Raw genomic sequence first — 114,424 nt, 5'->3', positions numbered from 1 at the left:
CTGCAGCAGCTCGGTCGCGGGCTGCGCCGTACCCCCGAAAAGGAGGTCCTCACGGTGCTGGACTTCGTCGGGCAGCACCGGAAGGAGTATCGGTTCGCCAGCCGTTTCCAGGCATTGACGGGATTCTCCCGTGGCCGCCTCGGACAGCAGGTGGCCGGTGATTTCCCGCTGCTGCCCTCTGGCAGTCAGATCGTGCTGGATCGGGTCACCAAGGACCGGCTGCTCGCCGAACTCAAACTCCATCTCAGCGCCACGATCACCACGATCACCCAAGAGGTCCGCTCATATGCCGAGATGTCGCTCATCGGCTATCTCGAAGCAAGCGGGCGTGACATCAGCGACCTCTATCGCAACCGCCGCTACTGGACCCATCTCCTACGCCGCGCCAACCTCCTCGACCAGGCCGCCTCTCCCATGGAGGAAGCCCTTGGCCGCCGCGTCCGAGCCCTCCTCCACGTGGACGACCGCCGCCGAGCCGACACCTACGCCCGCCTCCTGCACCCCGACGGCCCGAGCTACGCCGACTGCTCCCCCGTCGACCAAGCGTTCGCCCGCATGCTCTTCTTCTCCTTCTGGCGCGACGGCGGCGACTTCACCACCTACGACGAGGCACTGGTACGGCTACGCGCGGAATCCGCCCTCTGCGAGGAGATCCGCGAGGTCCTCACCTTCGGCATCGAACGCCCGCGCCATGTCACCAAATCCCTGCCAGAATCGCTGGCCCAAGTACCGCTCGCCATCAACGCCAGTTACTCCGCCGACGAGATCCTGGCCGCCATCGGCTGGGCCACCCTGGGCGGCTCGGTCCCCGCCACGATGCGCGAAGGCGTCGCCTGGAGCCCCGCCAGCCAATGCGACGCGCTCCTGGTGACCCTGCACAAAAACGAGAAAGAATTCTCTCCCCAAACCATGTACCGCGACTACGCGCTCGCTCCTGCCCTATTCCACTGGGAATCCCAGAACCGCACCAGCGCGGACTCGACCACCGGCCGGCGTTACCAAACCCACAAACGCCATGGCAGCCACATCCTGCTGTTCACCCGCGAGCGCACAGAAAACGACAACGGCCACCCCGAACCATTCGTCTTCCACGGCACCGCCCACTACGTGGAACACCGCGGCAACCGCCCCATGGCCATCACCTGGCAACTCGACGAGGAAATGCCCGCTGACCTGTTCCGCCGCGCCGCTATCGCCGGGTGAACTTGTCCACGGCGCCCTCAGCTCAGATGGGCGATCGAGCCGATGAGAGCAGGACTGTCGATGGCCCCGGGCGTCAGCCGTACCCCTGTCACGCGCTCAGCGAGGGCGAACGCGGTGTGGATGGGGTTGCCCCAGTCGTCAGCATCATCGACGTCATCGGTAGGCATGCCGAGTTCGACCATGTGCGTCAGGAGCAGGTCCTCGTCGACTCCCCCGTGGGCGGGGTAGTCCGGCTCGAACGTGGCCGTCACCCGGCCGTCAGCGGCGTGGACGAACTGCTGGTCGTGGTTGACGTTGCGGAACACCGCCGCGGTCACGGTCCCCACCGATAACGGCCCAGTCACCGAGTCGAGAATGCCCTGAAAACCGTTGAACTCGATAAGGACGGTGCCTCCGTCAACCGCACTCGCGGCCATCACTCCCTCCTCATAGAAGCCGTCGTCATCGGGATCATCATCGGGGGTGACGCCGAGCCGGTCGAAGGCCTGCCGCGGAGTCAGGCCACGGACAAACGTGACACAGAACGCCTCAGCCAGACCCGAATCATGCTGGTCGAACCAGGCGTAGTCCTCGGCGATCGCGCTGCTCATCGACATCTCCTCAAGCGTGGGGGGCTAGCGAAACAGATCCTGCCAGGCGGCTCCGACAAAACCCGGAGGCCGAGTTCTGTCAGTGCTCCTTCGTAGGCTGCGAGCGTGATCTCCTACGTGACGGGCGACGCGACAGCTCCCTCCGGCGACGGCCCGAAAATCATCTGTCATGTGTGCAATGACATCGGTGGGTGGGGTCGCGGCTTCGTGTTGGCCCTCTCCGAGCGCTGGCCGCAACCGGAGGCCGCCTACCGGCTCTGGCATCAGGACCGGCAGCACAACGACTTCGGTCTGGGCAGGGTCCAACTGATCTCAGTCGGAGAAGATCTCTGGGTGGCCAACATGGTCGGCCAGCACGATATCCACGGCACCGACACCACTCCGCCCATCCGCTACGAGGCCGTGGACAGCTGCCTGGACCTGCTCACCACCCACGCCGTCGAACACAACGCGAGCGTGCACATGCCGCGCATCGGCTGCGGCCTAGCCGGCGGCACCTGGGACCGCATCGAACCGCTCGTCATTCAGCGCCTGGTACGACGTGGCATCGCGGTCACCGTCTACGACTTAGCCGAATAAATCATCATCCTGCGGTTCCAGGACATCTCGAGCCCGATACATGACCACGAACAACGTGCCCCAGACGGCAAGGCCCAGCACTTCACCATGGGCCTCCCGCCGACCTGATCACTGACCGGGAGGTGGTCCATCAGCGTAGAGCTGGTCCAGGCCGATCAGGACCGTGCCAGTCCGGGCGTCGGCGTGGAGTTCCTCGGTGAATCCGGCTCCGGAGTAGCACGCCAGGACGGTGTCCCGGGTGTCGAAACCCTTGACCGCCAGGAGATCGCGTGCCCGAGCCAGCCGCTGGAAAGGACCGTGTCCCATGACCTCACCCCACTTCGCCTCGCCCAACGACAGGACGCGACGCGGCTCGTTGGGATGCTGGGCCGCCATCACGACCACGTCGATCTCGATCTGGGTACGCGTGGCTGGGTCGTTGACCACGCCGGAGCCGACCTCGGCCGGGAGCTCCCCGAACAGTTCCACGTCCGCGTCGACGGCGAAGTCCCGGCACACGGCTTCGAAGTGCGGCCCGGCCACCTGCTTCAGGAAGGTGGGACGGGTGGCCTCCCAAACGGCCTCGGCCCGGTTCCGCTCCAACTCCGTCCAGCGGCGGCGCATGATCGCCTCGTAGAAGGTGATGAGCGGCTCGACGATCCGGTACCGGGACCGGCCGTTACGGAAGAGATCTGGTTCTTTGGCGATCAGTGCGCAGCTCTCCAGCACGTTGAGCGGGTGTGAGATCTCATCGGACCTGCGGCCGATATAGCTCGCGATCCCGCCGTTGGTCGTATTCCCGGTCGCGATGGCGGCTAGCACGGAGTGGTAGAGGGCGGGGTCGCGAATGTCAGACTCCTCCGCCAGCAGATAGCGGGCTTCCCGGAACAACGGGCTCTGCCGGTTGAGCACCGTCCGGACAACCCAGGCATCGAAGTCCGCGAGATCCGCCGGAGCGTCCCCGCTGACGAACTCCTCGCGGTAGGCGGGCGTGCCGCCGACGATCATGTGAACGAGCAGGGCAAGGCGCGGATCGGTGAGCCCCCAGAATTCGGCCGCGTCCCGGTAGGAGAACGGCTGAACAACGAGCTCCAACCCGGCCCGGCCACGCAGCGGCGCCTGCCCGGCCAGCAGACCACCCATCACCGACATCGCAGACCCACACAACAGCAGCCGCGCGGTGCTCTGCCGACCGCTGCCGCCCGGCCTTAGTTCCCGCTGGATGATCGACGGCAGGGAGGGCGACACCTTGGACAGAAAGGGGAACTCATCGATGACCACCGGAACGGGCCGGTCACGGAACTGCCGGAACAGATAAGGAAACGCGTCGTTCCAGTCCCGGAACGGAATCTCCAGCGGCTCACGGGTATACCGCGTCAGAGCCTCCGCGAAGATCCGCAGCGATTCCGCCTCAGTGGCTTCGGTCGCACCGAAGTAAAACCCGCCCGTCTCCCGCGCCAGCGCCTCCAACAGAAAGCTCTTGCCCTGCCGCCGCCGCCCGCTGACAACACCGAGGGTGGCCACAGATTGCCCATGCGAGACGAAGCCAACCAGCCCCTCCCACTCCCGGCTCCGATCGAAGACATGCGCGGGCTTCCGGATCACTATGCTTCCCCAACTATCAGGGAATCGTATCTCACTGAAGTACGCTTCCCGGAACTGTACTTCCACCCCAGCCCCAGAGGGGGTAGTTCAAGGACTGCGAACCCGCCGACGCTCAGGCCCGGCGGTCAACTCCCGTGCGCCCCGCGCCGACGGCGGGCTACCGGAATCACATCGCTTCTTGCCACTCGTAACGGACGGCGTTGTGCCGGGTGGAGATGTCCGGCAATGGCAGTGCGGCCATCGTGATGGCGAGGGCGGCCAGTACGCCCGCGCCCAGGCTTGCGGCGAAATCCAGGCCGGGTGGGGACCAGGAGTCGTTGGCGGACGAAGTGGGTGACTACGGTCGGGCCTGCGCCGTTGACGACTTCATCGGCCTGATCGACGTCGGGACAGCGCAGGCGCTCGTCCTCGGCGATGACCCAGCCCGCACAACCTTCCTTCCAGAACACGGTCTCCTGCTGCGCGAGATCGCTGACCTCGATGGCCAGCACGCCGAGCGCCTCCTTTTCCGGGCCGTAGATGCGGCGTTTGGGCGGCGAGCCCTTTTGGCTTTGCAGTAGCGGACCTGGCAGCGGCCGTGGTCGCCGAACTCGGTGCCGTGCGGGTTGCGGCCGAAGTCGGCGGCGTCTCCCGGTGCGGGAAAGCAGAGCACACCTGTGCCCGGGCACGGCTGTGGGAGGAGAACGCCTGGGGGATCAGGCCTGACCGGCCGCCATCAGCTGGGCGTACTCCCGTACGCCGATGGGCTGGACCGAGGGGTACCGAGAGTTCGACAGCTCGCCGAGCTTGCCCTTGCCGCTGAGCATGGCGCGCCAGTACATGAGCGGAATGTAGGAGTACATGTCCTCGTTCTCCTGCTGGCGCCGAGCGATCTCGTCGTCCAGGTCGGACAGCGAGCCCATCGTCTTGACCGTCAGCTTGCGGCCGAGGCCGGCCTCGGTCTCGGCCACCAGCTCATGGAAGGTCGGCTCCTCAGCCGCGACGAACAGGTGCTCCGGCACCGGACGCTCATCCAGGGCCGCCTCGGCGATGTAGGCGGCAGTGTCGGCGTAGGTGGTCATGCCCATCTTCTGGTCACCGTCGCCCCACAGGTAGGCCTCGTCCTTGTCCAGGTCGATGGCTCCGAGGAATCCGAACAGCACCTTCCGGTCGAGGAACGCACCGTTGAGCACATGGACGATCTCCACGTCACCGCGCTCATCCTCGGCGCGGCGTGCGAATTCGCGGCGGTGATCCGAGGGGATGTTGTCCCCCTGGTCGAGGCCGAAGAAGTTCATGCTGTAGTCGGAGGGGATGAAACGGCGCACACCGGCCTCGCGGGCGGCTCGCAGCCATTCCAGCTGCGCATCGACGATGGTCGACGGCGAACCCTGCACGGCGGAGACCACCGTGCCCACGCCCTCAAAAGCACCCTCGGCGTCATCGAGGACCTCAGCGGCGCGCGCCACGTCTTCCGCGAGCTTGCCGCGGCTCTTCGGCCGGACAAGGAGGCGCAGCTGCGCCCCGCGCTGGAGAAGTTCGCGGGCGATCAGCTCGCCGAGCGAACCCGTGGCTCCGATCAGAAGCACCGTCGGCGCGTTCGTAGTGTTCTGCGTCTGGGTGGTCATGTTGGTTCTCCTTCTGAGGCGCGGGGCACTTCGCCCTGTACCTCGTCCTGGTGCTGGATTGCTGACAGCGGCAGCGGGTTGCCGTTCTCGTCCGTCGGGGCAGGCCGCCGGGTCCACCGGCCCAGTGCTCGGCACCCGAAGCTGCGGCGAGGGGCAAAGTAGCTGTGAGTAACTTAGGAACCGCAGCGGTCGCCCTCACCCCTTGCCTTCAGAAAACCATCGTTTCTTAGAGACGCGGTGGGGACGACCGAAGGAGGGCCCAGATGCCTTCAAACTCCTTCAACAACCGTTCAACGTCCAGGGAGATGGTGTACGGGTGATCTAGCCCATGCTGTGGTGCGGGAGAGAACCATGTGATAAAAGACGGCCACTCCGTAATCCTTCGACTCGCTCATATCGACATGAATGGGATGAAGTGACCGTCAACGACATTGTGCTCACTACTGGGGAGTACTTGGAAGACACCCTCGCGGCGGCGAGCCCGGACCTGCTGCGGACGATGATCCGAGAGTTCACTCAGCGGATGATGGATGCCGAGGTCGAGCAGTTGTGCGGCACCGGCTACGGCGCGGTGTCGGATCAGCGGGTCAGTGCTCTTGGCCGGTGGCGCAGGAGAGCGACGACCCACGCGGTCCCGGCCACGCCATGCATCAGGGCGAGCGTGACCCCCGTGGCGACGTCGGCGGAGACGACGAAGGGCATCAGCGCGGAGACGAGTGCGAAGGCGAGTCCGACCCAAGCGGCCCAGCGGCGGACGCCCGGGAGCCGTCGCGCCACAAGCCAGACGACGGCGCCGGCCGCGAGCATCGGCACCGCTGTCGCGAGCGCCACGACTAGGGCGTTGAGCTCGTACGGCGCCTCGATCTTTAAGGATGCGCCGGCGGCGGAGCCGATCCAGAACACCAGGAGATCGACGACGACCGCCGCGGTGGCGGCGATGAGGAGCCGGCGGGGCTCCACCGCCCCCGGGACAGTGGGCTCGGTCGGAGCTACATGGGCTTTATTCATGCGATCGACTCCTCGCTGGATCGGGGCATCAGCCGGATGATCGGCAGTTCCCGGTCGGTCTTGTGCTGGTACTGAGCGAAACGGGGCGCAGCGGCGATGATCTGCTCCCATGCCTGTTCGCGCTCCACCCCATGGAGTTGCTCGGCGATCACCGCCACCGTGCGGCCCTCGACCTCGACCCGAACCTGGTCGGGATGGGCGGCGAGGTTGTAGTACCACGCCGGGTTGCCCGCCGCTCCGGCCGCCGACGCCACGATCAGCCAGCTTCCGTCCCTACCGGGGAAGTAGCCGACCGGCGTCGTTCGCTGCAGTCCGCTCTTGCGGCCGACGCTCGTCAGGACCAGGGCGTTGAAGCCCATGGGCGTGCGGCCGCCCGTGCGGCGGATCCTCCTGGTCATCACCTTGTTCAACCATCGAAACGCCCATCCGGCAGGCTGGCGGCTGCCGCGGGTCCCCGCAGGTGTGTCGAAGCTCATGTGACCTCTCCCTGGTGGTGGTGGATGCCTCGTCGGTCGGTGGCGTGGTTGCCGTTGCTGTCAGTCAGCGCGCGGGCGGTGCGCACCGCCCGCTGGTGCGGGTCATGTCCGGGCGGCGGCCAGCGCGGCCCGGGCCCGCAGCGAGCCGGGGGGCAGCTCGCCTGCGGCGCGGGCCTTGTCCAGTGCCGCAGACCACCAGGCCAGGTCGTCGAGCATGACCTGCAGGCTGATGTCCGTCGCGGGATCGACCGGCTCGCCCTCCTCGCCGAATGCCGTGTTCACGAAGGGCAGGACGACGGTGTTGCGCAGGGGAACGGCTTCGGCCTCGACGAACACCTGCGCCAGATGCTCGATGGCGCGGATCCCCGCCCCGATGCCGTTGCTGTAGCCGAGGACCGCGACGGGCTTGTTGCGGAAGCCGAACGACAGCCACACGCTGTCGATGGCATTCTTCAGGCCCCCGGGAATGCTGTGGTTGTACTCCGGGGTGACGACGATGAAGGCGTCGGACTGCTTCACCTTCTCGTTCCAGGCCCGCACGATCGGCTCGGAGTAGGTCGGATCGTCGAGGTCGCCGACCGTCCCTCTGTGCTCACCGAAGATCGGCAGCGGCCAGTCCCGCAGATCAGCGAGCTCAACCTCGAAGCCGTCGTGCGCACGGGCCCGCGAGGTGAGCCAGGGCACCACGAGATCCGCCGCCCGTGCGGGGCGTGTACTCCCGACGATCATCAGCAGTTTCGACATTGCTCCGTATTCCTTGACGAATGTGGCGGTTTGAGCGGCGACCGATGACGACCCTCTCCGCAGGCCTGTTCGGCGCTCCGCCTTCGGTAACCGCCCCCGGCTTCGGCGTGGTCACCGGCTTTGCGGGTGCCCACGTGCTGCGGTGCTCCTCGGCTATGCGCCGGGCCCGGCCGCGGCCTGATGGGCGGTGCGCCGCACATCGATTTCGTGGTCGTGGCTGAACGGCAGCCCTTCCAGGTTGAAGCTCCACGACACGTCCGGAGTGATCCGCATGTAGGCGGCCGGCCCGAACTGACCCTGGCGTTCGACCAGTTCGGCCTCGCCGTAGATGCGCAGGTAGCGCGGCGTCCACGGATCGGCGGACACCAGGTCATCGACGACGAGCGCGACCTTGGTGTTCCCGGCCTGCACATTACGGAACTTCCGGGTCTTGACCGGATCTCTGCCGCCCACGTACACGTACGTCCCGTCGAACTCGAACCCCACCGGCACCACGTCCGGCTGGCCATCGGCCGAGACGGTGGCGATGCGGGCCAGCCGCTGGGACCGCAGATAGGCGATCTCTTCTTCGCTGAACGACACCTCGGGCCTCCTCCTCACGCCATGAGCGACACACGGCCACAATCATTAATGAAGCATACTGTACGCGTCATTAACCATATTCACCGTGTACCATAGTGTCGTGACCAAAACGGGGCAAGCGATCGCGGCCACGGGGGCCGCGGCAGGCCAGGAGCCCACGACGGACGACACTCAGATGGACGTCGCCGCCGGGCTGGTCCAGCTCACCAGCCTCGTGCAGAGCATGTACGCGCGCGTCTCCGAACGCCACGATCTGACTCCCGTCCAGGCCAAGCTCCTGTGCATCCTGCTCGACGGCCCCAGGGGCATGGCCGAACTGGCCCGCTACTTCGGCGTGGAGAAGGCCGCACTCACCGGCCTCACCGACCGGGCCGAGCGGCGCGGCCTCGCCGAGCGCACACCCGTGCCAGGCGACCGGCGCGCGACGCAGGTGACGCTGACCGACGCCGGCCACCAGGCGGCGGTCGCCTTCCACGCCGAGGTCACCACGGAACTCAGCCGCCTCATCTCGCCGCTCACCCCCGACAGCCGCGAGCACTTCCGCAGCGCGATGGCCGAGATCATCACCGAGTGCAGGGCGGCGTCCCTCCGAGGCGAGTGCTGACACCAGGACTCACCCGCAGCCCAAAGGGGCTCGACAAGATCTTTCCCTCTTCTTCACCCATCACAAGCGCGGCCAACCGGAGGAATCATGCGCATCGTCATCTTCGGCGCCAGCGGCGGCACCGGCCGGCTTCTCGTCGAACAAGCCCTGCACCGCGGCCACAAAGTCACCGCCGTCGCCCGCAGCCTGGACCGACTCGAACCCCATGACCGGCTCACCCTCCAACCCGCCGACGTACGCGACGAACACGCCCTGCATGCCATCGCCGCCGACCACGACGCGGCCATCTCCGTCATCAGCCGCCCGGTGCGCGCCCACGGCGACCTCCACTCCCGCGGCACCCACGCCATCGTGAACGCCTTGCAGGCCCAAGGCGTCCCCCGCTTCATCTGCGTCTCCTCCGGCGGCGTCCACCCGAAGGACCCCGGCCTGCCGCTGTGGTACCGCCTGGCCATTCCGCTGTTCTTCAAAGACCTCTATCGCGACATGTACGCCATGGAACAGATCGTCCGCGCCAGCACCCTGGACTGGACGCTGGTACGCGCCTCCTACCTCGTCGACACACCCGCCCGCGGCCACTACCGGATCGAAGACGGCCACAACCCGCGCGGCGGCTCGCGCCTGGCCCGCGCCGACCTGGCCGCCTTCCTGCTCGACGAGCTGGACAACAACCGCTGGCTGAAGGCCACACCCACCCTCGCCTACTGACGTCCGAAGACGCAGGTGGCTCATCCGGTCGCCGGGGAGTGGGGGTCCAGGCCGGTAGCACCAGGCTGTCTGACTCGACCGGCCATGTCGCCCTGCCAGCGCAGGCACCTCTCCTGGAACCTCCGCTCGGTCCGAACGATGAGCCCCAAAGGAGCTATGGGTAACTAAGGCAGCTATGAGTGATGGTCTTTCCTGGGGTGTTGGCGGTGTCGCCTCTCTTCAGGAAATGGCCCTTCCGTGAAGTAGCCCGGTCGCATGCCGTCCTCCACCCCCAGCTCGGCGTCCGGGCCCGCCGGGCAGGATCCCGCCGAAATCACTTCACGAAAGGTGGTCGGGCTTCCCGGGCACCTAGATCCGGCCGACGACAGCCTCCCCGTATGGATGGCGGTGGTACTCGAGCGTGGAGCCGGACCACTCGTAGAAGCCGAGCTCCGGCATCACGATCGCGGCCTGGGTGCGGACGGGCCGCGAGCGTGCCGTCGGTCTTGACGAAGATGGTGCGCACCGGCAGGCTCGCCGCTTTTGCGTCGGGCTCGACGACCGTGGCGTACCCCAGCCCCCGGGCGACCGCGTTGTTGATCCCCCCGGCCCGTAGGGACGGCGGCAGCGGGCAGCAGGACACGTTGACGGCCTGGGACAGCCCAGCGCATGGCACTACGGAGGCACCGGCGCGAGCCACGCGGAGCATCGCCGCCTGCCCGGTCATCAGTGGGCCTTGACCGGATCCGGTGGCGCGCTTATGTTCGTCTGGCACGTCTCCGAAATATTACGGAAATACTCCGAAATATTTCGGATTCATTGGGTTCATCGGCTGATTGTCCGCCATGTTCCGGCGGCCCCGAGGAGGACCGATCCCGTGCACTACTCATTCCGCAGGAAACTGCATGCCCTCATCGCCGTCCTTGCCGCGGCCGGGCTGATCACCACCCTGACGGCCGCGCCGGCCTCGGCCGGGGGCCACCGCGACACGCTGGGCGACCTCGCCGCGGCCAGGCACAAGTACCTGGGCTCCGCCACCGACAACCCCCAGTTCGCCGACGCCGCCTATCTCAAGATCCTCGGCAAGGAGTTCAACTCCAACACGGCGGGCAACGCGCTGAAGTGGTACGCCACGGAACCGCAGCGCGGCGTGTTCGACTACACCCTCAGCGACCAGATCCTGAACTTCGCCCGCGCCCACCGCCAGTTCTTCCGCGGCCACACCCTGATCTGGCACAACCAGCTGCCCGAGTGGCTGACCAGCGGCACCTGGACCGCCGGCGAACTGCGCGCGATCCTGAAGAACCACATCACCCAGGTGGTACGCCACTACCGGGGCAAGATCCCCGCATGGGACGTCGTCAACGAGGCGTTCAACGAGGACGGGACCTACCGCGAGACCCTGTTCTACAACACGCTCGGCCCCGGCTACATCGCCGACGCGCTGCGGTGGGCGCACCAGGCCGACCCGCAAGCCAAGCTCTACCTCAACGACTACAACATCGAGGCCATCGGCCCCAAGAGTGACGCCTACTACAACCTGGTCAAATCGCTCAAGGCCCAGGGCGTTCCGGTCCACGGCGTAGGCGTCCAGGGGCACCTCGCCCTGCAGTTCGGCTACCCCACCAGCCTGCGCGACAACCTCCAGCGCTTCGCCGACCTCGGCCTCGACGTGGCGATCACCGAACTGGACATCCGCATGATCCTCCCGGCCGACGACGCCAAACTCGCCACCCAGGCCGAGTGGTACGGCAACGTGACCAAGGCCTGCCTGGCGGTCCGCCGCTGCGTCGGGATCACCATCTGGGACTACACCGACAAGTACTCGTGGATCCCCGCCTTCTTCCCCGGCGAGGGCGCCGCCCATCCGTACGACGAGAACCTCTTGCCCAAACCGGCCTACTACGCCATCCGAGCCGCGCTCCGCGGCCGGTGACGTAACCACCCGGGCCGCGGGTCCGCGGCCCGGGTGCTACGCGAGGTCAAGCGGCGGAATGCCCGGCGGGGTGAAGCCGAAGCACTGGCCGTAGAAGGAGAGCTCCGCTTCCAGGCAGCGGATGATGGTCTCCTGCTTGCGGAACCCGTGCGACTCGCCGGGAAACTCCAGGTAGGCGTACGGCATCCCGGCGCGCTTGAGCGCGTCGGCGAATCTGGTCGACTGGCTGGGCGGGACGACGGGGTCGTCCAAGCCCTGCAGGAGTAGCACGGGGCAACTCGTCAGGTGGGCGCGGGCGAGTGGTTCCCTGGTGCTCGGGTCGACGGGGCCGATCAGCTCGGAGACGTACCGCGACTCGAAGTCGTGGCTCTCCTCGCTGAAACCCTCCACCGTGGACAGGCCGTAGTAGGACGTCGCGGCGGAGAAGACCCGGGTGGCGGTGATGGCGGCCAGCACCGTCCACCCGCCCGCGCTGCCGCCCCGGACCGCGATCCTGGCGGGGTCGGCCAGCCCGGCGCGGGCCAGTTCTTCGGCGATGGCCACCACGTCCTCGACGTCGGCCACGCCCCACTGGCCACGCAGCCGCTCCCGGTGTGCCCGGCCGTAGCCGCTCGAGCCCGCGTAGTTGACGTCGGCCACGCCGATGCCCCGGCTGGTGAAGAACGCCTTGCCGAGGTCGAGGTCGGTGCCCACATGGCCGGTCGGGCCGCCGTGGACGAAGACGACATAGGGCGCAGGGCCCGCGCTGGTGTCGGAGGGCGGATAGACGTACGCCGACACCGACCGGCCCGAGCGGCCGCGGGCCACCAGCTCGCTGGGCCGCGGCAGGTGGATCGGGTCGGGCAGGTCGGCCACCGGCGTCGCGACCGGCGTCCATCCCCCGGCGACATCGACGGTGACCAGCGACCACGGGAGGTCGGGGGCCGCAGCCGTCCCAGCAATCAGGGAGCCGGAGACGGCGAGCGCCGGATGCCAGGTGGTGTAGGGCAGATCCAGGTCCTGGAGGGTGCCGTCCTCGGGATCCAGGACGGCGAGCCGCTGGTCGCCACGGCCGTGCAGGACCGCGAGCCGACCGTCTTCGAGGATCCCGTACGGCCTGCCGCCCAGCTCCCAGAGCGGCTGGGCGAACTCCTCGTCGATCGGGCAGAGCGGGCGGAGCGCGGAGCCGTCGACCGCGAGTTCGTAGAGGTTCCACCAGCCGGACCGGTCGGAGATCACGTACAGGCTGGAGTCGTCCTTCCAGACCGGGGCCAGCACCGACTCGCCGGGGCCGCCCAGGAGGGTCACGGTCGTGCCGTCCTGGACGAGCTGGAGACAGGTGCCGTCCCACGGCATCTGAGGGTGGTTCCACGACAGGACGACGAGCCGGCGGCCGTCCGGTGAGGCGGTGGGGCAGGCGTAGAAGTCCGCGCCCGCGACCAGCACCCTGACCTCGCCCCCGGCCAGGGGCACCGCCACCACGGCCCGGGTGACGCCCTCGGCGTGCTCCGATTCGCGGACACACCAGACTTCCGTGCCATCAGGGGAGAGCGTGAAATCGGCGTACCGCGCTCCGTCGTCGGGCGTGAGCACGGTCACCTGTCCATCCGCTGACGTCCGGTACATCCGCTGATCGTCCTCTTTGACGAACACGAAGCCGCCGTCGGGCAGTGCGAGATAGGAGCGCCCGCCGTACTCGTGCACGCGCGTCCTGGCGTCCACTCCGGCAAGCGGTTCGACCGCTTCGTGGAGGATGGCGGTCCTGCCCGATTCCTCCGGTCGGCGTTCCTGCCACCAGAGGCCATCCTGGAACTGCGGGAAGCCGTACTCCCGCCGGCCATGCGCGACCAGCTCGGCCGTCACCGGTGATGGCCAGCTTCCGTACGTCCGCGCAGTACTCATCACTGTCGATCATACGCCGGAGTCCAGGTGGGGCTTAATCTCGCAGCGTGGCGGCGACGTCGGGAACATAGCTTCGCTGGGTGCGTGGTGGGCGGCGGTAGCCCGTTGCCGGGGGGCGCTCGGGGATTTCGAGCGGAGTCTGCCGCACCTCGCCGTACGGGATGGTCGAGAGCAGGTGGGAGATCATGTTGATCCTGGCGGCCCGCTTGTCCTCGCTCTCCACCTCAAACCACGGCACCTCGGGAATGTCGGTGTGAACCAGCATCTGATCCTTGGCCCGCGAGTAGTCCTCCCACCGGGTGATCGACTCCAGATCCATCGCCGAGAGCTTCCAGCTCCGCATCGGATCCTCCAGCCGCGCCCTGAACCGCTTCTCCTGCTCGATGTCGCTGACCGAGAACCAGTACTTCCGCAGCAGCACGCCGTCCTCCACAAGCAGCCGCTCGAAGATCGGGCACTGATGCAGGAACCGGGTGTACTCCTCCTGCGTGCAGAACCCCATCACCTGCTCCACACCCGCCCGGTTGTACCAACTCCGGTCGAACAACACGATCTCCCCAGCCGCGGGCAGATGCTCGACATACCGCTGGAAATACCACTGCGTACGCTGCCGCTCAGTCGGCACCGGAAGCGCCACGATCCTGGCCACCCGAGGATTCAGATACTCCGCCACCCGCTTGATCGTGCTCCCCTTGCCGGCCGCGTCCCGCCCCTCGAAGATCACAACAAGCCGCTGCCCCTCGGCCCGCACCCACTCCTGAAGCTTGACCAACTCACCCTGAAGACGAAAGAGCTCCTTCTGGTACGGCTTGCCCTTCACCATGCACCACCCCTCGTTCCCAGGGATCATAGGCCGCGAAGGGGTGTTCATCCCCCATGTCGACATGAGTGGGCGGTGTCTGTGGAGGCCCGAGGGCGCCTACCTGTGCAGCGCTTCGAGAACCCGCTGACACATATCGGCGCAGTGGCGCGTAGCCGCCGCGCACATCTGGCAGTGGGCGTGGCGCGCGGCGTGCCGGGTGCACAGGGCGTTGCTGCGCTCGCAGGCCAGCAGGCACGCGTCGAACTGCGCGCTGATCAGGCTGTTGTCAGGACCGCTGCCACGGGTCAGGACGCGACGTGTCGTCCCCGCGACGTCCGCGCAGTCCAGGTCCCGGCTGATCGCCGGTGCCATGGTGAGCGCGTCCTGTTCACCGAGCATGCCCATCGCGCAGGCGGTCACCGCTTCCTCGCATTCCTGGAGGATGTCCACCGCGTTGGCGAGAACGTCGCTGCCCAGCCCGGCCTTGGCGGTCACCGTGTCGAACAGTTCACGAGTCCGAGGCATGTTTCCTCCTCGTCGAGACGCTGTTGCCCCTCCACGCTAGCCCCGATACCCCACCACAATGGAATAAAAGGGACATATTCGACACCCGATTGCCGTGACGTTACTCCCTGATGCCCGAGGCGAGACGCGTCATCCCATCAACCGACATATCCGGCACGTGCAACGGGCCGCGGCCCGGAGCAGCGTCCAGTGGCCTGGCATCTGGGTCGCAGTTCAGTTTCTCGTGGCGAGGATGCCGTCATCGTCGCTGAACAGCTCGGCTCCCGGGGTGAAGGTGACCCCGCCGAAGGTCACGGGGACATCGCGTTCGCCGGTTCCCTCCTTGGCGCTCTTGCGAGGGTTGGAGCCGAGGGCCTTGATGCCCAGGTCGAGCTCACCCAGGGCGGCGACGTCGCGGACGGCGCCGTTGATGATCACTCCGGACCAGCCGTTGCCGACGGCCAGGCCCGCGATGACGTCGCCCATCAGCGCGGTGTGCAGGGAGCCGCCGCCGTCCACGACCAGCACCCGTCCCGCACCGGGCTCGGACAGCGCGGCCTTGAGCAGGACGTTGTCCTGGTGGCAGCGGACGGTGGTGATGACGCCATGGAAGGCGCGGCGCCTGCCGTACTGGCGGAACTGCAGGTCGCAGGAGTCGAGCTGCTCGCCGCGCTCATCGTAAAGGTCCGCGGTCGCGATGCTCGTCATGGGTTCCTCCGGAAAGTCACGGGTCTATTGGAAGCCGACGTGCGGAGACGCCCGCCCAGCCGAGGCCGAGCGCCGTCACCCAGAGCACGCCGGCCGCTCCGAGTCCGGTCGCCACCAGTCCGGCGGCGCCCGGGATGAGCAGCTGTCCGGTGCGGTTGCCGACGAGCCGCAGGGACATGGCCCGCCCCCGTAGCCCCGGCGGGGCGGATTCCGCGAGCCAGGACATGGTGAGCGGCTGGCCGACGCCCAGACCGAAGCCTAGGACCAGGAGCAGGGCGGCCAGAATCCACAGGGGCCAGGACAGCGGGACGAGCACCATCGCCAGCGCCGCCGCGGTGGTGCTGGCAATCAGCAGCCTGCGCCGGCCGACGGCCCGGGAGAGCCGGCCGAGGAAGAAACGCGAGGCCATGGACGCGACGCCGCGCACGGCCAGCAGCAGGCCCACCGTGCCCGAGGCGAGACCGCGCTCGGCTCCCAGCGCGGGCAGGTAGACCAGCGTGATGTCCACGGCGGCCAGCACGACGCAGCTGGTCACGAGGGCGCGCGTGATGCCCGGCATCCGCAGGAGCGATCGCAGCCCCGCCTCGCCGTCCAGTGCCTGCGAGCTCGTACGGGAGCCGCCGGGAAGAAGCACCGACAGCGCGACGAGGGCGGCCGCCAGGAAACAGGCCAGCAGGAAGATTCCGCCGGTGTCCGGGATGGCCTGGCCGCCGCCGAAGGCGGAGATCAGGACCGGACCGGCGGCCTGGCCGATCGAGGCGGCGAAGGTGTAACGCCCGAAGGCGGCGTCGTAACCGCCGCGTTCGGTGGTGTTGGCCACCATGGCCTGCTGGGCGATGACGCAGCCCAGGTGTCCGGCGCCGAGCAGGACGCAGGCGAGGACCAGTCCCGCGATGCCGTGGCCGAACCAGAGAAAGGCGACGCCGGAAGCCGTGAGCAGGACCGCTCCGCTCACCGCCATGCGGCGCTCACCGTAGCGGTCAGCCGCCTGACCGGCGGGAATGGCCAGCAGAAGCGGGGCGACCGCGAAACTGGCGCCCAGCACGCCCAGCCAGGCCGCCGGGACGTCGAGCTCGATCGCGCGGTAGGACATGGTCGGGCGCAGCACGAAAGTGATCACCTGAGTCATCACGGCATGCGCCAGCAGGACGGTCGTGCCGCGCCGATGCCAAGATTCAGGCATCGCCCGTGCTTTCGCCGCGATGGTTGCGCAGGCGCCAGGCGGCCTTCGCGCCCAGGCTGGTGTCGATGTGCTCGCGCATGACGGCGGCGGCGCCCTCGGCGTCCCTGGCGACCACGCAGTCCAGCAGGGCATCGTGCTCGGCGGCCTTCCGGTCGCGCTCCTCCTGGCCGCGTTCCACCTCCAGGGCCAGCCGGCGATAGCGGTCGGCTTTGTCCCACAGGCTGTCGAGCGTGGTGATGAGCAGATCGTTGTGTGAGGCGTGGTAGAGCGCTCGGTGGAATCGCCGGTGGGCGACGAGTTCCTCGTAGGCGGGGTTGCCTGGAAGCGGCTTGAGCTCCGCCGCGGCCGCGCGGATGGCGGCGATGTCGGCCTTGGTTCTGCGCTCGGCGGCCAGCGCGACGGCCAGCGGATCGAGGGAGCGTCGCAGCTCCAGCAGATCGCGAGCCTCCTCGGCCGCCAGCGGAGCCACCCGGGCGTCGCGGTGGGCGTCGAGTTCCACCAGCCCTTCGGTCTTCAAGCGGCGCAGGGCTTCGCGCAACGGGGTGGTGCTGATGCCGATCTCGCGCGCGAGCCGCGCCTGCGCGATGACGGAGTCCGGCGGCAGCACTCCGGACAGGATCAGCTCTTTGACGCGCAGGTAGGCGAAGTCCGCCTTGGTGGAGTAGAGCTCAGCCGCTGGGTCGCTCATCGCCGTCCTGTTCTGCTCGCTCGCGGTTATAACCTACCTGACATCTTCGCGCATGCCAGCGCCTCGTGACGAGGTGGCCGAGTCCAAACCCCGGTGCGATAACGGATACTACGCCTCCCACAAGGGGAATCACGTTACATTCTGGAAACAAGGGATTGACGTCATAGGTTATAACGAAGCAGAGTGAGCGCCATCACAGGCGGAGGCGGCCAGCCTCGCTTGGTCAAGGAGGAGCACATGACCGCTTCAATCTCGCGGCGACGGAGCCATGGCCCAGCCCATAACGCCTTCGGCGTTCTCGGCGCCGTTGTTCTCGCCCTCGGCCTGGCCACGGCATGTGGCGGCGGCGTTTCCGGCGAGGCGCCGGCCAATCCCATCGCCACCGAGCAGGTGCCCTCGTACTACCCGAGCGCGTACGGCGACCTCATCGCCGCCGCCAAGAAGGAGGGCGGCACGCTCACCATCTACTCCAACACCGACCAGGAGAACTGGCAGCCGATCTTCCGCGACTTCCAGCAGAAGTACCCCTGGGTGACGAAGATCGCGGCCAACAACCTGGACAGCGACGAGGTGTTCCAGCGGGTCCTGAGCGAGCAGGCGACCGGCAACTCACCCGCCGATCTGCTGGTCTCCAACGCCGCGCAGGCCTGGGCCGACTTCGCCGCCCGGCCGGGGACGCTGCTGGAGTACGCCTCGCCGGAGAAGGACAAGCTTCCCGAGGTCGGGAGTCTGCTGCCGAACGTCTACGCCATGTCCATGGACCCGCTGTCGATCGCGTACAACACCTCGCTGCTGCCGGAGAAGCCGACCGGGCTGGCGAGCCTGGCGGCGATCCTCGCCAAGGATCCCGCCAAGTACCAGAGCAAGATCACCACACGGGACGTGGGTGGCGCCTTCGGCTTCACCGTCTCGCACGCGTTCACCGAAGCCCGGCCCGGCTCCTGGACCTCCCTGCAGTCGATCCTGCCGCTGGCCCGGCCGGAGACCTCGTCGGGCACCCAGCTGGAGAAGATCACCTCCGGCGAGTACGTGGCCGGCTTCTTCGTCAGCGCGGCACCGGCCTATCCGGCGGTCGAGAAGAGCGGCGGGCTGCTCCAGATCTCCTTCCTGGACGACGGAACCGTGGTGTTGCCGCGCGGCATCGGCATCGCGGCCAAGGCACCCCACGCCGCCACGGCCAAGCTCTTCGTGGACTTCGTCCTGTCGCAGGAGGGGCAGCGGGCGGTGGCCGAGGGCGGGCTGACCTCCTACCGCGACGGCGTCGCGACGGGCGACGGCCTGCACACCTACCAGGAGCTGGTGGCGTCCGTGGGCGAGGCCAACGTCATCGTCGCCGACTACACCAAGGTTCCCGACGACCAGGTGAAGACCTTCGTCGAGAAGTGGAACGGCCTGCTCGGCAGGTGAAAAGGAGCAAGATGACCACGCTGTCCGCGCCACCTCAGGTGATGGACCCACCCCCGCGCTACCGCAGGCCGCTGGGCCTGGGCCGCGAGACCTGGCTCCAGTACGGCGTGCTCGGGTTGCTCGCGCTGCTGGTGCTGGCGCCGATCGTCCCGACGCTGTACCAGTCATTCCTCGACCGCCCGCTGTACGAGGCCGGCGGCCTGCTGAGCGCCGACAACTACGTGCGGCTGTTCACCGAGGCGGGATTCGGTCGCGTCGTCCTCAACACGGCGCTGTTCGCCGGGCTCACGACCGTGATCTCCCTGCTGATCGCGGTGCCGATGGCCGTGGTGGTGGTCCGGACCAAGCTGCCCGGCGGCCGCGTGTTCGCGGCCGCCATGCAGTGGCCCTTCTTCATCTCCTCACTCATCCTCGGATTCGGCTGGATCACGATGTACGGCCCGGCCGGATTCGTCAGCGTCCAGGTCCGCGAGGTCCTCGGCGCCGTGCCGTGGAATCTCTACTCCATCCCCGGCATGGCGCTGACCGAGGCGGTGGCCCTGGCCCCCATCGCGTACACCTTCTGCGCGAACGCGCTGCGGCAGAGTGACGCCTCGCTGGAGGCGGCCGCCCAGGTCTGCGGCGCCGGTCCGCTGCGGAACCTGCGCTCGATCGTCCTGCCCATGCTGCGCCCGCCCATCGTCTACAGCTCGATCCTGGTGATCAGCATGTCCGTCGAGACGCTCAGCGTGCCGCTGCTGTTCGGACAGCCGGTCGGGATCGACGTGTTCTCCACCTTTCTCTACCGGAATGGCCTGCAGTCCATCAGCCCGGACTACGGGGTGCTCGCCGCGGCTTCGGCGATCATCCTGGTGGTCACGGTCAGCCTGGTCGCGCTGCAGGCCAAGCTGCTCAAGGACGCGCAACGGTTCGTCTCGGTGCGCGGCAAGGCCACCCGGCCCCGCCGCCTGGACCTGGGCTGGCTGAGGTGGGTGGCCGTCCTCGCCATCGCCTTCTACGTCGTGATGGGCGCGCTGATCCCCCTCGGCGGGCTGATCTTCCGGTCCTTCACCCTGGTCTTCACACCGTTGCAGTCGCCGCTGGAATCGCTCACCGGGAGCAACTACGAGCGGATCTTCACCTATCCGGTGTACGTGCAGTCCATCGTCAACAGCCTCCTGGTCGCCCTGATCGGGGCGGTCCTGGTGAGCGCGCTCTCGCTGCTCGCGGTGATGGTCTCCCGGCGCTCGACGTTCCGCTTCGCCCGCACGGTCGAGTACCTCGCGCTGGCCCCGCAGGCCATGCCCGGCATCATCGTCGGTATCGGCCTGTTCTGGGCCTTCGCCTTCGTCCCGTTCGGTCTCGGCGGCCTCATCCAGGGCACCCTGTGGGCGCTGATCATCGGCTTCGGGCTGCGCGCGCTGCCCAGCGGGTTCGGCTCCATCGCTCCCTCGGTCATGCAGATCGGCCGGGAACTCGACAACGCCGCCCGGGTCTCGGGGGCCGACTGGGTGCGCACGTTCAGCCGCATCCTCGCCGACCTGCTGCGGCCCGCGTTCGCGGGCGCGCTGATCCTCACCTTCGTGACGCTGCTCAAGGAGTACTCACCCGCGGTGTTCCTGGGCTCCGCCGACTCCAACATCATCGGCACCACGATGCTCGAGCTCTGGGTGCAGGGCAACACCGGCTCGGTGGCGGCGCTCGCCACCCTGCAGATCGCCATCACGGCGACCTTCGTCGGGCTCGCCGGACTACTTCTCAAGGGGCGCCACGATGCCTGAGGTCAAGGTCTCCAACCTGTCCAAGCAGTTCGGGAGCAACTCCGTGCTGCGCGATGTCACCTTCACCATCGCCGAGGGCGAGTTCTTCACCTTGCTGGGGCCAAGCGGGTGCGGCAAGTCCACGACGCTGGCGTGCATCGCGGGCCTGGAGCGGCCGACCGGCGGGAGCATCACGATCGGCGAGTCCACCTTCGCCGACGAGGGGAGGTTCGTGCCCCCCGAGGGCCGCAACCTGGGCATGGTGTTCCAGTCCTACGCGCTGTGGCCGCACATGACCGTCGCGCAGAACCTGGCCATGCCGCTGAAGATCCGCAAGATCGACAAGCGGCGGCAGGGCCCGCTCATCCACGACGCCCTGGACAAGGTGGGGCTGGCCGAGCTGAAGGAGCGTTACCCGCACCAGCTGTCCGGTGGCCAGCAGCAGCGCGTCGCGCTCGCCCGGGCGCTGGTCTACTCGCCGAGCGTGCTGCTCCTGGACGAGCCGCTGTCCAATCTCGACGCGCAACTGCGCGAGCAGGCCCGCGCCTGGCTGAAGCGGCTGCAGGAGGAGCTCGGCATCACGACCGTCTATGTCACCCACGACCAGGTGGAGGCGCTCGCGCTCAGCGACCGCATCGCGGTGATGTCCCGCGGCGAGATGGTGCAGATCGGCACGCCCAAGGAGATCTACGCGACTCCCGCGACCGCCGAGGTGGCGGCGTTCGTCGGACGCTCCAACTTCCTCGAGGGGCGGATGGCGAGCGACGCGGAGGTGCTGCTGGACTGCAACGGGCAAACCCTCCGCGTCCAGCCGGGCGGGGTCGCCGTCGGCCAGCGGGTCAGCGTCGCCATCCGGCCGGAACGGCTGGAGATCCTGCCCCCCGGCCGGACGGCTCCCGCGGACGTGAACGTGCTCGAGGCCGACGTGCTGACCAGCTCCTACATCGGCTCCCGCTACGAGTACGACCTGCGGCTCGGCGACCAGGCCGTGCAGGTCGAGAGCAGCCGCCCCGGCCTGAACGGGAGGGTCACCCTCGTGGTCGAGCCCGACGCCTGCCTCCTCTACCCGACCGTCGGCGTGCTGTCTCCGGACGCCGAGGCCCTCATCACCGTCACCGGCTGAAAGCAGAAGGACATACAAGTGACTACCTACCGCCTTGGAGTTCTCGAAGGTGACGGCATCGGCCCCGAGATCGTCCCGGCGTCCGTGCTCGTCGTCGACGCCGCCCTCGCGGCCGCCGGTGGCACGGCGATCGACTGGGTGGGGCTGCCGCTGGGCCGCTCGGCCATCGACGCCTACGGCGAGGCCGTACCCGAGTCGACGCTGACCGCTCTCGCCGGCCTGGACGGGTGGCTGCTCGGGCCGCACGACAGCGCCGCCTACCCCGAGCCGCACCGCTCCCGCCTCAACCCGAGCGGGACCATCCGCAAGCACTTCGACCTGTTCGCCAACATCCGCCCGGCCAAGTCCTTCGACGGAGCCGACGCCGTCGTCGCGGGCACCGACCTGGTCATCGTCAGGGAGAACACCCAGGGCTTCTACGCCGACCGCAGCACCTACAAGGGCAGCGGCGAGTTCATGCCCACCCCTGATGTGGCGATCGCGATGGGCATCATCACCCGGGCCGCCGTCGAGCGCATCGCGATCGAGGCGTTCGAGCTGGCCCGCCGCCGGCGCAAGCAGCTCACCGTCGTGCACAAGGCCAACGTCCTGAAGATGACCACCGGCCTGTTCCTCGACGTGTGCCGGGAGCTGGCGGCCGGCTATCCCGATGTCGCCGTGGACGACTTCCACATCGACGCGATGACCGTGCATCTGGTGCGCCGCGCCGACGACTTCGACGTGATCGTCACCGAGAACATGTTCGGCGACATCCTCTCCGACCTGGCGGGCGAGATCGCCGGCTCGCTCGGCATCGCCCCGTCCGTCAACTCCTCCCACGAGCGCGCCATGGCCCAGGCGGCGCACGGCTCGGCCCCCGACATCGCCGGCCAGGACGTGGCCAACCCCATCGCGATGATCCTCTCCAGCGCCATGCTGCTGGACTGGCTCGGCGCCAGGCACCATGACGCCACGCTGACCGAGGCCGCCGCGCTGATCGAGACGGGCGTCGCCGACACCGTACGAGCCGGCACCCGCACCCGGGACATGGGCGGCACGGCAGGCACCCGCGACTTCGCGCAGGCCGTCGCGGACACGGTCAAGGGGCTGCGATGAGTCCGACGGTGGCGGTCGTCAACGCGACGCCCGACTCGATCCAGCCGGCCACGGAAGGTCTCAGGGAGGGATTCCCCGAAGCCGCGCTGTGGCACCTGCTGGACGACCGGCTGGTGGGCGACGCGGACGCCGCGGGCGGGATGACGCCCGCCCTGTCCCGGCGGATGCTCTCGCTCATCGACCACGCGGTGCGCGGCGGCGCGGACGCGGTGCTGCTGAGCTGCTCGATGTACGGGCCGGTCGTCGACCTCGCGCGCCGCCTCTACGAGCTGCCCGTGGTCAGCTCCGACGAGCAGATGTTCGCGGAGGTCGTGAGGCGCGGTCCCGGCACGGTGGTCGTCCTGGGCTCGCTCGAGTCCGCCGCGGCCGACTCGGCGTTGCGGCTGCGCGGCGTGCTGGCGGAGCCGGGCACCGAAGTGACGGCGGTCGCCGCTCCCGGCGCCTCCGCCGCGGCCTCGGTCAACGACCACCGTTCCCTGCTCGACGCCCTGGCCAGGGCCGCCGAGCCCCATCTCGGGGTGGCCGATCTGTTCCTGCTGGGGCAGTACTCGATCAGTCCCGTGCACGGCATGCTCTCCGACCGGCTCGGCGTGCCGGTCCTCAGTCCTCCGCTCATGGCGGCGGGGGCGCTGCGCGCCGCGCTGCTGGCCGGGGCCGGAGCATGAGCAGTCCTGCCCTCGGGTGCGTCGCCGACGACTACACCGGCGGGACCGATGTCGCCGCCGCCCTGCGGCGGGCGGGGCTGCGCACGGTCCTGCTGTTCGGCGCGCCGCCGGCCGACATGGTCGTATCGGACTGCGACGCGATCGTCGTCTCGCTCAAGACCCGGACGGCGCCGGTGGACGAAGCCGTGGCCGTCTCCCTGGCCGCCCGCCGATGGCTGGTGGAACAGGGGGTCTCGCGGATCTACCTCAAGTACTGTTCCACGTTCGACTCCACCGACAAGGGCAACATCGGGCCCACCGTGGACGCGTTCCTGGAGGCGGGCGGCGCAGCGTTGACGGTCGTCTGCCCGGCCTCGCCCGAGCACGGCCGCACCGTCTACCAGGGGCACCTCTTCGTCGGCGACCGGCTGCTGTCTGAGTCACCGATGCGCCATCATCCGCTCACCCCGATGACGGACTCCGACCTGGTCAGGGTCCTGGGCCGGCAGACTCCGCAGCCGGTGGGACTGATCCCGCACGAGGTGATCTCGCGCGGGGGCGACGCCGTACGGGATGCCCTGGACGATCTGAAACACCGGGGTGTCCGCCATGTCGTCACGGACGCCGTCGGCGACCGGGACCTCGACGCCATCGCGCGCGCGACCGCCCACCTCCCCGTCGTGACAGGGGCGGCGGGGCTGGCCCGCGCCACCGGCGCACTGCTGGCGAGCGACGCGGTCGCCGAAGAGGGGGACACCCAGCTGCCGGAAGGACCCGCCATCGTGATCGCCGGAAGTTGCTCGGCGGCCACGCTGGAACAGGTCGCCCGCGCCCGCCGGAGCATGCCCTCCTACCGGCTCCGCCCGGAGTCCAAGGACATGATCGAGGGCGCGCTGCGGTGGCTGGAGGCGCACCTCGGCGACGGGCCGGTCATGGTCTACTCCTCGGCCCCGCCGGAGGAACGCCTGCCGGACTCCGCCGAGCTGCTGGAACAGGCGCTGGCCGCGGCCGCCCGGCACGCCGTCGAGCTCGGCGCGCGCCGCGTCGTGGTGGCCGGCGGCGAGACGTCCGGCGCCGTGGTCAGCGCGCTCGGGGTGGCCTCCGTGGTCATGGCCGCGGAGGAGGATCGCGGGGTGCCGTGGGTCCTCACCAGCGGTGTGCCGCGGCTGGCGCTGCTGCTCAAGTCGGGTAACTTCGGCCGTCCTGATCTGCTGGTCCGAGCCGTGGACGCGACGTGAGCGACATCCCCGCCCGGCTCGCCGAGCTGGGCGCCTCCCTGTTCGGCAGGCGGCTGACCCACGGCAGGACCGGCAACATCAGCGCGCGCGTCGACGGCGGGTTCCTCGTCACCCCGACCGGAGGGTCGCTGGGCGAGATCTCCGCCGGCCACCTGTCCCTGGTGGACCTGGCCGGCGGCCACCTCGCCGGGCCGCGCCCGTCGAAGGAGGCGTTCCTGCACGCCGCGCTCTACCGCGCCCGCCCCGACGCGGGCGCGGTCGTCCATCTGCACAGCACCTATTCGGTCGCGGTGTCCTGCCTCGACGGGCTGGATCCCGCCGACGCGCTCCCCCCGCTGACCGCCTACTACGTGATGCGCGTGGGCCGGTTGCCGCTGCTGCCCTATCACGCCCCGGGCGACAGCGCGCTCGGCCCGCTCGCCGAGCGGGCCGCCAGGACCGCGCACGCCCTGCTCCTCGCCAACCACGGTCCGATCGTCGCCGGGCCGGATCTGGCCGGCGCCGCCGACATCGCGGAGGAGCTGGAGGAGACCGCACGGCTCTGGCTGCTGCTGCACGACCGGCCCACCCGGCCCTTGACGGCCGACCAGGCGGCGGAGCTGCGCATCCGCCACCGTTCTGAAAGGAACACGACATGATCCCGGCTCCAGACCTCATCACCTTCGGGACCCGCGTCCTGACCTCGGTCGGAGTTCCCGAGCCCGACGCGAGGCTGGTGGCCGACAGCCTGGTGACCGCGGACATGTGGGGGCACCCCTCCCACGGCATGCTGCGCCTGGGCTGGTACGTCGACCGTATCCGCGGCAAGGTCATGCGAGCCGCGACCGAGGTGGTCACGGTGACCGACGGGGGCGCCGTCGCGGTCCTCGACGGGCAGGACGGCGTCGGCCAGGTCGTCACCGCGCACGCCGCCCGCGAAGCCGTACGGCGGGCGGGTGAGCACGGCGTCGGCGTCGTCGCGGTGCGAAACAGCAATCACTTCGGCACCGCCGCCTACTTCACCCGCATGATCGCGGCCCAGGGCTGTGTCGCCGTCCTGACGACCAACGGCAGCCCCGCCATGGCCCCCTGGGGCGGCCGGGCGAAAACGGTCGGGGCCAACCCTTGGTCCATCGCGGTCCCGGGCGGGCGGCGCGGCCCGGTCGTGCTCGACATCGCCAACACGACAGTGGCCCGGGGCAAGATCTACGCCGCGCTGGAGCGGGAGGAGCCCGTTCCCGAAGGCTGGGCCCTGGCCGCGGACGGCACCCCGACGACCGACCCGCGGCAGGCGATCGACGGGCTCATCCTGCCCATGGCCGGGCACAAGGGATACGGCATCTCCTTCATGATGGACGTGCTGTCCGGGGTGCTGACCGGCAGTTCCTACGCCGGCGGCGTGGCGGGGCCGTACGTTCCCGACCGGCGCAGCGGCTGCGGCCACCTGGTGCTCGCCCTGCGCGTCGACGCGGTGCACGATCCGCAGGAGTACGGCAGGCGGCTCGACGACCTGATCGACCGCACCAAGGAGGTGCCGCTGGCACCGGGTTTCGAGGAGATCTTCTATCCGGGGGAGATCGAGGAGCGCAAGGCGCACGACGCCGAGCGGGGCGGCGTTTCGCTGCCCGACAAGACCCTCCGGGATCTGAGCCTGCTGGGCGAAGAGTGCCACGTCCCCCTTCCCGAGGGGATGGCCGCATGTTCGTCGTGATCGTGCACCTGCAGGTCAGGCCGGACCACGTCGACGCCTTCCTCCCCGGGATCGAGGCGAACGCCCGCGCCAGCCGAGAGGAGCCCGGCTGCCTCCGCTTCGACGTGCTGCGCACCGACGAGGACCAGCACCGGTTCGTGCTCTACGAGATCTACCGGGACGAGGCCGCCTTCTACCAGGAGCACCGCGCCACTCCGCACTACGCGGCCTGGCGCGAGGTGGCCGCCGCGTGCGTGGAGACCCACCGCAACACCTTCTGCCGGCCGGTCTCCCTCGACCGGGAGGCGCGGTGACGGCCACGCTCCGGGCGGGATCCCGCGCCTACCGCATCCACCCCGTGGCCGGCCTGGCCTCCGCCCGCCTTCCGTACAGCCTGCGGATCGTACTGGAGAACCTGGTACGGCACGGCGCCCCCGCCGACCAGGTCGAGGCCGTGGCCGGATGGAAGCCGCGCGGGGCCAGGACCGGGGCCGTGGACCTGTACCCGGCCCGGGTGTTCCTGCACGACACCAACGGGGTGCCCGCGCTCGTCGACCTGGCCGCCATGCGGGACGCGCTGGCCGCGCTGGGCGGCGATCCCGCTCGCGTCAACCCGGCCGTCCCGGCCGAACTCGTCGTCGACCACTCCATCATCGCCGACGTCTTCGGGCGGCCGGACGCGCTGGCCCGCAACGCCGAGCTGGAGTACGAACGCAACGGCGAGCGCTACCGCTTCCTGCGCTGGGGGCAGGCGTCCCTGCGGAACTTCACCGTGGTGCCGCCGGGCAAGGGCATCATGCACCAGGTCAACGTGGAATACCTGGCCCGCGTGGTGATGGTCCAGGACGGAACGGCCTTTCCCGACATCTGCCTGGGCACCGACTCGCACACCACGATGGTCAACGGGCTCGGCGTGCTGGGCTGGGGCATCGGCGGCATCGAGGCCGAGTCGTCGATGCTGGGCCAGTCGGTGTCGATCCCGCTGCCCGATGTCGTGGGCGTGCGGCTGCACGGCGAGCTGCCGGTGACCGCCACCGCCACCGACCTGGTCCTGACCGTCACCGAGCTGCTGCGCGGCCACGGCGTGGTCGGCAAGATCGTGGAGTTTCACGGCCCCGGAGTCGTCACGCTGCCCGTGACCGACCGGGTGACCATCTCGAACATGAGCCCCGAGTTCGGCTCCACCGCCGCGCTGTTCCCCGTCGACGAGGAGACCATCCGCTACCTCCGCTTCACCGGCCGCGACGACGAGCACGTGGATCTGGTCGAGGCCTACGCCAGGGAGCAGGGCCTGTGGCACGACCCGGACGCTCCGCCCGAGTACACCGCCGACCTCGACCTCGACCTGTCCACCGTCGTGCCCTCCATCGCCGGGCCGCGCAGGCCCCAGGACCGGGTGCCGCTCGACGCCGCCAAGGCGGCCTTCCGCGCCTCGGCGCCCCCCGCCCTGCGGGTCCGGCTGGCGGGCACCGGCCACGAGATCGGGCACGGGGCCGTCGCCATCGCCGCGATCACCTCCTGCACCAACACCTCCAACCCCTCGGTCATGGTGGCCGCCGCCCTGCTGGCCAAGAAAGCCGTCGAGCGGGGCCTGCGCACCAAGCCGTGGGTGAAGACCACCCTCTCACCCGGATCGCGGGTGGTGATGGACTACTTCAACGAGGCGGGGCTGGTCCCCTTCCTGGAGGAGCTCGGGTTCCACCTGTCCGGATTCGGCTGTATGACCTGCATCGGCGCCTCCGGGCCGCTCATCGACGAGGTCTCGCGTGCGGTCAGCGAGTCCGGGCTCAGTGTCGCGGCGGTGCTGTCGGGAAACCGCAACTTCGAGGGACGGATCCAGCCGGAGGTCGGGATGAACTACCTGGCCTCCCCGCCGCTCGTCGTCGCGTACGCGATAGCCGGCACGATGGACGTCGACCTCACCACCGAGCCGCTCGGCACGGGCAGCGACGGCCGGCCCGTCTACCTCCGGGAGGTGTGGCCCGCTCCCGAGGAGGTCCAGCGGATCGTCGCGGGCGTCATCAAGCCGTCCATGTTCACCCGCGCCTACGCCGACGTCTTCGACGGCGACGACCGCTGGCAACAGCTGGACGCCCCGGGTTCCGGCACCTTCTCGTGGGATCCCGGGTCGACCTACGTTCGGCGTCCGCCCTACCTGGACGGAATGTCGCGCGAGCCCGACCGGCTCCACGACATCCTCGACGCGCGGGTGCTGGTCAAGCTGGGCGACTTCGTGACCACCGACCACATCTCGCCGGCCGGAGCGATCCTCCCCGACAGCCCCGCCGGCCGGTATCTGGCCGGACTCGGCGTGCCGCGCGGGCGGCTCAACACCTACGCCTCGCGCCGCGGCAACCACGACGTCATGATGCGTGGCACCTTCGCCAACCCGCGGCTGCGCAACGAGGTCGCCCCCGGCACGGAAGGCGGTCTGACCCGCGACTTCCTCGACGGCGGCAGGATCACCTCGGTGTACGACGCCGCCCGCGCCTACCGGGAGGCCGGGGTCGCGACCGTGGTGCTCGCCGGGGAAGGATACGGAGCCGGCTCCTCCCGCGACTGGGCGGCCAAGGGGCCGGCGCTGCTGGGCGTGAAGGCCGTCATCGCCAGGTCCTACGAGCGCATCCACCGGTCGAACCTGGTCGGCATGGGCGTGCTCCCGCTGGAGTTCCTGCCCGGCCAAGGCGCGGCCGAGCTCGGACTGACCGGGCGGGAGCGCATCACCATCCTGGGTCTCGGGTCGCTCGGGGAGGGCCCGCTACCGCCCACGCTGGCCGTCACCGCCGACGACGTGACGTTCGAGACCCGGCTCCGGCTGGACACCGCACGCGAGGTCGCCTATTACCGGCACGGTGGCGTCATGCCCTATGTCTTGAGGATGCTGCTCTCGTAGTGCGCCTAACCGGAGAAGCGGAAGCTGTCGGAGAGGACGGCGGGGACGGTGATGTCGCCGAGGACCGATACTCCGCCGTACCAGCCGCGGAGGGTCCTGCGGGAGTTGCCGACCGCGCTGACGCCTCGGAGGACGTCCAGATAGCTCTGGCTGAACCGCAGGTCGCGTACGGGACCGACGATCTCGCCGCCCTCGACGAGGAAGAGGCCGTCCCGGGTCACTCCGGTGACGATCCCGCGCTTGGGATCCACCGGGTTGGTGTAGTAGAAGCGGGTCACGAGCAGTCCCCGGTCCAGCCGGCCGAGCAGTTCCTCCCGGGAGAAGCCACCGGGTGCCATGAACATGTTCGTCGGGAGCGGGCCGACCGGGTTGGGCGCGGGCAGCGCGTGCCCGGTGGAGTGGATTCCGGCGCCGGCGGCGGTGCGGGTGTCGTGGACCAGGCCCGCGCAGCGGCCGCGGTCGATGAGGGTGACCCGCTGTTTTCCGACGCCCTCGTAGTCGAAGGCGGTGGGCAGGCCCGCCGGGTCGGTCCCGTCATCCCAGACGGTGACCAGGTCGCTGGCGATCCGGACGCCGGGCTCCGCGCAGGACTGGCCCTCCTGGGCGGCGCGCGCGTTGAAGCCGCACCGGCCGAGCTTGGCCAGCAGGTCCACCACGGCGTACTCCTCCAGGACCACGGGATACTCCCCGGGCGCGAGGGCGACGGCGTGATCACCGGCGCGGGCCTTGGCCGCCGCCTCCCGGCCGAGGGCCGCGCCGTCGACGTCGGCCACGTCCACCGCGCAGGTCTCGGCGTATCCGGTGCCGCCGTCCGGGGACATGTGCACGGTGACCAGCCAGGCGTCGCTCCTGGTCTGCGCCGCCCGGACACCCCTGCTGCTGAGCACGGCCGTGGTGACGGCGCCGGTGGCGAAGGAGCCGAACGCGCCGACACCGGCGGCGTCGGCCGCGGCGATGACCTCGCGCACCACGCCGGCGCGGAGTTCGGGCGTGGCCGCGCGGGTGGCGGCGGCGCTGGCACCCGTCACCTCCGGGATCGGCCCCGGTTCCGGCAGGCCGGGCCAGTCGTCGGTCTCGGCCGTGCCGCGCGCGCTCGCGGCGGCGCGTTCGACCAGGGACTCGAGCGCGGCGTCGTCCAGGCGGCCCGTCGCCGCCATGCCGTGCCGCCTGCCGTGCACGTAGCGGAGGTTCACCCGGACGGTGTCCTCCGCCACGCTCTGGTGGATCTCGGAGTTGGCGAACCTGGTCAGCGCCGCCCGGCGGGTTTCCACGCTCACCTCCGCGTCGGTCGCGCCGTGCCGGCGTGCCAGCGCCAGCAGCCGTTCCGCGTGTTTCTCGATCATCGCCCCATCCGTACGCCTCGGAACCGCGCCCCCGAACAGCCGTGCCCCACCTGGACGCACTGCGGCGGCAGGCCCTTGGCGCAGTTGGGATTGCCGTACATGACGTAGCTGCTTTCGTCGGCGACCGCGTCGCAGGAGCGCCAGAACTCCGGCGTGACCCCGGAGTAGACCGGGTTCTTGAGGATGCGTCCCAATCGCCCGCCCTTGATCTCGTAGGCGATCTCCGTGCCGAACTGGAAGTTCCAGCGGCGGTCGTCGATCGACCAGCTGCGGTTGGTGTCCAGGTAGAGGCCGTCGTCGGTGTCCGCCACGATGTCCGGCAGGCTCATGCCGGGCACCGGCACGAGGTTGACGTTGGTCATGCGGACCAGCGGAAGCCGGTTCCAGCTCTCCGCGCGCACGGTGCCGCCGGACGGCCCGCCGATGCGGGGAGCGGTGTCCCGCGAGGTCAGGAAGCCGGTGAGGACGCCGTTCTCGACCAGGGTGGTGCGCTGCGCCGCCACCCCCTCGTCGTCCCAGCCGAACGAACCGGGACCGCCGGGGACGGTCGCGTCGGCGACCAGGGTGACCAGGTCCGAGCCGTACCTGAAGCCGGAACCGAGCAGGTCGGCGGTGAGGAAGCTGGTCCCCGCGTAGCTCGCCTCCGCGCCGAAGACGCGGTCGAGTTCGGTGGCGTGCCCGCAGGACTCGTGGATCTGCAGGTACAGCTGGCTGGGGTCGATGACGACGGTGGCGGGCCCGTCGGGGCAGGGCGGCGCCGAGAGCAGGGCCACCGCCTCCTCGGCGCACCTGGCCGCGTTCCCCGCCAGGTCGAGTTCGCGGACGAACTCGTACCCCGCCTGCCCCCACCGGCCGCCCCTGGCCTCGGGATAGCTGCGCCGCTGGTGCTCGTTCCCGTGTACGGCATGCGCCTCCACCCCCGCTCCCACGTGCGTGAACACCTGCTCGGTGAGGCTGCCGTCGGTGGCCGCGAAGGTCTTCCACTCCCGCTGCGCGCCATACGTCGAGACGGTGGCCACGACGCCGGGCCCGGCCAGCGCGGCGTCGGCGGCGAGCAGGTCGGCGACCTTGGCCTCCAGCGGAAGCGCGAAGGGATCCTCCTTGACGGGAGTGGCGTAGGTGCCCTGGGCGCGGGGGCGCTCGGCCAGGGTCACGCGATGCCGCAGTGCGGGCGCCGCGGCTTTGGCCTGCCGTACCGCCTCGGCCGCGGCCGCGTCGACCGCGTCCGCGTCGTACCCGTGGGTCGCCGCGAAACCCCAGGCTCCGTACGCGAACACCCGGACGCCGACGCCTTCGCTCTCCTCCGAGGCGATGGACTCGACCCGGCCGGTCCGCACCGTCACCGACTCCTCGGCCCGCCGCACGACCCGCACGTCCGCGTAGGCGGCGCCCCCGCGCACGGCGGTGTCGAGCGCGCGGTCCGCGATCTCCCTCACCGGCTCGCCCTCCTGTTCGAGCGCAGCAGCCAGATCATGTACGGCGTGCCGACCAGCGCCGTCATCACCCCCACCGGAATCTGCCGGGGATCGATGACGACCCGGCCGACGGTGTCGGCGACCACCACCAGGACGGCCCCGAGCAGCGCCGCCACGGGCAACATGCGGCGGTGCGAGGAGCCGACGACGCTCCGCGCGAGGTGCGGCGCGATCAGCCCGACGAAGCCGACCGCGCCGATGGTCGCGGCGGTGCCCGCGGCGAGCGCGACCGCGCCCATCAGCACGAGCAGGCGCACCCGGCCGAGCCGGAGCCCGAACGCGCGCGGCAGGTCCTCACCCAGCGCCAGCATGTCCAGCGGCCGGGTGCCGGCCACGAGCAGCACCGTGACCACCAGCGGGACGGCCAGCCAGAGCAGGTCGCCGGCCGCGCGCCCGTAGGTGGACCCGGCCAGCCAGGTCAGGACCGCCCCGATCGTCATGGTGGAGCGCAGCGCGAGCACCTGGACGACCGCCGAGGTGGCCGCGGCCAGGCCGATGCCGACCAGCACCACCCTGGTCGGATCGAGCACGCCCTTCCGCCGGGCCACGGCGATCACCAGCAGCAGGGCGAGCAGACCGCCGAGCGCCGCCGCCCCCGGGATCATCCAGCGCGGGGCGGTGGAGGCCAGAGTGATCACCGTGACGGCCCCGATGGCCGCCCCGCCGGTGACCCCCAGCAGGGACGGCTCGGCGAGCGGGTTGCGGATGACGGCCTGGACGGCGCCGCCCGCCACCGCGAGGCAGGCCCCGCCCCCGGCCGCGGCGAGCACCCGGGTGAACCGCTGCGACAGCACACCCTGGATCAGCGGATCGGGGTTGAGCAGCTGGGACAGGTCGATGCTCAGCGTGCCGACGCAGACCCCGACGAGGATCCCGGCGGCGAGCAGGACCGCCGCCACCGTCACGACGGTGGCGTAGCGGCGGCCGGTCACCGGCCTGGTCTCGGTGACCGCGGCCCCGGTCTCGGCGTCGCCGGTGGTCAGGCGGCGGACCAGCAGCAGGAAGACGGGGCCGCCCACCAGCGCGGTGACGACCCCGACCGGGATCTCGCCGCCGGCGGCGGTCTGCAGAGCCTGCCCCACGCCGTCCGCGAGCAGCACCAGCAGCGCGCCCGCCGCCGCCGACAGCGGCAGCAGCCAGGCGTGCCGGTGGATCCCCGCCATCCGCACGGCGATCGGGGCCACCAGGCCGACGAAGCCGATCGGTCCCGCGACGGTCACCGCGACGGCGGCGAAGGCGACCGACAGCAGCAGGACGTACAGGCGCATGCGGCCCGCGTTCACCCCCATGGCCTCGGCCGTGTCGTCGCCCAGGGCGAGCAGGTCGAGCGGGCGGACGAGCGCGGGCACGGCCAGGGCCAGGACGAGGACCGCCGCTCCGGTCCAGAGCGGGACGCTCAGGCCGGTCTGGATCAGCGACCCGTTGCCCCAGAAGAACGTGCCGCGGGCGGTCTGCTCGTTGAGCATCTGCACCATCAGCGCGATCGAGGTGGCCGCCAGGGCGACCGCCGTACCGGCCAGGAGCACGCGTCCCGGGGCGTACAGCGAGCGCCCGGCCAGCGCGTACACGAGCGCGGCCGCGGCGACGGCGCCGGCCAGGGCGGCGGCGCCGGTGCCGAACACGCCGACGCTCAGGCCGGTCGCGCCGACGATGGTGACCGCCAGGTAGGCGCCCGCGTTCACGCCCAGCGTGTCGGGGGCCGCGAGCGGGTTGCGCGTCCCGCCCTGGACCAGGCCGCCAGCGAGGCCGAGGGCCAGCCCGGCCACCAGGCCCGCGAGCGTGCGGGGCAGCCGTCCGCTGAAGACGATGTCGCCCGCCAGCTGGTCCCCGCCGCCGGTGAGCACCTGGACCACGTCGCCGACGCCGAGCCGGGAGGCGCCCTGGCCCAGATGCCAGAGGGAGACGACCGCCAGCAGGGCGAGGGCGGCGGCGCAGGCGACGGGAGGGCCGAACCGCCGGACCGGTCGCATCGGGGCGGCGGACGCGAGAGCGGCGGTCATTTGACCAGCGTCGCCACGGTCTGGGTGAGCAGTTGCTCGGCCGACAGCGGCCCGCCGTAGAACCACGGGGTCGGGTCCAGCAGGTAGGTGTGGGCCGCCTGGACGAAGGGCAGCCCGGTCCACACCTTGTTGTCGGCGAGCTTGACGAAGGTGTCGTCGCCGGCCGGGGAGACGTAGAGGAAGTTCACGTCGGCGGGGAGACCGGTCAGCGCCTCGACGCCGACCGTGCTGAGCCCGTCTCCGTCAGCGGTCCCGGTCCACCCGTTGGTCATGCCGGCCGCCTCCAGGATCTGGGAGGCGAGCGAGGGCTTGGCGAAGACGGTCACGGTCGCGGCGCCCGCTCCCCCGGCCGGGTAGGCGAGGGCGAAGGTCTTGCCCACGGTGGAGAGCTTGGTCTTGGCCGACGCCATCGTCGCGTCGAGCCCGGCGAGCACCTCGCTGGCCTTGGCGTCCTTGCCGACGGCCTCGGCCAGCGCCAGGAAGCTCTCTCTCATGGTGGTGAGTTGTGGTTTGGCCGGATCGTTCCACCGGAACGCGAGGACCGGGGCGATGTCCTTGAGGCTCTGGAGGTTGCTGGTGAACCGGTCCGCGGCACCCACGATCAGGTCGGGCTTGAGCGAGGCGATGGTCTCCAGGTTCGGCTCCTGGCGGGTGCCGACGTCGAGGGTGGTCTCGGCGACGCGCGGGCCCGCCGTCACCCAGTCGTTGTAGACGCCCATGTCGGCGACGCCGACCGGGGCCACGCCGAGCGCGAGCAGTTCCTCGGTGTAGGTCCACTCGAGCGAGACGACGCGGGTGGCGGGGGCGGCCAGCTCCACGGGGCCGAAGGCGTCCGTGATGGTGATCTTCGCTGCGCCGGGGGCGGCGGCAGCGGTCGGGGCGGCGGGGGTCGAGGAGCCGCACGAGGCGATAGCGAGCACCGCGGCCACGGTGCCGAGAAGGATTGCGGTCTTGCGCATGGTCGTCTGCCTTAACTGTGCTGTGGGGGGTGTCAGTTGGCTGAAGTACGGGGGAAGCAGGCGATTCCACCCGTCTCGGAGTCGTGCACGACCTTGACGTCGAGCCCGAAGGCGCGGGCGATGCCCTCGGAGGTGAGCACCTCGGCCGGGGTGCCGTGGCCGAGGATCTCGCCGCCCGCGGTCAGCATCACGCGGTCGCCGTAGGAGGAGGCCTGTCCCAGGTCGTGGAGGACCAGGCCGCAGGCCATGCCGTGCTCGTGGGCGAGGGAGCGCACCACTTCCAGCACCTCCACCTGGTAGCGCAGGTCGAGGTAGGTGGTGGGCTCGTCGAGCAGCAGGATGTCCGCCTTCTGCGCGAGCACCGCGGCGAGCCAGGCGCGTTGCCGCTCACCGCCGGACAGCTCGTTCACGCGTTTCCCGGCGAGCGGGAGCGCGTTGGTGACGCGCAGCGCCCACTCGACGGCGTCGAGGTCTTCCGCGGTGTGCCGCGCGAACGCGCCGCGATGCGCGTAGCGGCCGTTCCTGGCCAGTTCACGCACGGTGATCCCGGCGGGGACCAGGGGCGTCTGCGGCAGGAAGGCCAGCCGCTGGGACAGTTCCCTGCGGCTGAGTTTGTCCAGGGGATCGCCCAGGACCCGCACCTGGCCGCCGGTCGGCCGCTGCAGGCCGGCCAGGGTGCGCAGCATGGTGGATTTTCCGCAGCCGTTGGGTCCGACGAGCACGGTCACCGTGCTCGCGGGAAGGGTCAAGTCCACGTCGGCCAGGATGGTGCGGCCGTCGTGACCAACGCTGAGCCGTTCGGCGACGAGGGGACCCGACATTGTTCCGCCTTTCTCGCTGCCGACCGCCGTCAGGGTCTGACAAAGTCAGATAGATCGCGCGAAGTGGGGGGTTTCGGTTGGTAGCCCGAAAATTAGGCCGAATTTAGACCTGTTGTCAATGGGTTCGACTAAACGTAAAATCCTTGTTGCCGGGCTTGCCCGACGAAGCGTTCCCGTGCGTTCCTGTTGAGAAAGGACACTCCGATCAGCCAGATATCTTCGGAAGCCGATGCGCTGTTCGCCGCCATGCGCCCGGTCGTCGACGGGATCCAGGCCACGTTCGGCCGCAAGTGCGAGGTGGTGCTGCACGACTACCGGCAGGTGGAGCACTCGGTCATCGCCGTGGCCGGCGACGTCACCGGGCGCAGAGTGGGGTCGGCCATGAGCCAGATCGGCCTCGGCATGTTGCGGCAGGGCGACGACGCCAAGGACGACCTCAATTACGTGACACGGCTGCCCGACGGCCGCGTCATCAAATCGTCGACCATCCTGCTGCGCACCTCCGACGACCATGTGGTGGGCGCCGTGTGCGTCAATCTCGACGTCACCGAGCTGCGCGCGGTCGGCAGGCTGCTCACCGAGATGGCCGGGGACCTCGACCCGGCCGAATCCCCGGCCACCACGTTCGGCACGGACATCGAGTCGGTCGTCGACGGAGTGCTCGCCGAGGTGGAGGACGCGCTGGGCCACCCGCTGGCCCGGCTCACCGTGACCGAGCGCACGGACGTGTTCCGCCAGCTCGACCAGCGGGGGCTGTTCCAGCTCCGCCGGGCCGTGCCGATGGTGGCGGAACGCCTGGGGATGTCACGCCAGTCGGTCTACAACTACATCACCCGTCTCCGGGAGGAGTCCCCAGGATCCTGATGCGGACTCGTGGTGGCGTGCGGTGACGGGTTCGACCCTGACCCGGCCGTCCGCGCCTATCACGTGCATCTCGCCGAACTGGGCGACTGTCGTGTCCACGTGGCGCGGCACCAGCGTGACCAGGTCACCGACGCCCGGTTCCGTCCCCCGGGCGCAGGACAACACGAGGTGCTCCTGGGCCGCCGAGACCACCGCCAGGCCCGCGCCCTCGGCGTGCGGGCGCCCGGCGTCCACCTGGATCGCGGTGAGCCCGGCGTCGACCGTGATCCGCCCGGGACCGGGGCGGCTCACCACCCGGGTGAGCACGACCGCCGCGGCCGTGAACCCGATGTCGCCGAACCTGCCCAGACTGCGGGCGTCGTTGTAGACCACCGTTCCCGCGCCCACGGTGACCCGGTCCAGCCACGGCGTGGGCGTGGCCAGGATCTCGCGGAAGGTGTGGCTGCCGCCCGCGACCAGTTCCCCGATCGGGTGCCCGGCCGCCTGGAGCGCCTCCGCCAGATCCGCCATCGCGCGCAGGCCGTCGGCCGCTTGAGTGTCCCGTTCGGGCGGGGGCAGGTCGGCCAGGTGCCCGTCGTAGCCGTGCAGGCCGCGCAGCGGGATCCCCCGTCCCACCAGCTCGTCCGCCACGGCGAGAGCGGCCCGGTGATCGCCCGCCGGGACGCCGGTGCGGCCCATGCCGGTGTCCACGTCGATGAACGCCCCGGCCGGTCCCGGCCGCCAGGTGCGGATGCCCGCCACGCTGTCGGCCAGCACGGAAACCGCGGCGCCCGGATGGGCGGTGGCCAGCTCCGCCGCCCGCCACTGGGTGGGCCCGACCGCCGGATAGGCCAGCAGCACGTCGGGCGCGCCGAGGGAGAGCAGGGTGGCGAGCTCCGCGGTGGTGGACGCCTTGAACCTCCGCACCCCGAAGGCGATCAGCCGTTCCATGGCCCAGCGCGCCTTGGCCGTCTTCACGTGCGCCCGCCAGCGGTCCGGGGAGCCGGTGAGCGTCAGCACGAGCCGGATGTTCCGCTCCACCGCCGCCTCGTCGACCACCAGGGCCGGTGTCCTGACGCCGGCGAACAGCTCCGGACCTGTCATGACAGCCTGGCCCCCAGCCGGAGGCCGATCCGGATCGCCGGTGACCCGGGGAAGAAGACCACCCGCGAGCCGAAACTCTGGCCCTGGACGATCTCGAATTCGGTCTCCGACGTGGCCCGGCACAGCGACTCCCCGACCTGCGCCGTCCCGTTGAGCAGCGCCAGGCGGAGCCCGTCCTCGTGCGGTGCTATCCGGACGAGGTCCACGCCCGGAATCGCGTAGTCGCCCGCGTAGGCGGCGAGGCGTGCGGGAGCGAGGCCGGTGTAGGCCACCTCGGCGGGCCGCCAGCCGGTCAGGTGGTCCAGCGCGGCCTCCTTGACCGTCCGGCACAGCCGCCCGCCGTCGTCGCTGTTGGTGAGCACGGCCACCGCGACGCCCAACTCCGGCAGGAGGGTGAGCCGGGTGCAGTATCCCTTGTAGGACCCGCTGTGTTCGGCCACCGGCGTGCCGCCGGGAGCGGAGGTCATCCAGCCGAGGCCCTGCTGATCCCCCGGGAAGTCACCCGGGATCTGGGGCTCGCGCATCGCCGCGAGCCCGGCCCGCGACAGGACGGCGGAGCCGTGCCCGAGATGCAGACCGGCGAACCTGAGCAGGTCGTCCACGCCCGCGATCACGCCGCCGGAGGGCACCCGCGCCCGGGGGAAGGCGAAGGACGGGATCGGGACGTGCTCGGGAGAGCCGGCCGCGCCGCGGCGGTGCGGCAGCGCGACCCGGCCGAGCACCGCCTCCTCGGCGAAGAAGCAGCTGCCGGCCATGCCGAGCGGTTCCAGCACGCGCCGGCGCACCGCCTGTTCGAACGAGGGCCCGGCGAGCCGGGCGAGCACGGCTCCGGCCAGCCAGTAGCCGGTGTTGCAGTATCCCCAGAGCTCGCCCACGGGGGCGAACTGGCGGAGCGAGCCGTATGCCGACGCGACGCGGTCGAGCGCGTCGTCGTTGCGGCCGAAACTCTCCAGGTCGCCGCGGAGCTCGCTCTCCAGGCCGCTGGCGTGGGTGAGCAGGTGCCGCATGGTGAGCGAGGCCCGGGCACCGGCGTCGGCGAGCGTCAGCTCCGGGTAGTAGGCGAGCACCGGCACGTCGAGGTCGAGCACGCCCTCCTCCACCAGGGTCATCGCGAGCGTGGCGGCGAAGATCTTGGTGATGGAGCACAGGCGGAACAGCGTGCCGGTGGTGACCGGGCGCGGGTCGGCCACGCTGGTCACCCCGAGCCCGGTGGAGGCGACCTCACCATCGGCGGCCACGCCCAGGGCGACGCCCGGCACGCCGTTTTCCAGGCGGTGTTTCTCGGCAGTCTCGGCGAGCAGGGCGAGCAGTTCTGAGGCGGTCGTCATCGGGGGGTGTTTCCTTTCTTGGTCACGCGGCCAGGCCGTCGCCGGTGTAGAAGCCGCTGGCGGCCAGGTCGAGCAGGTGGGGGCCGCCGCAGGCGTCGCGGACCGCGGCCGCGCCGCGCTCGGTGCTCAGGAAGCGGGTGCCACGGCCGAGGACCGCGCCCTGGTGCCAGATCACCTGACCGGCGCTGATCGTGGTGGTGACGGCACGGCTCAGCGGATCGACGACCGCGAGGTCGGCGTCCGCCAGCCGCCCCTTGCCGGGCAGCCCGAGGATACGCGCGGGGGTCCAGGACGCCTTGGTGACGAACTCCGCCAGGCTGAGCAGGCCCCACTCCACCATGGACAGACCCGCGGACACCGTGACGTTCCGGGGGAACGCGCCGCCGTCGGTGGCCAGCGCGGGCACGTCGAAACTCCCGTCGGCCCGCCTGGACGAGCCGAGCACCAGCCGGGAGATGGCCGGGTTCACGGGCAGGCAGATAGGCGTCGCCGTCTCCGCCGCCTCCCAGTAGGCGACCCCCTCGTCCCCGGAGAGCAGGCGCACGTCGTCCGGCTCCATCCGGGTGACCTGGGCCCAGCCCGCGCGGATCGCCCGGCGCAGGCCGTCCTCCGTGCCGGGATAACCGGCGCCCTCCAGCCAGGCGCGCACGCGCTTGTTCTTGGGCAGCCCGTCGACGCAGGTGCCGTTGGACCCGTTGATCTCCGCCAGGTAGGACTCGGCGAAGACCTGTGGCGACTTGCGGAGCAACTCGACCGCCGTATACGCCTCGGCTCCCGCGTCCTCGACGTCGCCCCGGCAGTAGCTGTTGACGTGGGCGACGTGGAGCCGGTTGTCCCCGGCGAGTGCCAGGGTCTCGCGCAGGCCGACGATGTCGCTGGCGGTCGCGGTGGTGCCGCAGTGGCTGGCGATCCAGACGCCCGCGCGGTTGCACTCGTCGATGATCATTCCGGTGGGTTCCGGCTCCCAGCCCTTGTCGACGTGGAGCTTCACCCCGATGCCGCCCGCGGCGAGGACCCGGTCCACGGCCCGCCTGATCTCGGCCCTGGTCGGCCGGGCGGGCAGCTGGGCGTCCGGACGGAACGCCTCGACCGCGGCGATGTGCAGGCCGGCGCCCGATCTGGCGGCGGCGGTCAGCACGCCCGCGGCCGGGCCCGACAGGTCGAGCGCGGTCGTCACGCCCGCGCGGGCCAGCATGGCGTGCCCGGCCCCGCCGCCCATGTGCTCGGGAATGTGCACGTGCAGGTCCACCAGGCCGGGGATGACATACCGGCCGGTGACGTCGATGACGGTGGCGGCGTGCCCGGCCAGCTCGGGGCCGACCGCCTCGACCCTTCCCCCGGCGATCGCCACGTCGGCGATCTGGTCGACACCGGCGGCCGGGTCAATCACCCGGCCCCCGCGCAGCAGAATGTCGTACTCCATGCCCACTCCCTTGTCCCAGTGATGTCAGCCGGCCCGATGCACGACCAGGCCGTCGACGATGGTCGCCGCGACCCCGGTCCCCCGGACGTCCCCGTCCGCCAGCGGGTCCCGGTCGAGCACGGCGAGATCGGCGTCCATGCCCACGGCGACGCTGCCCCGCCGGTGCTCCGCGTGCGCGGCGTAGGCCGAACCGTGCCCGTACGCGGTGAGCGCCTGCGGCAAGGTGAGCGCGTGGTCGGCGGACATCGCGGCGTGCAGGGTGGTGAACGGGTCGAAGTCCACCACGGGCCAGTCCGAGCCGAGCGCGATGGCCCCGCCCGCGGCGTGGATCGCGGACATCGGCCAGTTCGTGGCCGCGCGGCCGGGGCCGATCACGCGGTGCCAGCCGTGCGCCCGGTCGGTCGCGGAGAAGGCGTGCATGGGTTGCATGCTGGCCACCACGTCCAGCGCCGCGAACCGCCCGACGTCCGCCGGGTCGATGACCTCGACGTGCTCGACGCGGTGGCGGCGGCGGCCGGCCGCCGCGAAGGCGTCCAGGGCCATCCGGACGGCGCGGTCGCCGATGGCGTGCAGCTGGACCTGCCAGCCCCGGCGGTGCGCCTCCACCGTGAACGAGGTGAGCTGTTCCGGTTCGAAGGCGGGGGTGCCCGCGCTCTCCTCCCCCTCGTAGGGCGCCAGCATCGCGGCCGTCCTGCTCTCGATCACGCCGTCCACGAAGCCTTTGACGATCCCGCTGGTCAGCCAGTCGCCGGTGAGCGGCGCCACCAGGTCCGCGTGCTCGTCGAGGGTCGCCCGCCACTGGTCGAGCGACTGCTCGGGCGCCATGGGCAGGGCGATTCTGGACCGCAGCGTCAGGTGGCCCTCGGCCAGCGCCTCCCGCCAGACCGGCACCTCGCCCGGGTCGGTCCGCGCGTCCTGGACGGCGGTGAACCCCGACGCGTTCAGCGCCCGCACGGCCCGGCGCAGCGCGAGCTTCAGGTCCTGGTGGGACGGCTCGGGCATCACCCGGTAGATGAGCTGGCCGGCCCGCTCCTTGAGCCAGCCGGTGGGCTCACCGGTGGCCGGGTCGCGCACGATCGTGCCGTTGGGGGGATCGGGGGTGTGGCGGTCGATCCCGGCGGCGCGCAGGGCGGCCGAGTTGACCCAGTAGCTGTGGCCGTCCGTGCAGACCATCATGGCGGGGCGGTCGGGGAGGACCGCGTCGAGCGCTTCCTTGGCGGGCGCGGCGTCCCCCCAGGTGGCGTAGCGCCATCCGCCACCCCAGATCCACGGCAGTTCAGGGTGGGCCGCGGCATACTTCGCCACCCGATCCTGCAGCTCACGGACGGTCGCCGCCTCCTTGAGGGCGAGCAGGCCATACCACTGGCCGCCGGGGATCACGTGGATGTGCGCGTCGTCGAACCCCGGCAGGACCAGCCCGCCCCCGGCGTCGATCACCTCCGCGCGGGGGTGGCGCAGCCGCGCCGCCTCGACGTCGGAGGTGAGGGCGGAGATCTTTCCGTTCTCGATCACCACGGCGGTGGGCGCGTCCTCGGGCGGAGGGCCGACGCGCGCCCCGTCCAGGAACAGGCGGCCGTTCACGACGATCAGGTGCTTGGGCATGGTTCCTCCTCGGCGGCTCGGGACGGCTCAGCCGACCAGGACGGTGGCCTCGACCTCGACGGGGGAGTCCATGGGCAGCCGGGCCACGCCGACGGCGGACCGCGCGTGCCCGCCCACCTCGCCGAGCGCTTCGAGGAACGTCTCCGAGGCGCCGTCGGCCACCCGATGGTGGTCCAGGAAGTCAGGACCGGTGGCCACGAAGACCGTCACCTTGACGAGCGCGCGGATCCTGGACAGATCGTTCAGTTCCCGCTTGAGCGCGGCGAGGACGTTGAGCGCGCACTGCCGCGCGGCCGCCCTGCCCTGCTCCAGCGTGAGCTCCGCGCCCACTCGGCCGCGCAGCGGGAACTCGCCCTCGCGGGCCGCGACCTGCCCCGAGACGTGCACCTCGGCACCGCTCCACCGGCACGGCAGATAGCGCGCGAACGGCTCCAGCGGCTCGGGCAGTTCGAGATATCTGGTTTCCACGCCGACCTCCTGAGCACGTCACATCAACCTTGCGGGCCGAGGCTACCGAACCCTTGGACTCTCCGTCAATCCACTGGACGTTTTGTCAATCGCAAGGGCGGGCGGTGGGTCCATCGGCCGTCCATGAGCGTGCCGAGCACCTCCGGACGGCGCAGCTCCTCCGGGGTGAGGAGCGACGGGTCGCGGGCCAGGATCATCAGATCGGCCGGGTCCCCCGCCCGCACGGTGGACCGTCCCCTGGCGGCGGCGGCGAGCGCGTCCCTGAGCGGGACGGCCTGCTCGGGGTGCCACGGCGGGCGCTCGTCGTCGGTTCTGGTGACCGCGGAGGCGATGCCGTCCCAGGGGTCGAGCGGCGCGACCGGGGCGTCCGAGCCGATCTCCAGGGTCGCCCCCGCCGCGAGCAGGTCGGCGTACGCGTAGGCCCGTCCGGTCCGGCCGTGCCAGTGCGTGTCGGCGACCTCGCGGTCGTCGGGGGCGTGCGCCGGCTGCACTCCGGCGATCAGGCCGGGCCGGGCGAACCTGCCGAAGTCGGCCGGCCGTACCAGCTGCGCGTGCTCGATCCGGCCGGGGCAGCCGACCCGCTCGAAGGCGTCGAGGGCGATGGAGGTGGCCAGATCGCCGATGGCGTGCACCGCCGGATGCAGCCCGTGGCGTGCGGCGAGCGCCATCACCTCGGCCAGCTCCGCCAGCGGCGTCTCCAGCCGCCCCCGGCCGCCCGACCCCGGGTACGGATCGTCGCAGTACGCGGTACGGGTGTTGAGCGAGCCGTCCACGAACATCTTCACCGGGCCGACCTCGAGCAGCCCGCCGGAGCCCGCCACCACGTCACCGGTGCGCAGCCCGCGGGCGATCGCCTCGTCCAGACCGGCGCGCGGGATGGAACAGGCGACGCGTACGGCGACCTCCTGCTCGCGGTGGCGGCGCAGCCAGTCCGTCACGTTGTCGGCCAGCTCGAAGTCCAGCATGCCGGTGACGCCGCGCGCGGCGGCCGCCCCGGTCGAGGTGGCCACCCATCGGTCCAGCAGCTCGGCGGGGGGTGCGGGCAGCGCGACCAGCGCGTGGTAGCCCTCCGCCTCGTGCAGCACCCCGGTCGGGTGGCCGCCCAGGCCGACGAGCGCGAGCGCGGCGCCGCTGAACCACACGGTGTGGAGGTCATTGCTGATCAACACCACCGGGCGCGCCTCGGGCAGCAACCCGCGGTCCGGCTCGTCCGGCCAGAGGGCGTCGCGGAAGCCGTACCCCATGATCACCTCGCCGGACGGCGGGAGGTTCGCCGCCATCAGGTCCGCGGCCTCCCGCGCGGACCGCGCGCCGCTGAGGTCGATCCGGCGCCGGGCCTGGGCCCACTGCGCCGAGTGCACGTGCGCGTCCCACAGCCCCGGCAGCACGGTCGCCCCTTCGAGGTCGACCGCCTCCCCCAGGTGATCTGTCACGCTCTCGCGCACGGCGGCCACCCGTCCGCCGGTGATCAGAATGTCTCGGAGCGGGCCGCCGAGCCCGATCCGGGCGTTGCGCAGCAGCAGATTGGATGACATGCGGAGACGCTATGCGCTGCCGCCGCGAGCGCTCATCGTTGAGAACCGACTTTTCACCCCACCGCCCTTGTCGTGGCCGACGAGAGCTCGCCGCGCAGCTGGAGCAGCCGGAGCTGGAGCCAGATCACCAGCCGCTCGGACGGATCGGCGAGATCCATCCCGAACAGTTCCTGCAGGCGGCGGACACGGTAGCGCAGCGTGTTCTCGTGGATGGACAGCTCGGCGGCGGCCCTGGCCGCCTCGCCGAAGTTGTCCAGGTAGGCGAGCAACGTCATGGCGTGCGTGCCGGAGTGCGCGGCGTCGTGCGCCAGCATGCGCCGGACCGGTTCGAGCAGCCGGTCCGGCTCGGCGTCGCCCCGGTCGGCGAGGTCGAGCAGGGCGATCCGGCCGCGCACCCGCTCGTCGGTGGCGACACACATGCGCTCGCCCGCCGTCTCGGCCAGCACCCGGATGATCCGGTCGGCGCGCCGGCGCGAGGCGGGCACCTCCTCCAGCCGGGCGGCGACGGGGCCGACGCCGACGTGCAGCGCGATCCCCGCGGCGTCGCGGACCGAGGCGGCGATGTCCGTGGCGAACCGGACCAGCCGGTCGGGCGGCGTGCCCTCCGGCACCGGCACCAGGGCGTGGACGACGCTCCAGCCCGTGGCGCAGACGACCCCGTGGTGCCAGGCCTCACACGCGAGGGAGACCAGGTCGACGACGGTGGCGGCGACCACGTCCGCGCCCTGCCGGGGGGCGGGTCGCGCGGGCGCGAAGGCCAGCACGGCCACGGGGGAATCCGGCGGCAGGCCGAGCCGGGCGGCGGCGACGGACTCGGCGACCTCACCGTCGAGCAGCGCGCGCAACGTCTCCGCCCGCCGGCGGCGCAGCGGGGGGTTGCGCGAGTGCAGCAGGTGCGGCGCCGCGATCCGGGCCGCGGCGCCCAGCAACCGCAGGGCGTCGGGGACGACCGGAGGTTCGCCGTCCAGCACCCAGATGAAGCCGAGCAACTGCGCTCCCGCGCGCACCGCCGTGGCCAGCCGCCGCATGTGGCCAGGACCCAGGCTGGGAAAGCGCACCGGCCCGTCGGCGCGGAACACCCGGCTGTACTCCAGCCGGTTGGTCGGCCGCTGCGGCGTCCTGCGGCCGAGGATGCCCTGGGCGCGGATCTCGTCGATCTCCTGGCCGGGCACGTTGGAGTGCGCGAGCACGTTGCCCTGGGCGTCCTCGATGCAGGTGGCCCCGCCGAGCGCGGTGGCGATCGCGTTGGCCAGGGCGAACAGGTCGCCCACGTCGACGGAGGAGAACGGCGGGGTGGCCGCTCCCGGCCCGGAGATCGCGGCGGTCAGCAGGGCGTCGAGCTGGCGCCAGGGGAGCCCGGCCGGCGCGGCCAGGAGCGCCACCCCCGCCTCGCGGGCGGCGTCGGCCAGCTCGCCGAGATCGGCGCCCCGGTCCTTGATGACGACGGCGTGGTAGTTGCGGGTCGCGGCCTGCCGTACGAGATCGCGTGTCTCGGGGGCGGACGGGCGCGCGCCGACGGCGAGCAGCACGCAGGCGGGGCGGTCGTCGAGCTGGTCGTCCGGATCGTGCACCACCGGCTCGCCGATGGGCAGGGCGGCGTCGGGAACGTGCACGGCGGAGAGCGCGTGCGGGCCGAGCGTCTCCAGCACCTGCGCTATCGAAGGCCGGTATGGACGGGTCATGGTGCCGTCGGGGGTCGGATCGGTTGAGGACACGAGCGCCCCTTCCTCAACGTGGGGTGGGTCGCTCAATTTAGAACGGACCGAAATAGAAGCCAACCCCTAGCCGGACGCGGCGCGCATCGCGGCGGCGAGCAGCGGGTTGCGGTGGACGGCGTCGGTTTCCAGGGCGTGGATGACCCTTTCGATGATCTCCGCAGGTTTGTCCTGGCTCAGTTTGGCCTTGGCCACCACCCTGGCGGGCACCAGCCGGAATCCCGTGGTGGCGGGCGCGATCCGCCGGGCGTACCCGGCCACGTCCGCCAGCCGGAACGGCTCGGGCCGCGCCGACTCGAAGTGGTCCACGGTGGCCGACAACACCGCGTAGGTCTCCTCGGGATCGAGCACGCACGGCGTTCCGTGCAGGTGGACGGTGATGTGGTTCCACGTCGGCACGTACGGCCCCGCCTGGTAGAACGAGGGGGAGACGTACCCGTGGGGCCCCTGGACCACCAGCACGGCCGGCCGCTCCCCCAGCCCGCGCGCGGCCGGATCCGTACGGGCGAGATGACCGACGACAGCGCCGGAATTCTCCGGGTCGGGGATCACCGGCAGGTGCGTGACCAGCGGCTCGCCCTCCGCCGAGACGGCCACCAGCGTCGCCCAGCCGTACGCGCCGATCAGCCCGCGCAACGCCACCGGGTCGTCGAACGCGTAGATCTGTTGTTCCAACATGGGATAGATACAACAGCTGTTACACATCCCGTGTCTGTGTGCGGCCCGCCAAGCCCCGGCGGGAAACTTGGCGGGCCGGACAATGGAGTGCCGGTCAGCGGCAAGGTCGCCAGGGGGTGGCCTTGAGGTCGAGGGTCTTGAGGATGGCGTCGCGGCCTGCGGCGTTGGCCGGCGGGCAGGTGACGGCCGCCGTGGCCCCCTCGTCGGTGTACTCGACCTGGAACACGGCCTTGCCCGCGCCGAGGAACTGGTCAAGGATGTCGCACTCGTCGTACTCCTGGCAGCTCTCGTTGATCGCGTAGTCGAACCAGTCGATCAGGTCGGCGACCTGGCCGAGATCGTTCTTGAGCCCGGCCGACAGACCATGGTCGTGGGCCAGATCGGCCAGCGCCCGGTTGTAGGCGAGCTGGTCAGCTGGGCTGACCACGAATCCCGGGCCGTTCTGGTACGAGTCGACGTTGTCGAACTCGACCGAATCGAAACCGGCCTGCTCGCACTTGGCGACGCGAGCCTCCATCAGGGGCAGCAGCACGGTCAGGTTCCGCACGTCGAGCCACTTCTCTCCCGGCCAGGTGCCGTCCGGGCCCCCGTCCACGTCATTGCCCTTGACCGACTCGGGGAAGTCGCCGGCGTCGGGCCGCCAGTCCTCCCAGGTTCCGGCGGAGATGTAGCAGATCGCGTGCTTGCCTGCGGCGTGGATGGCCTGGACCGCGGTCGTGTTCGGGGTCACGTGGTCAGGGGCGTACAGATCGATGTCGTAGACGGTCGGGGAGACGCACGACCCGCCGCTGTACGAAACGGTGCACAGGTTGAGTCTGATGCCACCGGCCGTGCCGCTGCCGGTCGCGTTGGGCTGAAGCTGGTACTGCCAGCGGTCCGTCTGGGCGGGCAGCCACAGGTCGGGACCGGGCGTAGGCGTAGGCGTGGGCGTCGGCGTCGGCGTGGTTTCGGCGTGCGTGACAGTCAGGCCCGCATAGTCCAGATCGGCGTCGTCCGCGGCGTTCGAGGAGGTCATCCTGACGAGGATGTTCCCGGTGGCCGCCTGCACCAGCTCCGCCTGCGGACCCGGGGCGTTGAATGTCAGCACCTTCCAGATCCCCCAGGAGGTGGTGCCGGTGTTGTCCCCCAGCACGACCCAGGAGCCGGTGGCGAAGTTGTAGACGCTCCACTGCCACTGCTGCTCGGCTCTCGACGGCCCCCGGTAGTTGACCTTCAACTGCACGCCGCTGACCGAGGAGGCCGGGACCGACGGGGGCAGGGTGTAGGTGAGCTGGCCGCTGTAGGCGGTGTTCGCCGTGTGGCCGCGGAATTCGACGTACTTGTTCCAGTCGTCGGCGATGCTGGACTGATCCTGAACTCTCAGGTTGCCAACGCTCTGGCCACTCCCGATCGAGCCCGTGCCGGTGGTGAGCGATACAGGCGTCAGAGTGGTGGTGTCCGCATTCGCGGGGGTGATCCCCGCGAGCATTCCCCCGATGGTGAGCAGGACGGTCCCGGCCACCAATAAGGCGCGCCGGAACGTGGAATTTCTATGCACTGAATACTCCGTCTCAGCTGTTACAGAAAGTCCGAAGCCCGACCGGCCCCGAACGGGCACGGCCCGTCGTCTGGTACGCCTTCGGCCCGCGCCTGGGATCCAAACTAGGAATGCCGACTTGGATGCCAGTTGCGGACGGCCGCAGAAAATCACCCGCGCCATTCAGCGAAATACCATTAATTCGGCCAGTCGATTAACGACCTTTTCGGTGCGGCTCACGCAGCACGAGTGGTGGCACCTCGATCCCGCGCTGCCCACCGGACGCGGGTTCAGGAGCCCGGCGGTGCGACCGACTCGCGGTGGCGTACCGGCATGGGGACCCGATGCACCTCCCCTGGGCGACCGCCGTCCCGGCCCATCTCCGCGAACAGGACATCAACGGCCTTGCGGCCGAGTTCGTAGTGCGGCAGGGCCACCGTGGTGAGCTTGGGGCGCATCCATGAGGCGAGGGGATGGTCGTCGAACGAGACGACCGACACATCCGCGGGGACGCTCAGGCCCGCATCGTCCAGTGCCTGGTACGCCCCGAACGCCAGCCGATCGTTGAGGCAGATCAGGGCACGCGGGCGAGCGGTCTCCAGCAGGGCGCGAGTCGCGGCCAGGCCGTACTCCGGCTGCCAGTCCCGGCAGACCCGGCCGCCCGCGATCCTGACCCCGGCCGCCCCGACGCTGCCGTTCGAGGGCATCATCACGCCGCTGTACTACCTGGTGCGCGACATGGGGATCCTCAACACCAGGTGGGCGATCATCCTGCCGCTCATCGGGCTGTTCATGCCGTTCTCCGTCTTCTGGATGCGCGCGCACTTCGTGAACATGCCCGAGGAGCTGTCCGAGAGCGCGCGGATCGACGGGGCGAACGTGTGGCAGCTCTTCTGGCGGGTGCACGTCCCGCTGGCCGCCCCGGCGACCTCGTCGCTGGCGATCCTGCTGTTCCTGTGGACGTGGAATCAGTTCCTGCTGGCCATCGTCCTGGTCGACGATCCGCTGCACCGCACGATGTCCGGCGCGCTCGGGGCCTTCCAGGGGCAGTGGGGCACCGACATCCCGCTGCTGTGCGCGGGAGCGCTGCTGATCCTGGCGCCTACACTGGTGATCTTCCTCATTTTCCAGCGGCGGTTCGTCACCGCTCTGCTGCAGGGCTCACTGAAGGGCTGATCACTTGCCGATCTATGGAGCCGTCGAGGCGGGCGGCACGAAGTGGGTGTGCGCGGTCGCCGACGAGGACGGACGCGTGCTCGCGACCGAGGTGATACCGACGACGACCCCGGCGCGGACCATCCCCGAGGCGGTGCGGTTCTTCCTGGGCCACGACGCCCTGGCCGCGATCGGCGTCGCCAGTTTCGGTCCCGTCGATCTGGATCCCGGCTCGCCGACGTACGGCCATATCACCGCCACGCCCAAGCCGGGGTGGGCGAACACCGATGTCGTCACGCCCCTGCGTACCGCGCTGAAGGTCCCCGTCGGCTTCGACACCGACGTGAACGGGGCCGCGCTGGGCGAGGCGCGGCACGGCGCGGGCCGTGGCCTGCACACGGTCGCGTACGTGACCGTGGGCACCGGCATCGGCATGGGCGCCATCGTCCACGGCCGTCCGCTGCACGGGCAGGCGCACCCCGAGTTCGGACATATACGCGTTCCCCATGACATCGGTCGTGACCCCTTCGCCGGTTGTTGTCCCTTCCATGGAGACTGTCTGGAAGGGCTCGCCTCGGGTGAGGCGATGCGGCAGCGCTGGGGACGGCCCGCCGAACAGGTGGAGGACGCCGCGGCGTGGCGGCTCGAGGCCGAGTACCTCGCGCTCGCCGTGCTCACCCTGACCTACACGCTGTCCCCCCAGCGCGTCATCGTGGGCGGGGGCGTGGCGAAACATCCCTCCCTCATCGAGGAGGTACGGGCCCGCGTACTCGATCTGGCCGCCGGCTACCCGAACGACCAGGCGGCCATGGACGCCTACCTCGTCGGGCCGTCCCTCGGCGACCTCTCCGGCGTCACGGGAGCCGTCGAACTGGCACGTGAAGTGAGCACACCCTAGATGCACTGGACCCGACACCACCTCGACCTGATCGCCGAGGACGCCGCGACGACGGCGCCCCTCATCCTGGGCTCGCCACCGCGGATACTGCCCGACCTGGACCTGTGGGACATGTGGCCGGTCCAGGAAGAGGACGGCTCCGCGTCGGTGCACCTCGGCCGCGAGCTGTGGGGGTACGCCCCTGCTCACGGCGGACGGGATCAACCGGGAGATCGAACGTCCGCATGTCGTCGTCCACGAGTCGTCGTACTACCTGTTCTTCTGCACCCAGCGCCACTCGTTCGAACCCCCGGGGTCGGCGCCCACCGGGCTCTACGGCTTCGTGGCTCCCCGCCTGACCGGGCCATACGAGCCACTGAACGGATCGGGGCTGGTGATCGGGAACCCCTCCGCCCAGCCTGACCAGGCGTACGCCTGGATGGTGCTGACCGACCTGCGGGTGGTGAGCTTCGTCAACTACCGAACCACCGATGCGGATGCCGAACTGACGCGGTCCCATTTCGGGGGGACCATCGCACCGTTTCTCCGGCTCACCCTCAACGGGACCGTTTCGAAACTTTCGGCTAGCGCGGACGCGGCGCGGTGCTCCCCCGGACGATGAGTTCGGTGCCCAGCTCGACCCGGTTCTGTCGCAGCGGCTCGCCCTGGGCGAGGGTGATCAGCATGGTGGCCGCCGTGGCACCCATCTCCGTCAGCGGCTGGCGGATCGTGGTCAGCGGCGGGATGGCCCAGCGCCACGCGGGCATGTCGTCGAAGCCGATCACGCTCAGGTCGTCGGGGATGCGCAGCCGCAGTTCATGGGCCGCGTGGTAGACGCCGATGGCCTGGCCGTCGTTACAGGTGAAGATCGCGGTGGGCGGGTCGGGCAGGCGCATCAGGCGACGGGCCTGGAGCAGGCCGTCCTCGATCAGGAAGGCGCCGGGGCAGATCAGTTCCGGGTCGATCGGCACCCCGGCGGTGTCGAGCGCGGCGCGGTAGCCGTCCAGGCGGGCCCGGCTGGACAGCGCGTACTCGGGGCCGGTGATGATGGCGATGCGCCGGTGGCCGAGTTCCAGCAGATGGCGGGTGGCCACCAGGCCGCCGCTCCAGTTGGCCGCGCCCACCGACGGGACCCGGTGGCCCGGGTCACCGGCCGGATCCAGCACCACCAGAGGGATTTCACGGGTGGCGAGCTGGTCGCGCTGGCCGTCGGTCGGGCTGGAGAAGACCGTGATCACGCCGTCCGGGCGGTGGCTGAGCACGTCCTCGATCCAGTCGCGCCCAGGGGTATGACTGCCCCCCAGTTCGGAGAGCACCACGGCCAGATGGTGTTGGCGCGCTACCTGCTGAACCCCTTTTATTACCTCTGTCGGGTAGTCGCCCGCCAGCTCATGGAAGACCAGCTCGATGAGGCCCGTCGCCTTGGCCCGCCGGCGCTGCCTGCGGTAACCGTGCTCGCGGATGAGACCCTCGATCAGGGCGCGGGTCTCCGGGCCGACCTCGGAGCGGCCGTTGACCACCTTGGAGACCGTCGCCGTGGACACCCCGGCCAGCTCCGCCAGTTGTGCCAGAGTCAGCGCCTGCGCTGGCGGGGAGCCGGTGGCGTACGGTTCCTCGGTCGTGGTCATGGGGAGAGTCTAGCCGCGCGCTTTCGGACTTCGATCATTGCTGTTTGTGCTGCTCTCACAAGGAGATTGGGAGCAGGGTCCGAAGAGTTCCCGCATCTGCCACCCTAAACTATCGGATATTTATAGAAACTTTCGGAGCCGATAGATCTTAGATGGATGACCTAGCCACTCCCCGGCTCCGGTGAAGTTACGTACATGGATCACGAAATCTACGATGTATGACCTGGCTACTTCCGTGAAACGTTCACGAATCATGCTGTTCGCGATATCTCCATCACTGGACGAAAAGTCCAGGCTGGGAAACGTGTGGCGCACAGCGCGACGGTCGCCGAGAGCGACAGGTCGTTGACGGGTCTCCAGGCGTTGGATGTACTCCGCGACATCACAGCCCTTCCGGCACAGGTCAGGAGGCACCCGTGCTTCTTGAAATGTTAGCGCTAACACAGAACCGCCCCTGACCAGGTCGGCCGTCGAGGAGCCCCGACGAGGACGTAACCACAGGGAGTCATGGATGCGCTTCATCCCTCGTGCACCCGCACGACAGCACAAGGTCGCCGCGCCCACGCACCGGCCGGCGAGGTATCGCAGGCTGGTGGTGCTCGCGGTGTCGGTCCTGGCGATGGCCGGGCTCAGCCCGCTGACCGCGACGAGCGCCCAGGGCGCGGTGGCCTGCCGGGTCGAATACGCCATCGCGAACCAGTGGAACCCCGGCTTCACCGCGAACATCGTCATCCGCAACCTCGGTGACGCGGTCAACGGCTGGCGGCTGACCTGGGCCTTCGGGGCGGGCCAGCAGATCACCCAGGCGTGGAACAGCACGGCCACCCAGAGCGGGGCGAACGTCACCCTCACCGACGCCGGTTACAACGCCTCGATCCCCTCCGGCGGGAACACCGGCCTCGGCTTCAACGGCACCTGGAGCGGGTCCAACCCGGTCCCGGCCTCCTTCGCCCTCAACGGCACCCCGTGCACGGGGACGCCATCCTCCCCAACCCCGACGCCGACCCCAACGCCCACGCCCACACCCAGCCCGAGCCCCAGCCCGTCGCCGTCGCCGAGTAGCCCGGGGAACCTGCCCGCCAGCTTCCGATGGCAGTCCAGCGGACCCCTGATCGGCCCCAAGTCGGACGCCACGCACAACATCGCCGCGGTCAAGGATCCCTCGGTGGTCTACTACAACGGCCGCTGGCACGTGTTCGCCTCCACCGCGAGTTCCACGGGCGGCTACAACCTGGTCTACCTGAACTTCACCGACTGGGCCCAGGCCGCCAGCGCCACCCACCACTACCTGGACCAGAGCGGGATCGGCACCGGCTACCGCGCCGCCCCGCAGGTGTTCTACTTCGCGCCGCAGAACCGGTGGTACCTCGTCTACCAGACCGGCAATGCCTCGTACTCCACGACCACGGACATCACCAACCCGAGGTCCTGGAGCGCGCCGAGTCACTTCTACTCCGGCATGCCCGACATCATCCGGCAGAACATCGGCAACGGCTACTGGGTCGACATGTGGGTGAGCTGCGACAACGTCAACTGCTACCTGTTCTCCTCGGACGACAACGGCCACCTGTACCGCTCGCAGACCACCGTGGCGAACTTCCCCAACGGGTTCTCCCAGCCGGTCATCGCCCTCCAGGACAGCAACCGCAACCGCCTGTTCGAGGCCGCCAACATCTACAAGATCAAGGGCCAGGAGCGTTACCTGCTGCTCAACGAGGCGATCGGCAGCGATGGCCGCCGCTGGTTCCGCTCCTGGACCTCGACCAGTATCGGCGGCTCGTGGACGCCGCTGGCCGACCAGGAGTCCAACCCCTTCGCCCGGGCCAACAACGTGACCTTCTCCGGCACGGCCTGGACCCGCGACATCAGCCACGGCGAGATGCTCCGCGACGGCTACGACCAGACGCTCACGATCAGCCCGTGCAACCTGCGCTACCTCTACCAGGGCCTGGATCCCAACGCGGGCGGCGACTACAACCGACTGCCCTGGCGGCTCGGCCTGCTCACCCAGACCAACTCCCCCTGCTGACACCAGAGCCGGCATGCTCCCCACCGCGATCCTGACCACCGCTCCCAGAGCACTGGCCAACTGACACGGGAGAGGCCGTCTACCCGGGATCGGGGCCCGGGCAGACGGTGACCCGGCCTGGCCAGGTGAAAGCCGGGTGGCCGGCCGCCGGGACATCGGCCGGCCACCTCATCCCCCGTTCTCTTCAGGAGCCCTCATGTCTCTGAGCCGTCGCCAGCTCTTCCAGGCCGCGGGCGCGACCGTCGCGCTCTCGGCCGCCGGTCAGGTCGCCGGTACGTCCGCCGCCCAGGCCGCCATCGCCCCCGTGCGATCCGACATCGGTGTGTCCGCCTACGGATTCGACCTCGGCCAGGTGCGCCTGTCCCCGGGCCGGTGGCTGGACAACCAGAACCGCACCCTGAACTACCTGCGTTTCGTCGACGTCGACCGGCTGCTGTACGTCTTCCGGTCCAATCACCGCCTGTCCACCAACGGCGCTTCGGCCAACGGCGGCTGGGACGCCCCCAGCTTCCCCTTCCGCAGCCACTTCCAAGGCCACTTCCTGACCGCCTGGGCGCAGGCGTGGGCGGTGACCGGCGACACCACCTGCCGGGACAAAGCCACCTACCTGGTCGCCGAGCTGGCCAAATGCCAGGCCAACAACAGCGCCGCCGGATTCAACACCGGTTACCTGTCGGGTTTCCCGGAGTCGGAATTCAGCGCCGTAGAAGCCCGGACGCTGAGCAACGGCAACGTGCCGTACTACTGCATCCACAAGACCCTGGCCGGGCTGCTGGACGTGTGGCGGCACATCGGCACCACCCAGGCCAGAAGCGTGCTCCTGGCACTCGCCGGCTGGGTCGACTGGCGGACGGCCCGGCTGAGCTCCAGCCAGATGCAGTCGATGCTGGGCACCGAGTTCGGCGGCATGAACGCCGTGCTCACCGACCTGTACCAGATGACGGGCGACTCGCGCTGGCTGACCGCCGCCCAGCGCTTCGACCACGCCGCCGTCTTCAACCCTCTGGCGGCCAACCAGGACCAGCTCAACGGCCTGCACGCCAACACCCAGGTCCCCAAGTGGATCGGCGCGGCCCGCGAGTACAAGGCCACCGGCACCACCCGCTACCGCGACATCGCCGCCAACGCGTGGAACATCACGGTCAGCGCGCACACGTACGTGATCGGCGGCAACAGCCAGGGCGAGTTCTTCCGCGCGCCGAACGCCATCGCCGCCTACCTGGCGCGGGACACCGGCGAGGCGTGCAACACCTACAACATGCTCAAGCTGACCCGGGAGCTGTGGCTGCTGTCCCCCTCCCGGGCCGACTACTTCGACTACTTCGAGCGAGCGCTGCTCAACCACCTGCTCGGCATGCAGAACCCCGCCGACAGCCGCGGGCACATCACCTACTTCACTCCGCTCAACCCCGGCGGCCGCCGTGGCGTGGGCCCGGCCTGGGGCGGCGGCACCTGGAGCACCGACTACTCCACCTTCTGGTGCTGCCAGGGCACCGGCCTGGAGGTGAACACGATGCTCATGGACTCGATCTACTTCCACAACGGCTCGACCTTGTTCGTGAACCTGTTCGCGCCCTCGACGCTGAACTGGTCGCAGCGCGGCATCACGGTGACGCAGACGACGTCGTACCCGGTGAGCGACACGGTGTCGGTGCAGGTCACGGGCAACGTGAGCGGTTCGTGGGGGATGCGGATCCGGATCCCCGCGTGGACGCAGGGCGCCACGATCAGCGTCAACGGGGCGCAGCAGAACATCGCGACCACCCCGGGCACCTACGCGGAGCTGACCCGGTCGTGGACGTCGGGCGACACGGTCACCGTGCGGCTGCCCATGCGGGTGATCATGAAGGCCGCCAACGACAACCCCAACGTCCAGGCCGTCACGTACGGACCGGTCGTGCTGTCGGGCAACTACGGCGACACCAGCCTGTCGGCGCTGCCCGCGCTGACCGCCTCGTCGGTAGCCAGGACCAGCACGTCGTCGCTCGCCTTCACCGCCACGGCGAACGGGTCGACGGTCAACCTGGGCCCGTTCTACGACGCCCACGGCCACAACTACACCGTCTACTGGAACGCCACCGGCGCCGCAGGAGCGGCGAGCTTCCGGCTGATCAACGCGGCCAGCGGCCTTGCCCTGGGCATCCAGAACATGTCCACCGCCGACGGCGGCCTGGCGTTGCAGTGGACCGACAACGGCACCGCCGACCACGACTGGGTACCGGTCGTGGACGGCAATGCCCTGAAGTTCCGCAACGTCAACAGCGGCAAGGTGCTCGGCGTCGAGAACATGTCGACGGCCGACGGCGCGCGGGTGGTCCAGTGGGCCGACAACGGCACCGCCGACCACCGCTGGACGATCGTCGACGTCGGCGACGGCTCCCACAAGATCCGCAACGTCAACAGCGGCAAGCTGCTGGCCATCCAGAACGGCTCGACGGCCAACGGCGCCCAGGTGGTGCAGGATCCCGACAACGGCTCCGCGGACAACCAGTGGCGGTTCGTGCCCAACGGCGCGCGGCGCATCCAGAACGCGGCGACCGGAATGGTGCTCGGCGTCACCGGCATGTCCACCGCCGACGGCGGCCTGGTCGTCCAGTGGGGTGACACCGGCACCGCCGACCACCTGTGGACCGCGCTCGTCGACACCGGCGGCTACCTGCGGCTGCGCAACTCCAACAGCACCAAGGTGCTCGGCGTGGAGAACGCGTCCACCGCCGCCGGGGCGCGGGTGGTCCAGTGGGCCGACAACGGCACTGACGACCACCGCTGGCGGCTCCGGCACGGCGCGAACGGCACCTTCCGCATCCAGTGCGCCAACGGCGGCCGGGTGCTCGGCCTCGGCGGCACCGCGCAGGGCGCGCAGGTCGTGCTCGCCGACGACAACGGCTCCGGCAACAACCTCTGGAGGTTCCTGTGATGCTCAGACGCGTTCTGGCCATCATCCTGCCGGCGTTGCTCGCGGGCAGCTTGCTCACCATCGTCACGCCCACCGCGTCGGCCGCCACCGTCGACACCAGCGCCTGGTACGTCCTGCTCAACCGCACCAGCGGCAAGGCCCTGGACGTCTACAACCTGGCCACCAACGACGGCGCCCGCATCACCCAATGGACCCGCAACAACGGCAACCAGCAACAATGGCAGTTCGTCGACTCCGGCGGCGGCTACTACCGGCTGAAGTCCCGCCACTCCGGCAAGGTCCTGGACGTCTACAACTGGTCCACCGCCGACGGCGCCGCGATCGTGCAATGGGCCGACGGCAACGGCGCCAACCAGCAGTTCCGCCTCGCCGACTCCTCCGACGGCTACGTCCGGCTCATCAACCGCAACAGCAGCAAAGCCGTCGAAGTCCAGAACGCCTCCACCGCCGACGGCGCCAACATCGTCCAATACGCCGACTGGGGCGGCAACAACCAGCAGTGGCAACTCGTCCAGGTCGGCAGCGGCCCGAGCCCGTCCCCCACACCAACGCCGAACCCGGGGGGCACCTACAACAACCCGGTCGTCTGGCAGGACTTCGCCGACGGCGACATCATCCGGGTCGGCGACGCCTACTACTACTCGGCCTCGACGATGCACTACTCGCCGGGCGCGCCGATCCTGCGCTCCTACAACCTGGTCGACTGGGAGTACGCGGGCCACTCGGTGCCCCGGCTCGACTTCGGCTCGACCGCCTACGACCTCAACGGCGGCCGGGCGTACGTGAAAGGCATCTGGGCCTCCACCCTGAACCACCGGCCGAGCAACAGCACGTACTACTGGCTCGGCTGCGTCGAGTTCAACCGCACCTACGTCTACACCGCCTCGGCGGTGGACGGCACCTGGACCAAGCGCTCCCAGATCAACAACTGCTACTACGACGCCGGCCTGCTGATCGACGACAACGACACGATGTACGTCGCCTACGGCAACAGCGCCATCAGCGTCGCGCAGCTGTCCGCCGACGGGCTCAGCCAGGTCCGCGCCCAGCAGGTGTTCACCACGCCGTCCAGCGTCGGCACCCTTGAGGGCGCTCGCTTCTACAAGCGGGGCGGCTACTACTACATCTGGCTGACCCGCCCCGCCAACGGCCAATACGTGCTCCGCTCGACCAGCCCGTTCGGCCCGTACGAGATGCGCCAGGTCCTGCTCAACATGCCCGGCCCGATCTCCGGCGGCGGCGTGCCCCACCAGGGCGGCCTGGTCCAGACCCAGAACGGCGCCTGGTACTACATGTCCTTCATCGACGCCTACCCCGGCGGCCGCGTCCCGGCCCTGGCGCCGATCACCTGGACCGGCGACGGCTGGCCCACCATCCAGACCGTCAACGGCGGATGGGGCGTCACCTACCCGAAACCGAACATCCAGACCACCAGGACCGTCCAGCCGATGATCGGCGCCGACACCTTCACCTCGGGCACGCTCGGCCACCGGTGGGAATGGAACCACAACCCCGACAACAGCAGGTGGTCGGCAGGCAGCGGCCTGCGCCTGCAGACGGCGACCGTCACCAACGATCTGTACAACGCCCGCAACACCCTGACCCACCGCATCCAGGGCCCGTCCTCCACCGCGACGATCGAGCTCGACTACGCCACGATGGCCAACGGTGACCGGGCCGGGCTGGCCATGCTCCGCGACTCCTCGGCCTGGATCGGCGTCAAACGCGACAACGGCTCCACCCGCGTGGTGATGACCAACGGTCTGACCATGAACAGCAGCTGGCAGACCACCGGAACCGGCACCGAGGCCGCGAGCGCGAACGTCTCCGGCGGCCGGATCTGGCTACGCGTCAACGCCGACATCCGCCCGGGCTCGGGCCGACAGGCCCGCTTCTCCTACAGCACCGACGGGACCAACTTCACCGCCCTCGGCCCAGCCTTCACGTTGAACAACGCCTGGCAGTTCTTCATGGGCTACCGGTTCGGGATCTTCAACTACGCCACCCAGGCCCTCGGCGGCGCGGTGACCGTGCGCCGATTCGACCTCACCACCCCGTAGAAGGAGTGAGCCGTGAAGATCAAACTCCTGGCTGTCGTCACGATGGTGGCCACCCTCTTAGCCGGGCTGTCCGTGGCGACTGGCCGCAGGCGGCCGCCGCGCAACACACCCGGACCCCAAGCCTCGCGCGGGCCGATCCGTCGTGGCGGGGAAGCCGCTGGTCCGCCAGGTACGGCCGGAGGCCGTCACCGCCAGCGCTTCGACGCCGGGAGTCGCCCGCACCCAGTCGCGGGCATTGTCGCCCATCGCGAATGCGGCGGTGGCGTAGGCGTCCACCATCGTCAGGTCTTCGCCGACCAGAGTGAGGGAAGCCAGCTCGAGGGCCGGGCGTCCGGTGTGCGGGTCGATGATGTGCGGGCCGCGCTCGGCGACGCCTGAGGTGGCCACGGCCAGGTCACACCCTTCGACCACGGTGAGCAGGTCACCGGGCCGGAGCGGATGGGCGATGCCGACCCGCCACGGCCGGCCGGGCTCGGGGGCCGATCCGAGGCGCACGTCGCCGCCGCCGTTCACGCAGTGCCGGGGGGCGCCGCGCTCGCGCAGCAGCATCGAGGCCCGCTCGATGGCCCAGCCCTTGACCAGCCCCGAGGGGTCCAGACGCCGGTCGGGCACGACGCTGAAGTAGCCACCGGTGGCCTGCTCGGCACGGGCGCACAGGGCCAGCACGTCCATCACCTCAGCCGGGCACCGCGCCGGTGTCGTCTCGCCACGGCCGAGCCGGCTGATCGCGCTGTCCGGCCGATAGGGGGAGAAGACCTCGTCGACCCGGTGGAGCAGGGCTACGGCTGCCTTCACGGCCGGCCACGCCTGCTCGCCGTGCCGTACGTCGAAGGAGAACACCGTGCCCATGACATGCTCGACGTGGCGGATCACAGGCCGGCCCTGTCGATCGCGCTCTGCAGTGAGCCGATGTAGCCCTCGCTGGTGTAGGTGGCGCCGGAGACGGTGTCGATACTCGCGCTCTGCGCCGCCAGCGCCTCCTGGGTGAGAATCGGCAGGGCCCGATCGTTGATCTCGATGTCGCGCCGGTTGCCGTCGGGGGCGCGCAGGACGTCGATCGCCGTGATCTTCCCGCCGGCGACGCTGATCGCGACCTGCACCGGCCCCCACCGGGTGTCCACACTGTCCCCCTCCACCTGACCGGCGGGGGCTGGGCCGTCCTGGCTCAGCGCCGCCGGAGGCGGTTGCGCCGCCGTCAGCTCGTGGGGTTTGAAGGACAGCAGCAGCACCAGCCCGAACACGGTGGCCACGATGGCGAGAAGCGTTGCGCGCACGGACCTCTCCTCTCAAGAACGCGAATCAGAACTCGAACGATTCGTGGTGGATCCGGCGGGCGGGCACCTTCGCCTCGCGCAACGCGGCCAGCACGTCGGCCGTCATCCCGGGCGGCCCGCACAGGTAGACCTCGTGGTCGCGCAGGCCGGGAACCAGCGCGCGGAGCGCCTCGGCGGTGAACGGCCGGCCGATCTCGGCGCGGGTGCCCACGCAGTAGAGCAGGCGCGCTCCGCGCCGGGCGGCGATCGCCTCCAGCTCCTCCCGGAACACCAGGTCCGCCGCCGTGCTGGCGCGATAGATCAGGGTGAGGTCGCCCGGGAGCGTCTCGAACAGCGCACGCAGCGGGGTGATGCCGACGCCGCCCCCGATGAGCAGGGCCTGCCGCCGCCGCAGCAGGCCGGCGGTGAACGCGCCGTAGGGTCCCTCCGCCACGACCCGGGTGCCGGGGCGCAGTCGGGCCAGCGCCGCACTGTGGTCACCGAGACCTTTGACCGTGATGCGCAGCTCGTCCGCCGAGGCCGGGGCGGACAGGGAGTAGGGGTTGGCCGACCACCACAGGTCGCGGGTGAGAAACCGCCAGCGGAAGAACTGGCCGGGTTCCTCGCCCATCCGGTCGAGATCGTGGCCGCCGATGTGGATCGACACCACGCCCGGCGCCTCGGCGACGACCCGGGTGACACGGAGGCGATGCCGTACCGAGAAACGGATCGGCGCGAGGAACCGGTACCAGCAGAGCAGCGCGGCCACGCCGAGGTAGAGGGCGTACCAGGCGAGCTGGGCCGGGCGGTTGCCGGTGAACTCCGCGCCGGTCGCGAGCTGGTGGCCGAACGCGAGCCAGGCCGCCAGGTAGGTGTAGAAGTGCAGGTGGTACCAGGTCTCGTAGCGCAGGCGGCGGCGCGCGGCGCGTACCGACAGGGCGCCGACGCCGACTAGGAGGAGGAAGGCGACGGTCGCCTTGAGGACGTCGGGGTAGGACAGCGCCATCGTCACGGCCTGGTCCACGACGCCGGTGCCGTCCGTGACCGCGTAACCCCAGATGATCAGCAGGACGTGCGCGAGCGCGAGCCAGATCGTGTAGCGCCCAGCTCTGGCGTGCCAGCGGGTGAGCCGGTCCGTGCCGACTCCGCGTTCCAGCGCGGGAACGCGTGCCATCAGGGCCAGCAGCACGGCGATGCCGTACCCGGCGAGCAGACCGGTGATCCGGCCGGCGCCGGTCAGCCACCCGCCCGGCCCGGTCACGGCGGCGGTGTTCTGCCACCACAGGGCCACGACGGCGACCGCGCCGAACCCCAGCACGGCGAGCACGAGCCCTGGGCGGGCGCGCAACCGCGGCGCCCGCATCGGCGGTGACCGCATTTCGGTAATTGTCACGAGGGCTCCCCTCCAGTCCGCAGGCGTCACCATGCCAGGCGAATCTCTGGTTTCCCTCTGAAAGATCAAGGTCTGAGCGGTTTTCAGAGGGTTCTCAGATGAAGCGGTTGTCTACTTTGGGATGGGGGTGAACATGGCGGACTTGCTGCGACCGGACGGCACGCCGGTGCGGGTGCTCGTCGTCGACGACGAACCCGACCTGGCCGAGGTGCTCGAAGCCGTACTACGCCAGGAGAACTGGCAGGTCAGGACGGCCGGAGACGGCGCGGAGGCGGTACGGCAGGCGCGCGAGTTCCAGCCGGACGCGGTCGTCCTGGACGTCATGCTGCCCGACATGGACGGCCTGGAGGTGCTGCGCCGCCTGCGCGAGGACGCGCCGCGGACGTGCGTGCTGTTCCTGACCGCCCGGGATGCCGTCGAGGACCGGATCGCGGGCATCACGGCCGGCGGCGACGACTACGTGACCAAGCCGTTCAGTCTGGAGGAGGTGCTGGCCCGGCTGCGTGGCCTGCTGCGCCGGGCCGGCATGGCCCGGCCGGACGACGGAAACCGCCTCGTGGCGGCCGACCTGATCATGGACGAGGAGGCCAGGGAGGTCAGCCGGGGCGGCGTCCCCATCGACCTGACCCCCACCGAGTTCGAGCTGCTGCGCCTGCTGATGATCAACCAGCGGCGCGTGCTCAGCAAGTCGCAGATCCTCGACCAGGTGTGGTCCTACGATTTCGGCGGCCAGGCCCATGTGGTGGAGCTCTACATCAGCTACCTGCGCAAGAAGATCGACGCGGGCCGGGCCCCGCTGATCCACACCGTCCGCGGCGTCGGCTACGTGATGAAGCCATGAGGCTGCCGCCGCACACGTTGCGGGGCAGGCTCATCACCGGGGTGCTGGTTCTGCTCGCGCTGGCCTGCGCGGCCATCGGCGTCGCCACCACCATCGGCCTGGGCCGCTTCCTCACCGAGCGGATCGACCAGCAACTCGCGGCGAACCGCAACCGGTTCGCCGCGAGCCTGGAGCACGAGCAGGAGTTCGAGGGCGGCGACACCCGGGGACAGGCCGTCGGCACGCTCGCCGCCCGCCTGGTGGACGGCAGGCTGACCCACGCCGCGGTGGTCACCGACCGCGTGACCGGCACCGCGCCCACGCTGTCCGCGGCCGATCGCGCCACGCTGGCGGCGCTTCCCGCGGACGGGGTTCCGCACAGCATGGAGCTGTCCGCGCTGGACGACTACCGGATTCTCGCCGCTCCGGGCCAGGACGGCGACGTCCTGCTCACCGGGCTCCCGCTGCGGGCCGCGGAGGAGACCGTACGCCGGCTGATCGTGCTGGAACTGGCGCTGTTCGCCGCCGTCCTGACCGTGACCGGCGTCGCCGGCACCCTGTGGGTACGGCTGTCGCTGCGCCCGCTGAGCAGGGTGGCCGCCACCGCCCGCAGGGTCAGCGAACTGCCGCTGGCCAGCGGCGAGGTGGCGCTCCCCGAGCGGGTCCAGGACGCGGACCCGCGCTCGGAGATCGGCCAGGTCGCCGCCGCGTTCAACCGCATGCTCGGCCACGTCGAGAACGCGCTGGCCCGCCGTCACACCAGCGAGCAGCGGCTCCGGGGCTTCGCCGCCGACGCCAGCCACGAACTGCGCACTCCGCTGGCCGCCATCCGGGGACATGTGGAGCTCGCGCTCCGCGACGACGGGCTCATCCCCGAGCAGATCCGGCACTCGCTCACCCGGATCGAGGCCGAATCAGGCCGGATGGGCGAGCTCGTCGACGAACTGCTGCTGCTCGCCCGCCTGGACGGGGGCCGGCCGCTGGCCGCCGAGGAGGTCGACCTCACCCGGCTGGCGATCGAGGTCACCACCGACGCTCAGGTGGCCGGACCCGGCCACCGCTGGGTGCTCGACCTGCCCGAGGAACCGGTCGTCGTACGCGGCGACCGGCTCCGCCTCCACCAGGTGCTCGCCAACCTGCTGGCCAACGCCCGCATCCACACTCCGCCCGGCACCAGGGTCGCCGTCACCGTCCGGCGCCTGGACCACCAGGCCGAGCTGATCGTGACCGACGACGGCCCCGGCATCCCCGCCGACCGTCACGAAGAGATCTTCGAACGCTTCTCCCGCGGCGACCAGGGCCGTTCCCGCACCTCCGGCGGCTCCGGCCTCGGCCTGGCCATCGTCCGCGCCGTCACCACGGCCCACGGGGGCACGGTCGAGGTCGAGAGCCGCCCGGGCCGCACGGCGTTCCGGCTGCTGCTACCCGCCGCTCAGCCGTAACCCCTATTGTTCGGCCGCGATCCGGGTGGCCGTCTCGGCGAGGCGGTTGGCGTAGCCCCACTCGTTGTCGTACCAGCCGAAGATCTTCACCAGCGTTCCGTCGGTCTGCGTCAGGGGCGCGTCGAAGACGCAGGAGGCGGTGTCGCCGATGATGTCGCTGGAGACCAGCGGGGCCGTGCTGTAGCGCAGGACGCCTGCCAGCCGGCTCTGCGCCGCCTGGGCGAACGCGTGGTTGACCTCCTGGACGCTGGTCTGGCGGCCGACCACCGCGGCCAGGTCGGTCAGTGAACCGTCGACGACCGGGACGCGCAGGGCGATGCCGTCGAGCCGGCCCCTCAGGTCGGGCAGGACCTCGCCGACCATGCGGGCGGCGCCGGTCGTGGTGGGGATGATGTTGACGGCGGCCGAGCGGGCGCGGCGTGGGTCCTTGTGCGGCGAGTCGAGCAGCCGCTGGTCGCCCGTGTACGCGTGGACGGTCGTCATGAAGCCTTTGACCAGGCCGAACGTCTCGTTGAGCACCTTGACCATGGGTGCGACGCAGTTGGTCGTGCAGGAGGCCATCGAGATGATCTGGTGCAGCCCGGGCCGGTAGGCGGCGTCGTTGACGCCGGGGACGAGCGTGACGTCCATATCCTTGCCGGGCGCGCTGACGAGCACCTTGCGGGCGCCGTTCTTCAGATGCTTCTCGGCGTCGGCCCTGCTGCGGAACCGGCCGGTCGCCTCGATCACGAGGTCCACTCCGTACGCCGTCCAGTCGATGCCGGACGGGTCATGGTAGGCGGTGACCGGAATGCGCCTGCCGTCGACGATCAGCGCGCCGGGGGCGACCGAGACGGGCTTGTCGTAGGTGCCGTACGTCGAGTCGTGCTTGAACAGATGGGCCAGCGCGTCGGCGTCGGCCAGGTCGTTGATCGCGACGATGTCCAGCCCCTGGTCCAGCCCGGCCCGGAGCACGGCGCGGCCGATCCGGCCGAAGCCGTTGATACCGATCTTCATCGTGATTCCTCTCTGCGGGTCTACAGGCCGATCGTCCGGCGACGCCGGTGCGTGCTCGTAGAGGCGAAGGACCGTGTCCGCGGAACTTCCGGCCCCGCGTTCCGTTCTGACTTCGCCAGGCGTACGAAGGCCAGCCCGGTGAGCGCCGCCACGGTCACGGCCATGACCGCGCCACCGAGAACACCGATCGCGGCGACCAGCCAGACCGGCTGCCCTTCCCGCCACAGCGGCGTGGTCACGGCGGCGAACACGGCGAGCGCCACCAGCCAGGCACCCGCCGTGGCGGCGATCCACCAGGCCGTGCCAGGCAGCCGCGAGGCCAGGACACGCCACTGCAGGCCGCCCATCGCGACGAGCATGACGGCGCCCAGCAGCACGAGCACCAGCGGCGGCTGGTCGAATCCGCCGAGCACGATGGGGATCGCGCCGATCGACCACGCCACCGCCGCTCCCCCGGCGGTGGCCCCCGCCCAGGTGGCGGTCGGCACCCACGGCAGGGCCGTTCTCAGCGCGTACGCCTGAGCCAGGCCGAGAATGAAGCCCTCCACGATTCCGGCGGCGACGATGAGGAGCGCCCGCAGCAGTTCGGGGCCCGCCGCGGCGACCGACGCGGCGACCAGCGCGGGCACCGCGAAGCCGGCCAGCTCGCCCAGCGTCACCGCGCCGAACCAGCGACGCCACAGGCCGCTGGGCTCGGGCCGGGGTTCGGCCGGCGCGACCACCATCGTGACCGCCACGCCGTCCTCGAGCGAGGGCACCACCGGCACGCCCACCGCTCCGAGGGCGTCGCGCACCGCGGTCGGCGCGCTGTTCACCGCCCCGTAGGCGGCATGCCGCTTACCCCTCAGGACCACGGTCAGCGGTGCGCCTCCAGCCAGGTTGCGCCACCACAGCCGGTCACGCCTGCTGACGATCGTGAGCACGTCGCCGTCCTCCGCGTACTGGACGGGGACGGCGATGCTACGCCCCGAGCGGCGACCTGTGATCAATAACAGGGCCACGCTCCGGGACAGCAGATCATGCAACGGGGACAGCAGTAACCATCGCACCACGGCGTTGACGACACGCATCGGAGCCTCCTTCAACGGCTCTTCCACGGTCGCCAATCTCACCAAGCCAGACATGTGCCGAAAGTCCCGCCCGACGGTGCCTTTGGGCTCGGGGCGCCCCGCCGTACCGCTGGAAAGGCTTGAAGCGCCTACGAGTCACGGCAAGGAGTGCGGAAATGACCTACGTCTTCGACTTCGCCGACGGTGGTATGCACATGAAAGACCTGCTCGGTGGAAAGGGCGCGAACCTGGCCGAGATGACCCGGCTGGGCCTGCCGGTCCCGCCGGGCTTCACGATCACCACCGAGGCCTGCCGGGCCTACCTCAAGCTGGGCGAGCTCCCCGAAGGGCTGCTGCGGGAGGTCGGCGAGCACCTGCTCCGCGTCGAGCAGACCATGGGCCGCCGGCTCGGCGACCCGGCCGATCCGCTGCTGCTGTCGGTCCGCTCCGGCGGCAAGTTCTCCATGCCCGGCATGATGGAGACGATCCTGGACGTCGGCCTCAACGACATCACGGTCACCGGCCTGGCCGCCACCTCGGGCGACGACCGCTTCGCCTGGGACTGCTACCGCAGGCTCATCTCCATGTACGGCGCCACGGTCGAGGGCGTCCCGCGCGACCTCTTCGAGCGAGCGCTCGCGGCTCATCGCCGGGCGGCCGGCGTACGGACCGACCCGGAACTCGACCCGGCCGCCCTCCGCGCCCTGGTCGAGGAGTACAAGCAGATCTTCCAGGACCACACGGGCGAGCCGTTCCCCCAGGACCCGGCCACGCAGCTCAAGGGCGCCATCCTGGCCGTCCTCCGTTCCTGGAACACCGAACGCGCCCGCGTCTACCGCCGCGCCGAGCACATCCCCGACGACCTGGGCACCGCCGTCAACATCATGGCCATGGTGTACGGCAACCGGGGCCCCAGGTCCGGGACGGGCGTCGCCTTCACCCGCGACCCGGCGACCGGCGCCCGCGGCCGCTACGGCGACTACCTGCCCAACGCCCAGGGCGAGGACGTCGTCTCCGGCAGCCGCGACACCCTGCCCCTGCAGGAGCTGGCGCACCTGGACCCGCCCAGCTTCGACCAGCTGACCGCCGCCATGCGGGTGCTGGAGCAGCGCTACCGCGACCTCTGCGACATCGAGTTCACCATCGAGGAGGGCCGGCTGTGGATGCTGCAGACCCGCGTCGGCAAGCGCACCGCGGCCGCGGCCTTCACCATCGCCGGCCAGCTCGTCGACGAAGGCGTCATCGACCTGGACGAGGCGCTGCGCCGCGTCGACGGCGCCAAGCTCGCCCAGCTCATGTTCCCCCGCTTCGACCTGACGGGCGACCCGGAGCCGATCGTGACCGGCGTGGCCGCCGCACCCGGAGCCTCCTGCGGCCGGGCCGTCTTCGACTCCCGCCGCGCCACCGAAGCGAGCGAGCCGGTCATCCTGATCCGGCGCGAGACCAATCCCGACGACCTGCCGGGCATGCTGGCCGCGCGCGGCATCCTCACCAGCAGGGGCGGCAAGACCTCGCACGCGGCCGTCGTCGCCCGCGGCATGGGACGCACCTGCGTCTGCGGCACCGCCATCGAGATCGACGACGAGCGCCCCCAGTTCCGCGCCGTCGACGTGACCGTCCGCGAAGGCGACCTCATCTCGATCGACGGCACCACCGGCAAGGTCTACCTGGGCGAGCTGCCCGTGCGCCCGTCCCCCGTCGTCCAGTATTTCGAGGGCGAGCGGGACGCGGGCTCAGGCCCGCTGGTCGCGGCGGTGCACCGGCTGGTCGCGCACGCCGACGCCGTCCGCCGGCTCGGCGTGTACGCCAACGCCGACACCCCCGAGGACGCCGCCCGGGCCCGCCGGTTCGGCGCCGCCGGAATCGGCCTGTGCCGTACCGAGCACATGTTCCTGGGCGAGCGGCGCGCGCTGGTGGAGCGGCTGATCCTCGCCGAGGGCGCGCAGGAGGTCCAGGAGGCGCTCGTCGGCGACGTCCGCGAACTCCACCTCGTACGCGCCGACGCCGAACGTGTCCTGGCCGGCGTCCCCGGCATCCCGCGCATCCCCATCGGAACCATGATCGAGGTGCCGCGCGCGGCACTGACCGCCGGCGACATCGCGGGACCGGCCGAGTTCTTCTCCTTCGGCACCAACGACCTGACCCAGATGGCCTGGGGTTTCTCCCGCGACGACGTGGAAGGGTCGATCTTCCCGGCCTACCTGCGCCTGGGCGTCATCGACGCCTCGCCGTTCGAGACCATCGACCGCCGCGGCGTCGGCCGACTGGTGTCGATCGCGGTCAAGGAGGGCCGCCAGGCCCGGCCGGACCTGCGGATCGGCGTCTGCGGCGAACACGGCGGCGACCCCGACTCGGTGCGCTTCTTCCACGAAGCCGGACTCGACTACGTGTCCTGCTCCCCCTTCCGAGTGCCGGTGGCCCGCCTCGAAGCAGGCCGCGCGGCACTCCCGGCCGACACCTGACCAGGAGGTTCGAGCGACGTCGCTCTCCTGCTCCGGCAACGGGACGCCGACCGGCAGGCCCTGTTCCGGTTCGACGCACGGCTGCGGCTGATGTCGACCGTGTCCCGCCACCAGGACCGGCTCGTCGTGGCGGTCAAGGGAGCGCCGGAGTCGGTGCTGGCCCTGGTCACCGGACCGATCGAGACAGCGCAGGCCAAGGTCGAGGAGATGACGAGCCGGGGATCATGTCGCGCCCGCCGCGGCCCCGTTCCCAGGGCGTCATCTCGCGAGACATGCTGGTACGCGCGTGGGGCTACCTCGGGCTCGTCTCCGCCGCGCTGGTCCTGCTCACCTTCTTCTACGTCCTGCTGCGCTCGGCCCGGACGTCCGCGCGCTGATCGCCACCTTCCCCGTCATCGTGTGGGGAACCGACGAGCTTCGCAGGTGGGCGCGGCGCCGTCACGGGAGATCTGACCGAAACAGGCCCATCAGCGGCTGATCGGGGACTTTCGCCGTCTACGCGCTCCGGCTGGCCGGTGCTGCCCTTAAAGGTGGCAGATCTCCGAGGAGGTTCACCCATGAACCACTATCCCGTACGTGTGGAGGGCCGGCTCGACACCCCACTGAGCCGGTGGCTCTGGCTCGTCAAGTGGCTCCTGGCCATCCCGCACTACATCGTGCTCAGCCTGCTGTGGCCCGCGTTCTTCCTGCTGACCGTGGTCGCCTTCGTCGCGATCCCGTTCACCGGCCGCTATCCGCGCGCCATCTTCGACTTCAACGTCGGCGTGCTGCGCTGGACGTGGCGGGTCGTCTACTACAGCTACGGCGCCCTTGGCACCGACCGGTACCCGCCGTTCACGCTCAGGCCCGATCCCGGCTATCCGGCGGCCTTCGACGTCGACTACCCCGAGCGCCTCTCGCGCGGTCTTGTCCTGGTCAAGTCGTGGTTACTGGCCATCCCGCACTACCTGCTCGTCGCGGTGTTCATCAGCGGAGCCCTGCTGATCGGTGACCGGTACGAGGGCGCCTGGCAGTTCAACCTGGGCGGGCTCATCAGCGTCCTGGTGCTGATCGCCGCCCTCACGCTGCTGTTCACCGGCCGCTACCCGCGCGGGATCTTCGACATCGTGCTCGGCATGAACCGGTGGACCCTGCGGGTCGCCGCGTACGCCGCCCTCATGACCGACGCATATCCCCCATTCCGGCTCGACGCGGGAGAACGCGAGCCCGCGGCCGGCGACGACCCGCCGGTGGAGTCGCCACATGCCCCGGCCCACCGCTGGACCAGCGGTGCGATTCTGGCCGTGCTGTCCGGTTCGGTCCTCGCGCTGGTCGCCGCCGGCACCGCCTTCGCGGGCATCGGCGCCGCCACGCTCCACTTCCACCGCGACTCGGACGGCTTCATCGCCGTGGACGCCGGTCCGGTGACCACGACCACGTACGCCATCACCACCGGCGACGTCAGGCTCACCACTCCGGGCGCCCGGTTCCTGCGGGACTACGTCGGCCGGATCCGGATCGAGGCACACTCCACCGGCACGCCGGTCTTCATCGGCGTCGCCCCCACCGCCGCGGTCGACCGGTACCTGGGGAACGTCGCCCACGACCAGCTGAGGCAGCTCGGCCAGAGCTCCCAGCACCTCCGGCACGGTGGCTCCCAGCCCGCCGCGCCGCCCCTCGGCCAGCATTTCTGGGCCGCGCAATCGGACGGCTCCACGCTGAGCTGGGAGACCGAGCCCGGCGAATGGACCCTCGTCCTCATGAACGCCGACGCCACCCCCGGCGTCACCGCCGACCTCCGCCTCGCGGCGGCCGTCCCCGCGCTCGGCGGCCTCACCGCCGGGCTGCTCGCCACGTCCGCGCTCTTCGCGCTCACCGGGGCCGGGCTCATCCTGCTGGGGCTGCACCTGGCCGCACCGCCGCGCACCCAGACCCGTCAACCGGCCACGACCGGCTCGTGAACCCACGAGAAGAGATGATCACCATGCGTTCCCTCATCGCTGAAACCGTCCAGGCGGCCAGGCCTCCCGTCCCCGTGCCCGCGCCCACTCCCGTGCTCGTGGCGATCCGCGCCGAACGCCATCCCGGGCTGGACCGCCTCGTCTTCGAGTTCCGCGACGGGCTGCCCGTACGGCGAAGCGGCACGTACGTCAAGCGGCTGGTCGCCGACGGGTCCGGGCAGGACGTGCGGGTAGCCGGGGATGCCATTCTGCTGCTGCGTTTCGCCGGCGCCGACGGCCATGACGCCCTGGGCGTCCCCTCGTACGGCCCGGCGCGCACGACGTACGCGCTGCCCGGGATCATCCAGGTGGTCAACACCGGGGACTTCGAGTCGGTGCTGTCGTTCGGTATCGGGCTGGCCAAGCGGGTGCCGTACCGGATGTACACGCTGAAGAGTCCCAGCAGGGTCGTCGTGGACTTTTCCACCCCGTACTGGACGGTGAACGCGGGGATTCGCCTGCTGGATTCCACCGGCCATCCGCGCACCGTGTTTCGCCCGGTTATTCCCCCCGGCGTCGCGCGCGGCGCCCTTGTGCGGCTGTTCGCGGGGCCGACGGCGACCGAACAGGCGGCCGGGCTGTGGCTGGTCAGGTCGCACGCCACCGGATTCAGCAAGCTCACGATCAGCAGAGGCGTCGCGCGGGTGTACCTCACCGGTCGCGTGCGCGGCGACGGGTCCACCTTCACCATCGCGGACGAGATCATGCTCACCCTCAAGCGGTTTCCCACCATCTGCTGGGTGAAGATCTACGACGCCTCCGGCCGTACGCAGCGGCCCAAGGGCCGTACCGACTCGATCCCCGAATGCCTGGAACCGTGAAATCAGCATGCTCAGCCCTGTTCCAGGGCCGAAAGTCCCGTACGGAACGGGCCTACCGGGCCCGCCGCGCGAGTCCTCCAGCCCTAAGCATCGATCTCGCAAAAGGGTGTTATTGGGGTGCGAGAACAAGACAAGGACCGCTCTGAAAAGGGACTCACCATGGCCACCACCGAAGGACGCCGCACCGTCCACACCCCCCGCACCTTCAACTCGCACTCGCTGCCCACCGCGGCGCGCCCGGTGGACTACGTCTGGGCCGTCGCTCGCATCTCCCTCGGCTGGGTCTTCCTGTGGGCCTTCCTCGACAAGGCCTTCGGCTGGGGCCTGGCAACCCCCGCCGCCCGCTCCTGGATCAACGGCGGCAGCCCCACCACCGGCTTCCTCAAAGGAACCGGCGAAAACGCCCTCGGCGGCTTCTTCTCCAGCCTGGCCGGACAGACCTGGGTCGACTGGCTGTTCATGCTCGGCCTGCTCGGCATCGGCGCCGCCCTCATCACCGGCGCCGGAATGCGCATCGCCGCCGCCACCGGCTCCCTGCTCCTGGTCTTCATGTGGGCCGCCGAACTCCCCCTCGCCAACAACCCCTTCATGGACGAACACCTCATCTACGCCGTCGTCCTCATCGGCCTGGCCCTCGCCTCCGCCGGAAACACCCTCGGCATCGGCACCTGGTGGTCACGCACCGCGATCGTCCAGAAGTACCCGATCCTCAAGTAACCGACTCCTTCAGGACGCCCATCCGGGATGGATGGGCGTCCTGACGTGCTGTACGCGTTCCGCCGGCCGACTGGGTGAAGTAGCCGTAACTCACGCCGCCCTAACGCCGCGCCTTCGTCGGCGTCACCAAGGCCACCGTCGCCGAACCCCTCGCCCGCGACGAGTCCGGCTGCGCAGCCATCGGATCTTATAGACAGTGATTTATGGCCAAATATCCGGAATGCTCTGGGGCCGAAACCAGGGAACTGGCGTCCGAATCCGGTCCTCGCTCAGACGGCTCGAGGCGCTCCCTGCGCCGGAGACGGGTCCCAGCCGAAACGTTCCCGGCAGAAATGCCGCAGAGCGTTCTCGTCGCCGTCGGCGAAGAGCAGGAGCCTGACACATTCCGCGATGACGCGATGGCTTCCCGGAACGACGTCCACGTTGACCTCGACAGGTTTGCGGACGACGAGGCGGATGTCCAGCAAACGTTCCGTTCTCCGGCCGCTCAGCCCTCGGTCGAACTCCACGTGGAGAATGTAGGCGATCTTCTTGTCCGACTTCGGGCTCTCCAGCGAGTACTTGATGCGCTCCACCCCGCTGGACGGCGTCTCATGCGCTGTCGAGAAGCTGACCGCCGGCCGCCGATCCGCGTCGGGCTGCTCGATGTCGAGCATCTGCTGGCGCAGCCGGTCCATGAGCACCGCGGATTCGCTGCCCTTGACCTCCCGTAACAGCGACGAGTAGTCGTACACGTGGGTTTCCAGCTTGCCGGTCCCGTTCGTGTTCTGTCCCGGCTTGGCCGGGCGGCCCAGGAGCCGGTAGCCGACCGCGAACAGCAGCGTCACGACCACGATCAGCCCGATCCAGTAGCCGATGACCAGCCCTGTGGAGGGTTCCCACTCCCCGGAGTACGCGAGTTGCATCAGCGTGACGCCGATGTTGCCGAACACCTCCATGAGGCCAATCGAAACACCGATGAGCACCAGGAGCCGCTTCACGCGGTCGTCGGCGTCCAGGGTGAGCCTGCCGCCCGCCACCTCGACCTCGGCGCGTGGTGACTCCGCGGCGATCTCGGAGAACTTCCGGGATTCGGTGAGTTCCAGGATCATCTGGTCGGCCCGTACGGACTCGAAGGCCGTTCCGATCGCCCTGATGTCGGCCGCGATCGCATTCACCATGCGCTGGAACTGGGTCTGCGCCTCATTCAGCGTGCCCTTGGCGAACTGGTACTCCACGGCGCCGCGGACTCCGTTGTGCTCTACTTCCTGCGCGGGCGCGGTCACCTCGCTGAGCCCTTGAATAAGGTCTTTGAGGAAACCGAGAATGGGGAGCTTGCCGACCAGGAGGGAGTAGTAGGTTTCCAGGTCGGCGATGGTGAGAGAATGGTTGCGCAGCGACGGGCGGCGTAATTCGTTCGACGTGCTGTTCTTACGGGCCTGCATGCCCTGGCTGATCAACTCGGACCTGATGTGGTCGAGACCCGTCTTGTAGTGCGTGAGACCGAACGAGATCGCCACCCGGAGGAACTGTTCCATCGCGGCGAACGAGATGCGGGCGATGAACAATTCGCGTTCGTGGAGCTCGTCGGCGTCGGGCGGCAACTGCGGGACAGCCAGGCTCACGGCACTGCTGATATAGGGGACGTCATCACCGTGAGTCCGGCGCAGAGAGTACGACTTGCGCTTGTCGAACAGGGGGAAGTAGTCGTTGTCGATTGCCGCCATGGACAGCGACTGGATCAGATACTCGACGCCGTACCTCTCCAGGGCCTGCGCCGCCTCCCCCTCCTGCATTCCGTCACCGAGACTGAGATGTGGATGCGCGTCCTGGTCGAAGACGCCGTTGAAGAGCAGGTCAAGCTGGTAGTAGGTGAGAATGCCCGGATACCTGGCCGGATCGCCCTCCGCCTGGCCGGGATTCCACTCGAAGTTGAAAATGTGGCGGAGGTGCCTGTTCACGAAGTCGTGCTCAAGGAATCCCTTGAGCACCTCCTTGAGCCTCGCACGTCGCGCACCGGTGAACTCTTCCTCCAGCGGAATCCGGAAAGACCAGAGGTAGAGCCCGTTCGAATAGAAAATCGCGGTCCCACGGATGGCCTCCTCCCGCACGTAGCCGCTCAGTTCGGAATAGTTCTGGTCGTAGCTGAAGTCGAAGTGGATCTTCCGGAGACCGAGCTCGCCGTCGATGGGCCGATACGTGCTGGCGGGCGCCATGAAGGCGAACTTGTTCCGCGCGCTGGTCAGGCGGCCAACCCTGTTCTCGAAGTGATTCGAGATCGTCTCTTCCAGCGGGTCCGTACGCCGGTAAAACACCGTGTCACTGAGCGGCGCCCTGGCAAGGTCACCGAAGCCGAATTCATCTTTCCCGGCAGGGAGCCAGAGGAAGAAGGTCAGATTTACGGAGGGTAACTGTTCCATCGGCCGCCCCTCGTCCGCGAGTCAACCCGAAGGTACCATGCGAATAACGCTTGTCTCATCGGCGAAACCGATTAGTGATGAAACCTCGGCGACGATGGGCTCTCGCTTTGCCGCCTGGACAACAATGGCCGATCAATATCAGGGCCGTTCCCATCAAGCGGTGCGGAGTTTCTCTTTCTCTCATCGGTGAACGCGAACGGGCAGCGACTCCCCGGCGCGCAAGGCGTTGTGACGGCGCCGGGGCGTCCCGGCAGGCTCAAGGCGATGCCCGCGATCAGATCTCGACGAGGTAGCTGGTGAAGCCGCCGTCGCCGCTGGCGACGCCGGAGATCGCCTCGTTGATCTCGTCGAGTGGCCAGCTCTTGGGCTGCAGCACCGAGATGTCGATCACCCCGTGACGGATCATCTCGGCCAGCTCGATCCCTTCGGCGGTGGTGAACCAGACTGAGCCGATCAGCTCCATCTGCTCGTCCATCCACCACTTCACGTCGAGGCCGAGCTCACCGGCCGTCCCCCCGATGTTGACGATCCGGCCGCCGCGCTTCACGCCGTGCATCGCGTCCTTGAACGAGTCGAGTGAGGCGACGGCGCCGAGCGTGTCGACCATGAGGTCCGCACCCCGGCCGGCGGTCAACGACTTCCCCCAGGCCGCGGTACTGCCTTCGACGTTCGAGAACGTCTCGATCCGGTCGGGGGCCAGCGCCCGCAGTCGCTCCAGCAACCGGGTCCCGCGCGCCACGGCGTAGATGCGTGAGACGCCGAGCGCCAGGGCGACGAGGGTGACGCCGACCCCGAGCGTTCCCGTCGCACCGTTGATGATCAGCGACCTACCCGCCAGGGGGCCCAGCTTCTTTACCGCGGCAAAGGACGTTCCGAGGTACCCCATCCGGGTCGCCTGCCGGAACTCGAGGTTGCCGGGGAGCTTGACGAGGGCGCTCTGCGGGGCGCGCATGTATTCGCAGAAGCCCCCGTGCGGATAACGCCGGAAAATCTCGAGGCTGTTGTCGTTGTAGCCGAAGTAGCCGTTCAACGTCCAGAAGTCGCATCTCTGCGGAGTGCCGGACGTGCAGGCGTGACACGCACCGCACGAGCGTCCCGGATTCACGTAGACCCGGTCCCCGGGCTTGACGTTGACGACGAGTTCCCCGACCTCGTGCACGATGCCCACGGGATCGAGCCCGAAGATCGCCGGACGTGGCGGGAGCGGCATCTGGGGATACCAGGACTCCCAGTTCGCGAGCACGTTGGCCAGGTTGGGCACCATGCCGCAGCCCTTCACCGCCACCACGACGTCCGTGCCGGCGGCGGTCGGGCGTTCCACGTCCTCGATCACCATCTTGTCGCCGACCGCGTGCAGTCGCGCGGCGCGCATCAGTTGCACCATCATGCCTTTCTTGAAGCGGAGTGCCGCCGTGGCGTTCGTCAGTCCTCGGGCGCGATCGTCACGCGCACGCGGTCGAGCTGGGGGCCGAAGATCAACTGGCAGGACAGGCGGGAATTGTCCTCGAAATAGTCGGACGCGTCGAGAAGATCCCCTTCGTCCCGCGACGCAGGTGGGAGCTCGGCGCCGCCGGGCAGAGCGTCGATGTAGACGTGACAGGTCGCGCAGGAGATGCTTCCCCCGCAGATCGCCTGCAGCTCCTCGATCCCGGCGTTGCGAATGTTCTGCATCAGCGACGTACCCTCGCGGCCTTCCACCGTGTGGGCCACGCCGTCCCGTGTCGTGACAGTGAAGTGCATGGTTCGTTGCTCCTCCTGGCGATGAGGCTGTGATCGGCGCAGCGGATCAGGCCGTCGCCGCGGCGATCTCCTTCAGTGGTGTCCGTACATCGGACAGAAGTGCGGGGTCGATGTGCGCTCCGGCTTCCACGAGCTTGCGCCCCTGCACGTAGTCCCGGGTCGCGTTGATGCAGTCCAGAGCGATGACCGCGCCGTTCTTCAAGTAGAAGAGAGAGAAGCCTCGCCCGCCGGGGTCACTGCGGAGGACGGTCTGGTCGTGTCCGAGGCTCAGGCCGATGGTCTGGAGGCGCAGGTCGTACTGGTGTGACCAGAACCACGGGACGAGACGCAACGGCTGGGGGTGCCCGCTGATCGCCTTGCCGGCCGTGCGCGCCTGTTCCGAGGCGTTCTGCCGTGACTCGATGCGGACGCCGGGCCCGCTCCTCATCACCGCGCAGTCGCCAACGCAGTACACGTCCGCGAGCGTCGTGCGGCAGAGGTCGTCGACCAGGACGCCGGTCCCGCCGGACGCCACCTCCGCCCCCGCACGCAGGAGCGGCTGGATCGCCGGCTCGATGCCGATCCCCACGATGACCTGATCGGCCCGGATCACCGTGTCGTCCGTGAGGCGCACGCCGCTCACGGCCCCTTCGCGTCCCAGGATCTCGGTGACGCCGGTGCCAAGGCGCAGGTCCACCCCGCGGGATCGGTGCTCGGCCTCGAAGAAGCGGGACACCGGTTCCGCGGCGACGCGGGCGAGAACCCGGTCCAGCGTTTCGATGATCGTTACCTCTTTGCCGAGTTCGCGGAGCACCGCCGCGGCTTCGAGGCCGATGTAGCCGCCGCCGATCACCGCGAGGTGATGGCTCCGCGGCAGGACGGCGATGAGCCGGTCGCAGTCCGCCTTGTTGCGCAGCGTGCGGACGCCGTCCAGGTCGTTTCCGGGGCACGTCAGCGCGCGCGGTCGGCCTCCCGCGGCCCACACCAGCACGCCGTAGCCGATCGTGGTGTGATCGTCACACGTGACCGTGCGGGCTTCGGGGTCGACGGCTTCGCCCCTCCGGCCGAGGCGCAGCGTCACCCCGTGCTTCGTCCAGAACTCCGATGGACGCAGCAGCAGGCGCTCGAAGTCCTGCTTGCCTGCCAGGTAATCCTTCGAGAGGGCAGGACGTTCGTACGGCGGCACCGGCTCGTCCCCGAGCAGGCCGATACCTCCCTCGAACCCTGCCTGCCGAAGAGCGATCACGGTCTCCGCGCCCGCGTGTCCGCCGCCGACGACGAGGCAGTCGAAGTGCTCGATGGTGGAGTGTGCCGATGTCATCGCGGCACGGCGCCGATCAGGACGAAGCACATCGTCGCGGTCCGGTCTGTCTTGTTCCGCCACGCGTGCCGGGTGCCGCACTGGATCGCCACGTCGCCGGTCCGCAGCCGCGTCGTGGCCCCGTCGTCCAGCTCCAGCCAGATCTCCCCATCGAGGACGATGTCGTAGTCGACCGTCTCCGTGCGGTGCATCCCTGGCGCGTCCGCCTCGAACCGCTCGGCCAGACCGGGGATGAACTCCCGCTGCTCGGCATCCGCGGCGGCCGGGTCGAACTCCGGGCGCGCCATCGACGAGTCCGGTGGAAAGGTGACGATCATGAGGCGGGTCTCGCCGGGTGCCGGCGGCACCAGGAGTCCCGCCGGCGCGCACTCGCCGTCGTCCTGCGGCAGCGGCGGAGTCGCGGCGGTCGCGTAGACGACCGAGGTCATCATCCCGGGGATCGACGTGTAGTGGTGCGCGTTCGGGACCGGACCGTCGCTGACGACGACGGACTTTCCGTTCCTGGTGCCGGTGGTCACACGCCGCGGGACGTCCGGCGGCGCGAACCTACTCATAGACCAGTCCTTTCTCCTGCAACCGGGTCCGCATCTCGTTGACGTCGAGGCTGAGCAGGCCGGACGCGTAGAGCCGGCGTTTCTCTTCCTCGGCCGCCGCGCGACGCCGGGCCGTTTCGAGCACTGCGGCCGCGGTGCCTCCCGGCACCACGCAGACGCCGTCGTCATCCGCGACGATCACGTCCCCTGGCGTGATCAAGGCACCGGCGCAGACGATGGGAACCTGCACGTCGGCGAGCGTCTCCTTGACGGTTCCCTGGGCACTGACGGTCTTGCTCCAGACGGGGAATCCCATCGCACGCAACTGCGCGACGTCGCGCACCCCTGCGTCGATCACGAGCCCGCGAATGCCTCTGGCCTGCGCGGACGTGGCGAGGAGATCGCCGAAGTAGCCGTCGTCGCAGGGCGTGGTCGGGGTCACGATCAGGATGTCGCCCGTTTGCGCCTGTTCGAGCGCCACATGGATCATCCAGTTGTCCCCCGGCGCCACCTCGCAGGTGAGGGCCGTCCCGGCGACGGTCGTCCCGGCTTGACGGGGGCGCAGCTGGGAGCCGAAGAGCCCGGTCCGGCCCTGCGCCTCGTGCACGGTCGCCACGCCGAGTTCGGCGAATCCGTCACAGATCGCCGCCTCGGTGCGCGCTATCGTCGTCACCACGCGTGCCATGCTCAACTCACGGCCACGAAGCTCGGGTCGAGGACGCCTGCCGCCTCGGCGCGCCGTTCCGGCGCGAGCAGCCCGGTGCGGATCATGACGTCCACGGTGGCTTCCAGGGCCGTCGGCGCGACCTCGAGATTCTTCGGCCACATGCCCATGTCCCGCGTGTAGGACAGACCCCTCGCGGCCAGGTCCGGGTCGTCGGGCGTCGTGATCCGCTGGTAGATCGGCAGCGTGACGGCGTCGTGGGCCGGGTCGTTCACGATGTCGTGGGCCTCGGCCAGTGCGGCCACCAGCTTCGTGACGGTGTCCCGGTTCCGCGACGTCCAGCCGGCATGGGCAATGACCGCGGCGAAGATGATCTCCGGGAGTACGTCGTTCACCTCGCCGATGAGGCGGTATCCCTGCCGTTCGGCCAGGAAGTTCCACGGTGCCGGCTGGGGAGCGCAGTCGATCTCGCCCTTCTGCAGCGCGTCCCACCGGGTGGTGTGCACACCGGCGAGGACGAACTCGTAGTCACTGGGATACGACAGGCCCTCCGGCTGGAGCATCATCTGCGTGTAGATGGCCGTCCCCTCCGTGAGGGAGGATGTGCCGATCCGTTTCCCCCGCAACTCGGCGATGCCGCCGATCCCGGGTTGCGCGACGAGCGACATCGGAAGGCGGAGCGAGTTGGCGGCGACGATGCGCAGAGCGCCGCCGGAGACGAAGTCGGAGACCGCGCCCTCGGGCGGCGTGATCGCCAGATCGGCCGTGCCGTCCCGCACGGCCGAGGTGGCCTTGTCGACCGAGCCCAGCCGCAGGTAGTCGATCACCAGACCGTACTTCGCGAACAGGCCCTGGTCCTCCGCGACGAAGACCGGAAGCCAGTTGAAACCTTGGGCGCCGCCGGCGAACCGTACTCGTGTCAGGTCAGCAGTCATCGATGGAACCTCCAGTGGTCGGGAAGAGGAGCGCTCGCTCAGCGCCCTTGTGCCGTGAGCAGCGTGTCGAGCCTCGGGTAGACGCGTCGCGCGTTGCCTTCGAAGACGGCGTGACGCGTCTCGTCGTCCAGGCCGAGCTCGTCGATGTAGCGCTTGGTGTCGTCGAAGGGGTGCCCGGTCTCCGGGTCCACGGCGCGCACGGCGCCGAGGAGCTCGGACCCGAAGATCAGGTTCTTCGGGGCGATCACCGTGAATAGGGCATCGATGCCCGCCTGGTGGTAGACACAGGTGTCGAAGAACAGGTTGTGCATCAGGTGCTCGGACAGCGGAGGCTTGCCGAGCATGATGGACAGGCCCCGGTATCGCCCCCAGTGGTACGGGGCCGCACCGCCGCCGTGCGGGATGATCAGCCGCAGCGCGGGATGCCGCTCGAAGAGGTCACCCTCGACCAACTGCATGAAGACGGCAGTGTCGGCGGCGATGTAGTGCGCCCCCGTCGTGTGCAGGGCGCGTTCGCAGGAGCCCGAAACATGGATCATGGCCGGCACGTCCAGCCGGGTCATGGTCTCCCACAGCGGATCCCACCAACGGTCGTAGAGCGGCGGCGCCGACCAGTGCCCTCCTGAGGGGTCCGGGTTGAGGTTGCATCCGATGAAGCCGTGGCCCACGCAGCGCTCCAGCTCCGTGAGCACGGGCTCCAGGTCACCGTCGATCGTCTGGGGCAACTGGCACGCGGCGGCGAAGTTCCGCGGGAAGAGCTCGCAGATGCGCCGGACCGTGTCGTTCGACAGCCGGGCCCATTCCGTGGCGATGTCCTGTCCTGGGACGTGATGGCCCATGGCCGACGCGCGCGGGGACAGGATCGTCAAGGCCGAGCCCCGTTCCCGCTGCATCCGGAGCTGGTTCTGCGCGACGATCCGCTGGAGCTCGTCGTCGTCGATCCCGGAGTAGGCGGGTCGTTCCTGCGATCGCCCTTCGGCGAAGGCGATCTGAGCCTTGCGGAAGGCGTGGAACTCCGGGGGTTCGGTCGTGAAATGGCCATGGCAGTCGATGGCCAGGCTGCTCACGCGTCCCATGTCGCCGGAACATCCGTGACACCGCGGAAACGCCAGCCCTTGGCCTGCATCTGGCGGCTGTCGTCCAGCCGCAGGTTCGGCAGCTGCCGGAAGACCTCATCGAGCGCGATCTGGCCCATCGCCCGCGAGAGTGCGTGACCCGAGCAGAAGTGCGGCCGGAAGCCGAAGGAAAGGTGCGGACGCTTCTTGCGGAACATGTCGAACCCGTCGGGATTGTCGAAGCGGTTCTCGTCCCGGTTCGCCGAGGCCATGACGATGGCGACCGAGGCTCCGGCCGGGATGGTCGTGCCGGCCACGACGACGTCCTCGGCGGCGACCCGTGGCGTGACCCCGATCGGGGCGATCCAGCGCAAGCCCTCGTCGAACGCGCGGAGCGCGTGCTCCGCCGGGTCGGCGGCGACCACCTTCGCCTGGTCGGGGTTCAGCAGCAGGCCCGCGCAAGCGTTCGCGGCGGCATGGCCGGGCTCCTGGAGGCCGCCCAGGATGATCACCTTCATCGTGGGCAGGATCTCGTCGAGGCTGCGCACCTGCCCCTCGGGCATACCGCCGCGCATCACATGGCTCATCAGGGTGTGGTCCGGCCTGGCGAGCGCCCGCTCGTAGAGCGCCCCCAGCTGCGCCTCGATCTCGGCCAGGGTCCGGTCGAGCCGATCCCAAACGGCCTGGTCGTTACTCACGTTCTGCAGGCCCGCCGCCATCGCGTGGAACCACTCGACCAGGGTTTCGTTCGCGGTGTCCGTGAGGCCGATGACGTTCCCGACGCAGCGGACCGAGATCGGCTCGAAGAGGTCGGCGGTGAGATTCGCCGTGCCCCGGAGCTTCAACCGGGCGAGGTAGTCCGCCACGACCGGGCGCGTGAGCATTTCCACGTAACCGCGGACCGCCGCCTGCGTCAGGTTGTCGTCGATGCCCGTCCGCAGCAGTCGGTGCTCCTCACCGCTCATGCTCAGCACATTCGGCATGCCCATGACGCGCGCCTCCGGCCGGTCGGGGCTGCCGGACGGGCCGAACACCCGATCGTTCGAACCCACCGCGCGACAGTCCTCGAAACGCGTGACGAGGAATTCCTTGGTGCCCTCGAAGAAGGCCACCGGTGATTCCTCGCGCAATCGGGCGTACACCGGATAGGGGTCCCGGTACAGGTTCTCGTCCGTCAGTTCCGATACGGACATGTCATCTTCCTCGATTCAGCCTTGACGGGAAGGTCGGATTCAGTCGGCGGTCGCGATCCACTGAGAAACCGTATGGACTTTGAATACCGTACGGTATGTAACACATCTTGCGGTGTCAATACCCCATCGAGCCTGGCGGTGTCAGCCATCGAGGGCCGCCGGACCTGCGGCGACGCACTGGAATGAGCCCGCAACCGGCCCGACGCCCCCATGGGCATCCCGGCGACCGCCGCATGGCAGGCGTGTTTCGCCGGGATGAACGAGTTGTTGACACCGCCATCAGCAGCAGATACCGTCCGGAATCCAGATCCCGTGCAGGATGTCACAGCGCCGTCAGCACAGCTGCCCTGTGCCACGGCCCTCGTTACCCCGGACTCGCCCCGGACCGTCCCCGTCTCACGAAGAAGTGAGATGACAGTGAACGACACCGCCTTCAATGTGCTCGCGCCCTCGGACCCGATGGTCGGTGAGGTCGCGGCGATCGAGGACGCCGTCCACGTCGAGGACGCGAAGGTCGACGAGTCGATGGACAGCGGGCACCACCGGTGCTCGCCCTGATCGGCGACCTCACGCAGACAAGGACGGTGCCGACGATGACCGATCCACCACCCGACATCGCGTTGCGCGTCGGCGCCCTGGGAGTCAGCTTCCGGGGGGTCCGAGCACTCCAGGACGTCTCATTCTCGATCCCCGCGGGCGGTGTCTCCGCGGTGATCGGACCGAACGGAGCGGGCAAGACCACACTCCTGAACTGCATCAGCGGAGTCGTCCGCCATGAGGGCGCGGTCGAGCTCGAAGGTCGTGACCTGAGCCGGCTGCGCGCCGACCGGCGCGCGGCACTCGGCGTCGCGCGCACCTTCCAGACACCGCTGCTCGTGCCGGACCTCACCGCGCTCGACAACGTCCTGCTGGGCGCGCACCCGAAGATGCGCGGGGGATTGATCGGTTCGATGCTGCGGCTGCCCGCGATGAGGTCGGACGAGACCTCGATGCGTGCCCGGGCAGCCGAACTGCTGTCGCGCCTCGGTCTCGCCCGAGCGGACGTGCGCCCCGTCGGCAGCCTGGCCCACGGGGACCGGCGACGGGTCGAGGTCGCCAGGGCCCTGCTCGCCGAGCCCCGGCTGCTGCTGCTCGACGAACCGGCCGCGGGACTCGGCGCGGACGAGGCGTCCGAGCTGCTCGACGACATCGAGGAGTTCGCGGCGGCCATCGAGATGACGTGCGTCCTCGTCGAGCACGACGTGGGCCTCGTGATGCGGGTGTCGCGCCACGTGGTCGTCCTCGACGCGGGACGTCTCCTGGTCGCCGGGCCCCCCGCGGAGATAGCGGCCGATCCGCAAGTCGTCGCCGCCTACCTCGGCGACGACTGGGCGGAGGTGGAGACGTGAGCACGGGACTGCTCGAGACCCGGCGGCTCGTCGCGCGGTACGGGTCGGTGGAGGTCCTGCACGGGATCGACCTCAGCATCTCCCCGGGCGAGATCGTCGTACTCCTGGGGCCCAACGGAGCCGGCAAGACGACGCTCCTGCGGGCCATCTCCCGGGTGGTGGCGACGCGTGGCGCGATCACCCTCGCCGGGGTGAGCATCGGCGGCTGGAGCGGCGCACGCACCGCCCGCGCCGGCATCGGACATGTGCCCGAAGGCCGGGGCACCTTCCCCGACCTCACCGTGGAGGAGAACCTGCGACTCGGCGGCCTGGCCCGCCCGAAAGGACGGCGGTCGACGACGCGCGAGGATCTCGCCCAGGTCTACGCGACGTTCCCGGTGCTGGCGGACATGCGACGGCGCGCCGCGGGGCTCCTGTCAGGCGGGCAGCAGCAGATGCTCGCGATCGGACGTGCGCTGATGGCGCGCCCGCAGTTGCTGCTCATCGACGAGCCGTCACTGGGCCTGGCGCCCATGGTGACCCAGCAGCTCTTCGAGGTCCTGGCCGGGATCAGGGGTGAGTGGTCCACATCGCTGCTGCTCGCCGAGCAGAACGCACGGCTCTCCCTGCGCATCGCCGACCGCGCCGTCGTCCTGGCGGGCGGCCGTGTCACCGCCGCCGGGCCCACGGCGGATTTCCGCGACGGCGACGTGATCAGGCGCGCCTACCTGGGAGAAGCGGCCGGCGATCCGGTAGAGGACGAAAAATGACCGAACTGCTCCAGCAGGTGCTGGACGGACTGAGCACAGGGCTCGTGTACGGCATGCTCGCGCTCGCGCTGAGCGTCATCTTCCAGGGCACGGGGATGCTCAACTTCTCCCAGGGGGAGATGGCCACCCTGTCGGCCTACGTGACGTTGGTCCTGACCCAGGCAGGCGTGGGCTTCTGGGTGGCCCTTCCCCTCACCGTGGCTCTGTCCGCAGGCGGTGGGGCGCTCATCGAGAGAGTGCTGGTCCGGCGCCTGGAGGGCGCCGGCGAACTCTCTCTGCTCACGCTCAGCGTCGCCCTGCTCCTCGGCCTGAACGCGCTCATGTCGATCATCTGGACGACCGACCCGCGGACCTTCCCCAGCCCGTTCGGGAAAGGGCTGATCGAGTTCGCGGGGCTGCACATGACGGTGCAGCAGGCCGGGTCACTGATCACGCTGCTCGCCGTCATGGCCGCGACGGCACTGCTGTTCAACCGGACCAGCGTCGGATTGCGGCTTCGCGCGGTGGCGCAGAATCCCGCCTCGGCCACCCTCCTCGGCCAGCACCAAGGCCTGTGGCTCATGGTGGGGTGGGCCGTCGCCGCCGCGGTCGGCGCATTCGCCGCGGTCGTGGCCGCGCCCGTCCTCACGCTCTCACCCGGGATGATGGCCTTCCCCCTCCTCCTGGCGCTGGCCGCCGGCACGCTCGGCGGGCTGTCCAGCCGCGTGGGGGCGGTCGTCGGGGGCGTCCTGATCGGCATCGCCGACAACCTGGCCAGCCGGTACGTACCCGGACTGGGCCGCGATCTAGCCATCGTCGCGCCCTTCGCCCTCACCGCCCTCGTCGTGATGCTGCGGCCGGCGGGACTTTTCGGCAAGACCAGGACGGTGAGGGTATGAACACGCACCTGCGCCGCGCCGTCCCCATCGGCTGGGCCGCCGCACTCGTGATCGGTGTCGTCGTCCCCTTCGTCGTCTCCGACTACGACCTGCTGGACCTCACGCGCATGCTCGCCGTCGCGATGGCGGTCGCCGGGCTGAACCTCCTGCTGGGGCATTCCGGCCAGATCAGCGTCGGTCACGGCGCCCTCTTCGGGCTGGGCGGTTACGCGGCGATCATTCTCGTGGCCACGTACGGATGGCCGTGGTGGTCCGCGGTCCCCGTCGGCGGCGCCGTGTGCCTGGCCCTCGGCCTGCTGCTCGGCGTGCTCGGCCTCACCATGGGCGGGGCCAACCTCGGGCTGCTCACGATCGCCGTGGCGGCGATCTTCCCGCTGCTCCTCATCCGGCTCAAGCCGATCACGGGCGGGACCTTCGGCATCTTCATGGCGCACTCCCCGATCGAGCCCCCTGCCTGGAGCGGACTCACCGAGCCGCAGTTCGGTTTCCTCGTGTGCCTCGCCGCGCTGGCCTTGACCCTCCTCGTGCTGCGCAACCTGGTCACCGGCCGGCTCGGCCGAGCCTTCGCGGCCGTCCGAACGAGCACACTCCTGGCAGCCGCGAACGGGGTCAACGTCAACCGCACGAAGCTCATGGCCTTCGCCGTCAGCGCGGCGGTCGCCGGGACGGGGGGCGCGTTCTACGCGCTCGTCGCGGCGATCGCCGTACCGGACAGCTATCTCGTGCCTTTCTCGATCACGCTGCTCGCGGCGAGCGTCGTCGGCGGCAGCCGGACCTGGGCCGGCTCCCTCGTCGGCGCGGCGATCGTGATCTACCTCCCCAAGCTCGCCGAGAACATCGTCGGCGCCGAGTCCGCGGGCAACTGGTCCCAGCTCGTCTACGCCTGCGGCCTCGTCCTGACCCTCATCGTCGCCCCGTCCGGCCTCATCGGCGATCTCTCGCGCCTGGCACATCGCGCCACCGGGCCCCAAAGGGGACGCACCTCCAGTGCGCGGATCCCGTGCGGGCCGGGCCAGCGAGGCAGCCCTCAACAAGCAGATGTCCGACCTCACGTAGGCCCCGACCGAGAGGATACTCATGGTGCGCTACAGAAGTAAGAAGGTCATGGCCGTGGCCATGGCGGCGTTGGCGGTCGTTGTGGCGGGATGCTCCGGGCGCGCCGCGTCCTCTCAGGGCACGGCTCAGGGCACGGCGGACGGCAGCGGCGACATCGTCATCCGGGCCAGCTACCCGCTCAGTGGTCCGCTGGTGTCCGCGGGCGCCTCGGCCTCCGGGGCCAAGGCGTACTTCGATGCCGTGAACGCCGCCGGCGGCATCGACGGGCGGAAGATCGACTTCAAGGTGGTCGACGACGCCTTCGACCCGGCCCGCATGGTCTCCAACAACAGGCAGTTCGCCGAGCGCGACAAGGCGACGATCATCATCAACTTCGGCGGAATCTCCGTCGCCGCGCGGCCGCCGCTCAACGCGGCGCACGTCGTCCAGATCGTGCAGGGCGGAGAGAAGGAGCTGAGCGACGTCCAGAACTTCCCCTACACGCGCGCCTTCGTGCCGGACATCGCCTGGGAGGGTGAGCTCCAGGGGCGGTACATCGCGAAGAACATCCCCAAGGCCGTCGTTGGTTTCCTGGGATTCAACAACGCCCTCGCCGAGAGCCAGCTCGCCGGGCTCGCCGCGGCCGACATCACCCCGGTGAAGGCCATACGCGTCCCGCCGGGCCAGGGGGACCTGACGTCCCAGGTGACGGAGCTCAAGGCCGCAGGGGTCAACGTGCTGGTCGTGACCCACGGTCCGCCGACCATCGGCGCACTGCTGTCCTACATGGGCCAGATCAAGTACAAGCCGACGATCTTCATCGGCAGCCCGTACGCCGACTTCGCCAGTACGGTCAAACCCGCCGGCGCGGAGAACGTCGTCAAAGCTCTCTCCTACCAGTGGTTCAAGGATCCCCAGAACCCCGCCCTGAGCGACGACAAGGCGCTGGCCCAGTACCGGGCCGACATGGCCAAGTACGCTCCGGCCGCGGACGTCGGCCAGACCTTCACCCTCACCGGCTACGGGCTCGCGGCAGCCGTCGTCTCGGCCCTCCGCTCGGCAGACCAGATCAGCAGCGACGCCTTCCTCTCCGCGTGGGACTCGCTCTCCCAGGAGGAGAACCCCTTGCTGATCGACCAGGCAACGCTCACTGGCGAAAAGGACGGCCGGCTGGTTCACCAATACCAACTGCACGAGTTCGACGGTAAGAGCTGGGTGGCGCGCGACTCCGTCATCGATGTCTCCAAGGCCGGCATCGCCGGCTGAATCGAGCCGCCCGCCCGGGCCTACGCTGTGAGCCCGGGCGGGCGGCAGGAGTGGTTGCCGCAATAATCTGCCTCCAGTGAAGGAGGAGCGGTACACCCGCGCGCAACGCAAGAACAACCGAACGGATGTGAAGTACCAATGGCTCGGCTGACGCGAGAGCAGAAGCAGGCACTCACGCGGGAGAAGCTCCTTCTCTCGGCGCTGGATGTCGTCGCGCGCGACGGCTATGACGGCGCCTCGGTCGAACGCATTGCCGAGGAGGCCGGCTTCTCGAAGGGAGCCTTCTATTCCAACTTCTCCTCGAAAGAGGAGATCCTGCTGGAGTTGCTCGAAGGGAATGCCGGCCACGACGTCGAGGAGCTCTCCGAACTGCTTCGCGAGGTCACGGATCCAGACGAGGTGATCGACATCGTCGCCCGGTGGTGCGACTCCCGTGCGAGCGAACAGAAGTGGGGCATCATCGCCATCGAGTTCATGCGTCGGGCGCAGCGCGACGGCACCCTGAGCGATCGGCACCGTCAGCTCTTCGTGAGTCAGTGGGAACAGGCCGGCGCGCTCCTGCAGAGCAAGCTCCTCCCCGGCCGCGAGCCGGGCATCAGCGCACTCGACCTCGGCGGGATCGTCCTCGAACTCACCTACGGCGGTATCTCGACCTTCCTCAAGGCCAACACTCCGGGCCAGATGATCCGGCACGTGCTCAACGCGCTCCGAAACTCGGTCCACGTGACGCACTCCAGGTGAGGACCGTACGCCGCGTACGCATGCGGTGACGACAGTCCCAGCCGCCGCTCCTGCTCGCGGTGACGTCCGGACACCCGCCCCGTCCTCTCCCCTGACATCCAGACGATGACCGCCGGCGAGTAGTACCCGTTTCCCTTCACCCCTTCAGGAGTTCAGCCATGGACATCGCCTTTCGGCTTGCCTGCATCGCAATCGGCCTGCCCTTCATCTGGCTCGGCTACGAGGCCGTCGCCGCGCCCGGCGCGCGTGTCGCGATGGCGGCCAAGCTCCGCATCCCCCGCCCGGAGATCGCCGTCCGATTCAATGGCGCCGCGATGGTCGCGGGCGGCATCGGCGTCGCCACCGGCCTGCTGTGGCAGGCCGCGGCGGTCGGCCTGGTGATCTCACTGATCCCGACGACGCTCGCCGGTCATGCGTTCTGGGCCGACACCGATCCACAGGTGCGCAAGACCAACCGCATCCAGTTCCTCAAGAACCTCGGACTCATGGGCGGCCTGCTCGCCGTTGCGCTCGCCCCGTACGTCAACGGCTGAGCGCTCGAGAAGTTGGTCAGTATATTGACCGACTACTCAGCATATTGACCACCGTGGCGGTTAGCCGCTACCTTCGACCCTGTCACTGGACCAATCTGATCGACGTCTCAAGGGGCGTTTGGAGCGGCCCGGCGGCGATTGAGGACCGCTGAGCGGCGAAGACGATGGACGGCGCTCGCCGTACGTGAAGGCGAGCGTCGATGACTTGTCGGTCAGTGGCGGTTGCTCTGGTACCGAAGGGAGCGCGTGAGCGTGAGCGATGTGTGGAGTCTCGACCCGCGAACCGGGCGGCGGGTCCAGTTGGTCGCCGCCTCGACATCGGTCTCGCGCGCTGACGCGGCGGCCGAGGCTGCGATGGGGGTGGCTGGCGAACTTGTCCGTTCGGGTCGCGCGGCGCGGGCACTCCTGTTGCGCCGAATCGCCGCGGTCGTGGAGCAGCGCGGCGAGAAGCTGCTGGAGGTCGCTGACCGCGAAACCGCCCTGGGTTCCCACCGGCTGACCGGGGAGCTGGCGCGTACGGCGGGACAGCTGCGCTTATTCGCCGACGTCGTCGAGGACGGCTCCTACCAGGAGGCGGTTGTCACGGCGGCGCGTACGGACGTGGAACCGCCTGTTCCGGATCTGCGCCGGATGCTCGTCCCGTTGGGGCCGGTTGCGGTCTTCGGAGCCGGCAACTTCCCCTTCGCGTTCTCGGTGCTCGGCGGCGACACGACGGCGGCGCTCGCCGCAGGTTGCCCCGTCGTGGTCAAGTGCCACCCAGGGCACCCGGAGACGTCGGTGCTGATGCTCGAGGCGTGGCGTCAGGCCGCTGCCGAAACCGGTGCTCCCGAGGACGCGGTGCAGCTGGTGTTCGGTACCGACGCCGGGCGCCGGCTCGTCGAGCACCCGCGCATCCGAGCGGTCTGCTTCACCGGCTCGCTGGCGGTCGGGCGCGAGCTGCACCACCTGGCTGCGGGACGACCGGATCCGATACCGTTCTACGGCGAGCTCGCCGGGGTGAATCCGCTGATCGTCACGCCCGGTGCGGCCCAGCAGCGGGCCGAGGAGATCGGCCGGGGGGCCGCGGCATCGTTCACCTTGAACGGCGGCCAGTTCTGCACCAAGCCAGGGCTGTTGTTCGTGCCCGCCGGACCGGACGGTGACCGGCTGGTCGCCGCCGCGGCAGCACACGTCGCCGAGATGACGCCTGTGGTGATGCTGACCGCGCAGACCCGACGCACGTACCAGGCCGGGCTCGAGGCGCTGCTGTCCCACCCCCGGGTCACGGCGGTGGCCCGGGTCGCCGACCCCGCCAGCGGGAGATCCGACCCCGACTACGAGGGTGGCTGCCTGGCCACAGCCGCGCTCCTGGAGGTGTCGTTGAGCGATCTCGACCGGTCGATGCTCCGCGAGTGCTTCGGCCCGGCCGCGATCGTCGTCCGGTACGAGTCGGCGTCAAGGATGATCGACGGCCTGGCCGGCTTGGAGGGGGCTCTCGCGGCAGCCGTACACAGCACCGAGGACGAGACGGAGCTGACCGCGGCGATCACTGAGGCGGTGCTCCCCAAGGTCGGCCGCGTCGTCTACAACGGTTATCCCACCGGAGTCGCGGTCACGGCAGCGATGACTCACGGTGGACCGTGGCCCGCAGCCAGCAACGCGCTGCACAGCTCAGTCGGCCCATCGGCGATTCGGCGGTTCCTCCGGCCCGTCACCTATCAGAACGCACCCCAGGGCGTCGTCCCTGAGGAACTCCGCGACCGGATCAGTAGCAGAAGGTGACGAAGCGGCCGAACTCGACCGGGACACCTTCCGAGCCGATGCCCAGCGACAACGAACACCGAGGGCCGAACTGCGCCGTCACGACCAGTCCCGCTCCCGCCAGACCAAGAACTATGGAGATTCCCATGGGACACCACAAGAAGATCGCATTGCCGGCGCTCGTCGCCATGTCCATCACGCTGCTCGCTGCCTGCGGGTCGGGTGCCGAATCGGGGACCGGCGGCGGGGCGAAGTCGATCACTTTCGTCATGCCCACCCCGTCGTGGGACGTGTCCCACTCGGCTTTCGCCGTGGCGCAGGCGAAGGGGTACTTCGCGAAGGAGAACCTCAACGTGAATTACGTCCTGACCAACAGCAGCCAGCTCGCCGCCACGGCCGTCGCCCGGGACGCCGACTCCGTCGGGCTGGCCAGCCCAGAGCCCGTGGTCATCGCGGCTCAAGAAGGTAAGGGTCTGGGACTGGAGTACTTCTACAACTACTTCCGTCGGCCGATCTACAGCCTGGCGGTCCCAGCGGACAGCGAGATAAAGGACCTGCGCGGCCTCCAGGGCAAGAAGGTCGGCGTCCAGAGCCTGTCCGCGGTCGGCGTCTACTACGTCAAGGCCTACCTGGCCGAGGCCGGGCTCGCCCCTGACGCCGTGACGCTCGTCCCGACCGGTGGTGGGACACAGGCGCTCACGGCGATAAAGGGCAAGCAGGTCGATGCCATGCTGGTCAACGACGTCTTCCCCGTGCTCTGGAAGAACGCCGGATTCGAGACCCGCAACCTCTCGACGAGCCAGCTGGCTGTCATCCAGCACGGGCTGCTGACGAGAGCGGAGAACCTGAGGAACGACCCCGACACATACGCGGCGATCGGGCGCGCGATCGCGAAGGCGACGTTGTTCACTCTCGAGAACCCCGAGGCGGCCATCACCATGATGTGGAAGGCACAGCCCGAGACAAAACCGGCCGGAGCCGACGACGCGGAGGCCATGAGGCAGAGTCTCGCGATTCTCAACGCCCAGATCCCGAACCTGGAGCTCGGTGCCGACGAGAAGCTGTGGGGCCATTACCCGGACCGCGCCTTCGCCGACACCGTCAAGTTCGCGACCGACAACGGCATGATCACCAAGGATGTCGACCCGAACGTCTTGTACACCAACGACCTGGTAGCGAAGATCAACGACTTCGACGCCGCTGCGGTCACGACCGACGCGGACCGCGGCTGAGGCGAATCGTCGCGGAGGTTCTGATCGCGTGACCCATGTGTGGCAGGTCAAGCGGCGTAGCCCGCGACATTACTCGGAGGGAAACACCACAATGTCCGACGTCACCATCACGCACTGGGCTGCTGGTCGGCCGTTCAACGGCACCGGCACACGATGGGCCGAGGTCACCGATCCGGCCACGGGCCGCGAGACGGGCCGAGTGGCACTCGCGTCGAGCGAGGACGCCGATCACGTCATCGCGGCGGCGGCGCGGGCAGCCGGGTCGTGGGGTCGTACCTCCCTGGCCCGGCGCACCCAGATCCTCTTCGCCTTCCGTGAGCTGCTTAACTCCCGCCGGGACGAGCTCGCCGCCATCATCACCGCAGAGCACGGCAAGCTGCCATCGGACGCCCTCGGGGAGATCGCCCGTGGTCAGGAGGTCGTTGAATTCGCCTGCGGCGTGTCGCACCTACTCAAGGGTGGCCACTCTGAGTCCGTCTCGACCGGTGTCGACGTCCATTCGAAGCGTGACCCCCTTGGCGTCGTCGGCATCATCTCGCCGTTCAACTTCCCCGCCATGGTGCCGATGTGGTTCTTCCCACTCGCCATCGCGACCGGCAACACGGTCGTTTTGAAGCCGAGTGAGAAGGACCCGACGGCCGCGCTCTGGATCGCTGACCTCTGGAAGCGAGCCGGGTTACCGGACGGGGTCTTCAACGTGCTGCAGGGGGACAAGGAGGCTGTCGACGCGCTCATCGAGAGCCCGGTCGTGCAGTCCATCAGCTTCGTCGGGTCCACTCCCGTCGCCCAGTACGTCTACGAGGCGTCGTCCAAGCACGGTAAGCGCGTGCAGGCGCTCGGCGGCGCCAAGAACCACATGGTCGTCCTTCCCGACGCGGATCTCGACCTGGCTGCCGACGCCGCGGTGAACGCGGGCTACGGCAGCGCCGGCCAGCGCTGCATGGCCGTCAGCGTCCTCGTGGCCGTGGGCGAGATCGCCGACGACCTCACGGCCAGGGTCGCCGATCGGACGAGGACACTGGTCGTCGGTGCTGAAGCCGACCCCGAGGCCGACATGGGGCCGCTGATCACCCGCGCGCACCGTGACCGGGTCGCGTCCTTCATCGACGCCGGCGAGCAGGACGGGGCAACCGTCGTGGTCGACGGCAGGGACGTGCGACCAGACGGCATCCAGGACGGGTTCTGGCTGGGGCCCACCCTGTTCGACCACGTCACACCCGACATGAAGGTCTACCAGGAGGAGATCTTCGGCCCCGTTCTCTGCGTTGTCCGAGTCAGCACGTACGACGAGGCCGTCGCGCTGGTCAATGGGAACCCCTACGGCAACGGGGCGGCGTTGTTCACCAACGACGGCGGTGCCGCGCGACGCTTCGAGGCGGACGTGCAGGTCGGGATGATCGGGGTGAACATCCCTGTCCCGGTTCCAGTCGCCTACTACTCCTTCGGAGGGTGGAAGCAGTCGCTGATGGGAGACACCCACGCACACGGAACGGATGGGGTGCAGTTCTTCACCCGCGGCAAGGTGGTGACCACGCGGTGGATCGATCCCGCGAACCGGCCACAGGGCGGGCTGGAACTCGGCTTCCCGCGCAACGTGTGACGCCACCCGGGCTCGCGCCAGCTCGTCCCGGTGACGGTCGGCGCCGAGCTGGTCCGGCGCCTTGAAAATGGCGTTCGGGATGCGCCTCCCCCGCAGGATGCCCGCCGCACGATCGACGTCACGCAGGCAACGCCCAGCGCGGCTGCCGCCGCTCCAGGAACGCGGCCATTCCCTCCTGTGCCTCCGGCGAGGCGAAGAGTCGCGCGGACTGCTGCTGCAACGTTACGGCGCGGGCGTCGAACGCGTCCAGGACACCTCGAGTGGTCAACGGCTTGGTCTCCGCGAGCCCCTGCGGCGAGCAGCCCCGGATCGCCTCCAGCATCCGCTCGAGTTCGGTGTCCACGTCCTGCGCCGCCACGGTGACCAGCCCGGTGGCGGCGGCCGTCGTCGCGTCGAAGGTCTCGCCGGTCAGGCAGTACCGGGCGGCCGCACGTTCCGACATCCGGCTGAGTGTCGTCAGCGTGATGATCGCCGGCGCGACGCCGATGCGGACCTCGGTGAAGGCGAACGTCGTCCTGGGCCCCGCCACGACGATGTCACACGCTCCCACCAGCCCGATGCCCGCAGCGCGAACATGCCCGTCGATACGCCCCAGCACCGGCTTGGGCAGCTCGACCACCTGGCGCAGGAGGTCACGAAACCGCTCCGTGGTCCGCGCCGAGACGCCCTCGGCCAGGTCGCCCCCGGCGCAGAAGGTCGAACCCGTGTGGGTGAGGACGACGCACCGGATGTCGTCCGACTCGGCGGCCGTGGTCAGGTGGGTGGACAGCTCCCGCATGAGCTGGGCCGACAACGCATTGCGGTTGCGGGGCGAGTCGAGCGTGATGACGGCGCACCCCCGCTCGACGGCGTAACGGACGAGTGCCATGGTCTCTCCCTTTGGCTGATGGTGTGGTTCGCTCGTGCCGGCAGCCGACAGGTCAGCCCGTCCCACGCGCGTCCTCGAGATCCTCTGCTCGGGCAGGGGGTTCGCTGACGATTCCGGCGTCACGCAGCCGGTCGACCTGCTCGTCCTCGAGTCCCCCCACGGCCATCAGGACGTCGCGCGTATGCTCGCCCAGACGAGGGGGCGGGCTCCCCGCGGCGTGGGGCGCGCGGTCGACGACGATGGGGCTCGTCGGCAGGTGGACCGTGCCACGCGTCGGGTGATCCACTGGTTGGACCATGTCCGTCTTGGCCAGTACGGCGCCCAAGTCGTTGACCTTCGTCACCGGAATCCGGCACGCCTTCAACGCGTCGATCCAGGTGTCGATGGATGCGGTGGCGAGCCGGGCCTCGATCAGTTCGTGCAGTGCCGCGCGGTTGCGGACGCGAGAGGGGTTGTCCTTGAAGCGGTCGTCGTCCGCAAGCCGCTCCAGGCCGAGCACGGAGCACAGCGACGTCCACTGGCCGGGCGTGCCGCCACCGAGGGCCAGCCATCCCTCGTCAGTCTTGAACAGCTCGTAGGGTGCGATGTTCGCGTGGACGCTGCCGGCGGTCCGGTGGGGCACCGTGCCATCCGCCAGGTAGTTGCCGAGCAGGTTCGGCATGGACGCGAGCGCCGCGTCGTACATGTTGACGTCCACCCGGCGCCCCTCGGGAGCGGAGCGACGTTCACGCTGGCCACAGAGCGCGGCGACGATGCCGATGCAGGCGTTGTAGGCGGCGGTGACGTCGAAGATCGGGAAGGGCACCTTGACCGGCGGGCCGTCGGGTTCACCCGTGAGACCCATCAGTCCCGTCGCCGCCTGCATGATGAAGTCGAAGGCCGGCTCGGTGCTGCCGCGCGGGTAGCCGGCGATCACGCTGTAGACGATGTCTGGCTTGATCGCCCTGATGTCCTCCTCGGAGATGCGCAACGCCTTCTCGGATCGCGCCAGCATGTTGTGGATGAAGACGTCACTGCGCGCCACGAGCCTCGTCAACGCTGTCCGGCCCCCCTCGGTCGTGAGGTCGAGAGCCACGCTGAGCTTGTTGCGGTTGACCGCGAGGAAGTAGCCGTTGTCCGGTCCCGCCTCGGCCGACCAGGCCCGGATGCCGTCGCCCTTCCCGGGCTCCTCCACCTTGATCACCATCGCACCGAGGTCGCCCAGGATCATGGTGCACAACGGACCGGACACGTAGCTCGTGAGGTCGAGGACGGTCACCCCGGCGAGGGGTCCGTGCGGCGCATCCGAGTCGTTCGAGTCGGCGGTCATGCGGGCACCCCGGTCCCGTACGCGACCCCTCGCACGTGCTCGGAGTCGGTGGGCATGGCGCCCGCGTAGTCCGGCACCGGAGGTCCCGCGACGATGTGGTTGGTCAACCGGCCCAGGCCCTCGACCTCTACCGTGACGCGGTCGGCGATGTCCACAGGACGCGAGTTGGCCGGTGTTCCCGACAGGATGAGATCACCCGGTTCCAGAGTGATCAGTCGGGCCAGGTCGGCCACGAGGTAGTGCATGTCCCAGATCATGCCGTCCGTCGTGTCCTCCTGGACCACGTCGTCGTTGACGAGCGTCCGGATGGACTTTCCCCGGAAGTCCCAGTCGGTGACGAGACCCGGGCCGACGGACCCCAGCGTGTCCGATCCCTTCACCCGGAGCATGGAACCGGCGTCGGTGTCCCGGAAATCGTGCAGCCCGAAGTCGTTGGCGATCGTGTACCCGGCGATGTACTCCGCGGCGCGTTCCGGCGGCACGTGGCGTGCCGTCCGTCCGATGACGATGCCGACCTCTCCCTCGAGGTTGAGGTACTGGCAGTTCTCGGGCTTCACGACCGCCCCGCCGTGGCTGTTCAAGCAGGAGGTCGGCTTGTGGAAGTACGTGGGTGTCGCCGTCCCCGGGTGGCCGAACTGGTCACGCCGGCTCGCGTAATTGAGATGCACGCAGATGATCTTCATGGGTACGCACGGGGGAAGGTGGACGGCCTTGGCGGCGGCCACCCGGCGCCCGTCACCGAGGACGAGCTCATCGGCTTCACGCGTCACCGTGGTGACGACGCCGTCCAGAAGTATTCGCCGCGTTTCCGGCATTGCTGCTCCTAACTGCGAGTCGTGGGCGTCCGAGGCGAGCGTGTCGGCCCCGGCGGTGGGAGTCGGTACGGCGTGCTGAGACGGAGCGGCGGCGCGACGCGCATCAGGTCTCCCGCGTTCCGAAAGCGCGCTCGAACGCACCGGTCAGGAGCTTGGTTCCGTTGTGCACGACGAACTGGCCATTGGTCGAGCCGGCCGCCCCCTCCAGCACCCACTTGCCGGCACGTCGCGCCTGCGGCGCCACGCTGTGGGCGAGCTCCCGTACCCGAGGATCACCGACCGCGCCCGGCATCCCCATCGACGCCGCGAGGTCGACAGTCCCCGCGAAGAGCGCGTCGATGCCGTCGACGTCGGCGATCCCGTGGGCGTCCTCGACACCCTCGACCGTCTCCACCATGGCGATCAACAGAGTCCGCTCGCGGGCGTCGGCCACGGTCTGCGCGGCGGACCACCGGCCGTAGCGCGCCGCGGGTGTGCTGGTCGACAGGCCCCGGACACCGGCAGGCGGGTACGTGGCCAGGGCGACGAGATGCTCGGCCTCGGCCCTGGAGCCCACGTGCGGGAACATCAAACCGGCCGCACCCAGATCGAGGACGCGGGAGATGCCGGACGGGTCGTGGGCATGGGTCCGAACGAGGACGTCGCAGCCGTGGGCCGCGGCCAGCGCGATGTGCTGTTGCAGATGCACGTAGTCCGCGGGCCCATGCTCGAGGTCGGCGACGAAGAAGTCGATCCCGCAACGCGCCGCGATCTCGAGCTCGAGGGTGAAGGGCAAGGCGAAGATGATGCCTTGCACACGCTCGCCATCGGCGAGGCGGCTCCGTAGCGACCGGGAGGTCGAGCCCGCGGGCACGATGGGCTCCGTCATTCTGTCAATCTCCGCACTCTTGTGTGATGGGCTCGCGCCAGGGGGTTGGTTGCCGGTCGGGACGTGACGAGTCCGGGCTAGCGGATCGCCTGCGAGGCCTCCGGCGGGGCGTCCGCCGCGCCCTTGCGCGAGGCGAGGAATCCGGTGACGTCGCTGAACGAGTTCCGGACGACGTCCTGCTTCGTCCGGACGAGCAGATCGACGCTCATGGTGTCCATCAAGGGCCGGCCTTCGTTGAGGCGACGCGCCATCTTGGCGTGGATCAGCGGTTCCCGTCGCCGGCTCGCGACCTGGGCGGCGACCTCCTCCGTCTCGGCCGGCAGCCGATCGGGCGGTACCGATCGAGACACAAGCCCCAGCGACATCGCCTCTGGTCCGAGGAGTTCGCGACCGGTGAGCTGCATGTCGAAGGCGACCTTGGTCGGGACGGCGAAATGGAGCGCGGCGGCCGCGACGGCGCCGAAGCTTCCCCGCGCCGTGTCCGGCAGGATGAACCGCGCCGTGTCCGAGGCGACCGCCAGGTCGTGGGCCACCACCAGGGCGATCCCACCGCCGGCGCACACGCCCTGGACGGAGGCGACCGTGATGCAGGTGTGCTCACGCAGCAGCCGCATCGCCCTCGACAGGGGCCCGGCGTCGGACCACGCCACCTCCCCGGTGTCCCACCTGTGGGCCCAGTCCTTGAGATCGTGCAAGTCCATGCCGGCGCAGAACACCGTCCCCGCGCCCCGGGTCACGATGACCCGGATCGTCGGGGAGCCCAGGTATGACTCCAGGACGCTGGAGTACTCGCTCAGCAGTTCGGTGTCCAGCGCGTTCCGCTTCTCAGGTCGGTTGAGCGTGACGCACACGATGCCCGCGGCCTCGTCCTCGTCCACGACCAGCTTCACCCACGAGCTCACGAAGCCCTCCTCCTCTGGCCGGCCACCCGACCCACGACGTAGCGAATCCCCGAGTCCTGCCGTTGAGGTGATGCATCACCACTCCGCCGGCGGCTCGGGCTGCCCGCCCCGCCACGGATCGGAGTCATGGACGACGCCCCTGTTGACGGCGAACAGCGGCTCCAGCCGCCTGACCTGGAGCTCCGACCCGGAGGCGTCCGGCAGCGAGTCCGCGTGGTCGAGCTGCTCCATGACGGTGACGAACGCCGGGTCGCCCACCGTGATCGCGCCGTAGCCCTCGTCCCGCAGCCCGAGGAACTCCGCGGCGCGGAGCGTCGTCGCCGCGACCACGCGCTCCATCGGCATCCCCAGGGTGACCATCTTGGCCATGACGGTCGGGAGATCGAAGGCCGGACCGAACTGGTTGCCGTTGCTGAGGTCCGAACCCAGGAAGTCGGGGACGAAGCCCTCGTCGAGCGCGATACGGGCCACCCGGTGGTCGAACTGGGTACGGCCGTGACCGATGTCGAACAGCACTCCCCGTTCACGGGCCGCCCAGGCCGCAGGCCGCACCGAGCCGTTCGCGAGGATGCCTCCCTCGAGCCCGGTGAAGACGTGGGTGACGACGTCTCCGGGGGCAAGCCGCGCCAGGATGTCGTCGATGCCGATGTCCGTCTTGCTGATGTGAACCATCAGTGGCAGGCCCGCCAGGTCAGCGATCTCGCGGGCCAGGTCCAGCGACTTCGCCGGTTCCGACGCGACGTTCCGGGACAGCCGCACCTTGAATCCGCGGATGATCGAGGGGTTCGCCTTGGCGGCGTTCACCGCGTCGTCCACGTGGATGACCGAAGCGTCCGGCAACTCGCCGTGCCGCGTGTCCGTCACTCCGAGCACCGAGACGTTGAGGAACGCCAGGACGCGGGCCTCGTTGCCGTCCGCCACGAAGCGACGGAAGCCACGGAAGTTGGAGGCTCCTGACGTGCCCGCGTCGACACAGCCGACCACGCCACGACGCAGGGTCGCGTCGTAGGACGACATGCCGACGTTCATGAGCATTCCCTCGAAGCAGTGGACGTGCACGTCCAGCAGTCCCGGGGTCACGACGCGGTCGGTGCAGTCGATCTCCCGCTTCCCCGCGCCGTCGACGTGCGGCGCCACAGCCTCCACCCGTCCGCCGGTGATGGCGATGTCCAAGACGGTCGGAGTCGGCGCGAGCGTGGTGTCGAACACCCGCCCGCCGCGCAGGACGAGGTCATAGCTCACCGGCTCGCCCGTGTTGTGAGTCTGGGTCATCTCACCAGCACACATCCTTTCTCAGGTGCGCGTAGTCGTGGTCGGCCTAGGGCGTGGCGTGTCGGGACATGCGGTCGAGGGCGACCTCCAGGAGGGCGCGGACGCTCGACACGACGGGCGATCTCGTCCACGGCGTGAGGTCGCCGACGACGTCGGAGCCTTGACCGCCCCACTGGACGATGGCGTCCGGACCGGAGACCGCGCAGGCCCGGTAGGCTCGGATAATCTGCTGAGATGTCGCCGCCGCGTCGACGAGGGGCTCGTCCGCGCCGACGCCGACCTGCAGGGACGCCTCGCGCAGCACCCGGACGAACTGTTCGTGCGTCCATGGGTCGACGGGAGCGACCAGGGCGAGGTGCCGCAGCCACGGGCGCACCAGCAACCACTCGACCACCGCCCCGCTCATGGTGATGACAGGGACCTGGGCGTGCGTGGACAAGGAATGCTCGATATCGCGCAGACCGGCCAGGCCGGCGCCCAGGCCCGCGCTCTCGATGGCCACCACCACGGCCTGCGGCTCGGTCGTCATGACGCTGTCCAGGCCTGCCGCCAACGGATCCGGGTGCGCGCCGGAGCCGTCCTGGGACCCGGGTCGGACCGGGTTCGAGACGCGCGCGGTGGTGAGGGTCGCGCCGGGCGGCAGTGCCGACCACAGGGCGGACTCGATCGTGCGGTGGGACGCCTCGATCAGGACGCCGATCCGCCGGACGTCCTCGGCGGATCGTATCGCCGTCATCCCTGTCTCCCGTCCCGAGCTCAGTGGTCTCGCCATAGCCGTCCGTATCCGTACAACCGGTCTTCTCGTCCGCAGCTGCGGAGAGCAGCCCACAGCCCGGTCGCGTTGGAAGAGAGCACGGGGATGCCGAGCCAGGCCTCGGCCGATTCCAAAAGGCCGACGATCCCCAGGTTCGCCCCGACCTGCACGATGGCCTGCGGACCTGTCTCCGCCAGCCGTGCGAGGCACGCCACCAGGTCCTCGACGGAGGTTCGCGGGACGTCGCGGATCGATGTGCCGGGCAGGCCGCCGGCTCCGGTCAGCTCGAAACCGGACTCGACGAAGAAGCGTTCCATCTGACCGTCGTCCAACCCCTGGTAGGGGTTGAGGAGCCCGACCCGCTCAACGCCCATCTCGCGCAGGGCGGTCACGAGGCTGTGCGATGCGGCGACGAGCTCGATGTCGGTGTGGCGCTGGAGGTCCTCGACGAGAGCCTTGGAGCCGTCGGCACCTCCGTAGAACACCGACGCCATGCCCAGCACGATCCGGTCAGGCCGGCACTCCCCCAGTCGCTCCAGGCTCTGGGCCATACCGCCGGTCACCTGACCGTAGAGTGCCGCGAAGCCGTGATCGTCGCACACGTCCGTCTGGGTCACATGGATTCGCTCCAGGTGGACGTGCACCCCGGTAGGGGCCAGTTCGTGCCACTCTTGCTCGATGACCGTGTTCAATGACGGCACCATCACCCCTACATGGATCGGCACGTTGATTCCTTCTGGACGGACGAGGGCCACGACGAATACCCCTCAGACGCCCACGACGGCGCCGTCGTCGGTGCGGAGCCAGAACACGAGGCGGCTCTTCGCGAAGATCACGATGCGGTGCAGGACGAGTCCCATGACCGAGAGGACGACGAGCACGGCGACGGTGGTGGTCGCGTCCAAAGTGGCCTGACTGGACTGGATCAGATAGCCGAGTCCCGCCTTGGCGCCCACGAACTCCCCGACGATGGCGCCGATCACGCTGAAGACGATGGCGATCTCGAGCCCGGCGAACATGTAGGGCAGGGCTCGTGGCAACCGTACGTAACGGAAGATCTGCCAGTCAGTGGCCTGGAGAGCGCGCATCAGGTCGAGCTGGTCCTGCTCGACGGACTTCAGCCCGGTGATCGTGTTGACGAGTACGGGGAACAGCGCCAGGAGGCCTGCCATGAGCATCTTCGAGGTCTGGCCGAAGCCCATCCACGTGATGACGAGCGGTGCGAGTGCGATCTTCGGGACGGTCTGGAACGCCACGATGAAGGGGTAGAAGGTGCGCTCGACGAACCGCCACCGCGTGATGAGCACTGCCAAGGTGATCGCCAGCAGCGATCCGAAGCTGAAACCGATCAGCACCTCGCTCAGGGTCACCCACCCGTTGGTGAGGAGGGAGCCGTCGCTCAAGCCCTCGATGAGAGCGTTCAGGACCGGAAGAGGCGCCGGGAACAGGTAAGACTCGACCTCGAAGTACGTGATGGCGAAGTGCCACAGGGCGATGGCCGCCACAATCGCGGCGAACGTCGTCAAGAAGTCGATCGGTCGCTGGCTGAACCTGCGCCGTGCGGGGACCTGCTTGCGCTCCACGGAGCCGACCGCTGTTGTTACCTTCTGGGCCATCGTCTGACCCTCCGATTCGTTCGACGTGATGAACTGGTTCGCTGCCGACATCAGGGGCTCAGTGCGCGGTGGTCTCAGCGTTGAGCAACGTACGTGCACGCTGGACGTACGCCCCGAACTCGGGGGTATTGACCATTTCGTTGCGGCGAGGGCGGGGCAGCTCGATGTCGATGATCTCGGCGATCTCCCCAGGGGACTTGGACATGACGACCACCCGGTCAGCCAGCAAGATCGCCTCGGGAATGCTGTGGGTTACGAAGACCACGGTCTTCGACCGCTCGCTCCAGATGCGCATCAGCTCGAACGACATCTGGTCACGAGTCAAGGCATCGAGGGCGCCGAACGGCTCGTCCATCAGCAGGACGTCCGGGTCGTGGACGAGCGCCCGCGCGATGCTGACCCGCTGCTGCATCCCACCCGACAGCTCGTGCGGGTAGTGCTTGCCGTACTTGCCCAGACCGACGAGATCGAGGAGCTGCTCGACGGCGGCGCGACGGTCGTTCTTGGCGCTGTCGAGAACCTCAAGGGGAAGGCTGACGTTCTTGCTGACGTTCCTCCAGGGCAGCAGGACGGGCTGCTGGAACACCAGCCCGACGTCGGCGGACGGGCCGGTGACCTCGGAACTGCCCAGCAACACCTCTCCGGACGAGGGGCGCACGAGACCTGCGATGATCTTGATTAGCGTGCTCTTGCCGCATCCACTCGGTCCGATGATGGTCACGAATTCTTTCGGGAGGATGTCCAGCGATACGTCCTTCAACGCCAGGACGTTCTCCCCGCGACGCGCCTGATAGGTCATGTGGACGTGTTGCAACGCCGCTGCCGACACATTGGCGTTCGTCGCCCCTCGGGTCCCGACCCTGAGCTCGCCTGAGTCCGTCGTCATCGGTGGTGAACTCCTTTGCTCCGGTCGGCGCCGCGGATCTTCGCGGCCAGAGCCCAAATGCACCGCAGCCGACGATCCGACAACTTCCGTCTTGCTTGATTCCACGTGCACGTCCCTTTTGACGCCGCGGTCGCGACCGATCAAAATACTGACCGGCGAACCAAAATGTTGACCGTGGGTTACGGTAGTCCCTAGCATCAGGCCTGTCCATAGGCAACTGGAAGGGCCCCTTGATGACGATCTCCGCCGCGGACCTTGAGTCCCGCGTCCAGGCGTACATGGACGCATGCACGTCCGGCGACCCCGACGCCGTCGCGATCCACCTGAGCGCTGATGCCGTGCACTACTTCCCGCCCGACATGTACGACGGGCCCTGGCGCGGAGGTCGGTATATCGCTGAGCGCTGGGCGGAACTCGTCCGCACGAGGGGGTCGGCGTGGACTGTCGACGCGATCGCGGTCGACCCCGGCCGCAGGTCCGCCGTCAGCGAGTGGACGCACTTCAAGCAGGCGGCCGGGGTCGTGCTCCGCGGGACCGAATGGTACGAATTCGATGAGGATGGTCTCATCACCGAAATCCGCGCCTACTACGCTTCGCCCCAGGACAAGTCCCTGAATAGACTCGAACTCGGCGGCTTCGACTATGCTGAGCGCGGCTATCCCCAGCAACCGGCGTAAGTCATGGCCGGTGACACCAACTCGGCAGCGCCGTCGGCGGAGGGTTTGATGACCAACAGTGCGGAGAGCCGCCGTTCCCGCTCGCCAGCTCTGACTCGCGCTGTCGCGATCCTGTCGCTGCTCGCCGAGCACCCGAAGCAGCCCTTGGGGCCCAGCGACCTGAGCCGGCTCACCGGGGTGCCGAAGTCAACCGTCCTCAACCTGTGCGGAGCGATGCTCGACGAGCGCCTGCTCCGACGCGGCAACGGCGGCTACCAACTGGGGGATCGGCTCGCCGAACTCAGCAACTCCTACCTCAAGAGCGTCACCGAGGTCGAGGAGTTCTATGAGCTGTGCCGCAGCACCTATCCGGGTCTGCTTCAGACCGTGCAGTTGGGGGTACTCGGCAGCGGCCTGTCCGTGGTCTACCTCGCCCGTCACGATGGGCGAGACCCGCTCAACCTCGGCTTGGTCTCCGAGATCGGCCGATCGGTCCCGGCCTATTGCACCGCCACGGGCAAGGCCCTGCTCGCGGCGACGAGCGACGAGGACCTTCAGAAGAGGCTGCCGGCGGATGGACGGCTGGAGCCGATAACGACTCGCTCCATCCAATCAGTCGACCGCCTCCACGAGGAGCTGGAAGCGACCCGCGCCCGGGGCTACTCGATCGAGAGCGGCGAGATCGTCGAAGGCCTGCGCTGCTTCGGTATAGCGGTGCGAACGCCCCGGCGCAGCGACGGGCTCATCGGAGTGAGCTTCACCCTTACGGAAAGGTCCGCGTCAGCCGACCCGTCGGCCATCGTCGCCGAACTCCACAGTTTCGCGGAAGCGTTCGCCGATCGAATCGGCAGCAAGCTCGTGCACTGAAACTGAACTCGTCTCTCGTCGGGTGAAGGTTGTGGTGCTGGTGACCTCGCCAATGGCGAGGTCACCAGCGACGTCCATATCACGATCGGGGCTTGGGTCGCCGAGCAAGCCGCGGCTCACAGGGGCAGCGGCCGGTTCTCGACGACGCTCTTCATGACGAGGGTGGAGCTGAGGCGGTGGACGCCGGGGAGGGTGGCGAGGCGGTCGTCGTACAGCTTCTGGAAGGCGGGCAGGTCGCGGGTGATGACGCGCAGGAGGTAGTCGGGGTCACCGAAGAGCCGTTGGGCCTGCAGGACGTGGGGCACGGCGGCGACCGCCTGCTCGAAGGCGTCGACGGTGTCGCGGTCCGCGGCGCGCATGGTGACGAAGACGAGGGCCTCGAAGGTCAGGCCGAGGGCGTTGGCGTCGAGGTGTGCGCGGTAGCCACTGATCGCGCCGGAGCGCTCCAAGGCGCGCAACCGGCGGTGACAGGGCGAGACGCTGAGGCGGACGCGCTCAGCGAGTTCGGTGACGGTAAGGCGCCCGTCCTGCTGGAGCTCGGCAAGGATTCTCCGGTCTACATCGTCCACGGGGTAGATTCTCCCCCACAGACCCGCTTCAGCAGGAAAGATTGGAAGCACATTTCGGACATTCGCGCCTAACCTTCCCTCCGGGGCCCTCAGACCCTCTGGGGTTCCCACGAGTGGAAGGAGATGCGAGGTCATGGCGGTCGGTACCGTCGCCGCGTTCTGGGCGGTGTCGTTGATGTTCGTGGTGACACCGGGGGCGGACTGGGCGTACGCGATCGCGGCTGGGCTGCGGCATCGGACGGTGTTGCCGGCGGTGAGCGGGCTGCTGGCCGGGCATCTGGCGGCCACCGTAGTAGTGGCGGCCGGAGTGGCTGCCCTGGTGGCCCGCTCGCCGCTGGTGATGACCGCGCTGACCGTGACGGGCGCGGCATATCTGGTCTGGCTGGGGATTGGCACGCTGGCTCGTCCCTCAGCCCCGCAGGCCGGTGCGAAGCAGGCCGCCGGCTCATGGGTGCGGCAGCTGGTAAAAGGGGCAGGGATCAGCGGGCTCAACCCGAAGGTGTTCCTGCTGTTCCTGGCGCTGCTGCCGCAGTTCACCGACCCGGACGCGGGTTGGCCGCCAGCGGTGCAGATCATGGTGTTGGGGCTGGTTCATGTGGCCAGCTGCGCCGTGGTCTACACAGCAGTAGGCGCGGGAGCACGGCGGGTGCTGCGGGCAAGGCCCGCTGCGGCGCGGGCGGTGAGCCGCTTCTCCGGCGCCGCGATGGTGGCGATCGGTGTGTTACTGCTGGTGGAGCAGCTGGTCGGGTAGAGGCCGAAACGGCCGGCGGTGGTGTCGTGGCGGAGCGAGCGGAGGGACGAGCATGAGCTGGACGATCGAGCGGCGAGGTCGCGTCGCTGTGGTGACGATGACGACCAACCCGGTCAACGCGCAGAACCGGGCCTTCTTCGCCGACCTGCACGAGGCGTTCGACCGGCTGGAGCGCGATCATGCGGAATCGCCCGTCGTGCTGACCGGCACCGGCACACGCTTCTCTACCGGCCTCGACCTCGGCGAGCATTTCCCGCTCTTCGCCGGCGACCCCGCAGCCGTCGCGTCCTGGTTCGGCGACTACCGGGCGACGAACATGCGCCTGTTCACCTACCCGCGCCCGACGGTGGCGGCGCTGAACGGGCACGCCTTCGCCGGCGGCCTCATCACCGCCGCCGTGTGCGACCACCGGATCGCCGTCGCCGACGGGGCGCGGTTCGCCCTCAACGAGGTGCCGATCGGCATCCCGATGCCCGCGGTATACGTCCGCATGCTCGCCTACGCCTGGGGCGAGCCGGTCGCGACCCGGACCTGCCTGCTCGGGGAGGTCTTCACCCCAGACCAGGCGCACGCGCTCGGCATGGTGCACGAACTGGTGCCGGCCGAGCAGCTGTTGGACCGAGCCGTCACCATCGCTGAGCAGACACCCGAGGACTGCCTCGAGCAGTACGCGTTCACCAAGCGGGCCTGCCAAGCCGCTGCCCTACGCGACATCGCCGAACTCGCCGACCCGCTCGATGGCGAGCTTCCCGACGGCATGACAAGCGACCAGGCCCGGCACGCGCACCGACGCTACTGGCAACAGCTCAAAGGCACCCCGGCACCGTGGTGAGTCGCACGGCCGGCCCCTGAGCGCCGATGCCCGCCTGGTAGAAGTCGGGGCGGTTCACCAGGATCACAGTACTAAGGCCATGGCGTGAACCCTTCGTGCCGGACGGTCCAGGTGCCGTCGGTAGGAAAGCCGGGGGCCTCCTGGGCGGCGCTCTCCCAGCCGGCGGCCATGAGTGACACGGCCGCGAGCAGGGCGCCGTTGGCCGGCAGGTAGATCGGCAGGAAGCTGCCCATCTGCGGGTTGTGGCCGGTGGGCAGGTAATAGTTCCTGGCAGTGTCCATGAGCAGGGCGTCCACGGCCAGGTCCGGGCGGCCGAGGCGAGTGGCGGTCATGGCCATGGCGGGGAAGTCCCAGCCCCAGGCGCTGTTCCAGTCCCAGTTGCCGCGCACGTCGAGGAGGGTCGCCTCCATGGTGGCGGGGTCGATGAGCGGGGTGGCGGGGACCATGCCGAGGGCGCACAGCATCGAGGGATGGTCGTCGCGGCGCAGGTAGGGCTCGGTGGCGATGGCCGCGTAAACGCCTCCGTCGTGGCGTGGTACGGCCAGGCCGTCCTGGACTCGGCGCCAGTGCTCGTGCCGTTTGAGACCGAGGCGTTCGCGCCGGCGCTGGGCGATCTCCAGGCCCCACCACCAGTAGGCGAGCTCGAAGGTGGGGTCCTCGGTGGTCTTGGCGTCGTAGAACTCCTGAGCGGGCACAAGCGGCGCGGGCAGGTGGTGGACGCCGTCGCGTTCTTCGGCGAAGGAAGCCATGAACAGGGCCGTTTCCTCGACCAGTTCCGCGAAGCGGGTCACCAGGTGCTCCGGCTCCTGGTGACCGCGATGGAGCAGTTCGAGCAGGTAGAGGGGGTGCGGCTGCTGCCAGATGAGCAGGGCGCCGATGTCGGAGGGGCTTTCGCGGCCCTCCGGGCCGACGTGCTTGGGCCTATCGCCGCAGTCAAACTTTCGGTCCGCAGGCGGCGTAGAGCGGAGTGCTGCGACGTGGCCCGCAGTCTGCCTCTTTCGAATTTATCCAATATCTTGGCGATTTATCGATAAACAAATTGGGTCAATTATGCTTGGGATTTCCAGATGGAAATAATATGAGGTCATCGTGCTCAAAGTGCCACCTGTGACCTGCGGCAAGGAGCAAACACCAAGTGAGCTGGAGTGCAGATACCTGGGATGATGGGGGAGGACCCGCGGGCGAGATCGTGGAGAGGTTCCTGAGCGGACGGCTCACGGGACAGGAAGTGCGTGCTCCGATCCTGCACTCGTGGCAGCGTTGTCAGACCGCCGGGCTCACCCCCGCCACCTTCCAGCCGCGCCTGCTCGAGGATGTGGACTACGACAACATCCTGGTGCGCGCAGCCCGGCCCGTATTCGACCGGCTGCGGACCAGCGTCGCCGGGACCTCGACGAGTGTATTCCTGAGCGAATCGTCCGGAATGCACCTTCTGCGTGTCGTGGGTGAGACCTCACTGCACAGAGCCTTGGACAGGGTCTGCGCCGTTCCCGGCTTCAGCTGCGCCGAGTCGGAAATCGGCACCAACGCCGTCGGCTCCACGCTGCTGGAACGGCGAACCTGCCAGATCTCGGGCAACGAGCACTTCTCAGAAAAGCTGCGCGACTTCACCGCTGTAGGCGAACCGGTGCGCCATCCTCTCAGCGGGCACGTGGAAGGGGTCGTGTGCGTCGGCGCCCCGCGCGAGAGGGCGAACGCGGAGATGATGGCCGCCGCCCGGCGAGCGGCGCGCGCCGTCGAGCAAAGGCTGTTCGAACTGAGCACAGAACGCGAGCAGGCCCTGATGAGGAGGTACCTCGGGGCACCGGGGACCAGAGCGGCAATCGCCGCGTCGCGCTCCGCGCTCCGGGACCTGTGCCGCCACGATCGGCTCGCCCTGGAAGACGCCGCCGTGAACATGGTCGCGCAGGGCCGGGCGGCTGTGGCGGAGATACCACTCTCCGATGGCCGCACGGCCAGACTCGTCGCGCGGCCGGTGACTGATCCCGGAGAGCCGGTCGGCATCGCCGTACAGGCATTGCTCCTACGCCGCTAGATCAGCCCTCTAAAAACGATCAGAAGTTACACGATCCTCTTGACTGGTGTGATGAGCTCTGGTGACAGGCCGAGCCGGGCGTCGGCGGCTTTCGTCCCGGACGTATCGGTGAGCCCTGGACGGAACGGAACACGGAGCAAGATAGTGGGCAAAGCTGGCTTACCCGCCAGGAACAGAGATCCGATTGCGGGTACGGCTTCACCATGAGCAAGCGCGCACCGAGGGCTGTGCTCTCCAGGGCCACGTCGCCACGTTCACTGCTGACCAGGTGGCCGCGCTCATGCAGGGCGGCGGCGCGAGCCGCACGGCCGCGCCGATGCCCGGCCGGAGGAGTGGTTCTCAACCCCGTAGGGAAGTGAGGCGTGACCCCCCGACCAGGGGCGCACCGGGCTCTCCCCTATTGCACGCCTTCCAGGCGGGCGACGACGCGGGCGAGTAGGTCGCGGATCTCCATCTGCCCGGCTTTCAGGTCGGCGACGTCGTCACGCATCAACGCCTGCGTTTCCTCCAGGTTCGCCATGGAGTTCTGCAATAGGCCGACCGAGGTCTCGATGTTGCCGAGACGGTCTTTGATCTCGGCGATGTCGGTCTCGACCGTGTCGATGCGCTCCTCGATGAAGGCCATGCCGGACAGAATAGAGCACCTGTACACCAATAGGCAGCGGAGCCGATCCGGTGGGAGGGCTGGCCAACCCATAGGGGCCCTGTGAATGTAACCGTCGCGATCGTGGCCGGTGAAGATCGGCCCAGCGCATGCCCTATAGCCGGCGCCGGGCCGACCAGCTCAGGGAACTTCCTGCCGCATGGCGGCGGTGATCGCGGGCCACGCCAGCGTGAACCATGAGGCGATCGGCAGCTTCTTCCGGATCGTTGGACGAGCTCAGATCCTCTCGCGTAGCGCTTCGTTAGCTGCGTGGACCGCCCGTCCCAGTCGTATCTCACGTATGCGCTGGCGGACTCCTTCCAGGCACAGCTCATCACTGCGGCCTGCAAGGGCGAAGCGTTCGACACCGAGACCGGGCTACCGGACTCGATCCACCGAGAAGCGCAGACGATCACATGGTTTGAGCACGCCAGCGACTACATGGACAACAAATGGTCGAAGATCGCCGCCAACTCCCGGCGCTCGACTTTAGAGGGCATGATCGCGGTTACGTGTGCCCTGGTCCGTGAGACGCGCGGAGCCCCAGGCACCGAACAGTTACGAGACGCGCTGCGCTGGGCGTTCCTGCCATCCCGAAAGGACGTTGACCAGCCTGAGCCGGTGGCCACGACTCTGAGATGACTGCGCAAGGCGTCGGTTCCGATCAGCAGCCTGGACGAGCCGAAGGTGGCCGGGAAGGCGCTGGACGCCTGCGCGTCGAGGAAGTCGATGCCGCGGTCGATCCTCGGGTGGTCGGCAACCCGGAGCAGGTCGCCGCCGCGTTGGCCGCCTGCGGACGTGTCGGACGACGTCAGGGGCCACGTTCGTGGCCTTCTTCAGGTGTCTGTACTACGCGATGATGCGCCCTGGCGAGGCCAGCCGACTGCGGAAACCCGACTGCCATCTCCCCGAACCGGATGGGCAAGCTCATCCTGGAAGCATCTTCACCAGAGGCCGGCAAGGACTTCACCGACAGTGGTGACCTTCATGACGAGCGTGGCTTGAAGGGCCGCTCGAAGAAGACCGTCCGCCCCGTCCCGATTCCACCCGAACTCGTCACGCTTCTGCGTGAGCACATCCAGCGATTCGGCGTGGCGCCTGATGGCCGGCTATTCCGGTCCGAGAGCGGTCGGCCCGTACCGACAATCTACGTATGGAAAGCTCTGGAAGAAGGTCCGGCAGCGTTCGCTTTTCCCCGATCAGGCCACGGCGCCGCTGATGTGGACGCCGTACGACTTGCGGCACGCAGGAGTGACCTGGAGGCTGTCGGCCGGCGTCCCGGCGGCTCAGGTCGCGCAGTGGGCGGGTCACAGCGTCGAAGTCCTGCAGCGGATCTACCACCGCTGCATGGTCCGGCTACGACGAGGTCTGGATCGAGCGGATGAACCGGGCCCGCGAGGATGGAGCGTGATCATGGATCGCGTATGGATCGCGCGACCCGTCATCTGGTGTCGCAGAGTGGCAAGACCACGAACGTGACCGGACACCCAAAGAGCCAGCTCAGACAAGATCTGAGCTGGCTCTTGAATGTGCCCCCTGCAAGATTCGAACTTGCGCTCCCGGCTCCGGAGGCCGGTGCTCTATCCCCTGAGCTAAGGGGGCTCAACGTGTAGCTAGATTACCAGCAGTCTGGGGGCGCTCGTCACCATGATTGTTGAGGGTGTTGCGGTCGGGGCGTACACATACGGTGAAAAGCGCGCGTGGTACCCCTGGGAGGGGTTAGCCTCGCGGCCGTGGGTGAGGTTCTGGGGCGCGTACTCGTAGTGGATGACGATGAGGTCATTCGGCAGCTCATCGCGGTCAATCTGACCTTGGAGGGCTTCGATGTGTACACGGCGTCCGATGGGCAGGATTGTCTTGATCGGGTGCGGGAGGTGGATCCGGATGTCATCACGCTGGATGTGATGATGCCGCGGATGGATGGGTGGGAGACGGCGACCAAGTTGCGGGGGGATGTGCTGACCACGCACATCAAGGTCGTGCTGATCACCGCTCGGGCGCAGGAGGACGACAAGCGGCGGGGGTTGGGCATCGGGGTCGATGCGTACCTGACGAAGCCGTTCGATCCGGCCGAGCTGATTCAGGTCGTACGCGATCTGGCCACGGAGGCCCGCCAGTCGTCGGGGGCGTGAGGCTCTGGCCGTGGGCGCAACTATCGTCGGAGGCATGAGTTTTGTGCTGGCGGTGTGGCGGGAGAGTGAGCCGATCGGGCGGGCGGTGGCGCGGGAGCGGTATTCGCATGCCGAAGGGTCGATGCTCAAGGAGCGGTTTCCCGATGAGGACGTCAGTGGTGGGCTGATCCGGATTGCGGCGGATCGGGTGGATGAGGTGTCCAACGCGGTGTTCGCGTTCGCGCGGGATGAAGGTCTTGTCTGCTATGACCCGCAGCGGGATCTTGTGCACAATCGGGAGCCGCTGGGAGCTTATACGGGGATTCAGCTTCACTCGGGGGACGGGATGGTGGTGACCGATCCCGATCTGGGCCTGATTCATGACGTGCTGGGGACTATGTCAGTACAGAACCCGTTTGTGGCGCTTGTCGTTTATGGGCGGCACTTCATGCAGGTCTCTCCGGGTTCAGCCGGGGATTACGAGCTGGAGTTCAAGGAGGGCGGGGTCATCCGGGCCACCCGGCTGGATGATCTGACCGAGGTTCGGGCGTGTTTCCTGGCGTACGCCACGGGAGATCGGTCGTTCCTCGGAGAACATCAGTGGTCCGCCGAGGCGTGATGGCCCGCAGGCCGGACACGGTCGTGTCCAAGCCCGCGGGCCGCCATGGGCTCACGTTGTGGAGAACGTGAACCAGTTGACGTTGACGAAGTCGGCGGGCTGGCCGCTGCTGAAGGTGAGATAGACGGTGTGGGTGCCGGTTACGGGGGCGATGTTGGCGGGGATGGTGCGCCAGCTTTGCCAGCCGCCGGTGTTGGCGAGGGCGAAGTCGCCGATCACCGGGCCGGTGAGGCTGTCGAGGCGGACCTGGACGAGGCCGCTGACGCCGCCGGCCGCGCCTGAGGCGACGCGGGCCCGGAATTGGGTCGCGGCGGCCCCGCCGAAGTTGACGCCGTCGAAGCGGAGCCAGTCGCCGTTGGCGATGGCGCCGACGTTCTGGCCGCCGCCGGAGTCGGTGGTGGTTTCGCGGATGGTGCCCTGTTGCGCCTGGTACGCCTCCGCCTGGATGGTCGAGCGCGCGTCCACGCCACCGCCGGGAGGCGGCGAAGGCGACGGGGAGCTCGGCGGCGGGGTGGTGCCGGTGCCGCTCTGCCAGACGGCGACGTAGTCGACGACCATGGGGCGGCCGGAGACGGTAGCGGCGGTGGGAGTGCCGAACCCGGCGAGAGCGTTCGGGAAGGCGCCGCCGATGGCCACGTTCAAAAGGATGAAATATCCGGCGTGGCTGGTCATGTTATTCCACGTCGTGGCGTCGAGCTGGGCCTGGCTGACGCTGTGGTACTGCTGGCCGTCCACGTACCAGCGCAATTGGTTGGGGTTGACCGAGCGGTCCCATTCGAAGCGGTACGTGTGGAAGGCCGACTGGCAGGAAGAGCCGGGACAGGCGCGGCTGCTCCCGAGGCCGGTGGTCTCGTTGCACGGGCCGCCAGCGCTGACACCGCAGTGCAGAACGCCCCAGACCGAGTTGAGGCCGTTAACGTTCTCCATGATGTCGAACTCGCCGATGGCGGGCCAGTTCCAGTAATTCCCCCGGTACGGCGCGCCCAGGGCCCAGAAGGCCGGCCAGTAGCCGAGAGCCGCGTTTCCGGTGACGTTGGGCATCTGGATGCGGCCCTCGATCCGGAGGATTCGCCCGGCGGCGGGCTTGAAGTCGGATCTGCGGGTCTCGATGCGGGCGGAGGTCCAGTTCTGACCGCTGCCGATGGGGGTGATCCGGAGGTTGCCGGCACCGTCCAGGCTGACGTTGGCGGAGTTCGCGGTGTAGTTCTGGATCTCTCCGGTGCCCCAGTTGCCGGGGCCGCCTGGGTAGGAGTGGCCGGTGTCGATCTGCCAGTTGGTCGAGGAGGGCAGCGAGCCCGCGCTGCCGTTGAAGTCGTCGGACCAGACCAGGCTCCAGCCGGAGGGGGTCGCCGGGACGGCGGCGTTGGCGGTCATGGCGTTGAGCAGGCTCACGGGGAGGAGAACAGCTGTCAGCCACGCCAGCAGAGAGCGTTTTCTAAGTCGTACGGATTGCATGAGGAACCTCTCGGGTGAGGGGATACCGCAGTCACCGCAGCGCTGATGGGCGATTGAGGATACTTTGCGCCTTAGTCCAACGAGGGTCAAGGCCCAGAAGTGAGAAGTTAGAGAGCGCTCTCAATGTTCGAGACTTGAACACTGGCGAGTGCGCCGAGCACGCCGGCGCGCTCGCCCAGAACGCCGGGAACCACGGTGAGGACGGCCGCGGCGCTGGGGATCGCGAGGCGGCGGACGACCTCCAGGATCGGGTCGATGAGGAGCGCCCCCGCCTCGGCGAGAGCACCGCCGACCACGACCAGACCGGGGTTGAGAATGTTGCAGAGACTGGCCACGGCGACGCCCAGATGGCGGCCCGCGTCACCGATCACCCGGCGGCAGCCGACATCGCCCGCGGCGGCCAGCTCGACCAGCCGGGGCACCGTGACACCCGGGCCGTGGGTGGCTCTGACCAGCTCAGTCAGATAAAGCCCACCCGCCAGCGTCTCCAGGCACCCGCGATTCCCGCACCGGCACAGCCGGCCGTTCTCATCGATCGTGATGTGCCCGAGCTCCCCCGCGGCGCCACTCGCGCCGCGATACACACGCCCGTCGATGATGATGCTCGCACCCACCCCCGAGGCGATCTTCAGGTACGTGACGTCCTGCCGCCCCCGCGCGGCCCCCCAGGTCGCCTCGGCCAGCGCGCCCAGGTTCGCGTCATTGTCCACGTGTACGGCCAGGCCCAGGCGTTCGCCCATCGCGAGGGCCGGATTGATGCCCACCCACCCAGGCAGTATCGTGCTCGACCCGAGGATGCCGGTGAGCGGATCGATCGGACCCGGAACACCGAGTCCCACTCCCAAGATCTCGACACGCTCGGCTCCCAGGGTCTCCAGGAGTTCGTCTACCAGCAGTTCTGCCGCGAGCAGGCCCTCGGCGGCGCTGGCGTCCACGTCGATCGGAATAGCGCGTTCCGCCAGGATCTGGCGGGTGGCCTCGCCGATCGCGACGCGCAGGTGGGAGTGGCCGAAGTCGATACCTACCAGAAGGCCGGTCTCGGGGGCCAGCGTGACCGCGTTGCGGCGGCCGCCACCTGAGGTGATCGCGAGAATGCCCAGGTCGCGGAGTTCCCGGACGATGGTGGAGACGGTGGCGGGAGAGAGGCCGGTAGTTCGGGCGAGCTGGGCCTGGGTGAGTGAGCCCGCTCTTCTTACCGCTTCGGTGACCATGCGCCGGTTGGACTCCCGGAGCGCGGACAACGAGTTCGCCATAAACGATCTCCCATGTTCAGGTTCCGAACCTACACCCCTTGACGGGTTCGGAAAATACGAGCACTCTCAGTAGAGAGCGCTCTCAGGATAGGGAGGTGACTGTGGCCACCTTCAAGGTCATCATCAGCGGCGAAGGACTGTACGCCCTGTGGCCCGCCGACTCCGACCCTCCCGAAGGATGGCGGGCGACCGGCGTCGACGGCGTCCACCAGGAACACCTCACCCATATCGCCGAAGTCTGGGGCGTCCACGGCACGATCGTGTGACCCTCCCCACTCCCAACCCAACCGAGCCACTCGCCCCCCGGTTGAACCCACCCTTTCAGCAAGCTCTAACGGGGCTTCGCCCCAGCCCGACAAGCCATGTGTGACGGCTGGGGTAGATGAAAGGGCTCCGGCCGGAGGAGACGGTGACACTGTGTGTGTCCCGTTATTGACCGCCTGCTGGCAGTGGCCGGCCGACTCGGGCCGACATCCGACCGGAGCTTGTCATGACGCTACCCCGAACCGTCGCCGATGTCCTGACCGAGCATGTGGCCCTCGAGATCGAGTCGATCGACCGGATGTTCCTCAACGTCTACCAGCCGCTGCTCCAACATCCGCGAGCGCTGGTCGGCTACATCCACCACCAGCTCGGTCTGCCCATCGCCTCCACCGCTCCGCTTGGCCAGGTCAGCGAACGCTTCGAGCAGGCCATCCACGCCTTTGCCCGCCAGCACGCCATCCCCATGACCCACCTGGCCAAGGGGATACGCAAAGACGATGTCATGCACGAGCACCT

Annotated in this window: 109 protein-coding genes, 1 tRNA gene and 3 pseudogenes (1 of these 113 cut by a window edge); 53 read left to right on the top strand and 60 right to left on the bottom strand. The window is 69.3% G+C overall.

The window, feature by feature from the left end:
• Positions 1-1,203, top strand: the final stretch of a protein-coding gene (locus tag Amac_RS16755; protein ID WP_155355315.1) for a DEAD/DEAH box helicase. 1,884 nt of this gene lie to the left of the window's left edge; 1,203 of the gene's 3,087 nt are visible here — the last part of the coding sequence; its start codon lies beyond the left edge, outside the window; its stop codon occupies positions 1,201-1,203.
• A gap of 17 nt (positions 1,204-1,220) precedes the next feature.
• On the opposite strand, the gene Amac_RS16750 is transcribed toward Amac_RS16755, so the two are convergent.
• A complete protein-coding gene (locus Amac_RS16750; RefSeq protein ID WP_155355314.1) occupies positions 1,221-1,793 on the bottom strand; it encodes a DUF6461 domain-containing protein in 573 nt (190 codons plus the stop codon).
• Positions 1,794-1,898: 105 nt separating this feature from the next.
• Here Amac_RS16750 and Amac_RS16745 point away from each other — a divergent pair, with 105 nt between their 5' ends.
• The gene (locus Amac_RS16745; RefSeq protein WP_155355313.1) at positions 1,899-2,372 is read left to right on the top strand and encodes a macro domain-containing protein; all 474 of its coding nucleotides are present in this window, start codon (positions 1,899-1,901) and stop codon (positions 2,370-2,372) included.
• Positions 2,373-2,480: 108 nt separating this feature from the next.
• On the opposite strand, the gene Amac_RS16740 is transcribed toward Amac_RS16745, so the two are convergent.
• Complete coding sequence (locus Amac_RS16740; RefSeq protein WP_155355312.1) at positions 2,481-3,956, bottom strand: ATP-binding protein; 1,476 nt, start codon at positions 3,954-3,956, stop codon at positions 2,481-2,483.
• 317 nt (positions 3,957-4,273) lie between these two features.
• Between Amac_RS16740 and Amac_RS54895 the strand changes: the two genes are divergently transcribed.
• A complete protein-coding gene (locus tag Amac_RS54895; protein WP_218041127.1) occupies positions 4,274-4,516 on the top strand; it encodes an Imm21 family immunity protein in 243 nt (80 codons plus the stop codon).
• A 135-nt stretch (positions 4,517-4,651) separates the two neighbouring features.
• Here Amac_RS54895 and Amac_RS16730 read toward each other — a convergent pair whose 3' ends face one another.
• On the bottom strand, positions 4,652-5,563 hold the full coding sequence (locus tag Amac_RS16730) for an NmrA family NAD(P)-binding protein (RefSeq protein WP_155355311.1): 912 nt from the start codon (positions 5,561-5,563) through the stop codon (positions 4,652-4,654).
• 430 nt (positions 5,564-5,993) lie between these two features.
• Here Amac_RS16730 and Amac_RS58375 point away from each other — a divergent pair.
• Positions 5,994-6,179: pseudogene (locus tag Amac_RS58375) on the top strand (IS256 family transposase); the annotation flags it as partial.
• Here Amac_RS58375 and Amac_RS16725 read toward each other — a convergent pair.
• The 4 genes from Amac_RS16725 to Amac_RS16710 form a co-directional block, all read right to left on the bottom strand.
• Positions 6,143-6,571 carry a DUF6069 family protein gene (locus tag Amac_RS16725; protein WP_155355310.1) on the bottom strand — a complete coding sequence of 143 codons (429 nt, stop codon included), beginning with the start codon at positions 6,569-6,571 and terminating at the stop codon, positions 6,143-6,145. The pseudogene Amac_RS58375 and the gene Amac_RS16725 overlap by 37 nt on opposite strands.
• A complete protein-coding gene (locus tag Amac_RS16720; protein ID WP_155355309.1) occupies positions 6,568-7,047 on the bottom strand; it encodes a nitroreductase/quinone reductase family protein in 480 nt (159 codons plus the stop codon). Before Amac_RS16720 ends, Amac_RS16725 begins: the two co-directional genes overlap by 4 nt.
• A 102-nt stretch (positions 7,048-7,149) precedes the next feature.
• The gene (locus Amac_RS16715) at positions 7,150-7,791 is read right to left on the bottom strand and encodes an NADPH-dependent FMN reductase (protein WP_155355308.1); all 642 of its coding nucleotides are present in this window, start codon (positions 7,789-7,791) and stop codon (positions 7,150-7,152) included.
• A 153-nt stretch (positions 7,792-7,944) separates the two neighbouring features.
• Entirely contained in the window at positions 7,945-8,373 is a 429-nt protein-coding gene (locus Amac_RS16710; protein WP_155355307.1) for a PPOX class F420-dependent oxidoreductase, read from the bottom strand.
• A 100-nt stretch (positions 8,374-8,473) separates the two neighbouring features.
• Between Amac_RS16710 and Amac_RS16705 the strand changes: the two genes are divergently transcribed.
• The 3 genes from Amac_RS16705 to Amac_RS16695 all read left to right on the top strand — a co-directional run bounded on the left by Amac_RS16705 (position 8,474) and on the right by Amac_RS16695 (position 11,600).
• Positions 8,474-8,977 (top strand): MarR family winged helix-turn-helix transcriptional regulator, encoded by a 504-nt coding sequence (locus Amac_RS16705; RefSeq protein WP_155355306.1) that lies wholly within the window; start codon positions 8,474-8,476, stop codon positions 8,975-8,977.
• An 87-nt stretch (positions 8,978-9,064) separates the two neighbouring features.
• The gene (locus Amac_RS16700; protein ID WP_155355305.1) at positions 9,065-9,685 is read left to right on the top strand and encodes an NAD(P)-dependent oxidoreductase; all 621 of its coding nucleotides are present in this window, start codon (positions 9,065-9,067) and stop codon (positions 9,683-9,685) included.
• A gap of 856 nt (positions 9,686-10,541) precedes the next feature.
• Positions 10,542-11,600, top strand: coding sequence for an endo-1,4-beta-xylanase (locus Amac_RS16695; RefSeq protein WP_218041126.1), 1,059 nt, complete (start codon positions 10,542-10,544; stop codon positions 11,598-11,600).
• A 36-nt stretch (positions 11,601-11,636) separates the two neighbouring features.
• Here Amac_RS16695 and Amac_RS16690 read toward each other — a convergent pair whose 3' ends face one another.
• The 6 genes from Amac_RS16690 to Amac_RS16665 form a co-directional block, all read right to left on the bottom strand.
• A complete protein-coding gene (locus tag Amac_RS16690; RefSeq protein ID WP_155355303.1) occupies positions 11,637-13,481 on the bottom strand; it encodes a S9 family peptidase in 1,845 nt (614 codons plus the stop codon).
• Between the two features lie 34 nt (positions 13,482-13,515).
• Positions 13,516-14,304: a polyphosphate kinase 2 gene (gene ppk2 / locus Amac_RS16685; RefSeq protein WP_155355302.1), complete on the bottom strand. Its 789-nt coding sequence runs from the start codon at positions 14,302-14,304 to the stop codon at positions 13,516-13,518.
• A gap of 96 nt (positions 14,305-14,400) precedes the next feature.
• Positions 14,401-14,808: a four-helix bundle copper-binding protein gene (locus Amac_RS16680; protein ID WP_155355301.1), complete on the bottom strand. Its 408-nt coding sequence runs from the start codon at positions 14,806-14,808 to the stop codon at positions 14,401-14,403.
• 213 nt (positions 14,809-15,021) lie between these two features.
• Positions 15,022-15,495 (bottom strand): ribonuclease E activity regulator RraA, encoded by a 474-nt coding sequence (rraA, locus tag Amac_RS16675; protein ID WP_155355300.1) that lies wholly within the window; start codon positions 15,493-15,495, stop codon positions 15,022-15,024.
• A gap of 16 nt (positions 15,496-15,511) precedes the next feature.
• Positions 15,512-16,678: an MFS transporter gene (locus Amac_RS16670; RefSeq protein WP_155355299.1), complete on the bottom strand. Its 1,167-nt coding sequence runs from the start codon at positions 16,676-16,678 to the stop codon at positions 15,512-15,514.
• Positions 16,671-17,366, bottom strand: coding sequence for a GntR family transcriptional regulator (locus Amac_RS16665; protein WP_155355298.1), 696 nt, complete (start codon positions 17,364-17,366; stop codon positions 16,671-16,673). Before Amac_RS16665 ends, Amac_RS16670 begins: the two co-directional genes overlap by 8 nt.
• Before the next feature lie 237 nt (positions 17,367-17,603).
• Here Amac_RS16665 and Amac_RS16660 point away from each other — a divergent pair, with 237 nt between their 5' ends.
• Genes Amac_RS16660 through acnA form a run of 10 tightly spaced genes read left to right on the top strand, consistent with a single transcriptional unit; the run spans position 17,604 to position 29,174 of the window.
• On the top strand, positions 17,604-18,773 hold the full coding sequence (locus Amac_RS16660; protein ID WP_155355297.1) for an ABC transporter substrate-binding protein: 1,170 nt from the start codon (positions 17,604-17,606) through the stop codon (positions 18,771-18,773).
• 11 nt (positions 18,774-18,784) lie between these two features.
• On the top strand, positions 18,785-20,533 hold the full coding sequence (locus tag Amac_RS16655) for an ABC transporter permease (protein ID WP_155355296.1): 1,749 nt from the start codon (positions 18,785-18,787) through the stop codon (positions 20,531-20,533).
• Positions 20,526-21,635 (top strand): ABC transporter ATP-binding protein, encoded by a 1,110-nt coding sequence (locus Amac_RS16650; RefSeq protein ID WP_155355295.1) that lies wholly within the window; start codon positions 20,526-20,528, stop codon positions 21,633-21,635. The genes Amac_RS16655 and Amac_RS16650 overlap by 8 nt, the downstream gene beginning before the upstream one ends.
• Before the next feature lie 18 nt (positions 21,636-21,653).
• Entirely contained in the window at positions 21,654-22,730 is a 1,077-nt protein-coding gene (locus tag Amac_RS16645) for an isocitrate/isopropylmalate dehydrogenase family protein (protein WP_218041124.1), read from the top strand.
• Positions 22,727-23,395: an aspartate/glutamate racemase family protein gene (locus Amac_RS16640; protein WP_155355293.1), complete on the top strand. Its 669-nt coding sequence runs from the start codon at positions 22,727-22,729 to the stop codon at positions 23,393-23,395. The genes Amac_RS16645 and Amac_RS16640 overlap by 4 nt, the downstream gene beginning before the upstream one ends.
• The gene (otnK, locus tag Amac_RS16635) at positions 23,392-24,612 is read left to right on the top strand and encodes a 3-oxo-tetronate kinase (protein WP_155355292.1); all 1,221 of its coding nucleotides are present in this window, start codon (positions 23,392-23,394) and stop codon (positions 24,610-24,612) included. The genes Amac_RS16640 and otnK overlap by 4 nt, the downstream gene beginning before the upstream one ends.
• Positions 24,609-25,250: a 3-oxo-tetronate 4-phosphate decarboxylase gene (gene otnC, locus Amac_RS16630; protein ID WP_155355291.1), complete on the top strand. Its 642-nt coding sequence runs from the start codon at positions 24,609-24,611 to the stop codon at positions 25,248-25,250. The genes otnK and otnC overlap by 4 nt, the downstream gene beginning before the upstream one ends.
• Positions 25,247-26,302, top strand: a complete 1,056-nt coding sequence (locus tag Amac_RS16625) for an Ldh family oxidoreductase (protein WP_155355290.1) — start codon at positions 25,247-25,249, stop codon at positions 26,300-26,302. Before otnC ends, Amac_RS16625 begins: the two co-directional genes overlap by 4 nt.
• Positions 26,290-26,595, top strand: a complete 306-nt coding sequence (locus Amac_RS16620; RefSeq protein WP_155355289.1) for a putative quinol monooxygenase — start codon at positions 26,290-26,292, stop codon at positions 26,593-26,595. The genes Amac_RS16625 and Amac_RS16620 overlap by 13 nt, the downstream gene beginning before the upstream one ends.
• Positions 26,592-29,174, top strand: a complete 2,583-nt coding sequence (gene acnA / locus Amac_RS16615; protein WP_218041123.1) for an aconitate hydratase AcnA — start codon at positions 26,592-26,594, stop codon at positions 29,172-29,174. The genes Amac_RS16620 and acnA overlap by 4 nt, the downstream gene beginning before the upstream one ends.
• Positions 29,175-29,179: 5 nt before the next feature.
• On the opposite strand, the gene Amac_RS16610 is transcribed toward acnA, so the two are convergent.
• From Amac_RS16610 to Amac_RS16590, 5 genes are read right to left on the bottom strand one after another with little or no spacing between them, the layout of a single operon-like run.
• Positions 29,180-30,517 (bottom strand): TldD/PmbA family protein, encoded by a 1,338-nt coding sequence (locus Amac_RS16610; protein WP_155355288.1) that lies wholly within the window; start codon positions 30,515-30,517, stop codon positions 29,180-29,182.
• A complete protein-coding gene (locus tag Amac_RS16605; RefSeq protein WP_155355287.1) occupies positions 30,514-31,953 on the bottom strand; it encodes a TldD/PmbA family protein in 1,440 nt (479 codons plus the stop codon). The genes Amac_RS16610 and Amac_RS16605 overlap by 4 nt, the downstream gene beginning before the upstream one ends.
• Positions 31,950-33,992, bottom strand: a complete 2,043-nt coding sequence (locus Amac_RS16600; protein WP_155355286.1) for an iron ABC transporter permease — start codon at positions 33,990-33,992, stop codon at positions 31,950-31,952. Before Amac_RS16600 ends, Amac_RS16605 begins: the two co-directional genes overlap by 4 nt.
• Positions 33,989-34,951 carry an ABC transporter substrate-binding protein gene (locus tag Amac_RS16595; RefSeq protein ID WP_155355285.1) on the bottom strand — a complete coding sequence of 321 codons (963 nt, stop codon included), beginning with the start codon at positions 34,949-34,951 and terminating at the stop codon, positions 33,989-33,991. Before Amac_RS16595 ends, Amac_RS16600 begins: the two co-directional genes overlap by 4 nt.
• Positions 34,952-34,983: 32 nt before the next feature.
• Positions 34,984-35,772 (bottom strand): ABC transporter ATP-binding protein, encoded by a 789-nt coding sequence (locus tag Amac_RS16590; protein WP_155355284.1) that lies wholly within the window; start codon positions 35,770-35,772, stop codon positions 34,984-34,986.
• A gap of 186 nt (positions 35,773-35,958) precedes the next feature.
• On the opposite strand from Amac_RS16590, the gene Amac_RS16585 reads away from it, so the two are divergent.
• On the top strand, positions 35,959-36,636 hold the full coding sequence (locus tag Amac_RS16585) for a helix-turn-helix transcriptional regulator (protein WP_218041122.1): 678 nt from the start codon (positions 35,959-35,961) through the stop codon (positions 36,634-36,636).
• Here Amac_RS16585 and Amac_RS16580 read toward each other — a convergent pair.
• From Amac_RS16580 to Amac_RS16535, 10 genes are all read right to left on the bottom strand, one after another.
• The gene (locus Amac_RS16580; RefSeq protein ID WP_155355283.1) at positions 36,577-37,719 is read right to left on the bottom strand and encodes an alanine racemase; all 1,143 of its coding nucleotides are present in this window, start codon (positions 37,717-37,719) and stop codon (positions 36,577-36,579) included. The genes Amac_RS16585 and Amac_RS16580 overlap by 60 nt on opposite strands.
• Positions 37,716-39,047: a serine hydrolase domain-containing protein gene (locus Amac_RS16575; protein ID WP_155355282.1), complete on the bottom strand. Its 1,332-nt coding sequence runs from the start codon at positions 39,045-39,047 to the stop codon at positions 37,716-37,718. Before Amac_RS16575 ends, Amac_RS16580 begins: the two co-directional genes overlap by 4 nt.
• Positions 39,048-39,069: 22 nt before the next feature.
• The gene (locus tag Amac_RS16570; RefSeq protein WP_155355281.1) at positions 39,070-40,470 is read right to left on the bottom strand and encodes an amidohydrolase family protein; all 1,401 of its coding nucleotides are present in this window, start codon (positions 40,468-40,470) and stop codon (positions 39,070-39,072) included.
• Positions 40,471-40,494: 24 nt separating this feature from the next.
• Positions 40,495-42,072 (bottom strand): amidohydrolase, encoded by a 1,578-nt coding sequence (locus Amac_RS16565; protein ID WP_155355280.1) that lies wholly within the window; start codon positions 42,070-42,072, stop codon positions 40,495-40,497.
• A 27-nt stretch (positions 42,073-42,099) separates the two neighbouring features.
• Complete coding sequence (locus tag Amac_RS16560; protein ID WP_246268394.1) at positions 42,100-42,540, bottom strand: RidA family protein; 441 nt, start codon at positions 42,538-42,540, stop codon at positions 42,100-42,102.
• Between the two features lie 65 nt (positions 42,541-42,605).
• Positions 42,606-44,075 (bottom strand): amidohydrolase, encoded by a 1,470-nt coding sequence (locus Amac_RS16555; RefSeq protein ID WP_155355279.1) that lies wholly within the window; start codon positions 44,073-44,075, stop codon positions 42,606-42,608.
• 53 nt (positions 44,076-44,128) lie between these two features.
• The gene (locus Amac_RS16550; RefSeq protein ID WP_155355278.1) at positions 44,129-45,790 is read right to left on the bottom strand and encodes a PucR family transcriptional regulator; all 1,662 of its coding nucleotides are present in this window, start codon (positions 45,788-45,790) and stop codon (positions 44,129-44,131) included.
• A gap of 66 nt (positions 45,791-45,856) precedes the next feature.
• Entirely contained in the window at positions 45,857-46,468 is a 612-nt protein-coding gene (locus Amac_RS16545) for an FMN-binding negative transcriptional regulator (RefSeq protein ID WP_170322519.1), read from the bottom strand.
• A gap of 94 nt (positions 46,469-46,562) precedes the next feature.
• Positions 46,563-48,005 carry an endo alpha-1,4 polygalactosaminidase gene (locus tag Amac_RS16540; RefSeq protein ID WP_170322518.1) on the bottom strand — a complete coding sequence of 481 codons (1,443 nt, stop codon included), beginning with the start codon at positions 48,003-48,005 and terminating at the stop codon, positions 46,563-46,565.
• Between the two features lie 269 nt (positions 48,006-48,274).
• Entirely contained in the window at positions 48,275-48,694 is a 420-nt protein-coding gene (locus Amac_RS16535) for a substrate-binding domain-containing protein (RefSeq protein ID WP_155355275.1), read from the bottom strand.
• A 28-nt stretch (positions 48,695-48,722) separates the two neighbouring features.
• On the opposite strand from Amac_RS16535, the gene Amac_RS16530 reads away from it, so the two are divergent.
• The 3 genes from Amac_RS16530 (at position 48,723) to Amac_RS57930 (ending at position 50,638) form a co-directional block, all read left to right on the top strand.
• Positions 48,723-49,160, top strand: a complete 438-nt coding sequence (locus Amac_RS16530) for a carbohydrate ABC transporter permease (protein WP_218041121.1) — start codon at positions 48,723-48,725, stop codon at positions 49,158-49,160.
• A 4-nt stretch (positions 49,161-49,164) separates the two neighbouring features.
• Positions 49,165-50,037 (top strand): ROK family protein, encoded by an 873-nt coding sequence (locus tag Amac_RS16525; RefSeq protein ID WP_155355274.1) that lies wholly within the window; start codon positions 49,165-49,167, stop codon positions 50,035-50,037.
• 181 nt (positions 50,038-50,218) lie between these two features.
• Positions 50,219-50,638, top strand: a complete 420-nt coding sequence (locus Amac_RS57930; protein ID WP_155355373.1) for a glycoside hydrolase family 68 protein — start codon at positions 50,219-50,221, stop codon at positions 50,636-50,638.
• On the opposite strand, the gene Amac_RS16515 is transcribed toward Amac_RS57930, so the two are convergent.
• On the bottom strand, positions 50,601-51,644 hold the full coding sequence (locus Amac_RS16515) for a LacI family DNA-binding transcriptional regulator (protein ID WP_155355273.1): 1,044 nt from the start codon (positions 51,642-51,644) through the stop codon (positions 50,601-50,603). The two genes, Amac_RS57930 and Amac_RS16515, sit on opposite strands and share 38 nt — an antisense overlap.
• 511 nt (positions 51,645-52,155) lie before the next feature.
• On the opposite strand from Amac_RS16515, the gene Amac_RS16510 reads away from it, so the two are divergent.
• The 3 genes from Amac_RS16510 (at position 52,156) to Amac_RS16500 (ending at position 58,650) form a co-directional block, all read left to right on the top strand.
• Positions 52,156-53,673, top strand: a complete 1,518-nt coding sequence (locus tag Amac_RS16510) for a glycoside hydrolase family 62 protein (protein ID WP_155355272.1) — start codon at positions 52,156-52,158, stop codon at positions 53,671-53,673.
• A 196-nt stretch (positions 53,674-53,869) separates the two neighbouring features.
• Positions 53,870-56,590 (top strand): beta-L-arabinofuranosidase domain-containing protein, encoded by a 2,721-nt coding sequence (locus tag Amac_RS16505; RefSeq protein ID WP_155355271.1) that lies wholly within the window; start codon positions 53,870-53,872, stop codon positions 56,588-56,590.
• On the top strand, positions 56,590-58,650 hold the full coding sequence (locus Amac_RS16500; protein ID WP_155355270.1) for a family 43 glycosylhydrolase: 2,061 nt from the start codon (positions 56,590-56,592) through the stop codon (positions 58,648-58,650). The genes Amac_RS16505 and Amac_RS16500 overlap by 1 nt, the downstream gene beginning before the upstream one ends.
• Positions 58,651-58,707: 57 nt before the next feature.
• Here the strand turns inward: Amac_RS16500 and Amac_RS16495 are convergent, their stop codons facing one another.
• The 3 genes from Amac_RS16495 to Amac_RS16485 are packed head-to-tail and all read right to left on the bottom strand — an operon-like array spanning position 58,708 to position 61,296.
• Positions 58,708-59,523 (bottom strand): FAD:protein FMN transferase, encoded by an 816-nt coding sequence (locus Amac_RS16495; RefSeq protein ID WP_246268392.1) that lies wholly within the window; start codon positions 59,521-59,523, stop codon positions 58,708-58,710.
• Positions 59,520-59,924, bottom strand: a complete 405-nt coding sequence (locus tag Amac_RS16490; RefSeq protein ID WP_155355269.1) for an FMN-binding protein — start codon at positions 59,922-59,924, stop codon at positions 59,520-59,522. The genes Amac_RS16495 and Amac_RS16490 overlap by 4 nt, the downstream gene beginning before the upstream one ends.
• Positions 59,925-59,949: 25 nt before the next feature.
• Positions 59,950-61,296, bottom strand: coding sequence for a ferredoxin reductase family protein (locus Amac_RS16485; protein WP_246268390.1), 1,347 nt, complete (start codon positions 61,294-61,296; stop codon positions 59,950-59,952).
• A 133-nt stretch (positions 61,297-61,429) separates the two neighbouring features.
• Between Amac_RS16485 and Amac_RS16480 the strand changes: the two genes are divergently transcribed.
• Positions 61,430-62,137, top strand: coding sequence for a response regulator transcription factor (locus Amac_RS16480; RefSeq protein ID WP_281356302.1), 708 nt, complete (start codon positions 61,430-61,432; stop codon positions 62,135-62,137).
• Entirely contained in the window at positions 62,134-63,558 is a 1,425-nt protein-coding gene (locus tag Amac_RS16475) for a sensor histidine kinase (protein ID WP_155355267.1), read from the top strand. The genes Amac_RS16480 and Amac_RS16475 overlap by 4 nt, the downstream gene beginning before the upstream one ends.
• 3 nt (positions 63,559-63,561) lie before the next feature.
• Here Amac_RS16475 and gap read toward each other — a convergent pair whose 3' ends face one another.
• Complete coding sequence (gap, locus tag Amac_RS16470) at positions 63,562-64,554, bottom strand: type I glyceraldehyde-3-phosphate dehydrogenase (protein ID WP_425544325.1); 993 nt, start codon at positions 64,552-64,554, stop codon at positions 63,562-63,564.
• Between the two features lie 20 nt (positions 64,555-64,574).
• Entirely contained in the window at positions 64,575-65,624 is a 1,050-nt protein-coding gene (locus Amac_RS54450) for a hypothetical protein (protein WP_174900173.1), read from the bottom strand.
• A gap of 155 nt (positions 65,625-65,779) precedes the next feature.
• On the opposite strand from Amac_RS54450, the gene Amac_RS16460 reads away from it, so the two are divergent.
• The 6 genes and pseudogenes from Amac_RS16460 (at position 65,780) to Amac_RS16440 (ending at position 71,582) form a co-directional block, all read left to right on the top strand.
• Positions 65,780-68,065 carry a pyruvate, phosphate dikinase gene (locus Amac_RS16460; protein WP_155355266.1) on the top strand — a complete coding sequence of 762 codons (2,286 nt, stop codon included), beginning with the start codon at positions 65,780-65,782 and terminating at the stop codon, positions 68,063-68,065.
• A gap of 27 nt (positions 68,066-68,092) precedes the next feature.
• Positions 68,093-68,266, top strand: a pseudogene (locus Amac_RS57925) (hypothetical protein); the annotation flags it as partial.
• A gap of 20 nt (positions 68,267-68,286) precedes the next feature.
• Positions 68,287-68,442: a cation transporting ATPase C-terminal domain-containing protein gene (locus tag Amac_RS57920; protein WP_373869821.1), complete on the top strand. Its 156-nt coding sequence runs from the start codon at positions 68,287-68,289 to the stop codon at positions 68,440-68,442.
• Between the two features lie 180 nt (positions 68,443-68,622).
• Positions 68,623-69,297: pseudogene (locus tag Amac_RS57915) on the top strand (DUF4389 domain-containing protein); the annotation flags it as partial.
• Between the two features lie 722 nt (positions 69,298-70,019).
• Entirely contained in the window at positions 70,020-70,865 is an 846-nt protein-coding gene (locus Amac_RS16445; RefSeq protein ID WP_170322517.1) for an AMIN-like domain-containing (lipo)protein, read from the top strand.
• Between the two features lie 159 nt (positions 70,866-71,024).
• Complete coding sequence (locus tag Amac_RS16440) at positions 71,025-71,582, top strand: hypothetical protein (RefSeq protein ID WP_246268389.1); 558 nt, start codon at positions 71,025-71,027, stop codon at positions 71,580-71,582.
• Positions 71,583-71,851: 269 nt separating this feature from the next.
• Here Amac_RS16440 and Amac_RS16435 read toward each other — a convergent pair whose 3' ends face one another.
• The 9 genes from Amac_RS16435 to Amac_RS16395 form a co-directional block, all read right to left on the bottom strand.
• Complete coding sequence (locus tag Amac_RS16435) at positions 71,852-73,981, bottom strand: hypothetical protein (RefSeq protein WP_155355262.1); 2,130 nt, start codon at positions 73,979-73,981, stop codon at positions 71,852-71,854.
• Positions 73,982-74,255: 274 nt separating this feature from the next.
• A complete protein-coding gene (locus Amac_RS16430) occupies positions 74,256-75,353 on the bottom strand; it encodes an alcohol dehydrogenase catalytic domain-containing protein (RefSeq protein ID WP_218041120.1) in 1,098 nt (365 codons plus the stop codon).
• 50 nt (positions 75,354-75,403) lie between these two features.
• Positions 75,404-75,721 (bottom strand): 2Fe-2S iron-sulfur cluster-binding protein, encoded by a 318-nt coding sequence (locus Amac_RS16425; RefSeq protein ID WP_155355261.1) that lies wholly within the window; start codon positions 75,719-75,721, stop codon positions 75,404-75,406.
• A gap of 46 nt (positions 75,722-75,767) precedes the next feature.
• The gene (locus Amac_RS16420) at positions 75,768-77,021 is read right to left on the bottom strand and encodes an NAD(P)/FAD-dependent oxidoreductase (RefSeq protein ID WP_155355260.1); all 1,254 of its coding nucleotides are present in this window, start codon (positions 77,019-77,021) and stop codon (positions 75,768-75,770) included.
• Positions 77,018-77,575 carry a cupin domain-containing protein gene (locus Amac_RS16415; RefSeq protein ID WP_155355259.1) on the bottom strand — a complete coding sequence of 186 codons (558 nt, stop codon included), beginning with the start codon at positions 77,573-77,575 and terminating at the stop codon, positions 77,018-77,020. Before Amac_RS16415 ends, Amac_RS16420 begins: the two co-directional genes overlap by 4 nt.
• Positions 77,568-78,230 (bottom strand): 4-carboxy-4-hydroxy-2-oxoadipate aldolase/oxaloacetate decarboxylase, encoded by a 663-nt coding sequence (locus Amac_RS16410; RefSeq protein ID WP_373869820.1) that lies wholly within the window; start codon positions 78,228-78,230, stop codon positions 77,568-77,570. The genes Amac_RS16415 and Amac_RS16410 overlap by 8 nt, the downstream gene beginning before the upstream one ends.
• Positions 78,231-78,241: 11 nt before the next feature.
• Complete coding sequence (locus Amac_RS16405; RefSeq protein WP_155355257.1) at positions 78,242-79,153, bottom strand: ABC transporter substrate-binding protein; 912 nt, start codon at positions 79,151-79,153, stop codon at positions 78,242-78,244.
• Positions 79,154-79,191: 38 nt separating this feature from the next.
• A complete protein-coding gene (locus tag Amac_RS16400) occupies positions 79,192-80,229 on the bottom strand; it encodes an amidohydrolase family protein (RefSeq protein WP_155355256.1) in 1,038 nt (345 codons plus the stop codon).
• Positions 80,217-81,401, bottom strand: a complete 1,185-nt coding sequence (locus Amac_RS16395) for a cytochrome P450 (RefSeq protein WP_155355255.1) — start codon at positions 81,399-81,401, stop codon at positions 80,217-80,219. The genes Amac_RS16400 and Amac_RS16395 overlap by 13 nt, the downstream gene beginning before the upstream one ends.
• A 411-nt stretch (positions 81,402-81,812) precedes the next feature.
• On the opposite strand from Amac_RS16395, the gene Amac_RS16390 reads away from it, so the two are divergent.
• From Amac_RS16390 to Amac_RS16350, 9 genes are all read left to right on the top strand, one after another.
• Positions 81,813-81,959, top strand: coding sequence for a hypothetical protein (locus Amac_RS16390; RefSeq protein WP_155355254.1), 147 nt, complete (start codon positions 81,813-81,815; stop codon positions 81,957-81,959).
• A 35-nt stretch (positions 81,960-81,994) separates the two neighbouring features.
• The gene (locus Amac_RS16385; protein WP_155355253.1) at positions 81,995-82,789 is read left to right on the top strand and encodes an ABC transporter ATP-binding protein; all 795 of its coding nucleotides are present in this window, start codon (positions 81,995-81,997) and stop codon (positions 82,787-82,789) included.
• Positions 82,786-83,538, top strand: coding sequence for an ABC transporter ATP-binding protein (locus tag Amac_RS16380; protein WP_155355252.1), 753 nt, complete (start codon positions 82,786-82,788; stop codon positions 83,536-83,538). The genes Amac_RS16385 and Amac_RS16380 overlap by 4 nt, the downstream gene beginning before the upstream one ends.
• On the top strand, positions 83,535-84,416 hold the full coding sequence (locus Amac_RS16375; RefSeq protein WP_155355251.1) for a branched-chain amino acid ABC transporter permease: 882 nt from the start codon (positions 83,535-83,537) through the stop codon (positions 84,414-84,416). Before Amac_RS16380 ends, Amac_RS16375 begins: the two co-directional genes overlap by 4 nt.
• Complete coding sequence (locus Amac_RS16370) at positions 84,413-85,513, top strand: branched-chain amino acid ABC transporter permease (protein WP_155355250.1); 1,101 nt, start codon at positions 84,413-84,415, stop codon at positions 85,511-85,513. Before Amac_RS16375 ends, Amac_RS16370 begins: the two co-directional genes overlap by 4 nt.
• Entirely contained in the window at positions 85,494-86,717 is a 1,224-nt protein-coding gene (locus Amac_RS16365) for an ABC transporter substrate-binding protein (RefSeq protein WP_155355249.1), read from the top strand. The genes Amac_RS16370 and Amac_RS16365 overlap by 20 nt, the downstream gene beginning before the upstream one ends.
• A 138-nt stretch (positions 86,718-86,855) precedes the next feature.
• A complete protein-coding gene (locus Amac_RS16360; protein WP_155355248.1) occupies positions 86,856-87,458 on the top strand; it encodes a TetR/AcrR family transcriptional regulator in 603 nt (200 codons plus the stop codon).
• A gap of 158 nt (positions 87,459-87,616) precedes the next feature.
• Positions 87,617-87,991, top strand: a complete 375-nt coding sequence (locus tag Amac_RS16355) for a DoxX family protein (RefSeq protein ID WP_155355247.1) — start codon at positions 87,617-87,619, stop codon at positions 87,989-87,991.
• A gap of 252 nt (positions 87,992-88,243) precedes the next feature.
• Entirely contained in the window at positions 88,244-89,752 is a 1,509-nt protein-coding gene (locus Amac_RS16350) for an aldehyde dehydrogenase family protein (RefSeq protein ID WP_155355246.1), read from the top strand.
• Here the strand turns inward: Amac_RS16350 and Amac_RS53665 are convergent.
• Positions 89,736-89,879, bottom strand: a complete 144-nt coding sequence (locus Amac_RS53665; protein WP_170322516.1) for a hypothetical protein — start codon at positions 89,877-89,879, stop codon at positions 89,736-89,738. The genes Amac_RS16350 and Amac_RS53665 overlap by 17 nt on opposite strands.
• Here Amac_RS53665 and Amac_RS16345 point away from each other — a divergent pair.
• The gene (locus Amac_RS16345) at positions 89,878-90,963 is read left to right on the top strand and encodes an ABC transporter substrate-binding protein (RefSeq protein WP_170322515.1); all 1,086 of its coding nucleotides are present in this window, start codon (positions 89,878-89,880) and stop codon (positions 90,961-90,963) included. The two genes, Amac_RS53665 and Amac_RS16345, sit on opposite strands and share 2 nt — an antisense overlap.
• Before the next feature lie 91 nt (positions 90,964-91,054).
• Entirely contained in the window at positions 91,055-92,563 is a 1,509-nt protein-coding gene (locus Amac_RS16340) for a CoA-acylating methylmalonate-semialdehyde dehydrogenase (protein ID WP_155355244.1), read from the top strand.
• Between the two features lie 118 nt (positions 92,564-92,681).
• On the opposite strand, the gene Amac_RS16335 is transcribed toward Amac_RS16340, so the two are convergent.
• The 10 genes from Amac_RS16335 to Amac_RS16290 all read right to left on the bottom strand — a co-directional run bounded on the left by Amac_RS16335 (position 92,682) and on the right by Amac_RS16290 (position 101,853).
• Positions 92,682-93,431, bottom strand: a complete 750-nt coding sequence (locus tag Amac_RS16335; RefSeq protein WP_155355243.1) for an enoyl-CoA hydratase family protein — start codon at positions 93,429-93,431, stop codon at positions 92,682-92,684.
• A 52-nt stretch (positions 93,432-93,483) separates the two neighbouring features.
• Complete coding sequence (locus tag Amac_RS16330; RefSeq protein WP_155355242.1) at positions 93,484-94,740, bottom strand: CaiB/BaiF CoA transferase family protein; 1,257 nt, start codon at positions 94,738-94,740, stop codon at positions 93,484-93,486.
• Positions 94,737-95,555, bottom strand: coding sequence for a fumarylacetoacetate hydrolase family protein (locus tag Amac_RS16325; RefSeq protein WP_155355241.1), 819 nt, complete (start codon positions 95,553-95,555; stop codon positions 94,737-94,739). Before Amac_RS16325 ends, Amac_RS16330 begins: the two co-directional genes overlap by 4 nt.
• A 103-nt stretch (positions 95,556-95,658) precedes the next feature.
• Positions 95,659-96,423, bottom strand: coding sequence for an HpcH/HpaI aldolase family protein (locus Amac_RS16320; protein ID WP_155355240.1), 765 nt, complete (start codon positions 96,421-96,423; stop codon positions 95,659-95,661).
• A 77-nt stretch (positions 96,424-96,500) separates the two neighbouring features.
• A complete protein-coding gene (locus tag Amac_RS16315) occupies positions 96,501-97,325 on the bottom strand; it encodes an enoyl-CoA hydratase/isomerase family protein (RefSeq protein ID WP_170322514.1) in 825 nt (274 codons plus the stop codon).
• A gap of 75 nt (positions 97,326-97,400) precedes the next feature.
• On the bottom strand, positions 97,401-98,597 hold the full coding sequence (locus tag Amac_RS16310; protein ID WP_170322513.1) for an amidohydrolase family protein: 1,197 nt from the start codon (positions 98,595-98,597) through the stop codon (positions 97,401-97,403).
• A 46-nt stretch (positions 98,598-98,643) separates the two neighbouring features.
• Entirely contained in the window at positions 98,644-99,333 is a 690-nt protein-coding gene (locus tag Amac_RS16305; RefSeq protein ID WP_155355237.1) for a hypothetical protein, read from the bottom strand.
• Positions 99,334-99,353: 20 nt separating this feature from the next.
• The gene (locus Amac_RS16300; protein WP_155355236.1) at positions 99,354-100,076 is read right to left on the bottom strand and encodes a maleate cis-trans isomerase family protein; all 723 of its coding nucleotides are present in this window, start codon (positions 100,074-100,076) and stop codon (positions 99,354-99,356) included.
• Between the two features lie 42 nt (positions 100,077-100,118).
• Positions 100,119-100,967 carry an ABC transporter permease gene (locus Amac_RS16295; RefSeq protein WP_155355235.1) on the bottom strand — a complete coding sequence of 283 codons (849 nt, stop codon included), beginning with the start codon at positions 100,965-100,967 and terminating at the stop codon, positions 100,119-100,121.
• Between the two features lie 58 nt (positions 100,968-101,025).
• The gene (locus Amac_RS16290) at positions 101,026-101,853 is read right to left on the bottom strand and encodes an ABC transporter ATP-binding protein (RefSeq protein ID WP_155355234.1); all 828 of its coding nucleotides are present in this window, start codon (positions 101,851-101,853) and stop codon (positions 101,026-101,028) included.
• Positions 101,854-102,086: 233 nt separating this feature from the next.
• Between Amac_RS16290 and Amac_RS16285 the strand changes: the two genes are divergently transcribed.
• Together Amac_RS16285 and Amac_RS16280 are read left to right on the top strand one after the other, a co-directional pair.
• Positions 102,087-102,530 (top strand): nuclear transport factor 2 family protein, encoded by a 444-nt coding sequence (locus tag Amac_RS16285; RefSeq protein ID WP_155355233.1) that lies wholly within the window; start codon positions 102,087-102,089, stop codon positions 102,528-102,530.
• A gap of 48 nt (positions 102,531-102,578) precedes the next feature.
• Positions 102,579-103,376 (top strand): IclR family transcriptional regulator, encoded by a 798-nt coding sequence (locus Amac_RS16280; RefSeq protein ID WP_170322512.1) that lies wholly within the window; start codon positions 102,579-102,581, stop codon positions 103,374-103,376.
• Positions 103,377-103,492: 116 nt separating this feature from the next.
• On the opposite strand, the gene Amac_RS16275 is transcribed toward Amac_RS16280, so the two are convergent.
• On the bottom strand, positions 103,493-103,945 hold the full coding sequence (locus Amac_RS16275; protein WP_155355231.1) for an Lrp/AsnC family transcriptional regulator: 453 nt from the start codon (positions 103,943-103,945) through the stop codon (positions 103,493-103,495).
• A 133-nt stretch (positions 103,946-104,078) separates the two neighbouring features.
• On the opposite strand from Amac_RS16275, the gene Amac_RS16270 reads away from it, so the two are divergent.
• Together Amac_RS16270 and Amac_RS16265 are read left to right on the top strand one after the other, a co-directional pair.
• Positions 104,079-104,696: a LysE family translocator gene (locus tag Amac_RS16270; RefSeq protein ID WP_155355230.1), complete on the top strand. Its 618-nt coding sequence runs from the start codon at positions 104,079-104,081 to the stop codon at positions 104,694-104,696.
• A gap of 52 nt (positions 104,697-104,748) precedes the next feature.
• Entirely contained in the window at positions 104,749-105,528 is a 780-nt protein-coding gene (locus Amac_RS16265; protein WP_155355229.1) for an enoyl-CoA hydratase/isomerase family protein, read from the top strand.
• 71 nt (positions 105,529-105,599) lie between these two features.
• Here the strand turns inward: Amac_RS16265 and Amac_RS16260 are convergent, their stop codons facing one another.
• Positions 105,600-106,319, bottom strand: a complete 720-nt coding sequence (locus Amac_RS16260) for a hypothetical protein (protein WP_155355228.1) — start codon at positions 106,317-106,319, stop codon at positions 105,600-105,602.
• A gap of 344 nt (positions 106,320-106,663) precedes the next feature.
• Here Amac_RS16260 and Amac_RS16255 point away from each other — a divergent pair, with 344 nt between their 5' ends.
• The gene (locus Amac_RS16255) at positions 106,664-107,563 is read left to right on the top strand and encodes a GAF domain-containing protein (RefSeq protein ID WP_155355227.1); all 900 of its coding nucleotides are present in this window, start codon (positions 106,664-106,666) and stop codon (positions 107,561-107,563) included.
• Positions 107,564-107,960: 397 nt separating this feature from the next.
• Here the strand turns inward: Amac_RS16255 and Amac_RS16250 are convergent, their stop codons facing one another.
• The gene (locus tag Amac_RS16250; protein ID WP_155355226.1) at positions 107,961-108,188 is read right to left on the bottom strand and encodes a hypothetical protein; all 228 of its coding nucleotides are present in this window, start codon (positions 108,186-108,188) and stop codon (positions 107,961-107,963) included.
• Between the two features lie 288 nt (positions 108,189-108,476).
• Here Amac_RS16250 and Amac_RS16245 point away from each other — a divergent pair, with 288 nt between their 5' ends.
• Complete coding sequence (locus tag Amac_RS16245; protein WP_155355225.1) at positions 108,477-108,848, top strand: hypothetical protein; 372 nt, start codon at positions 108,477-108,479, stop codon at positions 108,846-108,848.
• 888 nt (positions 108,849-109,736) lie between these two features.
• Here the strand turns inward: Amac_RS16245 and Amac_RS16240 are convergent.
• Positions 109,737-109,808, bottom strand: a tRNA-Arg gene (locus Amac_RS16240).
• A gap of 131 nt (positions 109,809-109,939) precedes the next feature.
• Between Amac_RS16240 and Amac_RS16235 the strand changes: the two genes are divergently transcribed.
• The gene (locus Amac_RS16235) at positions 109,940-110,338 is read left to right on the top strand and encodes a response regulator transcription factor (RefSeq protein ID WP_246268388.1); all 399 of its coding nucleotides are present in this window, start codon (positions 109,940-109,942) and stop codon (positions 110,336-110,338) included.
• Positions 110,339-110,372: 34 nt separating this feature from the next.
• A complete protein-coding gene (locus tag Amac_RS16230; RefSeq protein WP_155355224.1) occupies positions 110,373-110,936 on the top strand; it encodes a hypothetical protein in 564 nt (187 codons plus the stop codon).
• A gap of 51 nt (positions 110,937-110,987) precedes the next feature.
• Here Amac_RS16230 and Amac_RS16225 read toward each other — a convergent pair whose 3' ends face one another.
• The gene (locus Amac_RS16225) at positions 110,988-112,328 is read right to left on the bottom strand and encodes a glycoside hydrolase family 16 protein (protein WP_246268387.1); all 1,341 of its coding nucleotides are present in this window, start codon (positions 112,326-112,328) and stop codon (positions 110,988-110,990) included.
• A 170-nt stretch (positions 112,329-112,498) separates the two neighbouring features.
• Positions 112,499-113,644, bottom strand: a complete 1,146-nt coding sequence (locus Amac_RS16220) for an ROK family transcriptional regulator (RefSeq protein ID WP_155355222.1) — start codon at positions 113,642-113,644, stop codon at positions 112,499-112,501.
• 95 nt (positions 113,645-113,739) lie between these two features.
• Here Amac_RS16220 and Amac_RS16215 point away from each other — a divergent pair, with 95 nt between their 5' ends.
• Positions 113,740-113,910, top strand: coding sequence for an MbtH family NRPS accessory protein (locus tag Amac_RS16215; RefSeq protein ID WP_246268386.1), 171 nt, complete (start codon positions 113,740-113,742; stop codon positions 113,908-113,910).
• A 224-nt stretch (positions 113,911-114,134) separates the two neighbouring features.
• On the top strand, positions 114,135-114,424 hold a 290-nt coding region (locus Amac_RS16210), incomplete at its 3' end, for a hypothetical protein (protein ID WP_218041119.1).

Origin of the sequence: Acrocarpospora macrocephala, from assembly GCF_009687865.1 — a bacterium.
GTDB classification, from domain to species: Bacteria; Actinomycetota; Actinomycetes; order Streptosporangiales; family Streptosporangiaceae; genus Acrocarpospora; species Acrocarpospora macrocephala.
Note: the sequence above shows the minus strand (reverse complement) of the source record. Positions and strands in the feature narration are given on the sequence as shown.

Coding starts and splice junctions, on each gene's coding strand:
- Amac_RS16310 (WP_170322513.1), bottom strand. CDS start 98,597: ATGACCCAGACTCACAACACGGGCGAGCCGGTGAGCTATGACCTCGTC.
- Amac_RS16725 (WP_155355310.1), bottom strand. CDS start 6,571: ATGAATAAAGCCCATGTAGCTCCGACCGAGCCCACTGTCCCGGGGGCG.
- Amac_RS16265 (WP_155355229.1), top strand. CDS start 104,749: ATGAGCTGGACGATCGAGCGGCGAGGTCGCGTCGCTGTGGTGACGATG.
- Amac_RS16440 (WP_246268389.1), top strand. CDS start 71,025: ATGGCCACCACCGAAGGACGCCGCACCGTCCACACCCCCCGCACCTTC.
- Amac_RS16610 (WP_155355288.1), bottom strand. CDS start 30,517: ATGATCGAGAAACACGCGGAACGGCTGCTGGCGCTGGCACGCCGGCAC.
- Amac_RS16510 (WP_155355272.1), top strand. CDS start 52,156: ATGCGCTTCATCCCTCGTGCACCCGCACGACAGCACAAGGTCGCCGCG.
- Amac_RS16355 (WP_155355247.1), top strand. CDS start 87,617: ATGGACATCGCCTTTCGGCTTGCCTGCATCGCAATCGGCCTGCCCTTC.
- Amac_RS16555 (WP_155355279.1), bottom strand. CDS start 44,075: ATGTCATCCAATCTGCTGCTGCGCAACGCCCGGATCGGGCTCGGCGGC.
- Amac_RS16415 (WP_155355259.1), bottom strand. CDS start 77,575: ATGAGTAGGTTCGCGCCGCCGGACGTCCCGCGGCGTGTGACCACCGGC.
- Amac_RS16655 (WP_155355296.1), top strand. CDS start 18,785: ATGACCACGCTGTCCGCGCCACCTCAGGTGATGGACCCACCCCCGCGC.
- Amac_RS16405 (WP_155355257.1), bottom strand. CDS start 79,153: ATGACTGCTGACCTGACACGAGTACGGTTCGCCGGCGGCGCCCAAGGT.
- Amac_RS16285 (WP_155355233.1), top strand. CDS start 102,087: ATGACGATCTCCGCCGCGGACCTTGAGTCCCGCGTCCAGGCGTACATG.
- Amac_RS16475 (WP_155355267.1), top strand. CDS start 62,134: ATGAGGCTGCCGCCGCACACGTTGCGGGGCAGGCTCATCACCGGGGTG.
- Amac_RS16590 (WP_155355284.1), bottom strand. CDS start 35,772: ATGTCGGGTCCCCTCGTCGCCGAACGGCTCAGCGTTGGTCACGACGGC.
- Amac_RS16715 (WP_155355308.1), bottom strand. CDS start 7,791: ATGTCGAAACTGCTGATGATCGTCGGGAGTACACGCCCCGCACGGGCG.
- Amac_RS16690 (WP_155355303.1), bottom strand. CDS start 13,481: ATGAGTACTGCGCGGACGTACGGAAGCTGGCCATCACCGGTGACGGCC.
- Amac_RS16290 (WP_155355234.1), bottom strand. CDS start 101,853: ATGACGACGGACTCAGGCGAGCTCAGGGTCGGGACCCGAGGGGCGACG.
- Amac_RS16665 (WP_155355298.1), bottom strand. CDS start 17,366: ATGAGCGACCCAGCGGCTGAGCTCTACTCCACCAAGGCGGACTTCGCC.
- Amac_RS16670 (WP_155355299.1), bottom strand. CDS start 16,678: ATGCCTGAATCTTGGCATCGGCGCGGCACGACCGTCCTGCTGGCGCAT.
- Amac_RS16370 (WP_155355250.1), top strand. CDS start 84,413: ATGAACACGCACCTGCGCCGCGCCGTCCCCATCGGCTGGGCCGCCGCA.
- Amac_RS54450 (WP_174900173.1), bottom strand. CDS start 65,624: ATGCGTGTCGTCAACGCCGTGGTGCGATGGTTACTGCTGTCCCCGTTG.
- Amac_RS16420 (WP_155355260.1), bottom strand. CDS start 77,021: ATGACATCGGCACACTCCACCATCGAGCACTTCGACTGCCTCGTCGTC.
- Amac_RS16330 (WP_155355242.1), bottom strand. CDS start 94,740: ATGACCGCCGACTCGAACGACTCGGATGCGCCGCACGGACCCCTCGCC.
- Amac_RS16700 (WP_155355305.1), top strand. CDS start 9,065: ATGCGCATCGTCATCTTCGGCGCCAGCGGCGGCACCGGCCGGCTTCTC.
- Amac_RS16660 (WP_155355297.1), top strand. CDS start 17,604: ATGACCGCTTCAATCTCGCGGCGACGGAGCCATGGCCCAGCCCATAAC.
- Amac_RS16425 (WP_155355261.1), bottom strand. CDS start 75,721: ATGCACTTCACTGTCACGACACGGGACGGCGTGGCCCACACGGTGGAA.
- Amac_RS16650 (WP_155355295.1), top strand. CDS start 20,526: ATGCCTGAGGTCAAGGTCTCCAACCTGTCCAAGCAGTTCGGGAGCAAC.
- Amac_RS16530 (WP_218041121.1), top strand. CDS start 48,723: ATGGGGATCCTCAACACCAGGTGGGCGATCATCCTGCCGCTCATCGGG.
- Amac_RS16680 (WP_155355301.1), bottom strand. CDS start 14,808: ATGCCTCGGACTCGTGAACTGTTCGACACGGTGACCGCCAAGGCCGGG.
- ppk2 (WP_155355302.1), bottom strand. CDS start 14,304: ATGGTGAAGGGCAAGCCGTACCAGAAGGAGCTCTTTCGTCTTCAGGGT.
- Amac_RS16535 (WP_155355275.1), bottom strand. CDS start 48,694: ATGATGCCCTCGAACGGCAGCGTCGGGGCGGCCGGGGTCAGGATCGCG.
- Amac_RS16580 (WP_155355283.1), bottom strand. CDS start 37,719: ATGACAGGTCCGGAGCTGTTCGCCGGCGTCAGGACACCGGCCCTGGTG.
- gap (WP_425544325.1), bottom strand. CDS start 64,554: ATGAAGATCGGTATCAACGGCTTCGGCCGGATCGGCCGCGCCGTGCTC.
- Amac_RS16435 (WP_155355262.1), bottom strand. CDS start 73,981: ATGGAACAGTTACCCTCCGTAAATCTGACCTTCTTCCTCTGGCTCCCT.
- Amac_RS16340 (WP_155355244.1), top strand. CDS start 91,055: ATGTCCGACGTCACCATCACGCACTGGGCTGCTGGTCGGCCGTTCAAC.
- Amac_RS16375 (WP_155355251.1), top strand. CDS start 83,535: ATGACCGAACTGCTCCAGCAGGTGCTGGACGGACTGAGCACAGGGCTC.
- Amac_RS16325 (WP_155355241.1), bottom strand. CDS start 95,555: ATGCCGGAAACGCGGCGAATACTTCTGGACGGCGTCGTCACCACGGTG.
- Amac_RS16480 (WP_281356302.1), top strand. CDS start 61,430: ATGGCGGACTTGCTGCGACCGGACGGCACGCCGGTGCGGGTGCTCGTC.
- Amac_RS16600 (WP_155355286.1), bottom strand. CDS start 33,992: ATGACCGCCGCTCTCGCGTCCGCCGCCCCGATGCGACCGGTCCGGCGG.
- Amac_RS16500 (WP_155355270.1), top strand. CDS start 56,590: ATGCTCAGACGCGTTCTGGCCATCATCCTGCCGGCGTTGCTCGCGGGC.
- Amac_RS16365 (WP_155355249.1), top strand. CDS start 85,494: ATGGTGCGCTACAGAAGTAAGAAGGTCATGGCCGTGGCCATGGCGGCG.
- Amac_RS16280 (WP_170322512.1), top strand. CDS start 102,579: ATGACCAACAGTGCGGAGAGCCGCCGTTCCCGCTCGCCAGCTCTGACT.
- Amac_RS16335 (WP_155355243.1), bottom strand. CDS start 93,431: ATGGCACTCGTCCGTTACGCCGTCGAGCGGGGGTGCGCCGTCATCACG.
- Amac_RS16515 (WP_155355273.1), bottom strand. CDS start 51,644: ATGACCACGACCGAGGAACCGTACGCCACCGGCTCCCCGCCAGCGCAG.
- Amac_RS16625 (WP_155355290.1), top strand. CDS start 25,247: ATGATCCCGGCTCCAGACCTCATCACCTTCGGGACCCGCGTCCTGACC.
- Amac_RS16620 (WP_155355289.1), top strand. CDS start 26,290: ATGTTCGTCGTGATCGTGCACCTGCAGGTCAGGCCGGACCACGTCGAC.
- Amac_RS16395 (WP_155355255.1), bottom strand. CDS start 81,401: ATGTCCGTATCGGAACTGACGGACGAGAACCTGTACCGGGACCCCTAT.
- Amac_RS16565 (WP_155355280.1), bottom strand. CDS start 42,072: ATGCCCAAGCACCTGATCGTCGTGAACGGCCGCCTGTTCCTGGACGGG.
- Amac_RS16575 (WP_155355282.1), bottom strand. CDS start 39,047: ATGACGACCGCCTCAGAACTGCTCGCCCTGCTCGCCGAGACTGCCGAG.
- Amac_RS16460 (WP_155355266.1), top strand. CDS start 65,780: ATGACCTACGTCTTCGACTTCGCCGACGGTGGTATGCACATGAAAGAC.
- Amac_RS16570 (WP_155355281.1), bottom strand. CDS start 40,470: ATGGAGTACGACATTCTGCTGCGCGGGGGCCGGGTGATTGACCCGGCC.
- Amac_RS16305 (WP_155355237.1), bottom strand. CDS start 99,333: ATGACGGCGATACGATCCGCCGAGGACGTCCGGCGGATCGGCGTCCTG.
- Amac_RS16720 (WP_155355309.1), bottom strand. CDS start 7,047: ATGAGCTTCGACACACCTGCGGGGACCCGCGGCAGCCGCCAGCCTGCC.
- Amac_RS16430 (WP_218041120.1), bottom strand. CDS start 75,353: ATGCGCGCCGCGCGACTGCACGCGGTCGGCGACAAGATGGTGATCGAG.
- otnK (WP_155355292.1), top strand. CDS start 23,392: ATGAGCAGTCCTGCCCTCGGGTGCGTCGCCGACGACTACACCGGCGGG.
- Amac_RS16320 (WP_155355240.1), bottom strand. CDS start 96,423: ATGACGGAGCCCATCGTGCCCGCGGGCTCGACCTCCCGGTCGCTACGG.
- Amac_RS16545 (WP_170322519.1), bottom strand. CDS start 46,468: ATGTTGGAACAACAGATCTACGCGTTCGACGACCCGGTGGCGTTGCGC.
- rraA (WP_155355300.1), bottom strand. CDS start 15,495: ATGACGAGCATCGCGACCGCGGACCTTTACGATGAGCGCGGCGAGCAG.
- Amac_RS16390 (WP_155355254.1), top strand. CDS start 81,813: ATGACAGTGAACGACACCGCCTTCAATGTGCTCGCGCCCTCGGACCCG.
- Amac_RS16220 (WP_155355222.1), bottom strand. CDS start 113,644: ATGGCGAACTCGTTGTCCGCGCTCCGGGAGTCCAACCGGCGCATGGTC.
- Amac_RS16250 (WP_155355226.1), bottom strand. CDS start 108,188: ATGGCCTTCATCGAGGAGCGCATCGACACGGTCGAGACCGACATCGCC.
- Amac_RS16385 (WP_155355253.1), top strand. CDS start 81,995: ATGACCGATCCACCACCCGACATCGCGTTGCGCGTCGGCGCCCTGGGA.
- Amac_RS16730 (WP_155355311.1), bottom strand. CDS start 5,563: ATGACCACCCAGACGCAGAACACTACGAACGCGCCGACGGTGCTTCTG.
- Amac_RS16295 (WP_155355235.1), bottom strand. CDS start 100,967: ATGGCCCAGAAGGTAACAACAGCGGTCGGCTCCGTGGAGCGCAAGCAG.
- Amac_RS53665 (WP_170322516.1), bottom strand. CDS start 89,879: ATGGGAATCTCCATAGTTCTTGGTCTGGCGGGAGCGGGACTGGTCGTG.
- Amac_RS16595 (WP_155355285.1), bottom strand. CDS start 34,951: ATGCGCAAGACCGCAATCCTTCTCGGCACCGTGGCCGCGGTGCTCGCT.
- Amac_RS16230 (WP_155355224.1), top strand. CDS start 110,373: ATGAGTTTTGTGCTGGCGGTGTGGCGGGAGAGTGAGCCGATCGGGCGG.
- Amac_RS16505 (WP_155355271.1), top strand. CDS start 53,870: ATGTCTCTGAGCCGTCGCCAGCTCTTCCAGGCCGCGGGCGCGACCGTC.
- Amac_RS16400 (WP_155355256.1), bottom strand. CDS start 80,229: ATGGGACGCGTGAGCAGCCTGGCCATCGACTGCCATGGCCATTTCACG.
- Amac_RS16445 (WP_170322517.1), top strand. CDS start 70,020: ATGATCACCATGCGTTCCCTCATCGCTGAAACCGTCCAGGCGGCCAGG.
- Amac_RS16750 (WP_155355314.1), bottom strand. CDS start 1,793: ATGAGCAGCGCGATCGCCGAGGACTACGCCTGGTTCGACCAGCATGAT.
- Amac_RS16640 (WP_155355293.1), top strand. CDS start 22,727: ATGAGTCCGACGGTGGCGGTCGTCAACGCGACGCCCGACTCGATCCAG.
- Amac_RS16360 (WP_155355248.1), top strand. CDS start 86,856: ATGGCTCGGCTGACGCGAGAGCAGAAGCAGGCACTCACGCGGGAGAAG.
- Amac_RS16345 (WP_170322515.1), top strand. CDS start 89,878: ATGGGACACCACAAGAAGATCGCATTGCCGGCGCTCGTCGCCATGTCC.
- Amac_RS16270 (WP_155355230.1), top strand. CDS start 104,079: ATGGCGGTCGGTACCGTCGCCGCGTTCTGGGCGGTGTCGTTGATGTTC.